Below are 114270 nucleotides of genomic sequence, written 5' to 3'. Positions count from 1 at the left end.
GGCCCGGGCGAGCTGAGCGCCCACCTGGGCGCGCACCGACCGGAGTTGCTCGATGAGCGTGTCCAGCTCGCCGAGCTTGGCGCGGTAGACGGCGATCGAGGCGGGACAGGAGTCCCCGGCCGGGTGCCCGGCGCGCAGGCATTCGACGAACGGCCGCGTCTCCTCCAGGTCGAACCCGAAGTCCTGCAGGGTCCGGATCTGCTGGAGCAGTCGCAGGTCGTCCTCGTCGTACGTGCGGTAGCCGTTCACCGCGCGCCGGGCGGGCAGGAGCCCGCGGGACTCGTAGTAGCGCAGGGTGCGGGTGGTGGTTCCCGCCCGTTCCGCGAGCTCGCCGATTCGCATGTCCCCGACGGTAATCCTTGACCTCGGCGTCAAGGCAAGGCGGTGATACGGATCTTGGACTGCTTGTGCGGGAGTTGCTCCCAGTCGTCCATGAAGCGGGCGGCGAAACCATGGCTCGCGGCCAGCTCGATCAGTGTTTCGGTGCGGTAGTAGAAGTCCTCGCGCAGGACATGGTGTTCCCTGCCTTCGGTGCGGTTGAAGGTGAAGTCGAAGAATGCGTCCGGTGCCATCACACGGCCCACATGCGCCAGACACTCGTCGATGACCTCGATCGGGGAGTGCGAGAACACGCTGTGCGCGTGCACCACCGTGAAGTGCCCCGAGGGCAGGGTGGCCATCCGCAGATCGCGGACGAGGCTCAGGTGGGGGAGCTTGTCCTGGAGACCGCGCTGCGCCAGCGTGTCTCCGGCGGCCAGCAGGATGTCCGGGGAGATGTCGATGCCGTGATAGTGGCCGGTGTCCAGGTGGTCGATGAAGCGCCAGCCGGCGCGCAGGTTGCCGCAGCCGATTTCCAGCATCCGGTCGCTGGGGGTGAGACCGTGCCGTACCAGGTAGTCGAACTGCATCTGGCCGAGCGCCAGCCATCTCTCGTACGACGCGCTGCCGACCGCGGCCGCCGGACTTCTGGCGGCGTCGGCTTTCATCACGGCTCTGTAGTAGGCCACATGGTCGCGACTGGTCAGCCGCAGCTTCCAGTCGCGGCCCAGTCGGCGCAGGTAGGGCCAGATACGGTCGGGACGGCGCGCGGCATAGCGGATCTTATGGGCAAGGCGGGCGCGATTTGTGCGAGTGCGCTCCGGGCCGCCGCTTGCCTGGGTCATGGTGATGCCTCCATCTCCGGCTGCGGGCCGACGAGGGTGGGCGGCAGGAAGACACGGTAGGTTTCCCGGCCGCGTACGTGAGGCAGGGCCGTGGCCCGCCAGGTGCGCGCGTACGGCGGTGGAGCGTTGCCGCCCGCCACGACGACGGCCACCGGCATGTGGTGTGCGGCGGCCTCGATGCCGCCGGGCGTGATGCTGGCGTCATGGCCGCCGGGCTGGCGGGAGGTGCATCCCGCGTAATAGGCGATGGGGACGGCATCCTGGCCGCTGACCATGCAGGGCGGGCGCACGCCCAGCCGGTGCAGCCCGGCGGCGATCGCCGAGTAGTGCGCACGCAGGGAGTGGTTGACCTCCAGCATGTGGCGGAGCACTCCGTACTGGACCGCGAGGTGGCCGGTCAGGGCCAGGGCGAGGACTCCGGCGCCGACCGGCCGCAGTGACGGCCGGACGGCGGTGACCAGGAAGACTGCCACGGCGACGAGGCACTCGGCCACCGGCAGCGATAGGAGCGCGTAGGCGGGGAGGAGAAAACGCGGCGCGGCGTAGTCGATGAGGAAGAGGTACGGCACCGCGACCGATGCGGCGGTGCAGGTCGCCAGCAGAGCGGCTGCGCCCCGGTGTGTGCGGGAGCCCGCCCACGCGCCCGAACTCCAGGGTGCGCGGGAACGCCCGTCCGCGCGGAAAGCCGCCGCGATGCCCGCGACTGTGAGCACCGGCAGCGCGAACCACCATGCCGCCGCCACCGGATGCTTCCAGGGCACGTCGCACGGGCGGCACAGGGAACGCCCGTCCAGCGCCCGCACCTGGTCGTCCACGGCCATGTGCCAGCCCAGGCCGCCCTGGATCTCACTCGCCCGGTGGAGCCGTGCACCCAGACCGCCGTAGTGCGCGTACGCCTCGACGACCCACGGCACGGCCCCGACCAGGAACCCGATCGTGACCGCGGCGAACACCGCCGCACGGCGCCACCCCGGAACCAGCAGGGCCGCGGCAGCCAGCGGGAGTGCCAGCCACAGCCCGTCGGAAGGGCGCATGAACACCACGACGGCGACGGCGGACCCGACACCGATCACCGCCCTGCGTTCCCCGGGACGGGCCACGGCTCGCAGGAACCAGCCGACGGCGGCCAGGGCCCCGAGCGCGCACCACAGATTGGGCATGGCCTGGGGGCCGTAGAACAGGGTGATCCACAGGGAGGAGAACACCGCGCCCGCGCAGCCGAGCACAGCAACGGGCACCAGCCTGCGCCAGATCCACAGGCAGGCGAACAGCCCGGCGCCGGACAGCAGGGCCAGATAGATCCGGATCGCGGTGGTGGAGGCGGTCAGGGAAGCCACCGGTGCGACGAGGTAGGAAATCCCCCGCGCGCGGGGCGCGCTGAAGTACGCGGGCGGGGCATTGCCTCCGACCTGGCTGACGTAGACGGTCTCGTCCCAGCCGAGCCCGGAGCCCGGTACCACCAGGATCAGCTGAGCGGCGGTGAAAGCCACCGCGACGGTCAGCAGCCACGGGAGCGGACGGCTCCCTGTCGTCCGTCGAGTCCGCCCCCGTACGGGGGCGGACACCGGGTGCAGCGCCAGGCGTTCTTGCATGATGAGTCCTCGCCGAGAGCCCCCGGGCGGGGAGGGGACCGGTACGCCCGTAACACTGCGGCGGGGGTGGGGAGCGGGCAACCGGGGAGGCCATTCGGCGTAGGGGCGCGTCTGCGAACTTGTCAGCCCGACGTGGTCCGTGCAGGCTCGGCCGAGGGCGCCCCCTGCCGCGATGAGTTCAGGCCGGGTCGCGGGTCTGTTCTGGTGAGCGTCGTAGGACGTCGTACGACGCTGCCCGGCACGAGACACCACGGAGGACACCATGACGACCACGCCCGGCAACGCGAGCAGCGACCTCCCCGGCAAGCCGCCGGTCGTCGACCTGGCCACCTGGCAGGCGGCGCGCGAGGAGCTGCTGGTCCGCGAGAAGGCGCACACCCATGAGGGCGACGCGATCGCCGCGGCCCGGCGGCGGCTGCCGATGGTCGAGTTCGACGGCACGGTCGAGGTCACCGGCGTTGACGGGCCGGTCCCGTTCCTCGACCTGTTCCAGGGTCGCGACGAGCTCGTGGTCTACAAGCACATGTGGTACGACGGTGCGCCGCACCAGGGGCAGTGCGAGGGCTGCACCACCACGGCCTGGCACGTGAAGGACGCCGTCTACCTCAACGCCCGGGGCGTCTCGTTCGCCGTCCTGACCACGGGCCCGTGGGACGAGGTGGCCTCGTTCGTCGAGTTCATGGGCTACACCCAGCCCTGGTACTCGGTGCGCGGTGTGGACGGGCCGGCCGGCGGCAGCATGGGTTACCTGACCTGCTTCCTGCGCGACGGCGACCGCGTGTTCCTCACCTACTCCACGACGGGCCGTGGCAACGAGCCGGTCAACGGGTCCTTCGGCCTGCTCGACATGACGCCCTACGGCCGCGGCGAGGCGTGGCAGGACAACCCCGAGGGCTGGCCCGAGGGCCGCCAGGCCTGCTGGTACTGGCGCTCGGACGCGGACGGGAACGCCACCTGGGGCCCGACCAGCCGGCCCGTGCCGCAGTGGACCCGCCCCGGCGCGACCCCCGTGGAGACCCTCGGCCGGCACGGCCCCCACCACTGACGCGCCTGCGTTGACGGGCGAGGATCGCGGCGGACGCGTCGTAGTCGACGACGCAGACGACGGTCAACTCGCTTGCGCGCACGGCCTCTTCGGCGCTCGGCGCCCGTACCGCGCCGCGGGCAGCCAGCTCTTCGCCCTTGCCCGGGGAGCGGTTCCAGACGGTGGTGGGGTGGCCCGCGTCGAGCAGGGCGCCGGCGAGGGCCTGGCCCATCGCGCCGAGGCCGAGGAAGGTGACGGAGGTCAGCGGGGTGTTGGTGGTGGACATGCCCGCCATGCTTGTTGGCCCGCGCACTCACCCACAAGTACCGACAAATAAGTCAGGTACTCACCAAAGGGTAAACATCCAGGTCACTGGGGTGGAAGCAGCGACCTCCGGTCGGGGACCGATCCCGGCCCCTCCCACCAGGCACGCGTTCCAACTGGCTTCTACATTCAGGAAGTTAAGGATGCGCAGCCATTGACGGCCGCAGTGTCTACATCTACAAAACTCTCTGAGAGCGCTCTCACCGACCCGTGGCACCACCCTCCCGGAGGTGTTCCTTGAGCACGAGCCGCATCAGACGCACCCCCCTGCTCACCGTCGTCGTCGCCCTGGCCGTCGCCCTCGCCGGTTTCATCGCCGTCACCGGCGCCGGGCAGGCGCGCGGCGACGTACCCCCCACGCCCGGCTGGAACCTCCAGTGGAGCGACGACTTCAACGGCGCCAACCGCACCCTGCCCTCGGCCGCCAACTGGCAGATCGACCTCGGCCACGCCTACCCCGGCGGGCCCGGCAACTGGGGCACCGGAGAGATCCAGAACTACACCGACAACCCCGACAACCTCTCGCTCGACGGCAGCGGCAATCTGCGCATCACGCCACTGCGCGACGGCGCGGGCAACTGGACCTCCGGCCGTATCGAGACCAAGCGCGCCGACTTCAAGGCACCCGCCGGCGGCACCCTGCGCATCGAGAGCCGCATCCAGATGCCCAATGTCACCGGGCAGGCCGCACTCGGCTACTGGCCCGCGTTCTGGGCGCTGGGCTCCCCCTACCGCGGCAACTACTGGAACTGGCCCTCCATCGGCGAGTTCGACATCATGGAGAACGTCAACGGCATCAACTCCGTCTGGGGCGTGCTCCACTGCGGCGTCAACCCCGGCGGCCCCTGCAACGAGACCAGCGGCATCGCCAACAACCGCGCCTGCCCCGGGGCCAGTTGCCAGTCCGCCTTCCACACCTACCGCTTCGAGTGGGACCGCGCCGTCTCCCCCAATGAGCTGCGCTGGTACGTGGACGACCAGCTCTTCCACAGCGTCGCCGAGAACCGCGTGGACGCCGGGACCTGGGCGAACATGACCAGCCACGCGGGCTACTTCATCCTGCTGAACCTCGCGATCGGCGGCGCGTTCCCGGACGCGCTCGCGGGCAAGACCCCCACCGCCGCGACCGTCCCCGGCCACCCGATGCTCGTCGACTACGTCGCCGTGTGGACCAAGGGCGCCTCGGACCCGAGCACTCCGCCCACCACTCCGCCACCCACCACCCCGCCGCCGTCCGGCTCCTCGCAGCTGTATCTGCGTACGGGAGGCGGCGCGGGCGATCCGGCGGCATCGGCCGCGACGGTGAGCCTGGCCTCGGCGAGCGGCGCCAACTACGACGGCACCCCGCACAATCCGCAGGTCTTCACCTCGACCGGGATCACCCGCAGATACAACGGCGGCGCGACCCAGTTCGACCTGTTCGTCGACGCGGGCTCCACGGTCGCCAACGGCCAGCAGATCAGGGTGAGTTACGACCGTACGAGCGACGGCACCTGGGACCGGACGGAGACGTACCACTACTTCGCCACCGATCCCCTCCCGGGCTACGAGCACTACACCCAGGCCAGAGTCCTCAAGTCGGCCACCGGAGCGCTCGGCGACCTGGCCGGCGGAACGGTACGGATCGAGGTCTGGAGCGCGATCGGCAACGGCGCGAGCACGCTCGGCGTCGGCAACCAGTCCGTCGTACGCATCCCCTTCGACTGACCGACAGGAGGAACCGACCACGCGCGGGACGGACGGCAATCCGATCCAGCAATGACCGCCCCCTGGCCGCGCCGCTCACGTCAGCCGGAAAAGCGGCGGACGTAGCGGCGCTGCCAGGGGGTTTCCACGGCGCGGGGATCGTAGTTCCGTCGTACGAAGTCCACCGCCGCCTCGGCCGGAACCCCGTCGAGAACGGCGATACAGGCGAGCGCGGTACCGGTGCGCCCGCGACCGCCACCGCAGGCGATCTCGACGCGTTCGTCCGCGGCCCGCTCCCACGCCTCGGCGAGGGCCGCACGGGCATCGGCCCGGCTGCTGGGCAGGCGGAAGTCCGGCCAGCGCAACCACCGGGCTTCCCAGGGGACTTGGGGAGGCGGCTTCCCGAGCAGATAGACGCCGTACGCGGGCAGCGGCCCGTCAGGCAGGGGATGGCGAAGGCCACGCCCCCGGACCAGCCGCCCGGAGGGAAGCCGCAGAACACCGGGGCCGGCAGGCCGCCAGGTCTCGGTCGCGGGATCGGGCACGTGCGCTGGATCGTGATCGGTCACCTGCTCACCGTATGCGCTGCTGCCCGTCGCCGACCGGGGCCGCGAAAGAGCCGGGACCGGGCGCACCATGCGCGCCCGGTCCCGGCTCCTGTCAGGCCCCCCTCAGGGACCTCAGACCTTTACCGGCACCCCGTCCTCCTCGCGCGGCTCCGGCACCTCAGCGCCGTCGGCCTCACCGTGGGTGTCGTCGTCGAGCAGGGTCTTCTCGTCGAACGGGATCCGTCCGGCCAGCACCTCGTCGACCCGCGACGTGTCGATCTCCTTCGTCCAGGTCCCGACCAGCACCGTCGCCACCGCATTGCCCGCGAAGTTGGTCAGGGCGCGCGCCTCGCTCATGAAGCGGTCGATGCCGACGATCAGGCCGACGCCGTCGACCAGTTCGGGACGGTGCGACTGCAGGCCGCCCGCCAGCGTCGCCAGGCCCGCGCCGGTGACACCCGCCGCGCCCTTGGAGGCGACGAAGAGGAAGAGCAGCAGCGCGATCTGCTCCCCGATCGACATGGGGTTGCCCATCGCGTCGGCGATGAAGAGCGAGGCCATGGTCATGTAGATCATGGTGCCGTCGAGGTTGAAGGAGTAGCCGGTCGGGACGGTGATGCCGACCACCGGCTTGCTGACGCCCAGGTGCTCCATCTTCGCGATGAGCCGCGGGAGGGCGGACTCGGACGAGGAGGTGGACAGGATCAGCAGGAACTCACGGCCCAGGTACCTGAAGAGCGTGAAGATGTTGAGGCCCGCGACGATACGCAGCAGCGTGCCGAGCACGATGAAGACGAACAGGAAGCAGGTCACATAGAAGCCGAGCATCAGCACGGCGAGGCTCTTGAGCGCGTCCAGACCGGCCGACCCGGTGACGGCGGCGATCGCACCGAACGCGCCGATCGGCGCGGCCCACATCACCATGGCGAGGATGCGGAAGACGAGGCGCTGGATGTGCTCGACACCGCGCAGCACCGGCTGACCGGCCGAGCCCATCGCCTGGAGGGCGAAACCGGCGAGCAGCGCGACGAGCAGGGTCTGCAGCACCTCGCCCTCGGTGAAGGCGGAGACGATCGTGGTCGGGATGATCCCGAGCAGGAATTCCGTCGTGTCCTTGGCCTCTTCCGAAACCTGGCCCTGGCCCGCGTCCTTGATCGCGTCGGTCACCGCGAGGCCCTCACCGGGCTGGAGGATGTTGCCGACGACCAGTCCGATGCCGAGCGCGACCATCGACATGGCCAGGAAGTAGCCGAGCGCTATGCCACCGACGGCGCCGACCTTGGCGGCCTTGCGTACCGAGCCGATACCCAGCACGATCGTGCAGAAGATGATCGGCGAGATCATCATCTTGATCAGGTTCACGAAGCCGGTGCCGAGCGGCTTGAGCTCGACTGCGAACTCAGGGGCTGCCAGGCCCACGGCGATGCCCAGCACCACCGCGATGATCACGGCGATATAGAGATAGTGCGTACGGTCCCGCCTGACGGCTCCTGTAGCCACGGGGTCCTCCTTGTTCGAAATTCATCCATGTCCCTATGGATGCCGTGACTATCGCCCACCCTGTGACCCCGGTCACCCTTACGTTCGTTTCGTTCACGCGATTTCGGCCAGGCAGACTTGGGCCATGCGCATACCCCGTCCTCGCAGCCTCGCCGGCCAGCTCTTCGCGATGCAGGTCGTGCTGGTCGCCGCGATCGTGGCGGGCTGCGCGCTCTTCACGTACGTCACCGACCGCTCCCAGGCGGAGGAGACCGCACGCCGCCAGTCCAGGGCCACCGCGACCGCCGTCGCGCGCTCGCCCTCGGTGGTCGCCGCGGCACGCTCCGCGCATCCGACGGAACAGCTCCAGCCGTACACGGAACGGCTGCGCCGGGACGCGGGCGTCACCTTCGTGGTGATCATGGCTCCGGACGGCACCCGCTGGACACATCCCGAGCCGGGCCAGATCGGGAAGACGTATCTGGGGAGCATCGACGAGGCCTTGAAGGGCAAGATCTACAGCGAGAAGCACCTGGGCACGCTCGGTCCTTCGGTACGGACGGTGGCGCCCGTCTACGACAACGGGAAGATCACCGGGCTCGTCAGCGCGGGCATCACCATCGAGAAGATCAGCGAGCAGGTCAGCAAGCAGGTCGCCGCGCTGCTCGGGGTCGCGGGCGCGGCGCTCGCGCTGGGCGGCCTCGGCACGTACGTGATCAACGCGCGGCTGCGGCGGCATACGCACGGCATGAACGCGGCCGAGCTGAGCCGGATGCACGACTACCACGAGGCCGCGCTGCACGCCGTGCGCGAGGGTCTGGTGATGCTCGACGGACGGCGGCGGATCGCCCTGGTGAACGACGGTGCCCGGGAACTCCTCGGGCTCGACGAGGACGTGGTCGGCCGGCCCGTGGACAGCCTCGGCCTGCCCGCCCCGCTCACCGGCGCGCTGCTGTCGGCCGAGCCGCGGGTCGACGAGGTCCATCTGACCGCGGACCGGATCATCGTCGTGAACACCAGCCCGGTCGTCGGGGGCGAGCAGCGCGGGACGGTGGTCACGCTGCGGGACCACACCGAACTCCAAGCGCTCTCGGGCGAGTTGGACTCCGAGCGGGGCTTCACACAAGCGCTGCGCTCGCAGGCGCACGAGGCGGCCAACCGCCTGCATACGGTCGTCTCGCTCATCGAACTCGGCCGCGCGGACGAGGCGGTCGAGTTCGCCACGGCGGAGCTGGAGCTCGCGCAGGCCCTGACCGACCGCGTCGTCGGCTCGGTCGGCGAACCGGTGCTGGCCGCACTGCTGCTGGGCAAGGCGGCGCAGGCGAACGAGCGGGGCGTGGAGCTGGTGCTCGCGGAGGACAGCCGTATCGACGACGGGCTGCTGCCGCCGTCGCTGCCGGCGCGCGACCTGGTGACGATCCTGGGCAATCTGATCGACAACGCGGTGGACGCGGCGTCGGAGGCGGCGGGTACGCGGTCGCTGCGTGCCCGGGTCACGGTCACGGCCCGCGCGGAGTGCGACGAACTGCTGCTGCGGGTCGCCGACACGGGCGCGGGGGTCGACCCGGCGGACGCGGACGAGGTCTTCCGCCGCGGCTGGTCCACGCATGGCGCGGGCCGCGGTCTGGGCCTCGCCCTGGTCAAACAGGCGGCACACCGCAGCCGCGGTGCGGTGCGGCTGGCGGAGGGACCGGACGGCGGGGCGGAGTTCACCGTGCGCCTGCCGCTGAGACCTGCGGAGGTACGCGCATGAGCGGCGGCGCGCCTGCGGCGGGGCTGTTCCCCTACCCGCCCATTCCCGAACTGGGGGCGAGCCCCCAGACCCCGTATGCGACCTTCGGCCGCATGTCCTCAAACGCCGGACGGGCTGAATACTCAGCCCCTCCGGCGTTTGAGGAGCGGGGTCCGGGGCGGAGCCCCAGCCGGGGGGTCGCCGCATGACCCCCACCCCCATCCGCGTCCTCGTCGTCGAAGACGACCCCGTCGCCGCCGACGCGCACGCCCTCTACGTCGGCCGTGTCACCGGTTTCGCCGTCGCCGGGGTCGCGCACTCCCGGTCCGAGGCCGTTCGCGTCCTGGAGCGGACCGCGGTCGATCTGCTGCTGCTCGACCTGTATCTGCCCGACGGGCACGGGCTCCATCTCGTACGGTCCCTGCGCGCCGCCGGCCACTCCGCCGACGTCATCGCCGTCACCTCCGCCCGTGACCTCGCGATCGTGCGCGAAGGAGTGTCCCTCGGGGTCGTCCAGTACGTCCTGAAGCCCTTCACCTTCGCCACCCTCCGCGACAGGCTCACCCGGTACGCCGAGTTCCGTGCCGCGGCCGGGGAGGCCAGTGGCCAGGACGAGGTGGACCGGGCGCTCGGGGCGCTGCGCGCGCCCCAGGGCGGCGGGCTCCCCAAGGGCCTCAGCGCGCCCACGCTCGCCGCCGTCACCCGTACGCTGCGCGATTCCGCCGCCGGACTCACCGCCACCGAGGCGGGCACGGCCGTCGGCATCTCACGGATCACCGCGCGCCGCTATCTGGAGCACCTGGTCACCGAGGGCCGGGCCGCGCGCAGCCCTCAGTACGGACAGATCGGGCGTCCCGAGCTGCAGTACCGATGGATCACTTCCGGCCGCTGAACCGGTGTGCCCTGCACGGGGATTGACCCTGCTGACGGGCCGGACCTACGGTCACCGGGCAGCCCCTGTGGCTTCGAGGAGGTCGTGCCCGTGCGCCCCACCGCCCCACTCGCCCTCGTCCCGTTAGCCGCTGTCGTCGCAGCCTCACTCTCGGCCTGCGGCGGCAGTTCCGGCAGCGACCCGGACACCATCAAGGTCGCCTACAACCGTTCCACCGACAACAAGGTCCGCTTCAAGGACACCTTCCTCGAGTCGGTGAAGAAGCAGTTCGAGAAGGACCACCCGGGCAAGAAGGTCAAGCTCGTCCCGATCCAGGCCCCGGACAACGACTACGCCACCAAGGCGCAGCAGATGATGCGCTCCCCCAAGACCGCGCCGGATCTGGTCTACGAGGACACCTTCCGCATCAACTCCGACATCAAGGCCGGGTACTTGAAGCCGCTGGACGACTATCTCCGGAAGTGGAACCAGTGGAGCCAGTTCGTCGAGACGGCGAAGTCCGCGGCCAAGGCGGAGGACGGCAGGACGTACGGCATCCCGGACGGCACCGACACCCGTGGCCTCTGGTTCAACAAGGAGATCTTCGCGAAGGCGGGTCTGCCCGCCGACTGGCAGCCGAAGAACTGGGCGGAGATCCTGACCGCCGCCCGCACGGTCAAGCAGAAGGTCCCAGGCGTCATCCCGCTCAATGTCTACACCGGCAAGGGCCCCGGCGAGGCCGCGGTGATGCAGGGCTTCGAGATGCTGCTGTACGGCACGGGCGCCGACCCCCTGTACGACCCGTCCGCCAAGAAGTGGGTCGCGGGCGGCAAGGGCTTCCGCGACGCCCTGGGCTTCGTACGCACGGTGTACGGGGAGAAGCTCGGCCCGGACGTCTCCGACGCCCTCGACCCCAACATCGCCACGCGGGTGGCGACGGAGCTGCTCCCGGAGGGCAGGCTGGCGATCGACCTCGACGGTTCCTGGATGGGCCAGCACTGGCTCGCGTCGGGCGCCAAGCCGTGGCCCCAGTGGGACAAGAAGCTGGGCCAGGCGCCGATGCCGACACAGAACGGGCAGGCGCCGGGCAAGGTGTCCATGTCGGGCGGCTGGACCTGGGCGATCCCGCAGAAGGCCAAGAACCCTGATCTGGCCTGGGAGTTCATCACCGCGATGCAGACCCCGGCGAACGCGGTCCAGTGGACGATCGTCGACGCGCAGATCGCCGTACGCAAGGATGTCGCCGCCGACGCCCGCTATCTGAAGTCCATGCCGGGCATCGACTTCTTCACCTCTCTCGTGCAGTACACCCACTACCGTCCGGCGCTGCCCGTCTATCCGCAGGTCTCGACGGCGATCGGCGAGGCGATGGAGAAGGTGACCACGGGTGACGCCTCGGGGGCGGACGCGGCGAAGGAGTACGACGAGCAACTGAAGACCATCGTCGACGGCGCAGTCACCACCAAGTGAGCAGCGCGAGAAGGGGGTTGTGGCGGTGGGTGCCGATCGCCCCCGCCACAATCCTGCTGCTGCTCTTTCTGGCGGGACCGATCGGCTACTGCGTCTGGATCGCGTTCACCGACACCCAGCTGACGGGCGCGTCGGGCTCCGACTTCGTCGGCCTGGACAACTTCCGCCGGGCCTTCGCCGACGCCGGTTTCCACAATGCCGTCTGGCTCACGCTCGTCTTCACCTTCGTCTCGGCGATCGTCGGCCAGAACACCCTGGGGCTGGCCCTCGCGGGTCTGATGCGTACGGCGTCCCGTCCCGTCCGTACCCTCACGGGCACCCTGGTGATCACCGCCTGGGTGCTGCCGGAGATCGTCGCGGCGTTCTTGCTGTACACCTTCTTCCGCCGCGAGGGGACCCTGAACGCCCTGCTCGACTGGCTCCATCTGCCGTCCCAGAACTGGCTGTTCACGCTGCCGATCCTGGCGGTGTCCTTCGCGAACGTCTGGCGCGGCACCGCGTTCTCGATGCTGATCTACTCCGCCGCGCTGGCCGAGATCCCCCGCGACATCACGGAGGCGGCGGAGGTCGACGGAGCGAGCGGCCCGCGCCGCGTCTGGCACATCACGCTGCCGATGATCCGCCGTTCGATCGGCACCAATCTGATGCTGAACACGCTCTCCACGCTGTCGGTGTTCGGGCTGATCTGGGCGATGACGCGCGGCGGCCCGGGCAATCGCAGCCAGACACTGCCGGTGTTCATGTACGACCAGGCGTTCCAGAAGAGCCTGATCGGCTACGGCACGGCGGTGGCACTGCTGCTTCTCCTGGTGGGCTCGCTCTTCTCGGTCGTCTATCTGCGGCTGATGCGGGTGGAGGTCTGATGCGCCGGGCCACCCGCTCCCGGCTCGCCGCGGACGGCGCGCTGCTGGGGACGGCCGCGGCCTTCGCGCTGCCGCTGGTGTGGCTAGTGCTCTCCTCGGTGGACGCGGAGGCGGACCTGCGGGTGCGGGCGCCCTCGACGTTCACCGCGGACAACTTCGACGCGGTGCTCACCGACGAGATCACCTTCACGCCGATGCTCAACAGCCTGCTGTTGTGCGGGGGTGCGACGCTGCTGACGGTGGTGTGCGCCGCGCTCGCCGCGTATCCGCTCTCGCGCCACCGCTCGCGCTTCAGCCGCCCGTATCTGCTGACGATCCTGTTCACGACGTGTCTGCCGATCACGGCGGTCATGGTTCCGGTCTACGGCCTGTTCGTACAGGTCAATCTGATCGACACGATGTACGGCACCGGTCTCTTCCTCGCCACCTCCCAACTGCCCTTCTCCATCTGGCTGATGAAGAATTTCATGGACGGCGTCCCGGTGGTCCTGGAGGAGGCGGCGTGGACGGACGGGGCGTCGTATCTGCAGACTCTGACCCGGGTCGTACTGCCCCTGATGGGCCCGGGCCTGACCGTGGTGACGATCTACACCTTCATCCAGCTCTGGGGAAACTTCTTCGTACCGTTCATGCTGATCCTGTCCCCCGAGCAGATGCCCGCGTCCGTCTCGATCTTCACCTTCTTCGGCAACTACGGTTCAGTGATCTACGGCCAGCTCGCGGCCTTCTCGATCCTGTACTCGGCGCCGGTGCTGGTGCTGTACGTACTGATCGCCCGCAGGCTGGGCGGCGGCTTCGCCCTGGGCGGGGCGGTCAAGGGGTGAGCGGCCGCCCTGCACCGTCACGTGACGTTACCAAGAGGTAACGATCAGCTCGGACCTTCCTACGACAAGTGGCTCTGGGTGAACGCACCGTAGTCGCCGCCCCCTCCGGCCCCCTAGCGTGTCGGCGTGCACCACAACCCGTCCCCGCCCTTCAACGCCCCCGCCGCGCGCCGGCTGCGCGAAGCCCTCGGCATGGCTCCCGGCCATGTCGCCTACGGCCTTCGCGCCCAGTACGGGATACATGTCTCGCCCGACGTCGTGGTCCAGTGGGAGCGGGGGCTGGCCAGCCCCGGCACGCGCGAACTGACCGCGCTCGCGGGGGTGTTGTGGTGCGCGCCGCACGATCTGCTCACCGAGGCGACCACTCTGCGCGAGCACCGGATGGCCCGCAGCCTCGCCCCCGAGGAACTCGCGCGCCTCGTCGGCATGGACGTGGGCTCGTATCTGCGGATGGAGGACTCGGGCCGCTGGCGCGGCAACGACCGCCAGACCGCGGCGCTCTCCGAGGTACTCGACCTCGGCCCCCGCGAACTCCTCACGGCGACCGGCCGGGACGCGGACCTCGCGGAACTGCTGCGGGACGCGGTGAAGGCGCGCTGGCAGGCGTACGTACGCCCGGTGGGCAAGATGCTGCCGATGCGGCGGGAGCAGCTTGAGGGCGTGCTCGAGGAGCTGCACTCGGCATACCAGTCCCGGATGGTGGCGACGCTCGCGTGGGGCTCGACGACGCAGGACACGGGGGAGCCGGGGCGGGACTTCCTGGACCGGATAGTGGACCACTTCTGGGACTTGGCGCGGGTGTAGCCGCCTGCGGCGGGGCTGTTCCCGTACCCGCCCCTTCCCGCTGCGACACTCTGCGGCTCCGCCGCGTGGGGGCTTCGCCCCAGACCCCGTATGCGACCTTCGGCCGCATGTCCTCAAACGCCGGACGGGCTGAATGTGCGGCCCTGCCGCACATCTCAGCCCCGTGGGGGTCCCCCCGGACGAAGTCTGGGGGCGTTTGAGGCGCGGGGAGGTTGGGGGTCCCCCCGGACGGAGTCTGGGGGAGGGCGGGGTGGGGGCAAAGCCCGCCGCAGGCGCACCCCCCGCCCGGCAGCGTCGGAAGGCTGACGGCCCGTCGAATCACGGAACGAGCCCAAGCGCCAGGGATGCGACATCCGTTCTTCGGACTCCAGCAGTGGAGGATTCCCTCATTACCCGCGAGTCCCGTCGTGATGACGATATCGGGGGCGCGCACCGCATGTTACGCGCGTCGACCCAGACCCCACGCCCTGGGAAACGCCCATGGCAGTCCGTCATCACAGGAGGCCTCATCGCTATGAGCACGCGAATAACTCACCGAGCCCTCGCGGGCCTGGCCTGTGCCGCCCTCGCCTTAGTCGCCCTGCCGGTCACCACCGCTCAGGCGTCGGCCGCGAGCAGCGCCGCAGCGCCGTCCTCCTCCACCTCCATCTCCACGGCCGAGAAGATCCAGGACACCCTGGCCCGGAAGACCGCGGCCTCGCTGGGCGACGCGCCCTGGAGTGCGCACCTGCGTACCGCCTCTCTTCGCTCCACGACAGTCGACCTGCTCGAACTGAGCCGACGGGCCGACGCACCCGCCGCCCGGCGCATGGAGAGCGCCGTCGCCGAAGCCAACAAGGATCTTGCCGCGGCCAAGGGCCTGGGCGCGGGCACCGGCTCGCTGCTCCGTATCAGGCTCGCCGACCCCTCGATGCGCGCCGGCCTCGCGAAGGGCGTGAAGCCGCTGGTGGCGGCCGCCGCACAGGACGACGACCGCGCGTCGGTCACCGCCTACGACGGCGCCGGCCACCCGCACAAGCTCGATGCGAACAGGACGCCGGACCGGCCGGTGTATCTCATCGACATAGATACGTCCAAGGCTCTCGCTGCCGGCCTGGACATCCTCGACCGGGAACTGGCGAAGGCGGGCCTGGCCCTCCCGGCCCTGCAGAAGCCCATCGCGCAGGCCACGTCCGGGGCAGCCGCGAGCGGTGTCTGGACGACGAAGATCACGTCCATCGGCGTGGCCGACGACCAGGAGCCGTGGTTCAAGGGCGGGGCCGAGACGTACGCCATCGTCACCGGCTGGGGACAGGACGGCGTCCCGCGCGTCGACACGGTGCAGATGCCGTATCTCGACGACGACGGGAAGACGTACTACCCGAACCAGGTCCTCGTGAAGTGGTTCAACTACAAGTACAACCTCGCCGACGTGGTCCTGATGGAGGACGACGGCGACACGAACTACAAGGCTCTGGCCCAGGCCATCGCGACCGCGCTGCTGACCGTCACCGACCTGGGCGTCTACGCGCCCCTGGTGGACGCGGTACTCGCGGCCATTCCGGACTCCTGGTACACGGACGACCCGGACTATGTGGACTCCTGGTACTCCCTGTCCAGGCAGGACCAGGGCCGCCGCAACGGCGCCTCCGGCAATGGCTGGATGACCGTCGAGCCGTATTTCGTCGAGCAGTTCTGACGGCGTATCCCCTTCCGTCACGCCGAAGCTACTAGCCGGTAGCTGGAACGCATCATTCCGTCCACTGACAGCCGCGATCATGCCGAGGCCCTGGCGCTTCCGCGCCCGGATCCGGACCCCTCAGGAGTGAACCCCCCATGCATGCACGCAGATGGACCACCCGGGCGGCGGTGACGGTCGCCGCGCTTGCCCTCACCTCGTCCGTGACCGCCACAGCGAACGCCGCGACCCCCACCCTCACCTCGCAGCAGACGAGCACCAGCCGTCCGTTCCTCGCCGACGTCGACTACGCGACCTGGCAGCGCGACGTCTCCGCTGTCGTCGCCACCGCCCGCCCCTACATCGAGCAGCGCACTGCCGGTGCCTCGGGACAGCGCCTCGCGATGGTCCTGGACATCGACAACTCCTCGCTGGAGACCGACTTCCACTACTTCTGGGAGTACCCGACCCCCGCGATCAAGCCGGTGCTCGACCTTGTCCGTTACGCCGACTCCCGCGGCGTGGACATCTTCTTCGTCACGGCCCGCCCCGGCATCATCTACTCGCTCACCTCCTACAACCTCAAGAAGGTCGGCTACCCGGTCGACGGCCTGTACGTACGCGATCTGCCCGACCTGTTCGGCGAGGTCAGCGCGTACAAGACCGAGAAGCGGGCGGAGATCGAGGCCAAGGGCTACACGATCATCGCCAATGTCGGCAACAAGCCCGGCGACCTGGTCGGCGGTCACGCCGAGCGGACCTTCAAGCTGCCGGACTACGACGGCAAACTGTCCTGACCCACAAGACCGTCAGACACGTCCGCCGACCGTGCTCCAACCGCGGTCGGCGGACGGCCCGTTCACCGGTTCAGAAGACCGACTCCGCCTCGTACATACGGTTCTGTGGCACGGTCTTCAGCCGGGTGACCGCCTCCGCCAGCGGCACCGTCACCACGTCCGTGCCGCGAAGCGCCGTCATCATGCCGAACTCACCGCCGTGCACGGCCTCCACCGCGTGCCAGCCGAAGCGCGTCGCGAGCACCCTGTCGTACGCGGTGGGCGTGCCGCCGCGCTGCACATGTCCGAGGATGACCGGCTTGGCCTCCTTGCCGAGCCGGCGCTCCAGCTCCGCCGCGAGACGGTTGCCGATGCCCTGGAAGCGCTCATGGCCGTACTGGTCGATCGCGCCCTTCTCGTACGCCATCGAGCCCTCGGCCGGGTGCGCGCCCTCCGCGACGCAGATCACCGCGAACTTCTTGCCGCGCGAGAAACGCTCCTCGACCATCTTCACAATGTCCTCGACCTGGAAGTGCCGCTCCGGCAGACAGATGCCGTGCGCGCCGCCCGCCATGCCGGACTCCAGCGCGATCCAGCCCGCATGCCGTCCCATCACCTCGACGACCATCACGCGCTGGTGCGACTCGGCGGTGGTCTTCAGCCGGTCGATGGCCTCGGTGGCGACCGTGACGGCGGTGTCGAAACCGAAGGTGCGGTCGGTGGAGGAGATGTCGTTGTCGATGGTCTTGGGCACTCCGACGACGGGCATGCCCGCCTCGGCGAGCATCCGGGATGCGGTGAGCGTGCCCTCGCCGCCGATCGCGATCAGCGCGTCGATGCCGTACTGCTTCGCCAACTCCGCGGCGTTCTCGGCGGCTTCACGCAGCCGGCCGCGCTCCAGGCGGGCGGAGCCGAGGATCGTGCCGCCGCGGGCGAGGATGCCGCTGACGGCGTTGAGGTCGAGCGGGCGGTAGTGACCGTCGAGGAGACCCTTGAACCCGTCCTCGAAACCGATGACTTCATCGCCGTGGCCGGTCAGGGCGCGGTGCACAACCGACCGGATCACTGCGTTCAGGCCCGGGCAGTCGCCGCCTGCGGTGAGCACTCCGATACGCATTGTGCTGTGTCTCCTGCTCGTCAGTGATGCATGTGAGCCCAGGTTCGATTGTTCCACGCGCGCCGGGAACCCCGCGCTCCCAGCCACTGAGCCTCATGGCACTCGGACCCCGCTCGCGGGCCTGTCGACCGACCCTTACCCGGCGGGCGCGTTACCTACCGCCGGAGGTATTGTCAAGAGGGCAAGGCCGCCCTGAGCGGCTTTTTTGTAGGTACCACCTTTCGTACGTCTCATACGCGACAGCATGGACGGGAGAGCACGCGTGACGCGCAGCGTGTACGTGACCGGGATCGACCGCTCGGACGGCCGGCAGGTCGTGGAGCTGGGAGTCATGGAGCTCCTGACCCGCCAGGTGGACCGGGTGGGCGTCTTCCGCCCCCTGCTGCACGACCGCCCGGACCGCCTCTTCGACCTCCTGCGCGCCCGTTACCGGCTCTCGCAGGACCCCGCGTCGGTCTACGGAATGGACTACCACGAGGCCACCGCGCTGCAGGCCGAGAAGGGCACCGACGAGCTGGTCTCCCGGCTCGTCGAGCGCTTCCACCAGGTGGCACGCGCGTACGAGGTCGTGCTCGTCCTCGGTACGGACTACGCGGGCACCCAGCTCCCCGACGAGCTGGCGCTCAATGCCCGGCTCGCAAACGAGTTCGGCGCCTTGGTGATCCCGGTGGTCGGCGGCAAGGGCCAGACCGCCGAGTTGGTACGGGCGGAGACCCGCAATGCCCACCGCGCGTACGAGGCCCTGGGCTGCAATATCGTCGCGATGGTCGTCAACCGGGTCCGGCCCGATGAGCGCGAGTCCATAGCCGAGCGGCTGGCGGCCCGCCTCCCTGTTCCCTGTTACGCCCTTCCCGACGAGCCGGCGCTCGCGGCCCCCACGGTCGCCCAGATCACCCACGCGCTCGGCGCCACCGTCCTCCTCGGCGACGACGCCGGTCTGGCCAGGGACGCGCTCGACTTCGTCTTCGGCGGTGCGATGCTGCCGAACTTCCTGCGGGCCCTGACCCCCGGCTGCATGGTGGTCACGCCCGGCGACCGCGCCGATCTGGTGGTGGGCGCGCTGGCCGCGCACTCCGCGGGCACCCCGCCCATCGCGGGCATACTGCTGACGCTGAACGAGCGGCCGAGCGAGGAGATCCTCACGCTGGCCAACCGGCTCGCGCCCGGCACCCCCGTCGTCCTGGTGCCCGGCATGAGCTTCCCGACCGCGGCCGAACTGTTCGGCCTCGAAGGCAAGTTGAACGCCTCCACGCCCCGCAAGACCGAAACCGCGATCGGCCTCTTCGAGCGACATGTCGATACCGGCGACCTCCTGGCCCGTATATCGGTGGCCCGCAGTGGCCGGGTCACCCCGATGATGTTCGAGCACGACCTCCTGGAGCAGGCCCGCGCCGACCGCCGCCGTGTCGTCCTGCCGGAGGGCACCGAGGAGCGGGTGCTGCGCGCCGCCGATGTCCTCGTGCGCAGGGACGTCTGCGACCTGACCCTGCTCGGGGACACCGAGGTCATCCGCAAGAAGGCCGCCGACCTGGGCATCGACCTGAGCACCACCCAGCTGATCGATCCGGCCACCTCCGAGCTGCGCCAGAGCTTCGCCGAGCGGTACGCGCAGCTGAGGGCCCACAAGGGCATGACGGTGGACCTGGCGTTCGACGCGGTGTCGGACGTGAACTACTTCGGCACGCTGATGGTCGAGGAGGGTCTGGCCGACGGCATGGTGTCGGGGTCCGTGCACTCCACCGCAGCGACGATCCGCCCGGCCTTCGAGATCATCAAGACAAAGCCGGACGCCTCGATCGTCTCCTCCGTCTTCTTCATGTGCCTGGCCGACAGGGTTCTGGTCTACGGCGACTGCGCGGTCAACCCGGACCCGGACGCCGAGCAGCTCGCGGACATCGCGATCCAGTCGGCGGTGACGGCGGCCCGCTTCGGCGTGGAGCCGCGGATCGCGATGCTCTCGTACTCCACGGGCACCTCCGGGTCGGGCGCGGACGTCGACAAGGTGCGCGAGGCGACCAAGCTGGTGCGCGAGTCGCATCCGGATCTGCGGATCGAGGGACCGATCCAGTACGACGCGGCCGTCGAGCCGTCCGTCGCGGCGACGAAGCTGCCGGAGTCCGAGGTGGCGGGCCGGGCGACGGTGCTGATCTTCCCTGACCTCAACACGGGCAACAACACCTACAAGGCCGTGCAGCGCTCGGCCGGCGCCGTGGCCGTCGGCCCTGTGCTGCAGGGTCTGCGCAAGCCGGTGAACGATCTGTCGCGCGGCGCGCTCGTCAGCGACATCGTGAACACGGTCGCCATCACCGCCATCCAGTCCCAGGGTCAGGAGCTCCCGGCATGACCGCCACCCGCGTTCTCGTCCTCAACTCCGGCTCCTCGTCGGTGAAGTACCAGCTGCTCGACATGCGGGACAGCTCGCGCCTGGCGGTCGGGCTCGTCGAGCGGATCGGCGAGGAGACCTCGCGACTGGTGCACACCCCGCTCGGCGGCGGCGCCGGGAGGCGCGAGCGCAGCGGCCCGATCGCCGACCACGACACGGCGCTGAAGGCGGTCGCCGACGAGCTGGCACAGGACGGGCTCGGCCTGGACTCCCCCGAGCTTGCGGCGATCGGTCACCGGGTGGTCCACGGCGGGCTGAGGTTCACCGCGCCGACGGTGATCACCGACGAGGTGATGGCGGAGATCGAGCGGCTGGTCCCGGTGGCACCGCTGCACAACCCGGCCAACATCACCGGAATCCGTACCGCCCAGGCGCTGCGACCGGACCTGCCGCAGGTCGCGGTCTTCGACACCGCCTTCCACACGACGATGCCGGAGTCGGCAGCGCGCTACGCGATCGACGTGGAGACTGCGGACGCCCACCGGATCCGCCGCTACGGCTTCCACGGCACCTCGCACGCGTACGTCTCGCGCAGGACGGCGGCCCTGCTGGGCAAGGACCCCTCCGAGGTGAACGTCATCGTGCTGCACCTGGGCAACGGCGCGTCCGCCTCGGCGGTGGCGGGCGGGCGGTGTGTGGACACCTCGATGGGGCTGACACCGCTGGAGGGCCTGGTGATGGGCACCCGCTCCGGTGACATTGACCCCGCGGTTACGTTCCACCTCAAGCGGGTCGCGGGAATGTCGGTGGACGACATCGACGAACTGCTCAACAAGAGAAGCGGCTTGGTGGGTCTGTGCGGCGACAACGACATGCGGGAGATCCGCCGCCGGATCGAGGAGGGCGACGAGCGCGCTCAGCTCGCCTTCGACATCTACATTCACCGACTGAAGAAGTACATAGGCGCCTATTACGCGGTACTCGGCCGGGTGGACGCGATCGCGTTCACGGCCGGGGTCGGCGAGAACGCGGCGCCCGTGCGCGAGGCTGCCGTCGCGGGTCTGGAGGAACTGGGACTCGTGCTGGACGCCGAGCTGAACGCCGCCCGCTCGGACGAGGCACGAATTATTTCGGCGCCTTATGCCCGAGTTGTGGTGGCTGTGGTCCCGACCGACGAGGAGCTGGAGATCGCCCAGCAGACATTTGCACTGGTCACAGGCGTTTCCGCCGAGGGCAACGCCTGAGCGGAACACCGCCCATTTGTACATTCCACCAGACGGAATATTCCGCATCGAAACAAACCGATAGGATCCGCCTTATGCGCCGTTCCAAAATCGTTTGCACACTGGGCCCCGCCGTCGACTCCTACGAGCAGCTGAAAGCGCTCATCGAGGCCGGCATGAACGTGGCCCGTTTCAACATGAGCCACGGGACCCACGCTGAGCACGAGGAGCGGTACCACCGCGTGCGCAAGGCGTCCGAGGACACCGGCCGGGCGGTGGGCGTGCTCGCCGACCTCCAGGGCCCCAAGATCCGTCTGGAAACCTTCGCCGAGGGGCCGGTCGAACTGGTCCGCGGCGACGAATTCACCATCACCACCGAGGATGTCGCCGGCGACAAGTCGATCTGCGGCACCACCTACAAGGGCCTGCCGGGCGATGTGTCCAAGGGCGACCAGATCCTGATCAACGACGGCAACGTCGAGCTGCGGGTCGTCGAGGTCGTGGCCCCCGAGGTCAAGACGATCGTCGTCGAGGGCGGCGTCATCTCCGACCACAAGGGCATCAACCTGCCCGGCGCGGCGGTCAACGTCCCCGCGCTCTCGGAGAAGGACGTCGAGGACCTGCGCTTCGCGCTCCGTATGGGCTGCGACCTGGTGGCGCTGTCCTTCGTACGGGACGCGAGCGACGTCAAGGACGTCCACAAGGTGATGGACGAGGAGGGCCGCCGGGTCCCGGTCATCGCCAAGGTGGAGAAGCCGCAGGCCGTCGAGAACATGGCGGACGTCGTGATGGCGTTCGACGGCGTGATGGTGGCGCGCGGCGACCTGGCCGTCGAGTACCCGCTCGAGAAGGTCCCGATGGTGCAGAAGCGCCTCATCGAACTGTGCCGCCGCAACGCCAAGCCGGTGATCGTGGCGACCCAGATGATGGAGTCGATGATCACCAACTCCCGCCCGACGCGCGCCGAGGCGTCCGACGTCGCGAACGCGATCCTGGACGGGGCGGACGCGGTCATGCTGTCGGCCGAGTCCTCGGTCGGCGCGTACCCGATCGAGACGGTCAAGACGATGTCGAAGATCGTCGTCGCGGCGGAGGAAGAGCTCCTGTCGAAGGGCCTCCAGCCCCTGGTCCCGGGCAAGAAGCCCCGCACCCAGGGCGGTTCGGTGGCCCGCGCGGCCTGCGAGATCGCGGACTTCCTGGGCGCCAAGTCCCTGGTGGCCTTCACCCAGTCCGGCGACACGGCCCGCCGGCTGTCCCGCTACCGCGCGGAGCAGCAGATCCTGGCCTTCACGACGGACGCCTCGACGCTCAACCAGCTGACGCTGAGCTGGGGCGTGGAGCCCTTCCTGGCCCCGTTCGTGGAGACGACGGACGCGATGGTCGACCTGGTGGACGCGGCACTGCTGAAGCTCCAGAGGTACAACGAGGGCGACATCATGATCATCACGGCGGGGTCCCCGCCGGGGGTGCCGGGGACGACGAACATGGTGCGGGTGCACCACTTGGGCGGGGTTGAGGCGAAGAAGGCCTGACCGCATGCACGGCTACCGAGGGCGGCACTCCGGAGTGATCTGGAGTGCCGCCCCCGTGCTTTGCCGGTGGGCGGGGCTGGCCGACCTCACCCGAGCACGGGGTACTCGACTCTCCGGCCCTCAGGCGACGACCACCCGGGTGCCGTCGAAGTTCGCGACGATCTCCAGCCGGCCCCCGAGTGCAGCGACGTAGGCGGCGATCGTTCCGACTTCCGCCGCCTTTGTGTTCCCTCGTTCGATCGCCGACACCCGCTCTTGTCGCACGTGCATCCGAGCCGCTACCTCGCTCTGCGTGAGGCCGAGTTGCTTCCGCATCTCGGCCAGCCGGTGCGCGCGAGCTTCAGCCACCATGCGCTGAGCTCCGGCAGCGATCGCATCGAGGTCCTCGGCGTCGAAGACCTCGCGCTTGACGTCGTCCCAGGAGTGGAAGGTGGTCATTCCTGTTCCTCCTTCTGCCGCCGGGCCAGGTGATCCAACCATGCGGCATATCGTGCCTCGGCTGCGGGGATCGAGCGGCGGTACCACTCGGACCACTGCCCTGCCTTGTCTCCGGCCACCAACAGAACGGCACTGCGTTGAGGGTCGAAGACGAACAGCACCCTGATCTCGCTCGCCCCGGACGAACCAGGGCGCAACTCCTTCAAATTATGCAGAGCGGAACCCTTGATGCGGTCGACCAGGGGACGACCCAAGTCGGGCCCCTCCTCAACCAGAGCCTGGATAGCCAGACCCACCAATCGCGCGGAGTCGCGGTCGTCCTTTCTCAGCTTGTGCAGCCAGTCCCGGACTTCTCCGGCCATCTCAAGGTGCCACGGCATGACAGCCCACGTTCCAGTACGTACACATACTAGTACCTTGACGTACTGTCGGCCAAGGAGAAGCGATGTCGCCGATGACTCCCTGAACGGGTGCAAATGGCTGCGTCTCGTTGACGAGCGGCATGTCGCTCAGGGCCTGGTCGGCATCCCCTCGCGACACAACGAGGGCGACATCATGATCATCACGCCGGGCCCGCCTCCGGGTATCTCGGGCGGCGCGACGAAGTTAGTGCGGGCGCACCACTCGGGCGGGGTGGACCCGAAGTAGTGCTTGCAGTAACGCCTGGTCAGTCCTGCTCAGGCCAGACGTTGAGGCAGCCTTCGTTGACGACGAACTCGCTGCATCCGAGATTGACGACGGTCATGGCGGTGCCCCGCCCTCAATGGGGGACGGGGCACCGCCACCATGTCACGGCAGTTGCTTGGCCACCTCCCGCCAAGCCTCGCACTCGCCGCGGCGCGGGTGGTTAGCGATCAGCGAGCCGACCAACTTCGCCGGGGCGAGTAGCCGCCGGATCATGCGCAGCGCGAGGATCTGCTCGCGCGCCAGCTCACGCCAGTCCGGGGCGAGCTCGGATGCCGCCTGCGTGGTCATGGGCATGGCTTCCAGCGCCCATTCGAGCACCGGCCCCGCATCGAGTAGGGGTACGTCCGGCCGCGGGCCCACCGCGTCGAGCAGCGATGCCCTCAGCCACAGGTCCCGCATCAGCCACTCGTTGCCCTGCGCGCCCGTCGAGCGCTCGGCAGCCGCGAGCAGAGACGACCACGCCCGCGCAGCCGCCTGCCACTGCTCGTCCGAGAGCAATGCGCAGTCCCTCTGAAGCCGGGCGGCGAACTGCTGCGCCGCGGCCATCCACTCGCTGACGTCGCCTTCAGCCTCCTGTACATCGGAAGCTGACCAGCGGCGCACCTGCGCGTCAAGATCCAGCCGGTCAAGGTCGTCGAAAAGACTGCTCACAGGAAGTTCACCCCCACCGAAGCGAACGCCTCCCTGCCGATCGTCTCGGCTCCGCCTCCGACGGCCCGGAACGGGTCGTCCGGGGCGAAGAAGTGGCCGCTGTGGCTGTTGATCTCAAGACCGAAGTACTGGCCACCACCGCCCGCGATCTGGGCCTCTCCGGCGGCTTGGACTTTGCCGCCGCCGCTCAGCACAGGATGAGAGAGGACGCGTGGCGGGTCGCTGCACAACGGCCGCCCCCCGACGCCCGCGCCCCGGGTCGAGCGACCGCAGCGTGATCACCCTAGAGCGCAGAGTCCTCGACGGGGAAGGCCTTTTGGAACTGATGTGCGGACGTGGTCACATCTCCTCCACAACCTGTCCGCACCTCCCGGCTGTTGCACATGGAGCTCGGCCCAGACCGTCTTTCCCGGGCCATCGGGGCGGGGCGTGACGGCCCAACAGGTTGCCAACTGAGAGACGAGGAAGAGCCCGCGACCGCCGTCAGCGTCGAGGTCCGCCGTGCGGGCAACTGTCGGCTGCTTCTCGCTTCTCGTGTCAGTGACTTCGAGTCGGATCACGGATGTCGTCACAGCCAGTCGCAGGTGAAAGTCCCGCCCCGGAACGTGCCCGTGCCGAACAGCGTTGCCTGTCAACTCAGCTGCGATGAGGCTGACCGACTCATTGACGTCCGAAGCGTATGGATGACCCCAAACGTTGAGCCGGTGGGACACCAAACGCCGCGCGAGGCGGGCACCACGCGGGCTGGAGGTGAATCGCATTGCTAACTCTCGTACTGGGGCTACGAGTTCAAGGTCAGTTCCGATACGGGGGGTTTCGCTCTTCACGGGGGCGCGCCTTTCACGCTCGAAGCCGTCCAGCCGGTGATCTCACATCAGTCAACGGCCACGGGGCATCGCAAGGACAGGAAGAGCCGTTGTCATCTCACGGCCGGCAACCGGAAAACTTTGCCGCTTCTTGACGAGCCACCTGGCACGAATCTGACCGCAGGGCTACTTTCGACCACATGGGAGTCAACGTCGCGCTCAAGAGGCGGATGATCGAACTCGGCCTGACTCAAGAAGAGTTGGCGCGCCGCATGAATGACACACTGGAAGAGATCACAGGCAGGCCGGGCAACGTTTCCGACCGTACGGTCCGCAACCTGCTGAGCGGAAAGACCCGGCGTCCCATCGCGCGTACCTGTGTTGCACTGGAGAGGGCCTTCGGCTGCCCGGCCAAGGACCTCGGGTTCAGCCCGCCTCGCACCGCAGCCCCTCCGGAGGACCCCGTGCGGCGACGTACCTTCATCACATCGGCCACCGGAACAGCAGCCGCAGCGCTGGCAGTTTCACCCCGCCGAGTGGGAGCTACGGACGTGCGGCGGCTCCAAGGGGGACTCGATCAACTCACCATCTTGGACAACCAGCGCGGCGGGCACTCCGCACTGGAAACAGCCGCCGTAGCCGGTGCCCACCAGGCTCTCGAGCTGCAAAAGTGCAGCGTGAGCGAGCGCGTTCGGCAGGGACTGTTCAGCATCGCCGCCGACTTCACCACCAAGGCTGCGTGGTCCTGCATCGACGACCGTCGGCTTGATCAGGCACAGCAGCACCTCGACCGCTCTTTGGTATTGGCAGGGATGGCGCACGACAGCGCGGCGCAATTCAGTGCATGGAATCAATTCGCTATGCTCTCCAGGCAGCGGGGGCGGCCACATGACGCGGTAGCTGCGGCTCAAGCCGCTCAGGCTCTGCCGATCACGCGCCGTGACCCTCTCTTCGCATCCTTGGCTCATGCACGGCTGGCGATCGGCCACTCCAACAGGAACGACAGACGGAACGCTCTCCGAAGCCTGGGATACGCCGAGGAAGCTCTCGCCAAGGCACATCCGGCCCCCAGACCGAGTTGGATCGACTTTTACGGTCCCGCTGAGCTGCTCGCCATCACAGCGATCGTTCAGCAGAGACTGGGGCTGTCGGCAACAGCCGAAGCGTCATCCCACAGGGCCCTGGCGATCACCCCGAAGCGCTATCGCCGTAACCGTGCGCTCTCCACCGTCCGACTGGCACTCGCCCAGCTCCACCAGGGCGATCTCGACCTCGCGTGCACAACCGCGACTGACGTATTCGACATCATGGAGGGCACGGAGATCCCAGGGCGCATTCGCACCGAACTCGGAGCCTTTCACCAGGCCGTTCTCGACCAGGCACCGAGGTCTCAGCGGGCAGCGACCTGGGCAGGCCAACTCCGCCAGAACTGGGGCTGATCGCGTGATCGCGCTACGTCACTTTCGACACGAAGATTTTCCAGCCATACGCCAGACGCTTCTGGACGTACACGCGCACATTCCCGAGTATTCCCCGGACGACCCTTTCAATCGGCGGTTTCCATGGTTCGTGGATCACTGGGGCTCCGATACCGATTTCTCGTGCGTCATTGGTTACGAGGACGAGCAGGCGATCGGCTTCGCCTACGGAGCTCCGCTCACCGCAGGGCGCGAGTGGTGGCGAGGCCACCTTGAACCAGCGCCGGAGAGGTCGCGCACGTACGCTGTGTCAGAGCTGATGGTGTGTGCTGAATGGCGCAAGAAAGGGTTGGCCGACCAGCTTCACGACGCATTGTTGGCGGACTTGAGCGAAGACATCGCCGTGCTGCTCGTCGACTCGACTCACCCCAAGGTGCAAGCACGCTACGAGAGTTGGGGATACCAGAAAGTCGGCGAGCGGCAGCCATTCGACGACTCGCCGATATTCTCGGTGATGGTCAAGCCGCTCAGCTCGACGGGTTCCCCGGACCCATAGTCGCCAGGGCCCGCGTGCAGCGGTAGTGAGTGCGGTGCCCACCGTGAAGCCCCTGCGGTAACAGCCGTCAATCATCGCTGATGGACAGTCAGTTACGTAATTCATGTCACCAGAGTGGAGTGGCACGCTTACTCTCGGCTACGATCGGAAAACGTGCGCCGCGAGGCGATTGCTTGAGAGCGACCGCCGTGTGGTCAACATCCGCGACTCTGACTACTGCAAGCGAGTCGGCCGGTGGAGCGGAGGTCCATGATTCTTCTCTCCGCTCCACCTGCCACATTCAGCTCGCGCCTACAATTGCCGGTCCCCTTGCCAGGTGATTGACGTCAGCGCGGCCAGACCTCCATTGGCCAGGCCCCTGTAGGTCACTTTCCGGGCAGGGCCGAGCTCGTGCGCGACGCGCCTCGCCAGCTCCATCCCTTCATGGAACAGCCGCTCCCACTCGAGGTCGTACTTGCCCTCCTCCCGGTCCCGCAGGTCCAGGTTCAGCGTGGTGTCGATGCTCTCCGCCCACGCGTACAGACCGGCGACGAGGCCGTCGGACAGGGCCAGGGCGGCGGCGGGATCATCTGGGAAGAAGTCCCCGAATCCGTCGGAGCGCAGCGGACCGAACTTGTACTCGCCTTCGACCGTGATGTCGACCGGGTGCGGAGGTGCGCCGTGGCTGTCGCGCTCCCAGTGGAGGCGATCGCAGCCCCAGCACACCCACTTCGCCGTCCTGAGGCACTCGTCCCAGTAGCGAACCGACCACGACGGCCCGAGCTGCCTGGCCAGTCGCTGGGCGACCGCCAGACCCTGCTTGACGTGCTTGCGCAGGTCCGGGCGGGAGGCGAAACCCGCCGGCGGGCGGGAAAGCGACCAGGAGCGCAGCGAGTCTGCCAGATCTGCCGGGAGGACCAGCCGGTGTTCATCCAGCGGGACGTTACGGGTGAAGGCACGGAGGTCCTCGTAGGCCCCGGGGTCCTCCGGCTCGTACAGCGCAGACGGCTCACCCCGGGCCTGCACGAGCACGTGCCGCGGTTCTTCGAGGGTCATACGGGGTTGGCTCCGATCACGTAACCGTTGTCGCCCACGCTAATGGCCAGGCGCTGGGTCTTGCCATTGAAAGCGACCTCGTAGATCGGCCTTCCCGCCCCCTGGGTCCCGACCCTCGTGCCCTGGGTCAGGGCCGTCTTCACGAGGGCCGGGATGTCCTCCACCCGGACTCCCGCGGTCGCGAACTCTCCCGCGTGCCGGAACACGATGTGGATCAGGCCCGCGTTGACGGTGCCCTTCTCGAGCCAGGCGAGGGGCACACCGGGCTTGGCGTACTCGATCACCCAGAGCGTGTCCGCCTTGTTGAAGTTCAGACCGGCGTCCTTGAGCTTGTCCAGGAGCTTGGGGTCGAGGGTGCCACGGGCGATCTTGGCTCGTTCCGCCACGGCGGCCGCGATACGCAACCCCATGTTCGCCGCACTGGCGGCCTCGCCGACCTGGAGGGCGCCTTTCTCCCCGTAGATCTTCTTCAGATCCGCGAGTACCTGCGCGGCGTACTCACCGGTCTTGATGGCCTGTTCGGCCCGTAGGGCGAGCTTTGCAGCTTCAGCGAGCTTCGTGAAGACTCGGGGCGGTACGACCAGAGCGGCGGCCCAGGCGCAGCTGGACTTGTCGCCGTGGTAGCAGCGGGCGACGTCGCCCAGCACGAGCTCGTACAGGATGGCGCCGGCCTTCTCCCCAAAGAGGTTCTGCCAGCCGATCCGGGTGATGTCACCGAAGCTGAAGTGGTGGGTCCAGTTCTGCTTCTGGTTCTCGAACGTCTCCGTGTCGAGGAACAGTGTGTCCGCATTCGGACAGCCAGCCTCAGTAGCGGGGACGTCGGGGTTGAGGCAGTAGTAGTAACTGACCGTGACATCGACATTCAGCTCGTATGTCACCGTGCAGCCCTGGGGAACGTAGTCGCACGGGTTGAGCTGCTTGGCCGGTCCCGCCTCGGTGATCTTGTCAATGATGTAGAAGACGCGTCCGACGCCGGTCCCGGCACCCTCGGAGACCTGCTTGTTCGCGGCGTTGCGCGCCGCTTCCTCGGCTGCCTTCTGTGCCTCCTGGGCGTACTTCAGCGCGTCCTTGGCGGCCTGTTCGGCTTCGGTGGCGGCTGCGTCGGCGCGTGTTGCGGCTGCCCGTGCGTCCTTGGCTGCCTGTTCGGCCGCTGCTGCGGCGTCGCGGGCGGCCTGGGCGTCGAGGGCGGCCTGGTCGGCGGAGTCGCGGGCTTGTTTGGCGTAGCCCTCGGCGCGGCCTGCGGCCTTGTCGGCGGCGGCGGCGTCTTCGGTGGCCTGGCGGTCGTATTCGATGGTGCGGGCCAGTGACGCCGAGGCCTTGGAGGCGGCTGCTGCTGCGTCGGCCGCGTAGCCCAGGGCCTCCTTCGAGTAGGTACGGGCGGTCGCCGCGTGGCCGGCGGCGTTGGCCGCGTACTGGTAGGCGATCTTCGCGTCGCCCGTTGCCTGGTCGGCGAGGTTCTTGGCCGCTGCGGCCTCGGCCTGCGCGTTCTTGGCGTGGGCGTCGGCGACGGCCTTCTGCTGGTCGGCGATGGACTTGGACGCCTGCCCGGTCAGCACGACCAGGCTCGCGGCCGAGTCGGTGGTGACATACGGGGAGCCGAGCTGGATCGCGTCGTTGGCGGGCTTGGCGACCTGGGCGGCGGAGTTGCCCGCGTCCACCGCGGCCTGCGCGGTGACGTAGGCGAAGCCCGCGGCCTTCGCGGAGGCGGCCAGGGCCTTGCCGGCCTCCTTGAATGCCTCGTCCGCCTGGGACTTGGCGGTCTTGGCCAGCTTCTCCGCTTCGTCAGCCAGCTTGACGGCCGCCTTGGCCTCTTCGGAGGCGTGCTCGGAGGCCTCGATGGCGTCGGCCGCTGCACTGGTCGCGGTCCGCACCGCGGCATCGGCCTTCAGCTTGGCGGCCTGAGCGGCGTCCGCGTTCGCACGGGACCGCTTGGCGGCCGCCTCGGCACGGGTGGCCGCGGCATCCGCCTCGGCCGCCGCCTCGCTCGCGGCATTCGCCTCGCCCCGGGCCCGACCCGCGGCAGCCTCGGCATCGTCCGCGTACTTGTCCGCCGCGTTCGCGGCCTCCCTGGACTCCTGGGCGTTGCTGTCGGACTCATGGGCCTCGGCGTACGCATCCTTGGCGTCTGCCTTGGCGCGGGCGGCGTCCGCCTTCTGCGCGGCGTCCCACGCGTCGGCGTTGAGATCACGGGCGTTGTCGCGTGCCTTGACCGCGCCGTTCTTCTTCTCGACCGCGGTGGCTTCGGCGGCTTCGGCCTTTTCCTTCGCGTCCTTGGCCTTCGTCGCCTCGGCTTGGGCGTTCTGCTTGTGCTGGGCCGCCTCGGCCTGCTTGGCGGCGGCGGTTTCCTTCTCCGCCTTCGCCGTGGCCTCCTCGGCCTCGGCCGCGAGCCGCTTGGCGTGCGCGTTGGCAGCGGCTGCCTTGGCGTCGCCTTCCGCCTTCAGGGCGACCGCGAGCTTGGCCTCCGCGGTCTCCTTGTCCTTCTTCGCGTTGTCCCGGTGAATCTTCGCCGCGTCCGCCGCGGCCTTCGCCTGCAACTCGGCGGTGTGCGCGGCTTCCTTGCGGAACTCGGCGTTGACCTGCGCCGCCTGAGCCAGGGCGCGCTGCGCGATCGTCTCGCTGTCGCCCGCAGATGCGCGGGTGGCGGCCTCGGCAGTCTCACCGGCCTTCACCATGGCTTCGAGAGCGGCCACCGCACCCTTGGTGACCTGTGCCTTCTGCTGGCCGACCAGAAGGCCACGACCTCGCGGGGCGCCGGCAGCGTCGGCGGCGGCGTACGCGGCCTTCTCCGCGCTGTCGGTGGTGGCGGCAGCGGTCTTCGAGGCCGCGGCCTGCGCCTTCAACGCGGCCAGCTGCTTCTTCGCCGCCGCCTGGGTGTCGGCGAGATTCTTCTTCGCCTTGTCGAACTGCGCCTTGTCCGGGTAGGAGAGACTGTCGGTGCCCTTGTGACCGGACGGCTTGATCAGGAACTTCTGCGCACTGGCGTCCTTGCAGTCCCACAGCCGCGCGTCGGTGCTCTTGGTGAACGCGCTCAGGTCCAGGCACTTGCCCGTGGTGAGGCTCTTCAGGGGCGAGGCGGCACGGACGTCGCCCTTCCACGACTGCCCCGGAGTGCTGTAGCAGTCCGTGATCTGGATCTTCGTGCCGTTAGCCGACTTGTTCCCTGCCACATCAAGGCACTTGAACGAGCCGACGTTACGCAGATGGAGGTCGTCCTCGCTGCCCTCGACCATCCACTGCTGAGCCGCGCCGCCGTTGCAGGTGTACACCTGGACCGGCGTGCCGTTGGTCTTTCCGCCGCCCGCGACGTCCAGGCACATGCCCTTCGCGCCCGGCACCTCGATCGTCGCGTAGCTGTCACCGATCCAGCCCACCCCGCCCGGGGACCAGTAGTCCTGCCAGCGGGCGAGATGGTCGGCGACCCACGAGTGCCCCAGCAGGTCTCCCAGCGACTTCGCGCCCGTGGCAAGGGACTTGGTGACGTCCTTGTTGGCGTTCAGGATCTGGTTGCGCTGCGTCGCTTGCGAGGCGATCTCCTGCTGCCATTCCTTCGCGGCCGGGGTGGAGATGTCGCCCAGGACCTTGTTCGGGTCCATCGGGTCGCGCCACGCACACGACGCGAACCGGGTCTTCAGGTCCTCGACCGCGATGCGGTGCTCCGCCGTGCCCGGCTGGGGAGCAGTACGGGGGAAGCCGCCGGAGGCGAGGAAGATACGAGCATTGTCCGCGCCAGTGGGCTCCAGGGACCAGTGCGACAGATACTCGAACGCGCCGTGCTCGGCGACCTGACGGTTCCACTCGGGCTGCTGCGGATCGGGATCCTTCCCGTACAGCGGCGTGCCGAGGTCCTTGACGGCTTTGACCGTCTGCTCGTCGGCCTTGGGGGTGGGGTCTTCGTAGAAGTCGCTGTCGCTCTTCCAGAACCGGTCGGCGGTCCACTGGGTCAGGCCGGTCTGGCTGTAGAAGTCCTTCTTGTCGTCACCGGGCGAGCCCGGTGGCCAGTGGAAATCGGTGTGACTGATGCCGCCAGGAGTCTCCAGCCCGACGAGCGGCTTCTTCCAGGTGTCCCGGAGCGCGTGGAGGGCGTCCAGCTCCTTGGACGCCGCGTCCCGGTCCTTCTTGTACGCCTGGGCGAGCGGAGTGTCCTCCCAGTGTTCCCGGTTGGCCAGTTCGTGCAGCTTGTCCTGCGGCTGATTGAGGCCGTCCTGCGCGGTCGTGGCCATGGACGGCCCACCCAGACGCAGCACATCGGCCATCAGGCACAGGTCCTGCCGCATCTCCTCGTCGGCGGTCTCTTCGAACCAGTCTTCGGAGTCGCCTGCCGGGGCCATGCGCTGTCCGGTGAGCTGGTTGAGTACGTCAGGCTGGACGGCCAGGCCACCGAGAACAGCTAGGGCGGCGACGGACGTGATGACGGGAGTGAGAATTGCGGATCTTCGTGATCTGCGTTTGAACAACCCTGGTCTGGGGCGCAAGAGAGCATTCCTTCACAGCGAATGAGGACAGGCGGGGGGGACCCGTCCGAAGAAGCGGACGCGATGCGCGCGGATCAGCCCGCTGTCCAGGCGCGGGGACAGGGGCAGCAGACGGCGCCGGCCGAGACGGCATTCGCAATGAGCCGGTATCGCGGCATGACGGTCCACCCTCCCCGTGGCGGCACTGTTCCCCCGGCCGCCGGCTGATGTGCGCGCGTCACGGCGGAGCGGTCAAGGTCCACCACGCGCGCGCGATCACCATAGTCACAGGTCAACACCCTGGAGCAAGAGGTGACTTCAGCGTCCCGAGCCCATATCGCGAGGCACTTACAGGAGTCCTCGCGATCCGGCATGCGCAAATCCCGTGGTCAAGACGGGGGTTACCTGTGTGACTGATGTGAAGGCGGAGTGGAGGTAACTATGCTTATCGGCCTAGAAGTTGGCCGATAAGCAACCCTTCCGCGCAGAGGGACGCGTGGCCCAGGCCGCACGCTGGGGTCACCGGTGCACTGCGTGCCGCGGGAATACCTCCGTATACGCGTGTCCGGCCCAAAGCCTCGACCTCGGACCGGAAGCGATGTCGGGCAGCGAAGATCCCTGACAATCGGGACTTCGAGACCACGAGCGAGTCGGGATGGCGATGGTGACCCGGTGCCTTGCGGCCGGCCTGCCGGGGATGGGCGGGCGCGGACGAGGCGTACGACCAGGAGTGAAAGTTCCGCCGACAACTCAAGGAACTCGGCGCCGACCGATAGAGCATCCTTCACCGATGCATGAATGGGCGACATGACTGCGAGCCGCACCCCAACCCAAGGAAGGTACGAGGCAAATGGCGGATGCTGAACCGACAGCACCGTTGCTGGAACTCCTCCGGCGGCTGGAAGCGGTCCTCGGAATAGCGACGGCGCCCGATTTCACGGACGGTCATGTCCGCTGGGACCTCTACCGTGCCGCGACGCGGGTCGAGGAAGCGTTGCCGATCCTGCTCCGCGCCGTCTCCCAGGAGCGGGACCCCTCTCTTGCCTCTGCGGTCGTCGTCGAAGTGCTCGAACGGCTCGACCCACAGGAGCGGGCCGCCTGGGTGCAGGCGCTCGACACGTCGGTACGCGATTTCTCGGCCCGCAGAGTGCAGGAACTGGAGTTGCTTGAGGCGGTCGACTCCGGCCACTTCACCACCGCCGAGATACGTCGCACGATCGACAGCTGGTCCAACTGGCTCCAGCTCCGCATCGTCGCAGCTTCTGATGACAGGGAGATTCTGCAGCTGTTCTCCGAACTGGGCAGAACCAAGCGCATCAGGAATACGGCGCTCAGCTCGCTGAAGTGACAACGGCTGTGGGCCGCACCCCTCGCAAGAGGTACGGCCCACAGCCTTTGTGCGGCTCCCGGACGGGTCTTAGTTGGTGCCACCGGTGAAGTAGCTGTGCAGGCCCGGCACCGTCAGCGTCCCGCCGAACTGGCCCGCCTGCGTCACCTTCACGTTGGTGAAAAAGGCGAACGGCACATTCAGCGGAGGAGGCGTCTGCGGGCTGAACGTGATCGGGATGAGGCCGAAGAGGTTGCCCTTCAGCTCCTCCGTGTACATCGTCACCGTGCCGTCGCTGATCGTCGACGTGGAGCCCTTGCCCGCCTCGACATGCCCGGTCGTGCTGTTCGGGCCGACCACCAACTGGTGGAGGTCCTTGATGTCGACGCCCGAAGCCGTGAACTTGAGCACCTTCTTGACCTTGCCGCTGCCCGTCTTGACCTCGACGATGCCCTTGTAGTCCAGGCCTTTCAGGGTGAGCAGCGAGCTCTCGAGAATCCAGGGGTCGTCCGGGAGCAGCGGGATGCCCTGCTCCAAATCCGCGGCGGCGAGCGCCTTCGGGTCGGCGGTCGGACACGGGAAGCGCGGCTTGGCGCCGTCCGGGATGTCCTCGTCCTTCTTGGGGTCGAGGCCCTTGACCGCGTCGTCCAGTTCCTCGGTCGTCGCTCCGGCCTTGTCCGCCGCGTCCTTGATGGCGTCCTTGGCCGTGTCCGCCGCGTCGTCCACCTTCTCAACGGGGTTGGTGGACGGCTTCTCGGACGGCTCGGCGGTCGGCTTCGTCGAAGCCGTCGGCTCGTCGGCGGGCGCGGTGGTCGCCGGGGCGCTCGGCGTCGCGGTGGCCGTGGGCTCCGGGTCGGGGCCGTCGAGCAGGTCCTTGATCGCGTCGCCGACACCCAGCGGGTCCAGCGGGTTCGTCGTCTTGGTCTCGCTCGGCGTCGGCGTGGGAGTCGGAGTCGGAGCGGTCGCACCCGTCTTCGCGTCCGGGGACTCAGAAGCGGAGGGGGTCGCCTCCGGCGTCGGCTCGTCGGCGGGCTTGTCGCCCGTCGGCTCACTGGCACTCGGGTCGGGCTTCTCCGACGGTGACGCGGAAGGCTCCGCAGACTCCGACGGCTTGGGCGACTCGGACTCCGCCGGCTCGTCCGAGCGGGTCACGCACGGACCCGGGGCGAAGGGGATGTCCTTGTCGTCGGCGAGTGCCAGCTTGGGGGTGAGGCCCATGCCGAGAAAGACGGCGGTGGGCATCGCTGCCAGGGCTATCGCCTTGCCGGCCGGCATCTGGAGCTTGGTCAGCAGGGGCTTACGGGGAGCCGCGTGCCGCGGCCCCTTTCTGGCCTGCGTCCCATCGCTCCCAGCCGTGCTCAGCGGTGTGACATCACCCGGCACTGTTCCTCCCGCCGTTGACTTCGATGTTGGTCTCGTGCGTGCCCACGCCGTAGTCGTCCCACTGCTGCTCCGCTACGGGTGCCTCAGCGGGGTCGGGTGCGGGCGTCGACGCCTTCTCGACCGGAGCCGACTCCGCGACGGGCTTCCCCGGTACCCAGGAGAGCGAGAGCGCACCGCCGATGAGGGAGAACAGGAAGCCGACGAGGAAGCCACCCATGTTGGCGATCGGGATGGAGACCAGCGCCAGCAGAATCGTTGCGACACCCGCGAAGACCCGGACGATGGAGTGAAACCACATCGTGAGGCCCAGCGTCATCAGCAGTACGCCGATGATCAGTGCGCCGGCGCCCGCGGTGGTCTGCATCGCGAGCGTCATGTGACCGAGCTTGAAGGTCGCGTACGGGAAGTAGGCGATGGGGATTCCGCCGAACAGGGTGAACAGACCCGCCCAGAAGGGCCGCTGGCCCCGCCAGGTTCGAAAACCCTGCCGGATGGCGCGGATGCGGTGCTCGTTCCGCCCCGGTGACACTGCAGACTCGGCGCTCATGGAAAACAGCTCCCTGGAACTGGCATTGCTGTGTGAAGAGTTGGGCGGGCGGGCGAAGCTGTGAAGGCTTTGCTCGCCCGCCCGGACGGGATGACCGTCAGTAGCACTCGACTCCGGCGCCGGAGCCCCGCTTCAGACCCATGTGCAGACCGCTCAGCTCGAACGTGCCGGCAGTGGTCGCCCAGGCCGTCTGCTCGACTTTGGTCAGCTCGGCCCGTTCGGCCTGCTGGGCGAAGCCGTTCGGCAGGACGGTCTTGTCCTTGACTGCAGGGCCCTTGCCACCACGGCCCCCGTCGGTGTCCTTGGCCGCAACGCCGATGTCGATGTTGGTGAACTTGGCCTTGCCCGCGCCCAGATCGGACACATCCAGGTAGAGCTTGTCGGCCTTGACCGGCGTGCCCTTGTCACCCGCCGTGAGCCTCATCGTGATCTTGCCGAGGAACGGCACATCGGTGACGACCGACTGGCACATGTCGGTGATCTCGGCGTTCTGGAAGGACGAGACCGCGACGGGGTGCGCGACCTTCTCGTCGCCCTTCAGGTCCTTGTACCCCATGTCAACGCCGCCGTACTGGGCGAATCCATGGCCGTCAAGGTATCCGGCGGTGACCTTGAACTCCTGGCCGGACACAGCGAACGACGCGGCGAGCGCGCCCTGTGCCAAGCTGACGCCTATCGCAGCCGTTGCGGCCACGCTGGGCACCATAACAAGGGCGAACCGCTTCCATCTGGTTCCGCCCCGAGTCACTGACTCCATGACTTTCCTCCTTCTCGGACGTACATCTCCGGTCCGGACCTCAGGGCCCGTTTGGGAGTGGGAGAAGTGCTACGTCCTCGGTAAGGAGAGCGCCTGTACTTTCAGGCGCGAGCTGCGTCCGAAACACCGGCGATCACCCCCGAGCGACAACCACTGGTCGCGCCTGACTGATCACGCACAACCTGCTGGACAGGCCCTGCCGTTCGGCAGGAACCCCCCTGTCCACGACAGGCGCCACTGCCGCCTGTCGACCCGGTGGGGACCCAAAGTTCCGCGGCGCGACTGGGAGCCGGGCTGGTGCGGTATTGGACCGAGCGTGGCCGATCGTGGTCCATTCCCGGCCGCGACACAAGAGGGTTCGTTACCCGCTAGTAACGGCCCGATAACCACGCAACGACCGGCTGATGTCGCCCGGCCACACAGGGTGCAGCCAGGGGGTGAGCCAGAGGGGGAGATAGCCGCCAATAAGCGGACAGAACAAGTGGGTTGATTTACTGGGAGTAACAGCTCGTCCAATTACCAAGTTTTGGTAAAGCGCAGCCGTGTTTTGTCACTGTGTCGCCAAAACGGCGACGGCGCCTCGTCAGCGCCGTCGCCGCAAAACCCGTCAGACCTGGCGGAACACCACGTTCCGTGCAGGCGTTTCAAACATGGCTCAGAACAGCACTCGCGCGAGCGCCGAACGCGCCGCCGTCACCCGCGGATCATCCGGCCCGACGACCTCGAAGAGCTCAAGAAGCCGGACCCGCACCGCGTCCCGGTCCTCGCCCGCCGTGCGGCGCACCGTCTCGACAAGCCTGCCGAACGCGTCCTCGACATGGCCGCCGACCAGATCCAGGTCGGCCGCAGCGATCTGCGCGGTCACGTCGGCCGGGTTCTCGGCCGCGTCCTGGCGGACCTTCTGCTGGTCCATGTCCTGCACGCGGCGGAGCAGTTCGGCCTGGGCGAGGCCCAGCTTGGCCTCGGTGTTGCCGGGGTCGTCGGACAGCACGTTCTTGTACGCCTGGACGGCGCCGCCGAAGTCGCCCGCGTCCAGCGCCTGGACGGCCGCTTCCAGCACGGCGTCGTACGGACCCTGCGGCACTGCGGCGGGCGCCGCCGCCTCGTCCGGGGAGGCCTCGGTGTCGACCGCGATGCCCGTCAGGCCGAAGCGCTCCTCGGCGACCTGAATGAGCTGGTCGAGCGTCTGGCGGATCTGCGTCTCGGGGGCCGCGCCCTGGAAGAGCGGCAGCGCCTGGCCGGCCACCACCGCGAAGACCGCGGGAATGCCCTGGATCCCGAACTGCTGCATCAGCATCTGGTTGGCGTCGACGTCGATCTTGGCGAGGACGAACCGGCCGCTGTACTCCTGGGCCAGCCGCTCCAGCAGCGGGCTGAGCTGCTTGCACGGCTCGCACCACTCGGCCCAGAAGTCGATGACGACCGGGACTTCGGTGGAGCGCTGGAGGACGTCGGCCTCGAAGCCCGCCTCATCGACGTCGATCACCAGGCTGGAGGGGGATACGGCACCGCCGCCGCCCTGACGGGCGGACTCGGCACGGGCCTGCTCCGCCTTCGCCTTGGCCTCACCGGCCGCCTTCACCGCGGCGAGGTCGACGACGCCGCTCATGGACATGTTCCTAGGCTGCATGAGTACATCCTCCCCCCTCCGCGCGCGCATGTGAAAAACGTTCCTGAAGATCGGCGCGGGTCCCCACTCGCGCCCGTGGTTGTCGCTCGAGCCGGTCAAGGCTTTCGCTACGAGCCGTAGCGTATCTGCACCAGCCCTCCGCCGTGTGAGAAACCTCCGGTGAACTGCCTCACAGCAGATTGCTTACTCGCCGGTATGGTCGCCGTCATGTGCAGCCACACCCGCCCCAAAACCGTACGTACAGGTCGTACGGGACGCCCCCGCAGTGCCGAGGCCGACGCCGCGATCCTCGACGCGACCCGCGCGGCGCTGGTCGAACTGGGCTGGTCGAAACTGACGATGGGCGATGTGGCCAGCCGCGCGGGGGTCGCGAAGACAACGCTCTACCGCCGCTGGACCAACAAGAACGAACTCGTCGTCGACGCTGTCGCAGAACTCTTCGACGAGCTCGAACTCCCGGATCTCGGCAGCCTGATGGCCGATGTGGAGGGCGTGGTGCTCCAGTTCGCCGCGCTGCTCGCGCGGCCCGAGGCCAAGACCGCGCTGATGGCGGTGGTCGCGGAGTCGACGCGGGACGACGCGCTGCGCGGCCGTATCCGCTCGGCGATCGTCGACCGCCAGAAGCGGCTGGTGCTGGAGGGCAGGGCGCGCGCCCAGGCCCGTGGCGAGCTGCCGTACGAGGAGGACGCAGGGGCGGCGTCCCGCAGCGCCGACCTGATCTTCGATGTGATCGCGGGCGCGGTGGTGCACCGGGCGCTGGTCAGCGCGGAGCCGGTGGACGAGGAGTGGGCACGCAGCTTCGCGCTGCTGCTGGTGTCGGGACTGGCCTCGCTCCAGAGCTGAGGCCGGGGGGCGGGACGTCCCACCCACGTAGACGGGGGGGGGCGGGACGTCCCGCCCCCCGTCTACGTGCGGTCAGAAGCCGGGCGGCTCGGTGTACGTCCCCCACTCGTCCCGCAGGGCGTCACAGATCTCGCCGAGCGTGGCCTCCGCGCGGACCGCGTCCAGCATCGGCACGATCATGTTCGAGCCGTCCCGGGCGGCGGTCAGCATCGCCTGAAGCGCGGACTGCACGCGTGCGTCGTCACGGCCGGCCTTGCGGCCCGCCAGGGCCCGTACCTGCTCGCGCTCGACCTCGTGACTGACCCGCAGGATCTCCAGGTCGCCGGTGACCGAGCCGTGGTGGACGTTGACGCCCACGACCCGCTTGTCGCCCTTCTCCAGGGCCTGCTGGTACTGGAAGGCCGACTCGGCGATCTCGCCGGTGAACCAGCCGTCCTCGATGCCGCGCAGGATGCCGGAGGTGATGGGACCGATGGGGTGCTGACCGTCCGGGTGTGCCCGGCGGCCGCGCTCCTTGATCTGGTCGAAGATCTTCTCGGCGTCCGCCTCGATGCGGTCGGTGAGCTGCTCGACGTACCAGGAACCGCCCAGCGGGTCCGCCACATTGGCGACGCCGGTCTCCTCCATCAGCACCTGCTGCGTGCGCAGGGCGATCTCCGCGGCCTGCTCGCTGGGCAGGGCGAGGGTCTCGTCCAGGGCGTTGGTGTGCAGGGAGTTGGTGCCGCCGAGGACCGCGGACAGGGCCTCGACCGCCGTCCGTACGACGTTGTTGTACGGCTGCTGGGCGGTCAGCGAGACGCCCGCGGTCTGGGTGTGGAAGCGCAGCCACTGCGCCTTGTCGGTCTTGGCGCCGTACACCTCCTTCATCCAGCGCGCCCAGATCCTGCGCGCCGCGCGGAACTTGGCGATCTCCTCGAAGAAGTCGAGGTGTGCGTCGAAGAAGAAGGAGAGCCCGGGCGCGAAGGTGTCGACGTCCAGGCCGCGGCTCAGGCCCAGTTCGACGTAGCCGAAGCCGTCGGCGAGCGTGTACGCGAGCTCCTGCGCGGCCGTCGCGCCCGCCTCGCGGATGTGGTAGCCGGAGACCGAGAGCGGCTTGTACGCGGGGATGCCCTGCGCGCAGTGCTCCATCAGGTCGCCGATGAGGCGCAGATGCGGCTCGGGCTGGAAGAGCCACTCCTTCTGCGCGATGTACTCCTTGAAGATGTCCGTCTGGAGTGTCCCGTTGAGGACGCCCGGGTCGATGCCCTGCCGCTCCGCCGCGACCAGGTACATGCAGAAGACGGGGACGGCGGGTCCCGAGATCGTCATCGAGGTGGTGACGTCGCCGAGCGGGATGTCCTTGAACAGGACCTCCATGTCGGCGGCGGAGTCGATGGCCACGCCGCAGTGGCCGACCTCGCCGAGCGAGCGCGGGTCGTCGGAGTCGCGGCCCATCAGGGTCGGCATGTCGAAGGCGACGGAGAGCCCGCCGCCGCCGTTGGCCAGGATCATCTTGTAGCGCTCGTTCGTCTGCTCGGCATTGCCGAAGCCGGCGAACTGGCGGATGGTCCAGGTGCGGCCGCGGTAGCCGGTCGGGTACAGGCCCCGGGTGAAGGGGTACTCCCCCGGCCAGCCGATCCGCTCGAAGCCTTCGTAGGTGTCTCCGGGCCGGGGCCCGTAGACCGGCTCGACCGGGTCGCCGGAGAGCGTGGTGAAATCGGCGTCCCGCGTGCGGGCCTTGTCGTAACGGGCCTGCCAGCGTCGGCGGCCTTCCTCGATGGCGTCAGCGTCCATGCTTTCAATTTACTAGGACGTCCTAGTAAATGTCGATGCAAGACCGCCGCGAGCCTCGCTCGGGGCGGTCCGGGGGTCTTACGCCTTCGCGATCGCGGGGTCGTCCGTCAGCAGCGGACGGACCTCGCGGGTGATCTTCGGCTCGACAAAGAACGAGGCCACAGGGATGCAGCCGGCGGCCAGCACCCACCCCAGCTTGCCGAGCGGCCACTTCGCCTTGGAGCCGAGATCGAAGGCGAAGATGACGTAGATGATGAACAGCACACCGTGGATCTGGGAGATCAACATGGTGTCGCCGACTTCGAACCCGTACTTCAGGATGATCGCCACGGTGAAGACCAGCAGCCAGACGGCGGTGACATACGCCATCACCCGGTAACGGGAGAGCACATTCGACTTCATGGCAACGAGCGTAACCGGACGCAACGGGCGATCTTCGCCGGGGGTTGGGACCCCTACTTCTCGTCGAAGTCGTGCGCCGAGACCCGCAGCGGGCGCAGCATCGCGAAGATCTCCCCGCACTCCTCGTCGTCGTACACACCGAGCCCGAAGTCCATCGCCATCAGATCGCGGGTGGCCGCCTCGACGACCTCGCGGCCCTTGTCGGTGATGGAAGCGAGGGTGCCGCGGCCGTCGTTCGGGTTCGGACGCTTGTCGACCAGACCCGATCTGACCAGCCGGTCCACGGTGTTCGTGACCGAGGTCGGGTGGACCATCAGGCGCTCGCCGATCTTGGACATCGGCAGCTCACCGGCCTTGGAGAAGGTGAGCAGCACGAGTGCCTCGTAGCGCGCGAAGGTCAGTTCGTACGGCTTGACGACGGCGTCGACCTCGGCGAGCAGGATCTGGTGCGCGCGCATGATCGAGGTGATCGCGCCCATCGAGGGTACGGGGCCCCATCGCTGCTGCCAGAGCTCGTCGGCTCGCGCGATGGGGTCGAAGGGAAGGCTGAGCGGCTTGGGCACGGCACCGACCCTACCGACTGGTCATATGGCGGTCAGCCCCGTCTCGCTCCTCGGTCCTGCGGGCCTCGGCGACCAGGAGGAGACAGCACAGCGTGCCGATCACCCCGGCGCCCGTGACGACGGAGCTCACGGAGAAGAACTCCGCGGCGAGACCGGCCAGGGCCATGCCGACGCCCTGGATCGTCATCAGCCCGGCGGTGAGCAGGGTCATGGCCCGGCCGCGCAGTTCCTCGGGGATCTCCTCGACGATCCACCGGTCGAGACCGAGGGTGTACGCGGATCCGGCGCCGCAGAGCGTCAGGGCGAGCAGGGCCCAGCCGAGGCCGGGGGTGAGGGCGTAGACGGTCAGCGGCAGGAGGGTGGTGGCGGCGAGCGGCAGGACGATACGGGAACGGGCGCGGGGGCCGAGGGCCGAACCGGCGTACAGCTCACCCGTGATCGTGCCCACGGGCAGCGCGCACATGAGAAGGCCGAGGCCGGCCGAGCCGATGCCGATCTCGTCGGCGTACGGGGCGGCGAGGGCTTCGGGGGCGACGCTGAACATCGGCGGTGCCCAGAAGAGCAGCATCAGCACCCGCAGCCGGCGGTCGGCGAAGACCTGCCGCGCGCCGGACAGCGACGAGCGAAGGAGGGCACCGCTGTCGCCGTCGCGTGCGGGGCGCCGCACGGTGCCGAAGCGGAGCAGCAGCGCGGAACCGAGAAAGGTCGCGACGGTGACGGCGAGGGCGCCACGGGGCGACACGACGGCGAGCAGCAGCCCGCCGAGGCCGAAGCCGGTGAGCACGGCGCTCTGCGACACGATGCGCAGCACGGAACGGCCGAGTACGAAGAGGTCGCCGTCACCGAGGATGTCGGCGAGGGTCGCCATACGGGTGCCGTTGAACACGGGTGAGACGGCGGCGATGAGGCAGCGCAGCGCGAGCAGTACGGCGACGGGCGTCACGGGCAGCACCATGGCGGCGGCGCAGGCGGCACAGAGGAGATCGCACACGACGAGCACGCGTCGTGCGGGGTACTTGTCGGCGACCCCCGCGAGCAGGGTCCCGCCGACGAGGTAGGGCAGAAACCCGAGCGCGAAGGTGAGCGCGCTGAGGAGGGGCGAGGCGGTGAGCCGGTAGACGAGGACGGTCAGCGCGATCTCGCAGACGACGACGCCGAGAAGCGACATGAGATGCGCGGCGAAGACGGCCCGGAACTCGCGCACCTGGAAGACGGCGCGGTAGTTGGGGGCGCCTGGGGAGCGGGTTGGCCCCGAACTCCCGCGGCGCACGGCCTGCTTGGCCCGCGCGCCAGAACCGCGGCCGCCCGAACTCCCGAGAGGCGGTGGGCTCCCGGCCTCCGGCCCGGCAGCGCGTCCCGGCGTGGCGGAGCCGACGCGGCTGGGGGACGGGGGCTCGGCCGCGGGTTCGGGAAGGGGCGGGGCAGGGGGAAAAGACCGGCTCGTGGCACCGGTGCCCAGTTCTTCTGGCATGGGGCACAGCCTGCCGACGCACTCCGCTCCCGCCCTAGACTTTCGGCTGCAGCCGAATCTTCCGGGGAGGGGAGAGAACCATGCCGTCCTGCATGCACTTCGGCGAAGCCGACCTGCTGCGGATCCGGTTCGCCATATCTCCCCTGTGGGAGACCCAGGACGCCGTCCGCACCCTCAAGCGGCCCGCGCGGCACGGGTATCACCTTCCCTGGCTGCGCCGGATCCGGCAGGCCGCCGAAGGGCTCGATCTCACCGCGCTGTGGTTGCTGATGCCCTGGCGCGGCCACAGTCCGGACTTTCTCGGGCCGCCCCCGATCGGGCCCGCCGCGTCCTTCGAGGAGGAGATCGCCGCCGTACGCGGCGCGGATCCCGAGGCCGCGAGAGAGGACCTGGCGCGGTCCCTCTCCTGCACGCCGGGCGCCGCGGAGAGTCCGCAGGGGCGGGCCCTGCTCGACGATCCCGGGCGGGCGATCCACACGCTCGCCGACACCCTGGAGCAGGCCTGGCACGCGCTCGTCGAGCCCGAGTGGCCGCGCCTGCGGGCGCTGCTGGAAGCCGATGTGGCCTTCCATACGCGGCGGTTGGCGCAGGGCGGCATCGAGGGGCTGTTCGCCGATCTCCACCCGCGGCTGCGGTGGGCCGACGGGACGCTGACCCTCGCCACGCCCTTCGACCATGTACGCGTCCTCGACGGCCAGGGCCTCATGCTGATGCCCAGCGTTTTCTGCTGGCCCGACGTCGTGACCGGCTTCGAGCCCCCCTGGCAGCCGACGCTCGCCTATCCGGCCCGTGGCATCGGCGCCCTGTGGGCCGGACCGGCGGGTCCGGCCCCTCAGGCGCTGGCCCATCTGCTCGGCGACAGGCGCGCGGCCGTACTCCTCGCGCTCGACGAGCCCGCCGGGACGAGCACGCTCGCGCAGCTCCTCGGCCTCGCGCCGTCTTCCGTATCGGCGCACCTGTCCGTACTGCGTGACGCGGGTCTGCTGACCTCACGCCGCGCCGGACATCAGGTGCTGTACGAGCGGACTCCCCTGGGCATCGCGCTGGCGGTGTCGCAGCCGGGCGCGCCCTGACGGCCCGGCCCGGCGGGAGCGAGGTCTCAGGCGGACAGGTGGCGCTCCACCGTTTCGACCTTGGAGGTGAGGCCGTCGGTGACGCCCTGTCTGATGTCCGCCTTGAGGACGACGGAGACGCGCGGAGCCCGGGCCTCGACCACGGCGACGGCGCGCTTGACGACGTCCATCACCTCGTCCCACTCGCCCTCGATCGAGGTGAACATCGCGTCCGTGCGGTTGGGCAGACCCGACTCCCGGACGATCCGGACGGCGTCGGCGACGTACTCGCCGACGTCCTCACCGACGCCGAGCGGAGTGACGGAGAAGGCGACGATCACGCGCTCACCTTGCCCTCGCGGCGGGCGCGGGCGGCGATGACCTCGTCGTCGGCCGCGCGCTTGAGCCTGCGCTCGGCGACGAAGCCGCCGAAGGGCAGGACGGAGAGGACGAAGTAGAGGGCCGCGGTCCCCAGGTTCCACTTGGTGCGGTTCCAGGCGTCCAGCCAGAAGAGCACGTACAGGATGAAGAGCACGCCGTGGATCGCGCCCATGACCGGGACCGCGTTGAACTCCGTGGTGCGCTTGAGCACCGAGCAGACGAGCAGGAGGAGGAAGGAGACGGCTTCCGGAGCGGAGACCAGACGGAGGCGGTGGAGGGAGGAGGCGGTCTTGATGTCCACGGGGGCACCTTCGGTGGGAGTGGGTCTGTGAGGGCAGGGCTCTTGTGAACGCGTGCACAAGCTTCGGTCCATTGTGGCAGCTCCGTTCTGCCGTCCTTTGTCAGGGTGCATATCCTCCTCAAGGACCCTGTTCGCGCCGGGTAGCGCCCGATAACGTCACCCCGTGGCAACGTTCCGACTCCAAGGCAGCAAGGTGCTCGCCGTCGACATGACAGGCGACGCCGTCAAAGCGAAGAACGGCTCGATGGTCGCCTACGACGGCCAGATGGCGTTCAAAAAGATGTCCGGCGGCGGTGAGGGCATCCGCGGGATGGTCACCCGCCGCCTCACCGGCGAGCAGATGGTGATGATGGAAGTGAAGGGGCAGGGCACCTGCTTCTTCGCCGACCGCGCCTCCGAGATCAACCTGGTGAACCTGCACGGCGACAAGCTGTATGTCGAGGCGAGCAATCTGCTCTGCACCGACGCCGGGCTGCGCACCGGGACCACCTTCACCGGGCTGCGCGGCGGCGCCTCGGGCAACGGCCTGTTCACCACGACCGTCGAGGGCAACGGCCAGGCGGCGATCATGTCGGACGGCCCGGCGGTGGTGCTGCGGGTGACGCCCCAGTACCCGCTCTCCGTCGACCCCGGCGCGTACATCGCGCACCAGGGCAATCTGCGGCAGGACTTCCAGTCCGGCGTGACCTTCCGGACCATCCTGGGCGAGGGCGGCGGCGAGGCCTTCCAGATCCGCTTCGAGGGCGACGGTCTGGTGTACGTGCAGCCGAGCGAGCGGAACACCATCGGAGGGGACGTCTGATGCCGTTCCGCGAAGTCAACTCGAAGATGGTCGAGGCGACGGTCGTCCCGGGCCAGAAGATGTTCAGCCAGCGCGGCGCGATGCTCGCCTACCGGGGCGAGGTCTCCTTCACGCCGAACATGCAGGGCGGCCAGGGCGGCCTGGCCTCGGTGATCGGGCGGCGGGTCGCGGGCGAGGCGACGCCGCTGATGACCGTCGAGGGCAACGGCACCGTGATGTTCGGTCACGGCGGCCATCACATCCAGGTGATCCAGCTGACCGGCGACACGCTGTACGTCGAGGCGGACCGGCTGCTGGCGTTCGACGGGACGCTGCAGCAGGGCACGATGTTCATGGGCTCGCAGGGCGGGGTCATGGGCATGGTGCGCGGGCAGGTCACCGGTCAGGGCCTGTTCACCACGACCCTCAAGGGGCACGGCGCGGTCGCCGTCATGGCGCACGGCGGGGTGATCGAGCTGCCGATCACGCCGGGCCGGGCGGTGCATGTGGACCCGCAGGCGTATGTCGCGCACCACGGCGACGTACGCAACAAACTCTCCACCGCGCTGGGCTGGCGCGACATGGTGGGGCGCGGCTCGGGCGAGGCCTTCCAGCTGGAGCTGAGCGGCAGTGGCGCGGTGTATGTACAGGCCTCGGAGGAGAAGCTGTGACCGGTCCCGTGGTCTTCGACCCCATGACGCTGCCGAGCGACGACAACGTCAACGCGTACACCTTCTGCGTGGAGCTCAAGGGCAGTCAGTGGTTCCTTCAGAAGGGGAAGATGATCGCCTATTACGGGCGCATCGACTTCAACGGCATCGGCCACGGCCGGCTCGACCGGCTGCTGCGGACCTCCTTCCACTCGCCGCTGCACGCCGCCGACTGGGTGGTGGCGGAGGGCAGCGGCAAGATGCTGCTCGCCGACCGGGCCTTCGACGTCAACTCCTTCGATCTGGACAACGGGAACCTGACGATCCGCTCCGGGAATCTGCTCGCCTATCAGCCGACGCTGGCGCTGAAGCAGTCGATCGTGCCGGGCTTCCTCACCCTGATCGGTACGGGGAAGTTCGTGGCCGCGTCGAACGGTCCCGTGGTCTTCATGGAGCCGCCTATCCGGGTGGATCCGCAGGCGCTGGTGGGCTGGGCGGACTGTCCGTCCCCCTGCCACCACTACGACCACGGCTATATGACCGGCCTGATGGGCGGTCTGCGGGCGATGACGGGGATCGGCGGGGCGTCCGGCGAGGAGCACCAGTTCGAGTTCGTCGGCGCCGGGACGGTGCTGCTGCAGTCGACCGAGGTGCTGATGGCCGAGACGGCGACCGGGGCGGTGCCCGCGCAGGCGGGAGTTCCCGGCGGCCACGCCGGGGCCGGAGCCCCAGGTCAACAAGGGGCCACCCCGCGTCTGCCCGGTCAGTTGGGGGACCTCCAGCGGCGCTTCGGCCTGTGAGCGGTAGTCTGCGGAGTGTGACGTCGAACGCCTGCACCCTTCTACGCGCGTGCCATGTGCCTGCCGGGTGCCGGGCGTCACACCCCCCGACTTCGTCCGCATTTCAACTTCTTAGGTAGAATCCATATATGGAGACCGAGACGGCCACCCGCTGGCTGACCGATGACGAGCAGTGCACCTGGCGCACTCACCTGGACGTCAGCAGGCTGCTGATGCACCAGCTCGAGAAGGACCTCCAGCCGTTCGGCCTGACCAACAACGACTACGAGATCCTGGTCAACCTCTCCGAGTCGGCCGACCGGCGCATGCGCATGAGCGACCTGGCCGCGGCCACGCTGCAGTCCAAGAGCCGGCTCTCGCACCAGATCACCCGCATGGAGAACGCCGGTCTGGTCCGCAGGGAGAACTGCGAGTCGGACCGGCGCGGGCTGTACGCGGTGCTGACCGAGCAGGGCACCCAGACCATGGAGAAGGTCGCGCCGCACCATGTCGCGTCCGTACGCAAGCACTTCATCGATCTGCTGAGCCCCGAGGCCCTCGCGGAGCTCCGGGATTCGCTGTCACCGGTGGCCGAGCACCTGCGCGGGCGCCGGGGCAAGCCGTAACCGTCTGACGGACGTCAGACAGTTGGGCGGGGGGCCGTATCCGAAGTACGGCTCCGCCCGCCCCGGCCCGTTCACTACTCCGTCAGGCTCGCCACCAGCTCGTCGGCCGCCCGGTACGGGTCCAGTTCACCCGCCACGATCCGCTGGGCCAGCGCCCCCAGCCGGCGGTCGCCGTGCAGGTCGGCGATGCGTGTCCGCAGCGCCGTCACCGCGATCGTCTCCACCTCGCCCGCAGCCCGCCGCGCCCGGCGCTCGGTGAGGACGCCGTGTTCCTCCATCCACGCGCGGTGCTTCTCCAGCGCCTCGACCACCTCGTCGATGCCCTCGCCCCGCGCCGCGACCGTCTTCACGATCGGCGGCCGCCAGTCGCCGGGACCCCGCGCCTCGCCGAGGCCGAGCATGTGGTTCAGCTCGCGGGCCGTCGCGTCCGCGCCGTCCCGGTCCGCCTTGTTGACGACGTACACATCGCCGATCTCGAGGATGCCCGCCTTCGCGGCCTGAATGCCGTCGCCCATACCGGGGGCGAGCAGGACGACCGAGGTGTCGGCCTGGGAGGCGATCTCCACCTCCGACTGGCCGACGCCGACCGTCTCGACCAGGATCACGTCACAGCCCGCCGCGTCCAGGACACGGATCGCCTGCGGGGCGGCCCAGGCGAGGCCGCCCAGATGCCCGCGCGTGGCCATCGAGCGGATGTAGACGCCCGGGTCGGACGCGTGCTCCGACATCCGGACCCGGTCGCCGAGCAGCGCCCCGCCCGAGAAGGGCGAGGACGGGTCGACGGCCAGGACTCCGACCCGCTTCCCGGCCCGCCGGTACGCCGACACCAGCGCCGAGGTCGAGGTGGATTTGCCGACGCCGGGCGAGCCCGTCAGGCCCACCACGTACGCACTCCCGGCAAGCGGGGCCAGCGCCGCCATCACCTCTCGCAGTTGCGGGGACGCCCCCTCGACGAGTGAGATCAGCCGGGCCACGGCCCGCGGCCGGCCCTCCCTCGCCTGGGCAACCAGTTGGGGGACGTCCACCATGTGATCGCTCCTTGCTTACGTGGCTTACTTGCCGTTGCCCGGGACACGGACGATCAGAGCGTCACCCTGTCCGCCGCCACCGCACAGCGCGGCCGCACCCACGCCGCCGCCCCGGCGCTTGAGCTCCAGCGCCAGGTGGAGGACCACCCGCGCGCCGGACATGCCGATGGGGTGGCCGAGCGCGATCGCACCGCCGTTGACATTCACCTTTTCCGGGGATACCCCGAGGTCCTTCATTGACTGCACGGCGACCGCGGCGAATGCCTCGTTGATCTCGATGAGGTCGAGGTCCTCGACGCCGATGCCCTCCTTGCGCAGCGCGTGCTGGATGGCGTTGGACGGCTGCGACTGGAGGGAGTTGTCGGGCCCGGCGACGTTTCCGTGGGCACCGATCTCCGCGATCCACTCCAGGCCCAGCTCCTCGGCCTTGGCCTTGCTCATCACCACGACCGCCGCGGCGCCGTCGGAGATCTGCGAGGATGTACCGGCGGTGATGGTGCCGTCCTTGGCGAACGCGGGACGCAGCTTGCCCAGCGACTCGGCCGTGGTGTCGGCGCGGATGCCCTCGTCCTTGCTGAAGACGACGGGCTCGCCCTTGCGCTGCGGGATCTCGACGGGCGTGATCTCCGCCTCGAAGATGCCGTTCTTCTGCGCGGCCGCCGCCCGCTGGTGGGAGAGCGCCGCGATCTCGTCCTGCTCGGGGCGGGCGATGCCGAGCCGGGTGTTGTGCTTCTCCGTGGACTCGCCCATGGCGACGTTCTCGAAGGAGTCGGTCAGGCCGTCGTACGCCATCGAGTCGAGCATCTCGATCGCGCCGTACTTGAAGCCCTCGCGGGACTTCGGCAGCAGATGCGGCGCGTTGGTCATCGACTCCTGGCCGCCGGCGACGACGATGTCGAACTCGCCCGCGCGGATCAGCTGGTCGGCCAGCGCGATGGCGTCGAGGCCGGACAGACAGACCTTGTTGACGGTGAGCGCGGGCACGTTCATCGGGATGCCCGCCTTGACGGCGGCCTGGCGGGCGGGGATCTGCCCGGCCCCGGCCTGCAGGACCTGGCCCATGATCACGTACTGCACCTGATCACCGCCGATGCCGGCCCGGTCCAGCGCCGCCTTGATGGCGAAGCCACCGAGATCGGCGCCGGAGAAGGACTTGAGCGAGCCGAGCAGGCGTCCCATGGGCGTACGGGCGCCCGCGACGATCACTGAGGTGGTACCGGTCGTTCCTGACATGAGGCACGATCCCCTTCCAGCGCGAAGCTGAGGAGTGAACGAGGGTTTACCTCAAATGTACTGAGCGGTACTGCCCCAGGTCACCGGGCGGCGAGTGTGATCGCGCGCACGTTGCGTAACCACGTCCGGGGCGCTGCACTGGGGGAATGCTGACGCGAATCGACCACATCGGGATCGCCTGTTTCGACCTCGACAAGACTGTCGAGTTCTACCGGGCCACTTACGGCTTCGAGGTGTTCCACACCGAGGTCAACGAAGAGCAGGGCGTGCGCGAGGCCATGCTCAAGATCAATGAGACGTCCGACGGCGGCGCCTCCTACCTCCAGCTCCTGGAGCCCACCCGCGAGGACTCCGCGGTCGGAAAGTGGCTGGCCAAGAACGGTGAGGGGGTCCATCACATCGCCTTCGGCACCGCCGACGTCGACGGAGACGCGCAGTCGATCCGCGACAAGGGCGTGCGAGTTCTCTACGACGAGCCGCGTATCGGTTCCATGGGCTCCCGTATCACTTTTCTCCACCCCAAGGACTGCCACGGCGTTCTCACCGAACTCGTCACCTCTGCAACGGAGCACTGACCTGAGGATTCCCGGCCCGGTAGAGTGGGCGATTCCGGGCCGGGGCCGGGTCGGGGCCGCGCCGCGTCCCCACCGTTGATCTGTCACCATTCCCCGGGGGGCCGTTCGCCGGCGAACGGTGCTCGTACGGAGACAGTTGCGACCAGGGGACGGATGGGACCGCGCAGTGCGGGGCTACGAACGCCAGGAGAGCCACCGAGCTGACGACGACCACCTTTCGCGGTTCGAAGCCGAGATGGACCGGCTGAAGACCGAGCGGGAGAAGGCCGTCCAGCACGCCGAGGACCTCGGCTACCAGGTCGAGGTGTTGCGCGCCAAGCTCCATGAGGCTCGGCGCGCTCTCGCGTCCCGTCCTGCCTACGACAGCGCCGACATCGGCTACCAGGCGGAGCAGCTGCTCCGTAACGCCCAGATCCAGGCCGACCAGCTGCGCACCGACGCCGAGCGCGAACTGCGCGAGGCCCGCGCCCAGACCCAGCGCATCCTCCAGGAGCACGCCGAGCACCAGGCCCGTCTCCAGGCCGAGCTGCACTCCGAGGCGAACCAGCGCCGCCAGCGCCTGGACCAGGAGCTGGCCGAGCGCCGCCAGACCGTCGAGGCGCACGTCAACGAGAACGTCGCCTGGGCCGAGCAGCTGCGCGCCCGTACCGAGTCCCAGGCCCGCCGGCTGCTCGAGGAGTCCCGCGCCGAGGCCGAGCAGGCGCTTGCCGCGGCCCGCGGCGAGGCCACCCGCGTCGCCGAGGAGGCCCGCCGGCGGCTCGGCTCCGAGGCCGAGGCGGCCAGGTCCGAAGCGGAAGCGATCCTTCTGCGCGCCCGCAAGGACGCCGAGCGGCTGCTGAACGCCGCGTCGAACCAGGCTCACGAAGCCACCAGCCATGCCGAACAGCTGCGCTCCTCCACCACCGCCGAGTCCGACCAGGCCCGCCAGCAGGCCGCCGAGCTGAGCCGCGCCGCCGAGCAGCGGATCCAGGAGGCCGAGGAGAAGCTGCGCGAGGCCCGCGCGGAGTCCGAGAAGCTGCTGACCGAGGCCAAGGAGTCGGCAGCCAAGCAACTGGCGTCTTCCGAGTCCGTCAACGAGCAGCGCACCCGTACCGCCAAGGCGGAGATCGCCCGGCTGGTCGGCGAGGCCACCACGGACGCGGAGGCGCTCAAGGCGGAGGCCGAGCAGGCACTCGCCGACGCCCGCGCCGAGGCCGAGAAGCTGGTCGCCGCCGCGGCGGAGAGTGCCAAGACGGTCGCGGCCGAGGACTCGGCCGCCCAGCTCGCCAAGGCGGCCCGTACCGCCGAGGAGGTCCTGACGAAGGCCTCCGAGGAGGCGAAGGCCACCACGCGCGCGGCGGGCGAGGAGGCGGAGCGGATCCGCCGCGAGGCCGAGGCCGAGGCGGACCGGCTGCGTGGCGAGGCCGCCGAGCAGGCCGATCAGCTCAAGGGCGCGGCCAAGGACGACACCAAGGAGTACCGGGCCAAGACCGTTGAGCTGCAGGAGGAGGCGCGCAGGCTGCGCGGCGAGGCCGAGCAGCTGCGCGCCGAGGCGATCGCCGAGGGCGAACGGATCCGCGGCGAGGCCCGCCGCAAGGCCGTCCAGCAGATCGAGGAGGCGGCCAGCACCGCCGAGGAGCTGCTGACCAAGGCACGGGCCGACGCCGACGAGATGCGTTCGGCCGCGACGAACGACAGCCAGCGGGTGCGTACCGAGGCGATCGAGCGCGCCACCACCCTGCGCAAGCAGGCCGAGGAGACGCTGGAGCGCACCCGGGCCGAGGCCGAGCGGATCCGCGGCGAGGCCGAGGAGCAGGCGGAGACCGTCAAGTCCGCGGCCGAGCAGGCCGGGGCGGAGCTGCGTGAGGAGGCGGAGCGCGCGGTCGCGGCCCGCCAGGCCGAGGCCGCGCAGGAGCTGACCCGGCTGCACACCGAGGCGGAGTCCCGCCTCGCCGCTGCCGAGGAGGGCCTGGCCGAGTCCCGCGGCGAGGGCGAGCGGATCCGGCGCGAGGCCGCCGAGGAGACCGAGCGGCTGCGTACGGAAGCGGCGGAGCGGATCCGTACGCTCCAGGCGCAGGCCGAGCAGGAGGCCGAACGACTGCGCACGGAGGCCGCTTCGGACGCTTCGGCCACCCGCGCCGAGGCCGAGAACATCGCGGTACGGCTGCGCAGCGAGGCCGCCAACGAGGCCGAGCGGCTCAAGAACGAGGCGCAGGAGAGCGCCGACCGGCTGCGTGCCGAGGCCGCGGCCGCCGCGGACCGGATCGGCGTCGAGGCCGCCGAGGCGCTGGCCGCGGCCCAGGAGGAGGCGAACCGCCGCCGCCGGGAGGCCGAGGAGACCCTCGACTCCGCGCGCGGAGAGGCGAATCAGGAGCGCGAGCTCGCCCGCGAGCAGAGCGAGGAGCTCCTCGCCTCGGCCCGTAAGCGGGTCGAGGAGGCCCAGAACGAGGCGCACCGCCTCGTCGAGGAGGCCGACCGCCGCGCCACCGAGATGGTCGGCGCGGCCGAGCAGACCGCCCAGCAGGTACGTGACTCCGTCAACGGCCTCCACGAGCAGGCCGAGCAGGAGATCGCCGGGCTGCGTTCGGCGGCCGAGCACGCGGCCGACCGCACCAGGACCGAGGCGCAGGAGGAGGCGGACCGGGTCCGCGCCGACGCGTACGCCGAGCGGGAGCGGGCCACCGAAGACGCGGGCAGGCTGCGGGCGAGGGCCCAGGAGGAGACTGAGGCTGCCAACGCGCTCGCCGAGCGGACCGTTTCGGACGCGATCACCGAGTCGGACCGGCTGCGTGCCGACACCGCCGAGTACGCGCAGCGGATGCGTACGGAGGCGTCGGACGCCGTGGCATCGGCCGAGCAGGACGCCTCGCGCTCCCGCGCCGAGGCCCGCGAGGACGCCAACCGCATCCGCTCCGACGCCGCCGCCCAGGCCGACCTGCTCATCGGCGAGGCGACGAGCGAGAGCGAGCGGCTGCGTACGGAAGCGGCCGAGGCGCTGTCCGGCGCACAGGCGGCCGCGGCCCGGCTGCGCAGTGAGGCCGAGCAGATCAAGACGCAGTCCGAGGCCGAGGCCGAGCGGCTGCACGCCGGCATCCGGGCCGACGGCGAGCAGATCCTGGACGAGGCTCGCGAGGCGGCCGACAAGCGCCGCTCCGACGCAGCGGCCCAGGCGGACGAGCTGATCGGCGAGGCGACCGGGGAGGCGGAGCGGCTGCGTGCCGAGGCCGCCGACACGGTGGGCTCCGCGCAGCAGGCCGCCGAGCGCATCAAGTCCGAGGCCCAGAAGGTCAAGGCGGAGGCCGAGGCGGCGGCGGAGCAGATGCGCGCCGAGGCCCGCGAGGAGGCCGACCGTACGCTCGACGAGGCTCGGGTGGCCGCGGCCAAGCGCCGCGCGGACGCCGCCGAGCAGGCCGACCAGCTCATCAACAAGGCCCAGGAGGAGGCGCTGCGAGCGGCCACCGAGGCCGAGGAGCAGGCCGACACGATGGTGGGCGCGGCCCGCAAGGAGGCCGAGCGGCTGGTCGCCGAGGCGACCGTCGAGGGCAACACCCTGGTGGAGCGGGCCCGTACGGACGCGGACGAGCTGCTCGTCGGCGCGCGCCGGGACGCCACCGCCATAAGGGAGCGCGGCGAGGAGCTGCGGACCCGGGTCGAGGCCGAGATCGAGGAGCTGCACGAGCGCGCCCGCCGGGAGACCTCCGAGCAGACGAAGACGGCCGCCGAGCGCGTCGACCAGCTGGTGAAGGCGGCGACCAAGCAGCAGGCGGAGGCCGAGGCGAAGGCCAAGGAGCTGGTGGCCGACGCCAATTCGGAGGCGAGCAAGGTCCGCATCGCCGCCGTCAAGAAGGCCGAGGCCCTGCTCAAGGAGGCGGGCCTGAAGAAGGCCGAGCTGATCCGCGAGGCGGAGCGGGTCAAGGCGGAGGCCGACGCCGAGGCCGACCGTCTGGTGGGCGACGGCAAGCGGGAGCTCGATGTGCTGGTCCGCCGGCGCGAGGACATCCAGGCCGAGATTTCCCGTGTTCAGGACGTTCTTGAGGCGCTGGAGTCTTTCGAGGCGCCGTCCGGGGGTAGCAAGGAGGGCGGCGGCGTGAAGGCGGGTGCGACAGCGGGGGTCACACGTTCGAGTGGCAAGCCTTCCGAGAGCTAGCCACTCAAAAGGCTGGACATTCTCCAGATCAAACGGGCATCCGCTCGATGACACGCCGCTTTGACCCCTAGGATTCCCCCTAACACCTCACCGGTCTCATTCGACAGGAACCCCATGAGCGACACTTCCTCCCCCTTCGGCTTCGAGCTCGTGCGGCGTGGTTACGACCGCGGTCAGGTGGATGACCGCATTACCAAGCTCGTCGCCGACCGTGATAGTGCTCTCGCCCGAATCACCTCTCTGGAAAAGCGCATCGAGGAACTCCACCTCGAGACGCAGAACGCCCAGGCCCAGGTCAGCGACGCGGAGCCGTCGTACGCCGGTCTCGGTGCGCGCGTCGAGAAGATCCTCCGCCTCGCCGAGGAGGAGGCGAAGGACCTGCGCGAGGAGGCCCGTCGCGCGGCCGAGCAGCACCGCGAGCTCGCCGAGTCCGCCGCCCAGCAGGTGCGCAACGACGCCGAGTCGTTCGCCGCCGAGCGCAAGGCCAAGGCGGAGGACGAGGGCGTCCGTATCGTCGAGAAGGCGAAGAGCGACGCCTCTACGCTGCGTGGTGAAGCGCAGAAGGACGCGCAGTCCAAGCGCGAAGAGGCGGACGCGCTGTTCGAGGAGACCCGCGCCAAGGCCGCCCAGGCCGCCGCGGACTTCGAGACGAACCTCGCCAAGCGCCGCGAGCAGTCCGAGCGCGACCTGGCGTCGCGTCAGGCCAAGGCCGAGAAGCGCCTGGCGGAGATCGAGCACCGCGCCGAGCAGCTGCGTCTCGAGGCCGAGAAGCTGCGTACGGACGCGGAGCGCCGGGCCCGTCAGACGGTGGAGACCGCGCAGCGCCAGGCCGAGGACATCGTGGCCGACGCGAACGCCAAGGCCGACCGGATCCGCAGCGAATCGGAGCGCGAGCTGGCGGCGCTCACCAACCGCCGCGACTCGATCAACGCGCAGCTGACCAACGTCCGCGAGATGCTGGCCACGCTGACCGGTGCGGCCGTCGCGGCGACCACCGCTCCCGCCGACGACGAGCCGATCTCCCGCGGCGTCCCGGCGCAGCAGTCCCGCTGAGTCCGGCACAACCTCTCCGCGGTACGTCTCCGAGTGCCCGGCGCCTATGCGGCGCCGGGCACTCGCGCGTACCGCAATTGGGGTGGCGCGGGCCACCCCGCACCCTTAGCGTGGCCGCATGATTGAGCTCGAGGGCCTCACCAAGCGCTTCGGCAGTCTGACCGCGGTCGACCATCTCTCCTTCACGGTCCGGCCGGGCATGGTGACCGGCTTCCTCGGCCCGAACGGCGCGGGCAAGTCGACGACGATGCGGATGATGCTCGACCTCGACAACCCGACCAGCGGCACGGTCAGGATCGACGGCAAGCACTACCGCGATCTCCAGGAGCCGCTCAAGTACATCGGCGCGCTGCTGGACGCCAAGGCGATGCACGGCGGCCGCAGCGCGTACAACAACCTGCTCTGTCTCGCCCAGTCGAACCGCATCCCCGCCTCCCGTGTCTCCGAGGTCCTGGACACGGTCGGACTGACGCCGGTGGCGAAGAAGAAGTCCAAGGGCTTCTCGCTCGGTATGGGCCAGCGGCTGGGAATCGCCTCCGCGCTGCTCGGCGATCCGGAGATCTTGATGTTCGACGAGCCGGTCAATGGCCTGGATCCCGAGGGAATTCACTGGATCCGCAATCTGATGAAGACTCTTGCATCAGAAGGACGCACAATCTTCGTCTCCTCGCATCTGATGAGCGAAATGGCGCTGACCGCGGACCACTTGATCGTGATCGGACAGGGGCGACTTCTGGCCGACACCTCGATGGCCGATTTCATCCACGAGAACTCCCGGAGTTATGTACGGCTGCGCTCCCCGCAGCAGGAGCGGCTGCGCGATCTGCTGCACACGTCGGGATTCGTCGCCGTCGAATCGGGCCGCGGCGTGCTGGAGGTCGACGGCGCCACCACCGAGCAGCTGGGCGAGCTGGCCGCCCGGCATCAGGTGGTTCTGCATGAGCTGAGCGCTCAACGTGCCTCGCTGGAGGAGGCGTTCATGCAGATGACGGCGGGTTCGGTGGAGTACCACGCGCATTCGACGCACGAGGCGTCGCCGCCACCGGCCGAGCCACCGGGTCCCCAGTGGGGCCAGAGCTACCAGAGCAGCAAGGGAGCCTGACCCATGGCCTCGGTACCCGCGGTCCTCCAGTCCGAGTGGACCAAGATCCGTACGGTCTCCTCGACCACCTGGACCCTGGTGAGCGCGCTCGTCGTCACGGTCGCGATGGGCGCGGCGCTCAGCGCGCTGCTCAGGTCGACCTTCGACGATCTCTCCCGCGAGGAACAGCTCACCTTCGACCCGACGTTCATCAGCTTCTCCGGGATGATCCTGGGGCAGCTGGCGATGGTGGTCTTCGGGGTGCTCGTGGTCGGCACGGAGTACAGCTCCGGAATGATCCGCACCTCGCTGGCCGCCGTACCGCAGCGCGCCACCTTCCTCTTCAGCAAGATCACGGTGGCGACGGCGCTGGCGCTGGTGGTCGGTCTGGCGACGAGCTTTCTCTCGTTCTTCCTGGGGCAGGCGCTGCTGGGCGATCACCGTACGACGATCGGCGCGGAGCATGTCCTGCGCGCGGTCGTCGGCGGCGGGCTGTACATGGGTCTGATCGCGCTGTTCTCGATGGGCGTGGCGACGATGCTGCGCAGCTCGATGCTCTCGCTGGGCATCCTGATGCCGTTCTTCTTCCTGGTCTCGCAGATCCTCGCGTCCGTACCGAAGGCGAAGACGGTGGCCCAGTACTTCCCCGACCAGGCCGGCTCCAAAATCATGCAGGTGGTCCCGGACGCACTGGACAGCGACAAGGCTCCGTACGGGCCGTGGGGCGGACTGGGGATCATGGTGCTGTGGGTGATCGCGGCGCTGCTCGGCGGCTATCTGGTGCTCAAGAAGCGGGATGCGTAGAGGGCGGCGGGGTGCCCTGGTCGGGCAGCAGCTCGTCGAACTCCCTCCAGCCCTTCCAGGACCAGACGTCCTTGGCGAGATTGGGCTCCAGCGGGACGAAGCGGCCGGTCTCGAAGTCGTCGCCGTCCAGGTCGAACCAGCGCTCGTCAACCACTTCGGTCCCCATGCCGACGGTCCGCGCGGTCAGCCTCACCAGCAGCTTCGCCCCGTGCGACTGGGACAGGTCCTTGCCCTGGATCCGGGTGACGGGCAGCTCCGGCACCGGAGCGTCGACCGGTATCCACACGGTGAAAGGCGCGCCGCGCTCCACCGCGAGCCAGGAGCGCTCGTCGGCCGGGTCACCCTTCTCGTCGAGCACCCTGAGCCACTTCTTGTAGATGACCAGGCTGCCGTCGTGCGGGGAGCGCTCCAGATAGCGCAGATGCACCCGCGCCTTCAGATCGACCACCGAGAGGTTGTCTAGGTGGTTGTAGAAGCGCACCGCGATGATCGCGTCGTCGCTCTGTGCGTGGAGCCGCGCATAGCCGGGAAAGTCCGCGGCCCAGGCGTGCGAGATGCTCGCCCGCCGCCGCCAGACGAACGGCCGCAGGGCGAACATCTTGATCAGTACGATGCCGAGCAGCACCGCGGGCGCGAGCGCCCCGGTCAACGAGGCAAGTGTGGCGAGCAGTTCATGGGCCAGACTGTCCCGCTCGGGGCTGAGGCTGTCGGTGCCGACGCAGGCGCGCAGCGCCTCCAGCGCAAGATTCAGCAGCCCTTCCCCGTCCCGCAGCCGCTCCCCCACGCTGCGCTTCGAGGCCTCGGTGAGCGTCCAGGCGACCGCGATGCCCGCAGCGAGAACGGCCAGCGCGCTGAGCGCCATCAGGATCAGCGCGTGGACGGAACGGCCTGCGATCCACCAGCGAACCGACGTCCGAAATCGGGGGTGCGGCCTGCGCCGCCCCGGCCACCCCGGAAACCATTTCAACTCCCGCCTCCCCACCGTGAGTTCATATCCAGGGGATCCTCCTCCCCGGTTCCCGTCCGCGCCAACCGCATTGCGCGGGAGGGTCCCGTACGCTCGGCAGGGGTAGACCTGAGATGGAAGGCTCTGCCCGCACAAGCGAACAACCCCGAAGGACGTCTCCCGTGAAGGACCGAAGCCTCGAAGCGCTGGGCCTGGACGACGTGCCGGCCAAACAGCCGCTGACCTATCCGGGCCGCCCCACCACCGAGCCGTCGCTTCTCACCGGTGACGAACTGCTGCAGCTGGACGTCCGCCCGGTGCGGCTCGGCGACTGGTACGTCGAGGAAAAGGCGCAGCAGCAGAGCCTGGACGAGGCGCTCTCCGGCCTCGGCCAGGTCGTGACGGGCCGCCGCCACCCGGTCATCGCGGTCGGCTCCAACGCCTCGCCGGGACAGGTCAGCCACAAGCTCACCCGGCTCGGCATCCCCGCGACCGTCCCGATGGTGCCGGTGCGGGTGCGCGGCATCGGCGTCGGCTGCTCGGGCCACATCAGCCCGGCCGGCTATGTCGCGGGAACGCCGTACGTCGAGCGGGACGCCGAGACCGTCCTCGTCGTCACTTGGCTGGATTCCACCCAGCTCAAGGCAGTCGACGACACCGAGTTCCCCGACTACCGGCGGGCGATACTGCCGGGCGACGTCTTCGAGATGACGATGCCCTCCGGCGAGCGGCTGGGCGGCGCGTACATCTACTTCAGCGCGCACGGCGTCCTCGCCGGCCCGGACGGCAGGCCCCGCCCGGGCGGTGGTGATCAGTCCGAGCTGCTCGCCGCGCTGCTCGCGGCCTCGCCCCGGCTGCGTGAGCTGCTGGGACCCGATCCTGCGGCCTGGGTGAGGAAGGCGGGCGCGGATCGGGCGCTGCGGGAAGAAGGTACGCGGATCTTCGGCGACGAGGGCTGGGTGCTGCCGCAGACGGACTTCCTGCCGTACCTCGACGACGGCGCCGAGCTCCGGCTCTACGACGATCTGCCGCCGCTCGGCGACTCCCTCCCGCCGAGACCGTAGCGTTACGGCTTGGCCGGAACCGTCAAGGGCCGGATATCCTCCTAACTCTTACGGGGGCGTACGGCCGGACGGCCTCTGCCCCGACGACCCGAAAGTCGATGGGGCTGCAGAATGATCGAGGCAGTCGGCCTGACCAAGCGCTACGGCGCCAAGACGGCCGTGTACAACCTTTCCTTCCAGGTGCGGCCCGGTGCCGTCACCGGGTTCCTCGGCCCCAACGGCGCGGGCAAGTCGACCACCATGCGGATGATCCTCGGGCTCGACCAGCCCACCGAGGGCAAGGTGACCATCGGCGGCCGCCCCTTCAGACAGCTGCCGAACGCGCCGCGCCAGGTCGGCGCCCTCCTCGACGCCAAGGCCGTCCACGGCGGCCGCAGCGCCCGCAACCATCTGCTCTCGCTGGCGCAGCTCTCCGGCATCCCGGCCCGCCGGGTCGACGAGGTGCTCGGGGTCGTCGGTCTCCAGGAAGTCGCCAAGAAGCGCTCCAAGGGCTTCTCCCTCGGCATGGGCCAGCGGCTCGGCATCGCGGCCGCGCTGCTCGGGGACCCGCAGGTCCTGCTCTTCGACGAGCCGGTCAACGGCCTGGACCCGGAGGGCATCCTCTGGGTCCGCAATCTCATGAAGCAGCTCGCCTCCGAAGGCCGTACGGTCTTCGTCTCCTCGCACCTGATGAGCGAAATGGCGCTCACCGCCGACCACTTGATCGTGATCGGGCGCGGACAGCTGCTTTCCGACATGAGCGTCAAGGACTTCATCTCGCACAACTCCGCCGACTTCGCCCGGGTACGTACGCCGCAGACCGAGCCGCAGCAGCGCGAGAAGCTCTCGGCCGCGCTCACCGAGGCGGGCGGACAGGTCATGCCGGAGCCGGACGGCGCGCTGCGCGTGACCGGACTGCCCCTGCCGCGGATCAGCGATCTCGCGCACTCCGCCGACGTGCGGCTGTGGGAGCTCTCGCCGCACCAGGCCTCGCTGGAGGAGGCGTACATGCGGATGACGCAGGGCGCGGTCGACTACCGCTCGACGGCCGACCAGAAGTCCGGCCTGATGCAGCAGCAGCCGGTGGGGTACGCCCCGCCGATGCCGCAGATCCCCGAGGTGCCTCAGCAGGGCTGGTACGCCCCGCCGCCGCCCCAGCCGGGACAGAACCCCTACGCCGCCGCGCCCATGACTCCCGGTGCGCCCGGCGGTGCGCCCGCGCCTGCCGCCCCGCCCGTGATGCCCCCGGCCGCCCCCGCCGACCTGACCAAGCCCGAGGACGCCCGATGAGCACCCCGTACCAGCAGCAGGCGACGTACCAGCAGCACGGCGCGCCCGCCGGGGCGTACTCCTCGCCGATCCCCGTGCGCAGTGCCCACCTCGGCGACGCCCTCGCCTCCGAGTGGACCAAGATCCGTTCCGTACGCTCCACGATGTGGACGCTCGGCGTCATGATCGTGCTGATGATCGGGCTCGGCGTGCTGGCCGCGGTGGCCGCCTCCGCTTCCGAGGCCGATCTCGGCGACCAGTCGCCCCTCTTCCTCGGCTTCTACGGTGTCCTGCTGGGCTCCATCTGCGTGGTCACGCTGGGCGTGCTGACCATCGCGTCCGAGTTCGGCACCGGCATGATCCGTACGACGCTGACGGCGTGCCCGGGCCGCGCGCGGGTGCTCGCCGCCAAGTCGCTCGTCTTCTTCCTGCTCGTTTTCACCCTGACCACGGTGCTCGCGGGGCTCGTCGGCGCGCTGCAGAACAGCATCGTGACCACCGGCCGTGAGTCGACTGGCGAAGAGTGGTTCCGCGCGACGGTGGGCGTGGGCCTGTTCGTCGCCGTCCTCGGGCTGCTGGCCCTCGCCATCGGCACGATCATCCGGCACTCGGCCGGCGCGATCACGATCATGATCGGCGTGATGCTGCTGCCTCTGGTGGCCGCCATGTTCATGTTCTCGGAACCGCTCCAGGACGTACAGCGGGCTCTGCTCGACTACGCGATCCCGAGCCTGCTCATCGCGTTCTACAGCGAGGCCGCGCTCACCGACACGGGCCCCACGGGCTGGACCCCGCTGGTGATCCTGATCGTGGTTACGGCGGTGGCGATGGCCGGCGCCTTCTTCTCGCTCCAGAAGCGCGACGTCTGATCGCTCGGGCCGCTCGGGCGTCCGGCTGCTCCGGCGTCCGACTGCTCTTCAGTACCTGGGCGCGTTACGGGACCGCTGCACCCGCGTGGTGCGGCGGTCCTTCGCGTTCCAGCACGCCTTGTGCCAGTGCCGCCGGTCGTCCACGCCGCCGCCGTGTTCCGGCCAGGCGACCACATGCGGCACCCCCGAGGGGATCTCCTGGTCGCAGCCCGGGCAGCGATACCTCTTGCCCGCGGCACTTGCGCCCGCGACATGGCGGACCGCCCAGTCCTCGCCCTGCCAGGACTCGCTCCGGCCGAAGCCGCCGTACCTCTCGCCCGGCTCGCTGGCATGCTCGGTCGGCTTCTCGCCGCCTCGGGGGCGGTTGCGGCGCGGGGACACGTGACACCTCACGGGGCAAGTCCGGACAGTTCCCCTCCAGCCTACGGGCCCCTGTCAGGGGTACACGTAACGCACGGCGTGAGACCGGGACACCCACAGGGGGCAGTTACCGGAAAATCGCAACAACTTCACGATTGGCCGTGCCTTTGGCACGTGTCAGACGTTGTTGCCGGTAGGGGGAGTGACGCGTCGGCCGCAAGGAGGCAATAGGCGATGCGCGTGGGAACTTTTGTACTGGCCGCCCAATTCCCGGGCCAGGGGCAGGGGGAGGCTCTGCACCGAGCGGTGCGGTCCGCCGAGGTCGCGGAGGAGTCCGGGCTCGATTCGGTCTGGCTCGCCGAGCACCATTTCGTGCCGTACGGCGTCTGTCCGTCGGCTGTGACCCTCGCCGCCCTGCTGCTCGGCCGTACCCGGCGCATCCGCGTCGGCACGGCCGTGAGCGTGCTGCCGAACGCCCATCCCGTGGCGCTGGGCGAGCAGGCGGCGCTGCTGCATCTCACCAGCGGAGGCAGGTTCTCGCTCGGCGTGGGCCGCGGCGGCCCCTGGGTCGATCTGGAAGTCTTCGGCACGGGTCTCGCCGCGTACGAGCGGGACTTTCCCGAATCCCTGGACCTGCTGCTGCGCTGGCTGCGCGAACCCCGCGTCGCCGCCCGCGGGGAACGATTCACCTTCCGTGAAGTCCCGGTCGTACCAAGGCCGGACGAGCTGATCGACGGCCCCGCCCAGGGCCCCGAGGTGATCGTCGCCTGCACGTCCCCGAAGAGCGTGAAGCTCGCTGCCGAGCACGGACTGCCGATGCTGCTCGGGATGCACTGCGACGACGAGGAGAAGGCGGACATGGTGGCACTCTGGCGTACGCACGCGCTCGCCGCAGGACATCCGCCGGAGGAGGTCCGCGGCGCCGGACATGTGTCGGCCGGAGTGGCCCAGATCGAGGACCGCAGGGCCGAGGCCACGGAGACTCTGGTCAAGACGATGCCCGGCTGGCTCAAGCAGGGCCTGGACGCCCATGTGACGGTCGACGCGCGCCCCCGCGCCATGCGGGACCCCGTGGCATACACGGAACTGCTGTGCGGGCTGCACCCGGTGGGCCCGCCCCGGCTCGCCGCGGACCGGATCGCGGCCACCGCGGAACGCACCGGGATCACCCGCTTCGCCCTGCTCGCCGAGGGCTCCGGCGACCTCGCCGCCACCGAGGAGAACGTGCGGCGGCTCGGCACGGAAGTGCTGCCTCTGCTCGGCTGACCGGCGCTTCGCCACCGCACGGGAGGTGCTGCCGCTCCGACATCTGTAGCACCTCCCGCGATGCGGAGCGGCAGCAAAAGACGTCAGCAGTCGCGCAGTTCGGGCGACTGGTTGAGCAACTGGCCCCGTATGGAAGTGAAGCGGGCAAGCCGCTCGTCGACCGAGGAGTCCAGCGGGAACACCGCGACGCGGTGGCAGTTCTGGAATGCGAGGCGCACCCCGAAGTGCCGTTGGAGCGCACCGCGAATGGCGTCACTCGCGAGCGCACGCAGCAGCTGACCACGTGCCTGCTCGTCCGGCGGCGGCGTCTGGTTGTCGGCGAAGTCGCCGCCGTCCACCTTCAGCTGAGCCACCAGAGAACTGATCATCTCCCATGCGAAGGGCAGGGAGGTCCGGACGCAGTCGACGAATGCAGCTTCGTCGACCTCGCCTCGCTCGGCCTGTTCCAACAGCGCCGGTGAGACGTCGAGCGACATGGGTTCTCCTCTCGCGACCCCGGTGAACGGGGTCTTACGGGCAGGGAAGGAGGACGACGGACAACGACGTCGTACGAACGACGCACGACGACGCAGAGTGCACAACCGACAACCTCCCGCTTACACGGTAAGTGCGCCGTCCGGAGCGCACCAGGAGATTGGGAGTACAACCGGCCAATACCGAACAGGGCGAAAAGGGGCAGGCGGCCCGAACGGCCTCGAACGAGGGTGGCGGTGGGCTACGGGTGGGAGAATCGCGCGCACCGGTCCGCGTCGAGTAGCGTTGCCGACCATGCGTCTTGTCATCGCCCGCTGCTCCGTGGATTACGCGGGCCGGCTCACCGCCCACCTGCCCTCCGCTCCCCGTCTGATCCTGGTCAAGGCCGACGGCAGCGTCTCGATCCACGCGGACGACAGGGCGTACAAACCCCTGAACTGGATGTCCCCTCCCTGCACGCTCAAGGAGGGTGACGACAGCGTCTGGACCGTGATCAACAAAGCGGGCGAGAAACTGATCATCACGATGGAGGAAATCCTCCATGACTCCTCGCACGAACTGGGCGTGGACCCCGGCCTGATCAAGGACGGCGTGGAAGCGCATCTGCAGGAACTGCTCGCGGACCGGATCGAAACACTGGGCGAGGGCTACAGCCTGATCCGGCGCGAATACCCCACGGCCATCGGCCCGGTGGACATCCTGTGCCGCGACTCGGACGGCGGCACGGTGGCCGTCGAGATCAAGCGGCGCGGCGAGATCGACGGGGTCGAACAGCTCACCCGCTATCTGGAGCTGCTGAACCGGGACCCGCATCTGGCGCCGGTGAAGGGCCTGTTCGCGGCGCAGGAGATCAAGCCGCAGGCGCGGGTGCTGGCGACGGACCGCGGAATCGGGTGCGTGGTGCTGGACTACAACGCGATGCGGGGCATCGAGGACGACAAGCTGCGGCTGTTCTGAGTCCGCCTGAGACTGTGGCACGAGTACGGCCCCGGACGGCGAGGCGGTCCGGGGCCGTGCTGTGTTGTGACGCGGTCAGATGACGGGTTCGCTGCTCGAGTCCGAGGGGGCGGCGCTGCTGCTGACCGGGGCGCTGGCCGAGCTGTCACTGCCCGAGGACGACGACGTGGACGGCGTCGGTGTGACCGGCGGTGTGGTCGACGGAGTCGGCGTCGGCGAGCCCGGCGGCGTGGGCGAAGTCGACTTGGTCGGCGTCGGCTTACTGGTCGGCTGCGTCGGCCTGCCGGACGACGGCCTCCCGCCCGGCGTCGACGCGTTCGACGACGGCCGCTCTTGCGGCGTCGCCGCGTCGCCCGTCGACGAACTCGTCCCCGGCGTCACCGGGTCCGGGTTCTTCGGGTCGTCCGCGGGCCCGCCGCCCGGGCTGGTGGTCGAGCCGTCCGGGGGCACGTCCGCGTCCAGGCCGTCACTGCCGTCGTCCTCGTTCGCGGACTGGCCGTTCCTGACCTTGTTGCTCGGCGGGTCCTGCTGGTCCGAGGTCGCCCCGAGCGTCACCACCGTGCCGAGCACCGCGGCGAGCAGTGCGCCCGCGCCCGCGGCGACCAGGTTGCGCCGTGCGCCGCCGAAGACGGCGCGGCGGCGGCTCGGCTTCGCGCCGCCCCCGGACGGGGTCTGCCGTGCCAGGAGCGTCGCGGGCTCCTCGTTCTCCTTCGGCGTTCCCACGGCTCCCGGGCCGGGTCCGATGCCGCGGCCCAGCGGCAGCACGGGCGCCGGTACGCCTCCGGGCGGCGACGCCGACTGCTCGGAACGCGCGGCCGGCACCTCCTCGCCCGCCGGGGTACGTGCCGCGACGACGGGCCCGCCCGAGCGGTCCTCGACGAGCGCGAGCGCCCTGCGTCCCGCGACGGTTCCGCGCTTGTCGGAGAGCGCGCCGCGCATGCCGATGGAGGTCTCCAGCTCGGCACGCGCCCGGTCCAGGTTTCCGGTGCAGAGCGCGAGCACGCCCAGCTCGTGGTGGAAGTACGCCTCTTCGGCCACCTCGCCCGCGATACGGGCAGCTTCGGAGCCGGCCCGCAGGGCCCGCTCCCAGGCGCTCCAGTGCAGGCCCGCCGCGAAGGCCGGCGCCGCGGTGCGGGCGAGCAGGACGGCCGCGCTGGGATGTCCGGCCTCAAGACCCGGCACCAGCACGCCGAGCGCGGCGAGAACGGCGTCCGCCTCGGCCACCGCCCGCTCGGGGGTGACGGAGGGGTGCCCGGCCCACCAGGCGTAGTGCTGGGCGGCGGTGTGGGCATGGGCGGCCGCCTCGTCGGCGTAGCCCTTCTCCGTCAGCTGCGCCATCACACCGGCCGCGAGCCGGTAGCGCGTACCGACCGGGGAGAGCAGGCCGCAGCTCATCAGCTCACCGAGCGCGGCGTCCGCGTGGGTGTCCCCGACGAGCGCCGGCAGATGCGCCTGGTGCGGGACCTCGCCGCCGAGCGCGACCGCGAAGCGCAGAGTCTCGCGGGCGGACTCGCCCAGCCGGGAGGCGAGCAGGGCAGCGGGCGCGGCCCCCTCCCCCAGCGTCGGCAGCGGTATCTCGACTTCCTGGACGCCGTCGAAGGGCGTGTAGTCGTCGAGGGTCTCCGGGTCGGTGCGCAGGCTGTCGCACTGCCGCAGCAGCGCGCCCGCCTGGACGAAGCGCAGCGGCAGGCCCTCGGACTCGAACCAGAGGTCGCCCGCCCAGTTCGACTCGTCCTCGGTGAGCGGCCGCTCCACGGTGCGCTGGAGCAGCTCCAGCGAGGCGCTGCGGCCCAGTCCGGCGAGGAAGACCTCTTCGAGGTGCGAGTCGGCCGCGGGTGCGGCGACATCGGGTGTGGCGGCGACCAGGAAGGCGCACTCGGGCGCGGCGTCGAGCAGCTCGCCGAGGGCGGCGCCGCCGAACTCCAGGTCGTCGAGGACGACGATCGCGCCGATGTCCTTGACGTGTTCGAGCAGCGCGGCGCGGTCGGGCCGGTACAGCGGAGCGCTGTGGACGGTGGCGAAGAGCTCGTGGAGCAGTTCGGTGGCGGTGCGGTGGTGGCCGCTGAGGCGTACGACTCCGTCGGGCGCGAGGTTCGCGCAATCCTCGGCGACGATGTCGAGCAGGGCGCTGCGCCCGGAGCCCGCGGGTCCGGTGAGCCGGACCGAGCGGCCGTGGCCGAGCAGCCGTACCAGCCGCTCGCGCTCCTCGCCGCGCTCGAGCAGCGGGAGCCGCGGCGCGGGAGGCCCGGCCGGTACGGGCGGCTGCGCCGCGCGCTGCCGCTCGGTGCGCTCGGCCTCGCTGTGCCGGCCCGGCCGGGTGGGCAGCTGCCCCGGCGGGCAGGGCTCTATCTCGCTGCCGTCGACGGGGTTGACGGTGAGCAGGAAGTCGCCCGCCACGAGCTGGACGGTGCGCGCGGGCGCCGACGCCGACTTCTTGAAGTCCGGGGCGCCGGTGTCGCGCGGGGGCCGGGCCTGGCCCGCGCCATCGCCGAAACTGTCGTTGTCCATGGTCCAAGCCCCCCAGATGCGATTCGCTGAGCTTCGTCCCCGCCGAGGTTGATCGGGTTCTGGTGGCGGAGTCGCGTGCGGATTGTCCCTCCGGCCTTTCTGCACGCCCCGCTGTCGCTTCGGTCCGGTGCCCGCCGCATGGGTCTTTCAATTCGTCGGGCGACCGAACCTTAGACCTTCGCTCAGTATCTACAAAGGGGCGGGGTGCTGCCCCGTCCGCGACGTCACATTCTCATGAGGATTGCGAGCGTCGCACGGTTCAGACCCTGGGGAGCGATTCGGCCGCGATGCCGCCTTCGATGGCAAGAATCCGGTGCAGCCGGGTGGCGACCAGGAGTCGCTGCATCTGTGGCGGTACGCCGCGCAGCACCAGCCGGCGACCGCACCGGCCGGCTCTGCGGTGCGCGCCCATGATGACTCCCAGGCCGGTGGCGTCCCAGGAGTCGAGGTCGGTCAGGTCGAGCACCAGGTCGCCGTCTCCGTCGTCGACGGCCGAGTGCAGGACCGTACGGGCGTCCGCCGCGCTGCGGACGTCGAGGCGGCCCCCGACGACCAGCTCGGCGTGGTCGCCCCTGATGTGCATATGCGCTCCCCGTGAGTGCGTCAGTGCCCTGTGATCTCTTCTGGTTTGCTCTGCTGATTCGCTCTTCAAGTTCTGCAACAACTGACTCCCGCATGGGTGCAGCAGTTGCGCTTTGTAAGCGAACCGATACCGAATTCACCCCTCGGGGTGATACCAAACCGGTCGATGAGGGTCAGTGCTTGTAGAAGCCCTGCCCGCTCTTGCGTCCGATGTCACCGGCGTCCACCATCCGGCGCATCAGCTCCGGCGGGGCGAACTTCTCGTCCTGGGACTCGGTGTAGATGTTGCTCGTGGCGTGCAGCAGGATGTCCACGCCCGTCAGGTCGGCGGTGGCGAGCGGCCCCATGGCGTGGCCGAAGCCCAGCTTGCAGGCGATGTCGATGTCCTCGGCGGACGCGACGCCCGATTCGTACAGCTTCGCGGCCTCGACGACCAGCGCCGAGATGAGGCGGGTGGTGACAAAACCGGCGACGTCGCGGTTGACGACGATGCAGGTCTTGCCGACGGACTCGGCGAACTCCCGCGTGGTGGCGAGGGTTTCGTCGCTCGTCTTGTAGCCGCGCACCAGCTCGCACAGCTGCATCATGGGGACGGGCGAGAAGAAGTGCGCGCCGACGACACGGTCCGGACGCTCCGTCACCGCGGCGATCTTCGTGATCGGGATGGCGGAGGTGTTGGAGGCGAGGACGGTGTCCTCCCGTACGAGCTTGTCGAGCGTACGGAAGATCTCGTGCTTGACCTCGAGCTTCTCGAAGACCGCCTCGACGACGATGTCCGCGTCGGCGGCGCCGTCCAGATCGGTGGTCGTGGTGATGCGCGCCAAGGCGGCTTCGGCGTCGGCCGCTTCGAGCTTGCCCTTGGAGACGAACTTGTCGTACGAGGCCTTGATGCCGTCCGTGCCACGGGTCAGAGCCGCGTCGGTGACATCACGCAGCACGACCTCCCAGCCCGCCTGGGCCGAGACCTGCGCGATGCCGGACCCCATGAGTCCGGCCCCGATGACGGCGAGCTTCCTGGCCACTGCGGCACCCCTTAACACCCGTTTACATTTCTGCTCTCCGGCGGAGGTTAGCGCTCGTGAGGTGCCCTGTGGCGGTGAAGAGATGCGCGTCACGTCTCGGATGACGGACATCACACCGGTACGGCCCATCAGGCGGCCCGTACCGCGTAATTGAGCGCTTCATGGGCCACTTCGCCCGGCTTGCGGCCGCGGCGTAGGCTCGGCCTCATGGTCAATCTCACGCGCATCTACACCCGCACCGGCGACCAGGGCACGACCGCCCTGGGCGATATGAGCCGCACCGCCAAGACCGATCTGCGGATCGCCGCGTACGCCGACGCCAATGAGGCCAATGCCGTCCTCGGCACGGCCGTCGCGCTGGGGCAGCTGCCGGAAGAGCTCGTGAAGGTCCTCGTCCGCGTGCAGAACGACCTGTTCGACGTGGGTGCGGATCTGTCGACGCCGGTGGTCGCGGAGCCGGAGTACCCGCCGCTGCGGGTCGAGCAGTTCTACATCGACCGTCTCGAGGCGGACTGCGACCGCTTCAACGAGCAGCTGGAGAAGCTGCGCAGCTTCATCCTGCCGGGCGGTACGCCGGGGGCGGCGCTGCTGCACCAGGCCTGCACGGTCGTACGGCGCGCGGAGCGCTCGACGTGGGCGGCGCTGGAGGTGCACGGCGACATCATGAACCCGCTGACGGCCACCTATCTCAACCGGCTCTCCGACCTCCTGTTCATCCTCGCGAGGACAGCGAACAAGGAGGTCGGGGACGTGCTCTGGGTGCCCGGCGGCGAGCGCTGAACAACGGCCCCGGACACGCCCCTGCCGGGGGTCCGGGGGTCGCCCCCCGGGAGATGCAGCATCCTCGCGAGGACAGCGAACAAGGAGGCCGGGGACGTGCTCTGGGTGCCCGGCGGCGAGCGCTGAACAACGGCCCCGGACACGCCCCTGCCGGGGGTCCGGGGGTCGCCCCCCGGGAGATGCAGCATCCTCGCGAGGACAGCGAACAAGGAGGCCGGGGACGTGCTCTGGGCGCCCGGCGGCGAACGCTGAACAACGGCCCCGGACACGCCCCTGCCGGGGGTCCGGGGGTCGCCCCCCGGGAGATGCAGCATCCTCGCGAGGACAGCGAACAAGAAGGTCGGGGACGTGCTCTGGGCGCCCGGCGGCGAACGCTGAACAACGGCCCCGGACACGCCCCTGCCGGGGGACCGGGGGTCGCCCCCCGGGAGATGCAGCATCCTCGCGAGGACAGCGAACAAGGAGGCCGGGGACGTGCTCTGGGCGCCCGGCGGCGAGCGCTAACGCTCGATGCGGACCGGCTCGCGCTCGGGCTTTGAGTCCGCCGCCGGGGCCTTCTTCGGCCAGATCGTGTACGTGAGAGCGATCAGGCCGTGGATCCCGGCCGCCCGCAGGGCCGCGAACTGCCAGGAGCTGAGCGAACCGGTCCGGCTCGCGTCGCCGACGTACCAGATCGCGATCTGCAGCAGAGCGACGGCGACCGCGGCGGCCAGCACGGTCCGCAGCCACAGCTTCCCCTCGTGCTTGGCCCGGGCCACTCCGTAGCGCGGCGGCTTCGGCGGCGGCGGGGCGCCCGCGAAGCGGTGGGCGACGTGCCCGTCGATCCACTTGATCGTGTAGTGGCCGTACGCGACGGTGTAGCCGATGTACAGCGCGGCGAGCCCGTGCTTGAAGTCCGGCTCGGCGCCGTTCTTCAGGTCGATCGCCGTCACGACGAGCAGGACGACCTCCAGCAGCGGCTCCAGGAGCAGCAGGCCCGCGCCCAGGCGCGGCATCTTCAGCACATAGCGCGTGGCGAGTCCCGCTGCCAGCAGGACCCAGAAGCCGACCTCGCAGATCACGATCAGCGTGACGATCACGGCACTCTCCTTTCGGTTCCCCTTCAGCCTCCCGTCCGCGGTGCCGCCGATCGTCGTCGCCAATGACGAGGTGGCACTGCATCCTTCGATGTACCGGGCCATCGCCCGGGACGTGGAGGCCCGCGGACCGTCCGCCGTGTTTGATGGGGACGTGACCGCTCCGACCCGCCCGCACCGCGACGACGTGCTCATCGCCGTGACCGGATTCCTCGGCGGCCTGGTGCTCTATGCGCTGGGACTGGACACCCGCAGTGGACACGGCGTCGATCCGCGGTGGCTCCTGCTGCTGCCGCTGGCGGTGATGAGCGGGGCGGAGCTGCTGCGCCGGACCATGCCGAACACCGCGCTGGCCATCGGCTGCGCTGCGATGCTCGCCGACCAGTTCACCGACGGGAATGTCGCCACCATCGCGATGTTCACGGATCTGGTCTACGCGGCCGTGCTGTACGGCAAGCCCGCAGCCGCACGCCGTATCCCCGCCGTGTCCATGGTCGCCACGGCCGCCGTGACGGTCACCGCGCTCGTCGTCTTCCAGGACGCGCAGGCCGTTCTGCTGGGCCTGGTCTTCGCGGTGGTCACCGTGGCCCCGGCCTGGACGGGCGTGAGCGTGCGCACCCATCGCGACGCCGCCGAAGCCGCGCAGCTGCGCGCCGAGCAGACGGCCCTGCTCGCCGAGATCGACCGCACCCAGGCGGTGACCGCCGAGCGCGCGCGGATGGCCCGCGAGCTGCACGACATGGTCGCCAACCATCTCTCGGCGATCGCGATCCACTCCACCGCCGCGCTCTCCCTCGACGATCCGAAGACCTCGCGCGAGGCACTGGGGGTGATCCGTGAGAACAGCGTCGACGGGCTCGCGGAGATGCGCCGGCTGATCGGACTGCTGCGGGACAGCGGGGGCGGTACCGCGACGGCGGCCGCCCCGACCCTGGCCGGTGTGGACGCGCTGCTCGGCCAGGCGGGCACCAACGGGGCCGCCAGCGGTCTGGAGTTCGGGCTCGACGACGCCCGCGAGGGGAGCCTCGCGCTTCCGGCGCCGGTCGAGCTCGCGGCGTACCGCATCATCCAGGAGTCGCTGACGAACGCCCTCAAGCACGCGTCGCCGGGCCGGGTCAGGGTTGCTCTGGCCCAGCACGAGGGGACGCTGACGGTGCAGGTGACCAGCCCGTTCGGCGACCGGCCCGGGCCGCGGGCGCCCGGCTCGGGGGCCGGTCTGGTCGGGATGAAGGAGCGAGTGGCGCTGCTGGGCGGGCAGTTCGAGTCGGGACCGGTGACCGACGGGGACGGCAACGGCAAGATCTGGCGGGTACGGGCCGAACTGCCCGTCGACGAAGGGGACGGCAGGGCATGACGATCCGGGTACTGGTCGCGGAGGACCAGAGCGCCGTACGCGCCGGTCTGGTCCTCATCCTGCGCAGCGCACCGGACATCGAGGTCGTGGGCGAGGCGGCGGACGGCGAGGAAGCGGTGCGGCTGGCTCGCGAACTGTGTCCGGATCTGGTGCTGATGGACATTCAGATGCCGCGTCTGGACGGGGTGTCGGCCACCCGGCAGGTTGTCTCGGAGCAGCTCGCCGACGTACTCGTACTGACCACCTTCGATCTGGACGAGTACGTCTTCGGGGCGCTGCGTGCGGGCGCCGCGGGCTTTCTGCTGAAGAACACCGACGCGGCGGATCTGCTGGAGGCGGTACGCACGGTGGCGCGCGGCGAGGGTCTGATCGCGCCCGCCGTCACACGCCGTCTGATCGCGGAGTTCGCCGCACCGACGCCCGTACGCAGACCGGACGCGCCCGACCCGGCGATGCTCGATGTGCTCACGCGACGCGAGCGCGAGGTGCTCTCGTGCGTCGGCGAGGGCTTGTCGAACGCCGAGATCGCCATACGTCTCGACATGGCGGAGGCGACGGTGAAGACCCATATGAGCAGGCTGCTGGGCAAGCTGGAGCTGCGCAGCAGGGTCCAAGCGGCAGTCCTGGCACAGGAGTTGGGTATCTGACTTTCCCTTCTCCCCCACCCCTTACACCTATGGTCTGGACCTATTGACGATTGGTCCAGACCTTCCTAGTCTCACCGCACACACACTGCGTTGAGCCACGCAGGGTGCGCAGTGCACGGACCATCCCCCGAACGTCCCGGACCTCCTCGAGGAGCACCCGTGAACACGCAACCCCCACTGCACAGAACCAGATTCAGAGTCAGATCCAGAGCCGTCGCGGCACTGACCGCGCTGCTCCTCCCCCTCGCCGCCATGGTCGGCCTCGCAGCGCCCGCCGAAGCCGCCACCTCCGCCACGGCCACCTACACCAAGGTCCAGGACTGGGGCACGGGCTTCGAGGGCAAGTGGACGGTGAAGAACACCGGCACCACCTCCCTCAGCTCCTGGACCGTCGAGTGGGACTACCCCTCGGGCACCGTCGTCACCTCCGCCTGGGACGCCGATGTCACCAGCTCCGGAACGCACTGGACCGGCAAGAACAAGAGCTGGAACGGCACTCTGGCCCCCGGCGCCTCGGTCTCCTTCGGCTTCAACGGCAGCGGCTCCGGCGCACCCTCGGGCTGCAAGCTCAACGGCGCGTCGTGCGACGGCGGCAGCGTCCCCGGCGACAACCCGCCCTCCGCCCCCGGCACCCCGTCCGCGAGCAACATCACCGACACCTCGGTGGCACTGAGCTGGACCGCCGCCACCGACGACAACGGCATCAAGAACTACGACGTACTGCGCGACGGCGCCAGGATCGCGACGGTGACCGGCACGACGTACACGAACACCGGCCTCAGCGCCGGCACCGACTACTCGTACACCGTCCAGGCGCGTGACACCGCCGACCAGACAGGACCGGTCAGCGGAGCCCGCGCGGTGCGCACCACCGGCGGTGGCGGCGACCCGGAGCCCGGCTCCACGGTCAAGCTGGGCTACTTCACCGAGTGGGGCGTCTACGGGCGCAACTACCACGTGAAGAACCTGGACACCTCCGGCTCCGCGTCGAAGATCACCCACATCAACTACGCCTTCGGCAATGTGACCGGCGGCCGCTGCGCCATCGGTGACTCCTACGCCGACTACGACAAGGCGTACACCGCCGACCAGTCCGTCGACGGCGTCGCCGACACCTGGGACCAGCCCCTGCGCGGCAACTTCAACCAACTGCGCAAGCTCAAGGCGAAGTACCCGCACATCAAGGTGCTCTGGTCGTTCGGCGGCTGGACCTGGTCCGGCGGCTTCGGCCAGGCCGCGGCAAACCCGGCGGCCTTCGCGCAGTCCTGCTACGACCTGGTGGAGGACCCGCGCTGGGCCGATGTCTTCGACGGCATCGACCTGGACTGGGAGTACCCGAACGCCTGCGGCCTGTCCTGCGACACCAGCGGCGCCGCCGCCTTCAAGAACCTGATGCAGGCGATGCGCGCCAAGTTCGGTACGAACAACCTGGTCACCGCTGCCGTCACCGCCGACGCCTCGTCCGGCGGCAAGATCGACGCGGCCGACTACGGCGGCGCGGCGCAGTACGTCGACTGGTACAACGTGATGACGTACGACTTCTTCGGCGCCTGGGCCGCTCAGGGCCCGACCGCCCCGCACTCCCCGCTCACCTCGTACCCCGGCATCCCGCAGGCGGGATTCAACTCCGCCGAGGCGATCGCCAAGTTCAAGGCGAAGGGCGTGCCGTCCGCCAAGCTGCTGCTGGGCATCGGCTTCTACGGACGCGGCTGGACCGGAGTCACCCAGGCGACGCCTGGCGGCACCGCGACAGGGCCCGCCCCCGGCACGTACGAGCAGGGCATCGAGGACTACAAGGTCCTCAAGAACACCTGCCCGTCCACCGGCACCATCGCGGGTACGGCATACGCCAAGTGCGGCAGCAACTGGTGGAGTTACGACACCCCCGCCACGGTCACCTCGAAGATGAGCTGGGCGAAGGGGCAGGGCCTGGGAGGCGCGTTCTTCTGGGAGTTCAGCGGTGACACGACGAACGGAGAGCTCGTCGGCGCGATCAACAGCGGTCTGAACTGACGCTGCGCACAGCGAAGCCCGGGAGACTCGATCTCCCGGGCTTCGTCACACTCTCAGGCGACATTCACCCTCTGGCCCGGGGGCGCCGCCTCCAGCCAGGCGAGGAAACCAGTCAGCGCGTCCTCGCTCATCGCCAGCTCCAGCCGCGTCCCGCGGTGGACACAGCCCAGCACGGTCGCATCCGAGAGCAGCGCCAGCTCCTCCTCGCCCTCGGGCGTACGCCGGGTCACGACCTCGATGGCGGAGCGCTCGAGGACACGGCGGGGGCGGGGAGCGTACGAGAAGACCCGGAACCACATGATCCGGTCACCGCTGTAGCGGGCGACGCCGTACACCCAGCCCTTGCCGGAGAGGTCGGTCTCCTCCGGGACGTTCCAGCGCAGACTGCAGTCGAAGGTGCCGCCGGAACGCTGGATCAGCCGTCGGCGCAGTCCGAAGACGAACAGCCCGATCCCCACCAGTGTGACGACGACCAGGGCGCTCACAAGCAGAGCGAGGAACATGTCCACCGACCTCCTCGCATCGTCCCGTAACGGATTCCCACGTGCACGTGCACCTGCATCGCCTCAGCCGCGGCCCGGTCTGGAGGAATCCAGCCCGGGCCGCGGCTGAGGGCTACGACTGTCGGCGGGGTGCTCAGCGCACCGCCACCGCACGCAGCCGGACATCGGCGCGCCGCTCGGCGGCGTCGTCCTCGTCCGACTTGGCGCGCTCCAGCGCACGCTCGGCGCGCCGGGCGTCGATCTCGTCCGCCAGCTCGGCGATCTCCGCCAGCAGCGACAGCTTGTTGTCGGCGAACGAGATGAAACCGCCGTGCACAGCGGCGATGACGGTTGTGCCCTCGCTCGTACGGATGGTCACCGGGCCCGACTCCAGCACACCGAGAAGCGGCTGGTGACCGGGCATGACGCCGATGTCGCCGGACGTGGTGCGCGCGACGACCAGGGTGGCCTCGCCGGACCAGACCTGCCGGTCAGCGGCGACCAGCTCGACGTGCAGCTCAGCAGCCAAGGTTGGCTCCTCGGGTCACCACCCGGCGGTTCTGCCGGGTGTTGGGTCATAAGTCTAATAGCGCTCCGGGCGCCGGAACGACGGCGCCCGCCCCGGGCCCTTCGGCCAGGGGTCCGGGGGTTGTCCCCCGGGAGATGCAGCATGGGCGAAAAGAGGGGGGCGGGACGCACCCGCCCCCCTCCACGAGTCAGCAGACTCAGGAGACGCCGAGCTCCTTGGCGTTGGCCTTGAGGTCCTCAATGCCACCGCACATGAAGAACGCCTGCTCGGGGAAGTGGTCGTACTCACCGTCGCAGATCGAGTTGAACGCGGCGATCGACTCCTCGAGCGGAACGTCCGAACCGTCCACGCCGGTGAACTGCTTCGCCACGTGGGTGTTCTGCGACAGGAAGCGCTCGACGCGACGGGCACGGTGGACAACGAGCTTGTCCTCCTCGCCCAGCTCGTCGATACCGAGGATCGCGATGATGTCCTGGAGGTCCTTGTACTTCTGCAGGATTCCCTTGACACGGGTCGCCGTGTCGTAGTGGTCCTGCGCGATGTAGCGCGGGTCCAGGATCCGGGACGTGGAGTCCAGCGGGTCCACGGCCGGGTAGATGCCCTTCTCCGAGATCGGACGGGAGAGAACCGTCGTCGCGTCGAGGTGGGCGAAGGTGGTGGCCGGGGCCGGGTCGGTCAGGTCGTCCGCGGGGACGTAGATCGCCTGCATCGAGGTGATCGAGTGACCACGCGTCGAGGTGATGCGCTCCTGCAGCAGACCCATCTCGTCGGCCAGGTTCGGCTGGTAACCCACCGCGGACGGCATACGGCCGAGCAGGGTGGACACCTCGGAGCCGGCCTGGGTGTACCGGAAGATGTTGTCGATGAAGAAGAGCACGTCCTGCTTCTGCACATCGCGGAAGTACTCCGCCATGGTCAGACCGGCAAGCGCGACACGAAGACGGGTGCCCGGGGGCTCGTCCATCTGACCGAAGACAAGCGCCGTCTTGTCGATGACGCCGGAGTCGGTCATTTCCTCGATGAGGTCGTTGCCCTCACGGGTACGCTCACCGACGCCCGCGAACACCGACACACCGTCGTGGTTGTTGGCGACGCGGTAGATCATTTCCTGGATCAGAACGGTCTTGCCGACACCGGCACCACCGAACAGACCGATCTTTCCACCCTTGACGTACGGGGTGAGAAGGTCGATGACCTTGACGCCCGTCTCGAACATCTCGGTCTTCGACTCGAGCTGGTCGAAGTTCGGGGCCTTGCGGTGGATCGGCCAGCGCTCGGTGATCTCGACCGTGGACGGGTCCACGTTCAGGACCTCACCGAGGGTGTTGAACACCTTGCCCTTGGTGATGTCACCGACCGGGACGCTGATGCCCGCACCCGTGTTGGTCACCGGGGCCTGGCGGACCAGACCGTCGGTGGGCTGCATCGAGATCGCGCGGACCAGGCCCTCGCCGAGGTGCTGGGCAACCTCGAGCGTCAGCGTCTTCAGGGCGCCGTCGAGGGCCGGGTCGGCCACCTCGACGGTGAGCGCGTTGTAGATCTCCGGCATCGCGTCGACGGGGAACTCCACGTCGACGACCGGGCCGATGACCCGGGCGACGCGGCCCGTGGCGGCGGCCGTCTCAACAGTGGTCGTCATTACTTGTCACTCCCCGCGGTCGCGTCGGCCAGGGCGTTGGCGCCACCGACGATCTCGCTGATTTCCTGGGTGATTTCGGCCTGGCGGGCCGCGTTGGCAAGCCGGGAGAGGCTCTTGATGAGCTCCCCGGCGTTGTCGGTCGCCGACTTCATCGCGCGGCGGGTGGCAGCGTGCTTGGAAGCAGCGGCCTGGAGCAGCGCGTTGTAGATCCGGCTCTCGACGTACCGCGGCAGCAGGGCGTCAAGGACGTCCTCCGCCGACGGCTCGAAGTCGAACAGGGGCAGGATCTCGCCCTTTGTACCCGACTCCTCGGCCGCCTTCTCGAGGCTGAGGGGCAGCAGCCGGCTCTGCACCGGCGTCTGCGTCAGCATCGAGATGAACTCGGTGAAGACGATGTGGAGCTCGTCCACGCCGCCCTCGGCCGTGTCCAGCTGGACGGCCTCGATCAGCGGCCCCGCGACGTTCTTGGCGTCCGCGTAGGTCGGGTTGTCCGTGAAGCCGGTCCACGACTCCGTGACCTTGCGCTCACGGAAGCCGTAGTACGAGACACCCTTGCGGCCGACGATGTACGTGTCGACCTCCTTGCCCTCGCCGCGGAGCCGCTCGGTGAGCTGCTCCGCCGCCTTGATGGCGTTGGCGGAGTAGCCGCCGGCCAGACCGCGGTCGCTCGTGATGAGCAGGATCGCGGCGCGGACCGGAGCGTCCACCTCGGTGGTGAGGGGGTGCTTCGTGTTCGACCCGGTCGCCACCGCGGTCACCGCGCGGGTGAGCTCGGTCGCGTACGGCGTGGAGGCCGCCACCTGGCGCTGCGCCTTGACGATGCGCGAGGCGGCGATCATCTCCATCGCCTTGGTGATCTTCTTGGTCGCGGTGACGGATTTGATGCGACGCTTGTAGACCCGGAGCTGGGCTCCCATGAGTCAGGTCCCTTCCGTCGTCACTTGGCCGTGCTGACCGGCGCGTCTTCGCCGAGAAGCTTGCCGTCCGAGGTCTCGAACTGACGCTTGAAGGCGGCGATCGCGTCACCGATGGACTGCAGGGTGTCGTCCGACATCTTGGCGCCCTCGGCGATGCTGGTCAGCAGCTCCTTGCGCTCACGGCGCAGGTGCTCGAGCAGCTCGCTCTCGAAGCGGCGGATGTCCTGGACCGGGACGTCGTCCATCTTGCCGGTGGTACCGGCCCAGACGGAGACAACCTGCTCCTCGATCGGCATGGGCTGGTACTGCGGCTGCTTGAGCAGCTCGACCATGCGCTTGCCGCGCTCCATCTGCGCCTTGGAGGCCGCGTCCAGGTCGGAACCGAAGGCGGCGAACGCCTCCAGCTCACGGTACTGGGCGAGGTCCACACGCAGACGGCCGGAGACCTGGCGCATCGCCTTGTGCTGGGCGGAGCCACCGACACGGGAGACCGAGATACCGACGTTCAGGGCCGGACGCTGGCCGGCGTTGAACAGGTCGGACTCCAGGAAGCACTGGCCGTCGGTGATGGAGATGACGTTGGTCGGGATGAACGCCGACACGTCGTTCGCCTTGGTCTCGACGATCGGCAGACCCGTCATCGAACCGGCGCCCATGTCGTCGGAGAGCTTGGCGCAGCGCTCCAGCAGACGCGAGTGCAGGTAGAAGACGTCGCCCGGGTAGGCCTCGCGGCCCGGCGGGCGGCGCAGCAGCAGCGACACGGCGCGGTAGGCGTCGGCCTGCTTCGACAGGTCGTCGAAGATGATCAGGACGTGCTTGCCCTGGTACATCCAGTGCTGGCCGATGGCCGAGCCGGTGTACGGCGCCAGGTACTTGAAGCCGGCCGGGTCGGACGCCGGAGCCGCGACGATCGTCGTGTACTCGAGGGCGCCTGCCTCCTCCAGCGCACCGCGCACGGACGCGATGGTGGAGCCCTTCTGGCCGATGGCGACGTAGATGCAGCGGACCTGCTTCTTCGGGTCGCCCGAGCGCCAGTTGTCGCGCTGGTTGATGATCGTGTCGACGGCCAGAGCGGTCTTGCCGGTCTGACGGTCACCAATGATCAGCTGACGCTGGCCGCGGCCGATCGGCACCATGGCGTCGACAGCCTTGTAGCCGGTCTGCATCGGCTCGTGCACCGACTTACGGACCATGACGCCAGGGGCCTGCAGCTCGAGGGCGCGGCGTCCGTCGGTCTCGATCTCGCCGAGGCCGTCGATCGGGGTGCCGAGCGGGTCGACGACGCGACCCAGGTAGCCCTCGCCTACAGCGACGGACAGGACCTCGCCGGTGCGGGTGACCGGCTGGCCTTCCTCGATACCGCTGAACTCGCCGAGAACGACGCAGCCGATCTCGCGCTCCTCGAGGTTGAGGGCGAGACCGAGGGTGCCGTCCTCGAACTTCAGCAGCTCGTTCGCCATGGCCGAGGGAAGACCCTCGACCTTCGCGATGCCGTCGCCGGCAACGCTGACCGTGCCGACCTCCTCGCGCGAGGCCGCGTCCGGCTTGTACGCCTGGACAAAGTTCTCCAGCGCGTCCCGGATCTCCTCCGGCCGGATCGTGAGCTCCGCCATCTGGGTTCCCTGCTCTCCTTGTTGGGCCCGAAGTTTCTTAGGGGGTCTGGGGGCGACCCCCAGGAATCTTCTGCAATCTCTGCACGGCCCAACCGGGCCGCTCGTACTGCTTGTTCAGTTACTGGCTTGGTCAGCCGGCCATACGGCGGGCTGCCTCGTCGAGACGCTCCGCGATGCTGCCGTTGATGATCTCGCCACCGACACGCACCGAGATCCCGCCGAGGACCTCGGGGTCCACGTCGAGGTTCAGGTGCATCTGGCGGCCGTAGATCCGCGCAAGACCGGCGCCGAGGCGCTGCTTCTGCTCGTCGGTCAGCGGCACCGCCGAGGTGACGACGGCGACCATCCGGTCCCGGCGCGCCGCGGCGAGCTTGGACAGGGACTCGAGTCCCGCCTCCAGGCTACGTCCCCGGGGCTGGGTGACAAGACGGACGACCAGACGCTCGGTGACCGGGTTGGCCTTGCCGCCGAGCAGGCTGCGCAGCAGCTCACCCTTGGCAGAAGCCGGCGCCGACTTGTCGGTCAGCGCGGACCGCAGGTCCTTGGCGGAGTCGATGATCCGGCCGAACCGGAACAGCTCGTCCTCTACATCGTCGAGCGCGTCGGCCCGCTGGGCCACGGTGAGCTCGGCGGAGGCCGCCAGCTCCTCGACCGAGTCGACCAGGTCACGCGACCGCGACCAGCGGGAACGCACCATGCCGGAGATCAGGTCGACGGTCTCGCCGCCCACCTGACCGCGCAGCAGGCGTCCCGCCAGCTCGGCCTTGGCCTCGCCGGCCTGCGCCGGGTCGGTCAGGACCCGACGCAGCGACACCTCACGGTTGAGCAGCGCGGTGACGGCGGCCAGCTCCTCGGCGAGCTTTGCCACGTCGACCGACGTGTTGTCGGTCAGCGCGTCAAGGGACTCGCGTGCGGCAGCCAGTGCCTCGCGGCTCGCTCCGTTCATCGCCCGGCCTCTGCCTTCGAAGCGCTGTCCTCGAGTGCGTCGAGGAAGCGGTCGATGGTGCGGCTCTGCCGGGCGTGGTCCTCGAGGGACTCACCGACGAGCTTGCCGGCCAGTTCGGTGGCGAGCTTGCCGACGTCCTGGCGCAGCGCCGCGGCAGCGGCCTTGCGGTCGGCCTCGATCTGGGTGTGACCGGCAGCGATGATCTCCTCACGCTGCCGCTGGCCTTCCGCCTTCATCTCCTGGATGATCGCGGCACCCTGCTCGGTGGCCTCCTGGCGCATCCGGGCTGCCTCGTGGCGCGCCTCGGCGAGCTGAGCCTTGTACTGCTCGAGCACGCTTTCGGCTTCGACCTTGGCCGCAGCGGCCTGCTCGATGCCACCTTCGATGGCTTCTCGGCGCTGCTCCAGAACCTTGTTGATGTTCGGGAGGAGCTTCTTGGCGAGGAAACCGAAGACGATGACGAAGGCGATCAGGCCGATGACGAGCTCGGGCCACGGCGGAATGAGGGGATTCTCCTTCTCACCCTCTTGCGCCAGGAAAACCAGAGCGGTGTTCACATCAGTGCCTTTCGTCGAAAGGGACGGTCGTCTTGTCGTTCGTCTTAGTAGACGAACGGCATGACGAGGCCGATGAGGGCCAGCGCCTCACAGAAGGCGAAGCCGAGGATCTGGTTGGCGCGGATCAGGCCGGCGGCCTCGGGCTGACGGGCCAGGGCCTGGGTGCCGTTACCGAAGATGATGCCGATACCGACGCCGGGGCCGATGGCCGCAAGACCGTAACCGACGGAGCCGAGGTCACCAGTAACAGCAGCGAGGGTCTGGGACATGCCAGTTCTTCCTTCTCTTTACGGACCGGTGGGGGTTGGCCACCGGACGAATATGGGATCGATGAGCGGTACTCAGTGGTGCTCTGCGAGCGCGCCCTGGATGTAGCTGCAGGTCAGGAGCACGAACACATAGGCCTGGACGGCCTGGATGAAGAGCTCGAAGGCCGTCATGATGATGACCATCACGAACGAGACACCTGAGTACGCGATGCCGATGCCGTTCAGCATGTACCAGCTGGCGATCGTGAAGAGCAGCAGCAGCGTGTGACCTGCGAACATGTTCGCGAAGAGTCGTACGGCGTGTGTGAACGGGCGGACCAGCAGGTTCGAAAAGAACTCGATGGTCATGGAAAGCGGCAGCACCGGGCCGAGCGTCTTGTCGTAGCCCGTCACGTTCTTGAAGAAGCCGACAAAGCCGTGCCGCTTGAACGTCAGCGAGACCCAGGTGACGTAGACGATCAGCGCCAGGACCATCGGGTACGCGATGATCGACGTCACCGGGAATGAGGCGATCGGGATGATCGACCAGAGGTTCATCATCCAGATGAAGAAGAACAGCGAGACGGCGAGCGGGACATACTTCTCGCCGTCCTTCTTGCCGATCGTCTCGTAGACGATGCCGCGCCGCACGAAGTCGTAACCGGCCTCGGCGACCATCTGCAGCTTGTCCGGGACCATCTTCGGCTTACGGAAAGCGACCCAGAAGAAGCCCACCACGATGATGGAACCGAGTAGGGCGAGCAGCATCGGCTTGTTGAAGTACAGGCCGTTGCCGTCGGCGTCGCCCAAGAGCGGCTCGAAGAGGAATGAATGCAGGCCCGGAGCATCGAAGCCACACCCGTCAAAAAGGTGGCAGTCGGTCTCGAAGGCGAGCACCGTCGTCGGGTCAGCACTCACCGCGGGCTCCTTCAGCGTGGCGCATAGGTACGGCAACCTCGTTGTGTCGGCGCGGCGCGCAGCCGCTGATCGGCACTGGACAGGTGTTACGGATGTGGGGGCGGCTGGCAGGCATGGAGCCTCGCGCTTGAGCAGGCGTCAGCTCAGATGCCCGCGCCCGCAGTGCCGCAGTTGGCACCGGACGATAGCAGGATCGCGAACGCGCACTTATACCGGCCCTACCCCTCACGACTTCGACCCCTTGTTCTCGGGCTTCTCGCTCGAGGAGGGGTCGGGTTCGACGTAAAGCAGCTTGGCCTTCATGTGCGCACGGGTCTGAGCGGCGATCCATACCAGGGTCGTCGCGACCAGCGTGATGGCGAAGGCCTTGGGGTTGAACAGCGTGGTGTTCTTGAATGCGGCGACAAAGATGAACAGCAGCAGAATCTGCGCCGCATAGAGCATGAGACCCATGCCCTGGAACAGGTGCGGAAGAGACTTGGCTGTCCGTTCGAGGACCACAAGTCCGATCCCCATGAAGAGGATCACAATCACCGTCGCGACAACGGCGCCCACAGCTCCCTTGCCGCCCGCCACCACACCGCTGATCACGGCGGCGAGAACGCCGGCGCCGGCGGTGGGCAGGGCAGCTTGAAGGAGTGTTCGGGCGTCATTGGACCGCATGGCGGCAGCTCCGCTGGTGGTGGGGGCATGAGTGTCGTCATGGACGAGCGTAGGCCCGGAGCGAGGGCGAACCTCACGCCAATGAGCCGTCGCACTACGGCCCTTCGACTCTGTCGCCGGGTTTCGTGAACGGTATCACAAACTATTTGATGAGGTCTTTACCTAGGAGTGTGCCGACCATCACACATGAGAGTGACCCCGCGCGTGTGTGCAGGACAAGACGCCGTTATGTCTGGTATTGGGCGCCCATGTCTCCACACGTCAGCCGCGCGTCCCGGCCTTCCTCCGGTCCGGGAGGCGCGAACGGGCGCCGATGGCAGTCGCTCCGTTGACGCCGTTGACCCCCGCCGCGACGGGCGCGCGTTCCTCGGACTCCTCCTGCGCGGCATCCGTCTCGTACGCGAGCGCGGGCTGGGCGGCCTGCTCGGGCCGCACCGCACGGCGCCGGTAGCGGGGCGGCACGAAGGCCTCCGCCCAGCGCGGGGCGCGCGGGGTGAAGCGCGGCAGCAGCAGAAGCACCAGCCCCACCGCGCTGAGCGCGACGATGAGCAGGACGATCCACATCGACGCCGAGTGCACGGAGTACGCGACAACGCCGAAGGCGATCAGCGCCGACCAGAAGTACATGATCAGGACAGCGCGGCTGTGCGAATGTCCGATCTCCAGGAGCCGGTGGTGTAGATGGCCACGGTCGGCGGCGAAGGGCGACTGCCCGTTCCACGTACGCCGCACGATCGCGAGCAGCAGGTCGGCGACCGGGATCGCGATGATGGTCAGCGGCAGCAGCAGCGGGATGAAGACCGGCAGCGCGGCGTGCGTGGCCTGGCGGGTGCTGCCCTCGAAGATCTTCAGGGCGTCGGGGTCCACCTGGCCGGTCACCGAGATCGCGGCCGCGGCGAGCACCAGTCCGATCAGCATCGAGCCCGAGTCGCCCATGAAGATCCGCGCCGGGTGCATGTTGTGCGGCAGGAAACCGAGACACATGCCCATCAGGATCGCGGTGAACAGGGTCGCGGGGGCAGCGGCCTCGATGCCGTAGCTGAACCAGATCCGGTACGCGTACAGGAAGAAGGCCGCGGCGGCGATGCAGACCATGCCGGCGGCGAGACCGTCGAGGCCGTCCACGAAGTTGACCGCGTTGATGGTGATCACGACGAGGGCGACGGTCAGCAGCGTGCCCTGCCAACTGGTCAGCGCGACGACGCCGACGCCGGGCACGGGGATCCACAGGATCGTCAGACCCTGGATCACCATCACACCCGCGGCGATCATCTGGCCGCCGAGCTTGATCAGGGCGTCGATCTCGAACTTGTCGTCCAGAACGCCGATGATCCAGATCAGGGCCGCGCCGGAGAGCAGCGCACGCGGTTCGTTGGACAGCTCGAAGACGCTGTTCAGGTTCTGCAGATGGTCGGCGACCAGCAGTCCCGCGCACAGACCGAAGAACATGGCGATACCGCCGAGTCGCGGTGTCGGCTCTCGGTGTACGTCTCGGGCACGGATCTGCGGCATCGCGCCGGACGCGATGGCGAACTTCCGCACCGGACCGGTCAGCAGATAGGTCACCGCAGCCGTGACACAGAGCGTCAGCAGGTAATCACGCACGGGCTGCCCCACAGGAATCGCTGGCCATCTCAGCAGTACACCCTATTCGCATCAGCAGGGCGTCCGCCCACTCACTGATACACAAGGGCGGACCTGAACGGTTCCACCCCGGGCCTACACGGAGTGGGCGACATCGCATCCCGGGCCGCCTCCCGACGACCCGGACTGCTGCGTCGTGAGCTTCTTCCCTGGTCAGCGAGTCAGTCTGCCGACCGGGAGTCCTGCGAGACAGTCGGCCGGGTATCGGCGCTGCCGGTCTCGCCCTGCGTCACCGAATTGCGGTGGCGATCGGCGAACAGCGCGGCCTCCAGTCTTGACCCGATGCCAAGCTTTCTCGTGAGGCTCGTGATGTGGGCACGAAGCGTCCGTTCCGCTATGCCCAGTCTCCGCGCCAGTGTCCGATTCGGCTGGCCATCGGCAAGGAGGAGGAGCACTTCGGCTTCCCTTGCTGTCAGCCTGGACAATTCCGCCGTTCGGTTCTCTGGGCCAGAACTCCCCTGTGCCCCGGAACAGATGGTAAGGCCAGCCAAGATTCCCCCTACTTGCTCATCCAAGTCGGCGAGATGCCCGGAGCATGAACCGCTGACTGTCGCAGCATGGGTACTACCTGGTGTGCACAGTGGTCGAGTTGTGCGCACCACACCCTTGAGCGGCCGACCTGGGCAATCGCGCGTCGATCTTCAAGCCAGAGTACCTGACGTGTCCGCGACGGCTCAGCCCGGATCCACCGGAAGGCGTCCGATTCGTTGTGCGGTGAAAAGGCAGTAGGCGCCTTGCGAGCTGCGATGACGGAAACTGTCCTAGCTGTACTGCCCAGGGACGTTGGTCAACCTGGTGATGGGTGGTTTGCCGCTGGTTGCGGTGTGGGGGCGGTGGTGATTGTAGTGATGGAGCCAGGCCGGCAGGGCTTTGCGGCGGGCTGATTCGCTGGAGTAGAAGCGGCCGAGGGCCCAGCCGTCGGCCAGGGTGCGATGGAAGCGTTCGACCTTGCCATTGGTCTGTGGCCGGTAGGGCCGGGTCTTCTTCGGCGTGATTCCCAGCTCGGTGCAGGCTTGTGTCCAGTGCCGGGAGCGGTAGGCCGAGCCGTTGTCGGTCAGGACCCGCTCGACCCTCACACCGCGGGCGGCGAACCAGTCGACCGCGCGCCGCAGGACACCGACTGCGGTGGCGGCCTTCTCGTCGTCGCAGATCTCGGCGTAGGCGACCCGGGAATGGTCGTCGACGACGGTGTGGACGAACGCGGTTCCCAGCAGCGGTCCGCGGTACTTGTTGCGGGGCCTGTCCGGTGTCGCGGCGCGGTTCCTGCGGCCCTGGACGCGTCCGACGTAGCGCCAGCCGCCGCCGTCGGGAACGTTCCCGAGCTTCTTCACGTCGATGTGGAGCATCGCGCCGGGATGGTCGTGTTCGTAGCGGCGGACCGGCTCGCCGGTGGCGCGGTCGACGTGGGACAGCCGGTTGATCCGGCACCGGGTCAGGACCGCGTGCACGGTGGAGGCAGGCATGCCCAGCCGTCCGGCGATCTGGACCGGGCCCAGACGCTGCTTCCAGCGCAGGTGCACGATCTTGCGGACCTGCGGCTGCGTGGTTCGGGCAGGACTGCGGTGCGGCCGTGAGGACCGGTCAGCCATCGCTGCCGGACCGGACTCGGCGTAACGGTCGGCCCACCGCTTCGCGGTCGGCCAGGACACGTCGTAACGCTCGGCCGCACGAGCGACCGGCCACCCGTCATCAACAATCAGACGCGCCAGGCGAAGACGGGCACGAGGAGTCAAAGCAGCGTTAGCGTGAGACACGAAGGCCTCCAGGTTGGCGGAGCGGTTCCTAGACAGCTCCACTCCACAACCGGAGGCCTTCGCCATCGGCCAGATTCAGACCGTGTCGTCGCACAAACTCAACCAACCTGCCCGGGCAGTACACCTAGCCCTCCGACACGCAGCCCAGCAAGACGCCTTGTACGTCACATCGTCCCGTACCTGCACAGCAGCGTTCGCGGCGCTCGACAAGCCGAATCGACTCGATGGCACCGCGATCGTCGCTTTCCGTACAAGGTCAGCAACCCTTGGTGATCTTCTTCAGGTGGTAGCGGGTAACGGTGAACCTCTTGTTGCCCTGCGTCCCACCATTGGTGGTCATGCACCTGGTGGTCTTCTGCCCGCCGCCGGCCTCGAAGTGAAGCAGGGCGTCCATCTTGTGCGAACAGTGATTGTTGAAGTAGACGGTGGTGGAGTCACTGCTGCCCGTGCCCCAGGAGTAATTCGTGGCCGCGCCACTGGGGCTCGAGCACTTGAGGCTCGCCCGCTCGACGTCCTGAGCGCTCGCGGGTGCTGCGGCGACCTTGACAGACGGTCCCGCAGGCTGACTCACGGCGTTGGCGCTGGGGGTCATGAGCGCAGTGAATACCGCCCCTGCGAGGACAGCGGCGGGGACGAACTTCTTGTTGTTCACAAAAGACCTTTCAAACGACAGGCCCGGGCGCGAGGCAATTCCGTCCTGGGCTCTTTGCGTCGTCATCCTTGTCCAAGGAGATAGCAGCCGCTATTGCCTGATCCGGTTATGCCGGATCAGGCAATAGCGGTTGGCTTCCGGGATCGGGAAACTATCCAGGATAGGGCGGGAAACGCCGTGTCATCTCCAGCACCTCGGCACGCGCCTTGACGTTCTCACGCAGCGCCGCGGCGAGGAGCACCGCGATACGGGCCATCTCGGCCTCGCCCATGCCCTGCGTCGTGACCGCCGCCGTGCCCAGACGGATGCCGCGTCCGTCGCCGTACGGCAGTGCGCAGGTGTCCAGGACCAGCCCGGCCGCCGCGAGACGGCCGCGGGCCGTCTTGCCGTCCACGCCCAGTGGGGCCGGATCCGCGCTGATCAGATGGGTGTCGGTGCCGCCGGTCAGTACCGCGAAGCCCTCCGCGGCGAGCCCGTCTGCGAGCACGCGTGCGTTGGCGACCACCTGGTGGGCGTACGTGCTGAACGCGGGCGTCGACGCCTCGCCGAAGGCGACGGCCTTGGCGGCGATCGTGTGCATCTGGGCGCCGCCCTGCGTGAAGGGGAACACCGCCCGGTCGATGCGTTCGGCCAGCTCGGCCCCGCACAGGATCATTCCGCCGCGCGGCCCGCGCAGCACCTTGTGGGTGGTGGCGCACACCACATCGGCGTACGGGACGGGGCTGGGGGCCGCGCCGCCCGCGATGAGGCCCATCGGATGGGCGGCGTCGGCGATCAGATACGCGCCCACGTCGTCGGCGATCTCGCGGAAGGCGGCGTAGTCGGGGTGCCGGGGATACGAGATCGAGCCGCAGACGACGGCCTTGGGCCTGTGGTGCCGCGCCAGGGTGCGGACCTGCTCGTAGTCGATGAGCCCGGTGTCGGCGTCGATGCCGTAGCCGACGAAGTCGAACCAGCGGCCGGAGAAGTTGGCGGGCGAGCCGTGGGTGAGATGGCCGCCGTACGAAAGGCCCATGGCCAGGACCGTGTCGCCGGGCTTGAGCAGCGCCGCGTATGCGGCGAGGACGGCTGAAGAGCCGGAGTGCGACTGGACGTTGGCGTGCTGTGCGCCGAACAGGGCCATGGCGCGCTCGACGGCGATCCGCTCGGCGGCGTCGACGAGTTCACAGCCGCCGTGGTGGCGGGCGCCGGGATAGCCCTCGGCGTACTTGTTGGCGAGCGGGGAGCCGAGGGCGGCGAGGACCGCGGGCGAGGTGAAGTTCTCCGCGGCGATGAGCTGAAGGCTGTCGCTCTGCCGGCCCAGTTCCCCCAGGATCACCTCGGCGATCTGGGGATCCTGGCGGCGCAGGGCCTCGAAGTCCGCGCCGTGGTAGGTGATGTGGGCGGCGTCTGGTGCAGCGGTGACCGACATCTTGGGCTCCGGGCCTCGCGTGGTGTGGCGGCCCCTCCAATGTAGGCCGGGCCCCGCCGCCGCGCCCGCCATGACTCAGGCCCGGGCTCAGCGGCGCGCCGGTACCCCCGTCAGCGCCGTCACCACCGGATCCAGCGCCTGCTGGATCTCGTCGCCGATCGACCGGAAGAAGGTGATCGGCGCACCGTACGGGTCGTACACCTCGTCCGCGTCCGGGCTCGGCGCCAGCAGCCAGCCGCGCAGCGCCGCCGCCGCCCTGACCAGGGCACGGGCGCGCTCCACGACGCCCTCGTGCGGGTCCGGCAGCGTTGTCGGGTCTATCGCGCGCACGAGTCGCGTGAACTCCTTGAGCGTGAAGGTGCGCAGGCCCGCCGAGTGGCCCATCGAGATCACCTGGGCCCGGTGGTCCCTGGTCGCCGTGAGGACCAGGTCCGCGCGGATCACATGCTCGTCGAGCAGCTCGCGGCCCACGAACCCGGTCGCGTCCGCGCCGAAGTCGGCGAGGACGACCTCGGCGTTGGCCTCCATCGGGGCGCCCTCGTGGCCCCAGGTGCCCGCGCTCTCCACGATCAGGCCGCCCGTGAGCCGGTCGCCGAGGCGGACGCTCAGGGCATGGCGGGTCAGCCGCTCGGTGATCGGCGAGCGGCAGACGTTGCCGGTGCTGACGTGGAGGATGCGGAAAGTGGAGTTGGTGCTGACGGATTCCGCTTTGCCACGCCCCTCAGGGGCGGTCAACTGGCCACCTCGAGGTCGGGTACGACTTTGCGCAGCTCGTCCGGCGAGAGCGCTCCCTCACGCAGCAGCAACGGGAACTTGCCCGTGACATCGACGATGGAGGACGGAACGATGCCCGGGGTCGGGCCGCCGTCCAGGTAGACCGAGACCGAGTCGCCGAGCATCTCCTGCGCGGCGTCACAGTCCTCAGGCGCCGGGTGCCCGGTCAGGTTGGCGCTGGAGACGGCCATCGGGCCGACCTCGGTGAGCAGTTCGATGGCGACGGGGTGCAGCGGCATACGGATCGCCACGGTGCCGCGGGTGTCGCCCAGGTCCCACTGGAGCGAGGGCTGGTGCTTGGCGACGAGGGTCAGCGCGCCCGGCCAGAACGCGTCGACGAGCTCCCAGGCCTGCTCGGAGAAGTCGGTGACGAGGCCGTGCAGGGTGTTCGGAGAGCCGATGAGGACAGGGGTGGGCATATTGCGGCCGCGCCCCTTGGCCTCCAGCAGGTCGGCGACGGCCTCGGAGCTGAAGGCGTCCGCACCGATCCCGTACACGGTGTCGGTGGGCAGCACGACCAGCTCGCCGCGGCGGACGGCCGATGCGGCTTCACGCAGACCGGTGATGCGATCCGTCGCGTCGTTGCAGTCGTATCGCCGAGCCATCAGCGGGCCTCCTCGTACACATGCGTGGTCACGTGCTTCGTCATGGCGTTGCCTTGCGCGCGGTCGCGAAGCGCGGCCGCTTGTTCAGATCAGGGTGGTCGGCGGCATCCGCCCAGCCGGCCTCTTCACTGAAGATCCACGGCACCTGGCCGCCCTGCGTGTCCGCGTGCTCGACGACGACGAGGCCGCCGGGACGCAGCAGCCGGTGCGCGGTGCGCTCGATGCCGCGAATGGTGTCGAGGCCGTCCTCGCCGGAGAACAGGGCCATGTCCGGGTCGTGGTCGCGGGCCTCGGGGGCGACATACTCCCACTCCGTGAGCGGGATGTACGGCGGATTGGAGATGACCAGGTCCACCTGCCCGTCCAGCTCCGGCAGGGCGCTCAGCGCGTCGCCCTGGTGGATGGTGACGCGCGTGCCCTCGGCGTTCTTGCGCGTCCACTGGAGCGCGTCCTCGGACAGCTCCACGCCGTGCACCCGCGAGCGCGGCACCTCCTGCGCCATGGCCAGCGCGATCGCGCCCGATCCCGTACACAGGTCGACGATGAGCGGCTCGACGACGTCCATGGCCCGTACGGCGTCTATGGCCCAGCCGACGACCGATTCGGTCTCCGGGCGCGGCACGAAGACGCCGGGTCCGACTTGCAGTTCCAGATAGCGGAAGAAGGCGCGGCCGGTGATGTGCTGGAGCGGCTCGCGGGCCTCGCGGCGGGCGACGGCCTCCCAGTAGCGGGCGTCGAAGTCACCGTCCGGGACGTTGTGCAGCTCTCCCCGCTTCACACCGTGGACGAACGCGGCGAGCTCTTCCGCGTCGAAGCGCGGTGAGGGCACGCCGGCGTCGGCCAGCCGCTGGGTGGCCTGGGCCACCTCGGCAAGCAGCAGACTTCGGGGGCTTGGGGGTCGCCCCCCAAAATGTTGCTGCACGCTGGTCCTCCGGGCTGGTGCTGTCTGCTGGGTGCTGGACTTACTGGGCGGCGGCGAGCTTGGCGGCGGAGTCGGCGTCGACGCAGGCCTGGATCACCGCGTCGAGATCCCCGTCGAGGACCTGGTCCAAGTTGTACGCCTTGAAGCCGACCCGGTGGTCCGAGATGCGGTTTTCCGGGAAGTTGTACGTACGGATCTTCTCGGAGCGGTCAACTGTGCGGACCTGGCTGCGGCGGACGTCCGACGCTTCCTGCTCGGCCGCCTCCTGGGCCGCGGCCAGCAGCCGCGAACGCAGGATACGCATGGCCTGCTCCTTGTTCTGGAGCTGGCTCTTCTCGTTCTGGCAGGAGGCGACGACGCCGGTCGGCAGGTGCGTGATGCGCACCGCGGAGTCGGTGGTGTTGACGGACTGGCCGCCCGGCCCGGAGGAGCGGTACACATCGATACGGAGATCATTGGCATGGATCTCGACGTCGATCTCCTCCGCCTCGGGCGTGACGAGCACACCGGCCGCGGAGGTGTGGATACGGCCCTGGGACTCGGTGGAGGGCACCCGCTGCACGCGGTGCACCCCGCCCTCGTACTTCAGCCGCGCCCAGACGCCCTGCCCGGGCTCGGTCGCGCCGTTGCCGCCCTTGGTCTTCACCGCGACCTGGACGTCCTTGTAGCCGCCCAGCTCGGACTCGGTCGCGTCGATGATCTCGGTCTTCCAGCCGACGCGCTCCGCGTAGCGCAGATACATCCGCAGCAGATCACCGGCGAACAGGGCGGACTCGTCGCCGCCCGCGCCCGCCTTGACCTCGAGGATGACGTCCTTGTCGTCGCTGGGGTCGCGCGGTACGAGCAGCAGCCGCAGCTTCTCGGTGAGTTCCTCGCGCTGCTTCTCCAGCACCTTGACCTCGGCGGCGAACTCCGGGTCGTCGGCGGCGAGTTCACGCGCGGTCCCGATGTCGTCCCCGGTCTGCTTCCAGGAGCGGTACGTGCCCACGATGGGGGTCAGCTCGGCGTAGCGCTTGTTGAGCTTGCGCGCGTTCGCCTGGTCCGCGTGGACCGAGGGATCGGCGAGCTTCTTCTCGAGATCGGCGTGTTCGCCGATCAGTTCCTCGACCGCCTCGAACATCGGGGGCTCCTGGTCTTTCGTACGCGAAGGGGGCTGCTCAGAACGGACAAAGCGCCGGCCTCGGCCACCCCGGTCAGGGGCGGCCGAGGGCCGGCGCAGTGGCTCGCTACTTCTTGGCGGAGCCGGCAGCCTTGCCGAAGCGGGCCTCGAAGCGGGCCACACGGCCACCGGTGTCGAGGATCTTCTGCTTGCCCGTGTAGAACGGGTGGCACTCGGAGCAGACCTCGGCACGAATGTTGCCGCTGCCGATGGTGCTGCGAGTGGTGAACGACGCGCCACAGGTACAGCTGACCTGGGTCTCGACGTACTCGGGGTGGATGTCGCGCTTCAAGGTGTCTCCTAGTTTCGGGAGGGCACCGGGTCGCACGGGCGGATTGCTCGTACGTGAACCGGGGCCGACGTACCAGTCTGCCAGGACCGGCCGTAACTCCCAAAACCGGGGTCCGGCCGGAACTATTCCCCCTGGGGGTAGCGGCTGGGCTACCGGTTCTTGACGACGGTGCCCGCGTCGCCCTTGTCGCCCGCCGAATCCTTGACCGCGGAGGCCGGAATCGGCTTGTCCTGCTTGATCGCCGTCCAGACCTGCTGGGCCGCGGCCTTGATCGGCACCACACGGTTGGGGTCGGCCGGGTCGTACTCCACCGGCATCGTGATCATGTGTACGTCCTTGGCGCCGAGGCCGCTGAGCCCACGGGCGAAGTCCATCAGCTCATTGACCGAGTCGAGCTCGGAGTCGGGCGTGATCGCCTTGGTGGCGGTGTCGGCGACATCGAAGAGCCGCTTGGGGTTGCTGAAGACGCCGACGTGCTTGACCTGATCGATGAACGCCTTCATGAAGGCCTGCTGCAGCTGTATTCGGCCAAGGTCGCTGCCGTCGCCGACGCTCTTGCGGGTGCGTACGAGACCGAGCGACTGCTCCCCGTTGAGCTTGTGCGTGCCGGGCTCGAGGTCGAGGTGGCTCTTGGAGTCGTCGATCGCCTTGGTGGTGGTGATCTCCACACCGCCCAGTTTGTCGATGAGCTTCTTGAAACCGGTGAAGTCGACCTCGATGTAGTGGTCCATGCGGATGCCGGACATCTTCTCGACGGTCTTGACCGCACACGCGGGGCCACCGACCTCGTACGCGGTGTTGAACATCGCCCGCTTCTCAGCGGGGGCGGGCTTGCCCTTCTCGTCCGTGCACTGGGGGCGGTCGACGAGGGTGTCACGCGGGACGGAGACGACGCTTGCCTTCTTGTGGCCCTGGTAGACGTGCACGATCATCGCGGTGTCCGAGCGCGCGGCGCCTTCGTCCACGCCGTACTCGGCATTGGCACCGGAGCGGGAGTCGGAGCCCAGGACCAGGATGTCCATGGAGCCGTTGTCGATGTTCTTGGGGCGGTCGGTGCCGAGTGCGGAGTTGATGTCGACGCCCTGGAGATTGCCGTTGAGCTTGAAGTAGACGTAACCGAGGCCGGACCCGCCGACCAGCACCAGTCCCGCGGCGGACCACCCCGCGACGGTCAGCGCCCGGTGGCGTGCGGTGGGCTGTTTACGGCGCTTGCCGCGGCTGCGTATTCGGCTGCCGCTGCTGCTCTGGTCGGCCATGTTCTCCTCGGCTCTCGATGGTCCCGCTACCCCCTGCCGTGGTGTTTCAGGCGCGGTGTCGGCACTGGTTCAGACGGTGAAGCACCAAGAAGGGTTGCACGGGGGTCTGAGAACCCCCTGAGAAACGCCTGGTGCCCACCGCGACTGCGCGGTGGGCACCAATCGGCGTGTGCGCTGGGCTTTAGCCGAAGAGGTTGTACGCCTGCCAGCCTGTGCCGAAGGCGACACGTGTGGCGAAGATCCCACCGGTGGACTTGCCGTTGCCCGGGTAGAGCCACAGCTTGCCCGTGGTGTCACGGACGAACAGGTCGGCGTTTCCGTCGCTGTTCACGTCGCCGGTGGTGACCAGCGCGTTGAAGGAGCTGCCGAAGGTGCCGACGAGACGGCGGGCCGCGAACGTGCCGGTGGCCTTGCCGGTACCCGTGTACAGGTAGGTGGCGCCACCGGCGCCGCGGGCCAGGATGTCGGCCCTGCCGTCGCCGGTGAAGTCACCGTGGCCGCGGACGATGCCGTACTGACCCCAGCCGGCGCCGATCAGGACCGGCGCGGCGAAGGCGCCGGTGCCCTTGCCCGGGTAGAGGTAGGCGTTGCCGGAGGAGTTGACCGCCATCATGTCCGGCAGGTCGTCGCCGGTCAGGTCGCCGGGGACCAGGATCTGCTTGTGCGCTCCCCAGCCCTTGGCGATGAGCTTCGGCGCCAGGTCCGGGTCGTAGGCCCAGTAGACGTCACCGTTCGACAGCCGGTAAAGCAGGTCCTGGTAGTCGTCGCGGTTGAGGTCGGCCTGGACCATCAGGGTCACGCCGCCGAAGTAGCCGTGGTTGTACTGGCGGGTGAGCGAGGTGACCTTCGAGGTCCAGCCGAACAGCGTGCTGTCGGAGGCGCGACGGGCCAGCAGGTCGGCCGTGTGGTCGCCGGTCCAGTTGGTGTCGTTGACGCGGGCCCGGATCGGGGCCGAGTACGTGCTGACCTTGGCGTAGACGCCGTACTTGCCGACGGCCGAGCAGTTCTGGTCGCCCCAGGAGACCAGGCCGACGAGCTTGCCGCCGGCCACCAGCGGGCCGCCGGAGTCACCGTTGCAGGTGGTCTCGCTGGTGCTGTCGTCACCGGTCGGCGCGGCTCCCGCGCAGATCATGTGGCCGACGACGTAGGACGAGCCGTAGGCCGTCTGGCAGGCGGCGTTGGAGTTGATGTCCGCGTCGGCGACCTTCAGCGTCTGCGAGGCGCTGTTGGTCACGGTGGAGCTGGTACGGCCCCAGCCGTACACCTTGGCGTCCGTGCCCGGCGTGTACAGCGCGGTGTCCGTGTTCTGCATGATCGGCAGCGGCTTCACGGAGACCGGCGAGGTCAGCGTGAGCACGGCAACGTCGTTGTCGATGGTGGCCGCGCTGTACGCCGGGTGGTTCCACTGGCGGTAGGCGCCCCGCAGGACACCGCCGTGGAAGTCCCAGCTGCCGTCGGACAGCTCGGTGGGCAGCTGGTCGGTACCGGTGATGACCGTGCCGGTCTCGTACCACTTGATGCCCTTGACGCAGTGCGCGGCGGTGGCGACCTTCGTCGGGGCGACGACGACGCCGCCGCAGAAGTAGCCGTTGCCCAGGCTGTCCGCGAAGTGGAGCTGGGCCATCCAGGGCGCCGCCGAGATGGTCGTCGTCGAACCACCGATGATGCGGGCGCTCGGCGCCGACGTCGTCTCGGACGACGACGAGGAGGAGGGCTGCTGCACGAGAGTGCGCTTGCTGGCCTTGTCGGCCTTCATCGCCTCGATCGTGCGGCTGCGCAGTTCCTGCTGCGACAGCGGGTCGATCTGCTGCCGGGAGCCCAGCTGGGGGCCCTCGGTCTCGGCGGCCTGGGAGCCGGACATGGCCAGGCCCGTACCGACGAGTGCCGCCACGACTGCGGCGACGGCCGGTACCGCGATTCTGATGCGGCGCTTGTGACGACCACCACGGGTGCGTATCTGCACTCGGTAACCCCTCGGGTTGAACCGGCAGAGCACACACGGCCCCACCGGTAGACAAACGGGCGCGGTGGGGCAAACGAACAACAGGGCAGCCCGGACCCGAGGCCCCCCGGCCTCTCTCGGTGCTGCGGCGGATTCCCCCCCACCGGTAACCAGCGCATGATACGCACGTCAACTGAGCGTTGACCAGCGGCTGATGGGGCTCGGGAGAAAACGAGACCGCCCCGTCACCTGGGTGACGGGGCGGTCTGGTGAACGAGGGACGACGTCAGTCGCTGCCGTTGCCGGCGGACGGGGTCGTCTTCTGGATCTGCAGCAGGAACTCGGCGTTCGACTTCGTCTGCTTCATCTTGTCGAGCAGCAGCTCGATCGCCTGCTGCTGGTCGAGCGCGTGCAGCACCCGGCGCAGCTTCCAGGTAACGGCGAGCTCGTCGCTGCCGAGCAGGATCTCTTCCTTACGGGTGCTGGACGCGTCCACGTCCACCGCCGGGAAGATGCGCTTGTCCGAGAGCTTCCGGTCGAGCTTGAGCTCCATGTTGCCGGTGCCCTTGAACTCCTCGAAGATCACCTCGTCCATGCGCGAGCCGGTCTCGACCAGCGCGGTGGCCAGGATGGTCAGCGAGCCGCCGTCCTCGATGTTCCGCGCGGCACCGAAGAAGCGCTTCGGCGGGTAGAGCGCGGTCGAGTCGACACCACCGGACAGGATGCGTCCGGAGGCGGGGGCCGCGAGGTTGTACGCACGGCCCAGGCGGGTGATCGAGTCCAGCAGGACGACCACGTCGTGGCCCAGCTCGACGAGACGCTTGGCGCGCTCGATGGCCAGCTCGGCGACGGTGGTGTGGTCCTCGGCCGGGCGGTCGAAGGTCGAGGAGATGACCTCGCCCTTCACCGACCGCTGCATGTCGGTGACCTCTTCCGGACGCTCGTCGACGAGGACGACCATCAGGTGGCACTCGGGGCTGTTGACCGTGATCGCGTTGGCGATCGCCTGAAGGATCATGGTCTTGCCGGTCTTCGGCGGGGCCACGATCAGGCCTCGCTGGCCCTTGCCGATCGGCGCGACGAGGTCGATGATCCGGGTCGTCAGCACACCCGGGTCGGTCTCGAGGCGCAGCCGGTCCTGCGGGTACAGCGGGGTCAGCTTCTGGAACTCCGGGCGCCCGCGGCCGGATTCGGCCGCCATGCCGTTCGCGGAGTCGAGGCGGACGAGCGCGTTGAACTTCTCGCGGCGCTCGCCGTCCTTCGGCTGCCGGACGGCGCCGGTGACGTGGTCACCCTTGCGCAGGCCGTTCTTGCGGACCTGGGCGAGAGAGACGTACACGTCGTTCGGACCCGGCAGGTAGCCGGAGGTCCGGATGAACGCGTAGTTGTCGAGGATGTCCAGGATGCCCGCGACTGGGATCAGGACGTCGTCGTCGGAGACCGGCACCTCGCTGGCGAAGTCGTCGCGGCCACGACGGCCACGACGGTCGCGGTAGCGGCCACGGCGTCCGCGCCGGCCGCCCTCGAAGTCGTCGTCCTCGTCGGCACGCGGGGCTGCGCCCTGGCCGCCCTGCTGGCCGCCCTGGCGCTGCTGGCGCTGGCCGCCCTGCTGCTCGTCGCCCTTGCCGCGCTGGCGGTCGCGCTGGCGGTCACGTCCGCGCTCGCCCCCGCGCTCACCACGCTCGCCGCGCTGGCGGTCCTGGCGGTCGCGGCGGCCCTCGGCGCCGTCCTGCGCGGACACGGCGGTGGCAGCCTCGGCCTTGGCCTCGGGCTCCGCCTCGGTCCGTACGTCCTTGACGTCGACAGCCGTCTCGGTCTTGGCCTCGGCCTTGGTCTCCGGGCTGCCCGCCTGCGCGGTGGCCCGACGACGGCGGCGCTCACCGGCCGGCTGGTCGTCGCTGGCCGGCTGGCCCGGAATGTCGATCTGCTGCTGGGCGACGGCCTTCTCGGCCTTCTCAGCTGCGGCGGCATCGCCGGTGCGGGCCTTGGAGGTGGCGCGGCGCTTCGGCTTGGTCTCGGCCTCGCCGGTGCCCGCCTCGGCACTCTTCGGCGCGGAGCTGCCGGCCTGCGCCTCCTTGATGACCTCGATCAGCTGGCTCTTGCGCATGCGCGCGGTGCCCCTGATGCCGAGGCCGGACGCGACCTGCTGCAGCTCGGCCAGGACCATGCCCTCGAGGCCGGTGCCGGAGCGGCGGCGCCGTGAGGTGGTGCCAGAGGCAGCACCTGCGGCGGGCGCGGTGGTGTCGACGTTGTTGTCGGCAGTCACGCCCATCAGATCGGTGGTGTCGCTCACGAAGGGTCCTTCCCTGGAGCGGACGTCGGCCTTCTGGCTCGGCGACCGGTTGTGCTGTCCGACAGCGGTTGCGTATCGCGAACCGATGCCGGGGCGGTGGTCCCGCCGGATAGAACGGCGGAAAGAGATTCAGTGCAAGGTCCGGCCCGAGGTCCCCCTGCTCGGCCCACTCCTGGAAAAGCGAGGGTTTCGTGCCGGTTCCGGAGCGTGCTCGAAACTGCTCAGGCAGGCTGCTCAGGCAGTTGGGGAGGCTCCCGGAAGAATGTTGGTCCCGAAGGGGGACACGAAGCTCCGCGCCACAAAGACGTCAGGTGCAGACTTGAGGTTAACACTACCGGCTCCAACAAACATTCCCCCTCTCCCTCACCGGCAATCTCGTGTCACTGCGGGGCGAGCGGCAGAACACTCGCGCCCGCGGCGTCGAAGGTGAGCCGGTTGGCCGCCCACCCCTCGCCCGCCAGCCGTGCGACCTTGTCGGCCACACCGTCTTCGGTCAGCGCAAGGACCGTGGGGCCCGCGCCGGAGATGACTGCAGGGACGCCGTCGGCCCGCAGTCGGTTGACAAGGTCGACGCTCTGCGGCATCGCCGGGGCCCGGTATTCCTGGTGGAGCCGGTCCTCCGTGGCGGGCAGCAGCAGCTCAGGACGCCTGGTCAGCGCCTCCACCAGCAAGGCGGCCCGGCCCGCGTTGGCGGCGGCGTCCACATGGGGGACGGTACGCGGCAGCAGCCCGCGTGCGGTCTCCGTCAGCACGGCCTTGCTGGGCACGAAAACCACCGGAACGACGGAATCGGACGGGTCCATCCTGATGGCGCGCGCCGCTCCCCCGTCGGTCCAGGCGAGCGTGAATCCGCCGAGCAGACACGCGGCGACATTGTCGGGGTGTCCCTCGATCTCGGTGGCGAGCTCGAGCAGTGCCGCGTCGTCGAGCTTGGCGTCGCCCCCTATGGTCACCGCGCGGGCCGCGACGATGCCGGCGCAGATGGCCGCCGACGACGAGCCCAGACCGCGCCCGTGCGGGATGCGGTTGGCACAGACGACCTCGAGGCCGCGCGGCTGCCCGCCGAGCAGGTCGAAGGCCGTACGCAGGGAGCGTACGAGCAGATGACTCTCATCGCGGGGCAGCGTCGATGCGCCTTCGCCCGCGATGTCGATGTGCAGACCGGAGTCCGCGACCCGGACGACGACGTCGTCGTACAGCCCCAGGGACAGGCCGAGGGCGTCGAAGCCCGGGCCGAGATTGGCGCTGGTGGCAGGGACGCGCACTCGGACGGCGGCGGCGCGGAACGCTGGACCGGCCATCGCTCGATGACACTCCTTGGTTCTGGCTACGAGATTTTTTCGAGATCTGCGAACAATGCGAACAAGACGTACGAACACCCGTGGGCCTCAATGGCAACAACACCGCGGCATATGCGGCGGGGCGGGTTCGGTACAGCGTATCGAAGGAAGGTTCAGTGGCGACATAGGGCGCACAGGAGGCGCACGATGCGTGTCGCAGGCCTCCTGTGCCCCTACGTACGCCGATGTCCGGCTTGCCTTGCTTTCCCCCGGGGCTTTCGCGCACCTCCGGGAGGGCGGGTTTACGCCATCCCGTCGGAGTGCGGGTTTACGCCAGTCCGAGCCGCTCGGCGGCGGCGGCCGCGTCGACCGGCACGGTGACCGGCTGGGGCGCTCCGGCGACGGCCCAGTCGGGGTCCTTGAGGCCATTGCCGGTGACGGTGCAGACGATTTTCTGGCCCGGGTCGACCTTGCCCTGCTCGGCCGCCTTGAGCAGACCGGCGACGGACGCGGCGGACGCGGGCTCGACGAAGACGCCCTCCTGCGAGGCCAACAGCCGGTAGGCGCGCAGGATCTCACGGTCCGTCACCTCGTCGATGAAACCGCCCGACTCCTCGCGCGCGGCGAGCGCCTGCTGCCACGAGGCGGGGTTGCCGATCCGGATCGCTGTAGCGATCGTCGAGGGGTCCTTGACCACTTCGCCGCGCACGATCGGGGCCGATCCTGAGGCCTGGAAGCCCCACATTCGAGGAGTGTGCGTGGACATCTTGTCCGCGGCGTACTCCTTGTACCCCTTCCAGTACGCCGTGATGTTGCCGGCGTTGCCGACGGGCAGCACATGAATGTCGGGGGCGTCACCGAGCGCGTCGACGATTTCGAACGAGGCGGTCTTCTGGCCCTCGATACGGAACGGATTGACCGAATTGACCAGCGCCACCGGGTAGTTGTCGGACAGCGCGCGAGCGAGCTTCAGGCAGTCGTCGAAGTTTCCGTCGACCTGGAGGATGCGCGAGCCGTACACCAGCGCCTGGCCCATCTTGCCCAGCGCGATCTTGCCCTGCGGCACGAGGACCGCACAGACCATTCCCGCCCGTACGGCATAGGCGGCGGCCGACGCGGACGTGTTGCCGGTGGAGGCGCAGATGACCGCCTGCGCGCCCTCCTCCTTGGCCTTGGTGATGGCCATGGTCATGCCGCGGTCCTTGAAGGACCCGGTGGGGTTGGCGCCCTCGACCTTGAGGTGCACCTCGCAGCCCGTGCGCTCGGAGAGGACATTCGCCGGGACGAGCGGCGTACCACCCTCGCCGAGCGTGACGACCGGCGTCGTGTCCGTCACCGGGAGTCGGTCCCGGTACTCCTCGATGATGCCGCGCCACTGGTGGGTGCCGTTGGTCGTCATGGGTCCCTTACTCCCCTTCAACACGCATGATGCTGGCGACACCGCGCACGGTGTCGAGCTTGCGCAGCGCCTCGACGGTCCCGGAAAGGGCGGCGTCGGGCGCGCGGTGGGTGACGACGACGAGGGAGGCCTCGCCGTTTCCGTCCTGTCGACCTTGCTGACGGACCGTGTCGATGGACACGCCGTGCTCGGCGAAGACCGTCGCCACCTGGGCGAGCACGCCCGGCTTGTCGGCCACGTCGAGACTGATGTGGTACCGCGTCACCACGTCGCCCATGGGGCTCACGGGCAGCTGGGTGTACGCGGACTCACCGGGTCCGGTGGACTCGGCGAGCCTGTTGCGGCATACGGCGACGAGGTCGCCGAGTACCGCGGACGCGGTCGGCGAGCCGCCCGCGCCGGGACCGTAGAACATCAGCTGCCCGGCGGCCTCGGCCTCGACGAAGACGGCGTTGTACGCCTCGCGGACGGAGGCGAGCGGGTGGCTGAGCGGGATCATCGCGGGGTGCACGCGGGCCGTGACGGACTGCCCGTCGGCCGCGCGCTCGCAGATGGCGAGGAGCTTGACGGTGCAGCCCATGCGCTTGGCGGAGGCGATGTCGGCGGCGCTGACGTCGGTCAGGCCCTCGCGGTAGACGTCGTCGAGGCGTACGCGGGTGTGGAAGGCGATCCCGGCGAGGATGGCGGCCTTGGCGGCGGCGTCGAAGCCCTCGACGTCGGCGGTCGGGTCGGCTTCGGCGTATCCGAGGGCGGTGGCCTCGTCCAGGGCCTCGGAGTACCCGGCCCCGGAGCTGTCCATCTTGTCGAGGATGAAGTTCGTCGTGCCGTTGACGATTCCGAGCACCCGGTTGACCTTGTCGCCGGCCAGGGACTCGCGCAGCGGCCTGATCAGCGGAATCGCACCGGCGACCGCAGCCTCGAAGTAGAGGTCCTTGCCGTGCTCCTCGGCGGCGGCGTAGAGCGTCGCGCCGTCCTCGGCGAGCAGCGCCTTGTTGGCGGAGACGACGGAAGCGCCGTGCTCGAAGGCGGTGGTGATGAGGGTGCGGGCGGGCTCGATACCGCCGATGACCTCGATGACGACGTCGATGTCGCCGCGTTTGACGAGGGCGGTCGCGTCCGTGGTGATGAGGCCCGGGTCGATGCCTTCGCGCACCTTGGAGGGGCGGCGGACGGCGACACCGGCGAGCTCGACGGGGGCGCCGATACGGGCCGCGAGGTCTTCGGCGTGCGTCGTCATGATGCGCGCCACCTCTGAGCCGACCACTCCACAGCCCAGCAGCGCCACCTTCAGCGGACGCGTACGCATCATCCGACCTCGCTTCTCATTACTTCTACGGTGTGGACCAGTCTCACTCACCGGACGGAAGTTTCTATCCTCCGTCCGGCATGCGAGACATCTATCTCAACTATCCGACGTCGAGACGCAGGAGATCTTCCTCCGTCTCACGCCGGACGATCACCCGCGCCTCGCCGTCCTTGACGGCGACGACCGGCGGGCGCAGCGCGTGGTTGTAGTTGCTGGCCATGGAGCGGCAGTACGCGCCGGTCGCGGGCACGGCAATCAGGTCGCCCGGGGCGAGGTCGGCGGGCAGGAACGCGTCCTTGACCACGATGTCGCCGCTCTCGCAGTGCTTGCCGACCACACGGGCGAGCATCGGCCCGGCGGTGGATGTCCGCGACACCAGGGCGACGCTGTACTCGGCGTCGTACAGCGCGGTGCGGATGTTGTCGGACATGCCGCCGTCGACGCTGACGTAGGTACGCAGGCCCTCGAGCGGCTTGATGGTGCCGACCTCGTACAGGGTGAAGGCGGTGGGACCGACGATCGCGCGGCCCGGCTCGACGGAGATCCGGGGCGTACGCAGCCTGGCGGCCTCACACTCACGAGTGACGATCTCGTTGAGCGCCTTGGCGATGTCGTGCGGCTCGCGCGGGTCGTCGTCGGAGGTGTACGCGATGCCGAGACCGCCGCCGAGGTCGATCTCGGGCAGCTCGATGCCGTGCTCGTCGCGGATCTCGGCGAGGAGGCGGACGACGCGGTGGGCGGCCACCTCGAAGCCGGAGGTGTCGAAGATCTGCGAGCCGATGTGGGAGTGGATGCCGATGAGCTCGATGCCGTCGAGCCTGAGGGCGCGGCGTACGGCCTCGGCGGCCTGACCGCCCGCGAGCGGGATGCCGAACTTCTGGTCCTCGTGCGCGGTGGCGATGAATTCGTGGGTGTGCGCTTCCACTCCCACGGTGACCCGGATCTGCACGCGCTGGCGGGTGCCGAGCCGCTGGGCGGTGTGGGCGACGCGGACGATCTCCTGGAAGGAGTCGACGACGATGCGCCCGACACCGGCCTCGACGGCCCGGTCGATCTCTTCCTGGGACTTGTTGTTGCCGTGGAAGGCGATGCGTTCGGCGGGCATGCCGGCATCGAGAGCGGTGGTGAGCTCACCCCCGGAACACACGTCCAGGTTGAGTCCCTCCTCCTTGAGCCACCGCACAACCGCCCGTGACAGGAAGGCCTTCCCCGCGTAGAAGACGTCGGCGTCCTTGCCGAAGGCGTCTGCCCAGGCGCGGCAGCGGGCGCGGAAGTCGGCCTCGTCGAGGAAGTAGGCGGGGGTGCCGAACTCCTCGGCGAGCCGCGTCACTTCGAGACCGCCGACGGTGACGACGCCTTCGTCGTTGCGGCCGACCGTGCGGGCCCAGACCTTCTCGTCGAGGACATTGAGGTCGGTGGGCGGGGCGGTGTAGTGACCTTCGGGCAGGACGTCTGCGTGGCGGGGCCCGGCGGGGTGTGCGGAACGGCTCATTCTTCTCTCACAGGTAGTCAGGGGCGCTGATGCCGAGCAGGGACAGGCCACCGGCGAGCACCGTCCCGGCGGCTTCGGCGAGCGCGAGCCGGGAACGGTGGGCGGCCATGGGTTTCTCGTCGCCGAACGGCAGGACGTTGTACTGGAAGGCGAGAAAGGCGTCGGCGGTGCTCTCCAGATGCCGGGCGAGCCGATCGGGCGCGCGGAGGCGTGCGGCGGAGGCGAGAACGGCCGGGTGGTCGCCGATGGCGGTGGTGAGGGCGGGGGCGTCGACGTGCTGCTGCGGGTCACTGGCGAACCCGAGCTCTTCGGCATTGCCGGTGAGGGCCCTCGTACGGGAGTGGGCGTACCGGACCCGGAAGAGCGGATTGCGCTCGTGCTGTACGAGGAGGTCCGGACCCGCCTGCGGCCGGTCGTGCGCGGCGCCCGAGAGCAGAGCCCAACGGGCGGCATCGGGACCGAGCCGCTCGACGAGGTCCTGGGCGGGGGCGGGCACGACATGCAGGACTTCCGGATCGCCGTGCGTGACATCGGCGCCCTGGGCGCGCAGGAGCTCCAGGACGGTCTCGGCCCAGACGCGGGCGCGGAGCTCGTCGGCGGGCCGGAAGCGTACGGAGAGGTCGGCGGCCCAGTCCCCGTGCCCGTAGCTGAGGCCCCGCTCCAGCACCTGCCGTACGAGGGCTTGCTGGACGCCCGCGTCGAGGGTGAAGTTCAGGAACCCCGGTCCGGTGATCTCAACGCGGGCGATCCCGGGGCTGTGGGCGATCCGCCGCCGCAGCTCCTCGGCAATGGCACGCGGTTGCTGGCGAGCCGGCCCGGCGAGCCGCAGGGCGACATTGGTGGCGTAGTCCCCGCATCCCCCGGGCCGCGGCCGCTCGACACTGACGCTCTCGGGCACGGGCGCATGCAGCACACCGTCCTCCACCGCGCGGCACACGGCGTGCAGCACGGTACGAGAGAGCTCGGCGGGGGTCACGGGACAAGCGTATGGGAGGGAGGGGGGCCCTTCGCGAACCGGTTTCGCGATGCGGTCAGCCCCGTGCGCTTTCCGCCCGCCCGGCACCATGCCTGCCGTCGACGGACGGCGGGCCCTCCCGATGCATCAACTGCCGTACGAGCCGGACCAGCTCGGCGGGCTCGAAGGGCTTGGCGAGAAAGGCGTCGACACCGGCGGCGAGGCCGCTCTCCACCTCGTACTGGGTGCACGCACTGATGATCGCGACGGGCAGATGACGGGTCCGCGGATCATCCCGCAGCCGCGCGGCGGTGCGGAGCCCGTCGAGGCGGGGCATGACCACATCGAGGGTGACGACATCGGGACGGACGCGATGCACGACCTCCAGGCACTCGACACCATCGGCCGCGGTCACGACCTCGAAGCCCTCCAGCTCGAGATTGACCCTGATCAACTGCCGGATGACCCGGTTGTCGTCGACAACGAGCACACGGCCGGACGCGCCTGACACAACTCGAGAGTAGGTCTGTGGGCGGGGCCGCGTCCGGGTTTTGCCGACTTCTACCCCGCGCGGGCGCGGCGAGGGGGGCCGCGGGACGGCTCCCGACGCGGCTCGGGGAAGGTGGAAATACCTGTTCACGGGGACCGTGTGGGAGCTGGTAGGGTTCTACCCGTCGCCGCCGAAACGCGGCGGAACGCCCCCGTAGCTCAGGGGATAGAGCAACGGCCTCCGGAGCCGTGTGCGCAGGTTCGAATCCTGCCGGGGGCACTTCATCCGGACCAGCGTGAATCAGCCGCTGACCTGCGGAAGTGCCAGACTTCAAGAGCCGGACCCAGTCCCACTGGGTCCGGCTCTTTGTCGTTTTCTATCGCTGATCGCGAGTGAGGTCGGGGCGAGCATGCCACTTCTGACCTCTCTAGATCACCACCCTGGCCGGGCGCACCTCCACTGGATCAGATCAGCGGCACGGGAGCACTTCGCTGGTCCCGCTTGGCAGCACCCGGTCAGACGAAAACCAACCCGTCACCTTCGTGGCGGCGTGCACTCGCACGTCACTCACCAGATGTTCTTCAAGCCTGATGAGCGGCCGGCAGCGCGGAAGCGGTCTCCACCACACGGTCCAGGCCGTGGCCCACATGCAGAACCTCGCCCTCGCCGCACGAACGGAACCGCCCCAGAGTGAGCCTGACCTGCCCAAGTACAGCCTTCTGCAACGCGCTTCAGAAGTCCTGGCGGCGCTGGCGTGATGCGGGTTGCCGGAGTTCGCCCTCGTCGGGCAGGAGGCCGGTGATCCGCGTCCAGATCGTCTTGGCGTCCACGCGGACGAGCCTGAAGGTGCTCGTCGGGGTGATCCGCTCCGCGGGCGCGGGCTCGGTGGGCAGCTCCCGCAGCCAGTAGCCGATGGGGCCGCAGTCCCAGACGGCGAAGCCGCGCGTCTCTACACCGTCCTGGCCCTCGTGGTGGGCCTGCCATGCCGCGGTCAGGCGCCAGCTCGACCGGAGCTCGGAGATCAGGTCGGCGACGAGTGTCAGCACCGGCTCGCCAAGGCTGCCGCCCGTCGCGAGGGCCCGGCGGATCGCATCGCGCTCGTCGTCGGCGGACCGGAAGAGGCGCTCGCCTTCCAGGACCGCGAGACCCGCCTCGACGGTGCCGATGGTCGTCTCGACGACGGAGAGAGCCGTGTCCCGGGCGGCCGAGGACTGCTGAAGGTTCACCATGTCGGCGAGCTTCCAGACCAGCATCTTCGGCTCGACGCAGGAGTACTCGGCCTCGGTCACGCCCGGCCACGCCTCGTGCGCGACGACGTGCTCCTCACCGATGAGCATGCCGTGGTGCAGCTTGCCCTGCCGGCTTGCGGCCTCCAGCGAAATGATCACCCCCGGGGTGAGGACCGTCTTCATCAGCGGCAGCAACAGATGGGACAACTTCCCGTCCTCATCGATCAGACCGCAGTCCAGCAGCTCCTTCCCGGCCGCCACGAACTCTTCGGGCACCTCGTCCCCTGCCGCCAGCTCGGAGAGCACGATCACATGCTCGTCGGCCAGGTGGAAGCGGGACCGGGATATGTCGAACGAAGGCATATACGCTCACTTGGTAGTCGCTCAGGACTGGGACTCGGCCCAGAAGTTGAAGATCCTTGAGAAGCCCGCCCGTACGGCGCCGCGCCGCGTGAGCACGGACCGGTCGACTCCGGAAAAGAGAGCCGCGAGGGAGACGTCGGCGGGCAGGACCCGGCCCGCCGCCTGCACGGTTACTTTCTTGCCGCTTCCGAGGCCGGACTGCCGCACCGTGATGACGACACCGGGGTCCTCGGCGTCGGGCCGCCGCGACAGCTTGTACGCCCGGCGGTTGATCGCCGTGAGCCGGTACGCGTCCCTCAGATACGTCATGTGCAGGGAGCGCCCCCGATGCGTCGGCGCCCACCGGTTCCGGCTCATCCGCACGAGACCGTCGCCCACCCGGAGCGTCGCGCGATTCAAGGTCGGCATCGACACGACGTCCGTGTGCACGCCACGCGTCTCGAACGTGGCCGTGGGGATGAGACCACCGCGCACCTCCGTGACAATCGCGTTCGGCACGTCCCGACCCGCCGGGTACACGACTCGGATGTCGCCGAGCTCCGGAGAAGTGCCCTGCCAGCCGAACTTCGTGCGCCCGGCAGGCTGTTTCTCCTTCCAGTACCCGAGCGTAAACGGGCTGATGGTCGTGTGCATGTCTTTCCCTCGCTAGTCGAACGGGTTGAGGGCGCTGCCCAGCTTCTTCGCCCCGTCGGCGATACCGTCCCCGACGTCCGAGGCCTTGTCGCCGATCCAATCCCCGGCCTTCTCTATTCCGTCCCCTATAGCCTCGTGGTTGTCCCAGATCAGACAGCCGGCGTACACCACGCCTGTGCCGATCGCCAGTCCCGCCGTGACCGGGTTGGGTGCAACGGTCAGCGCGGTCATCGACGCGCTGAACGCCGTTCCGCTGAGGTCGGAGGCGAACTTCGAGGGATTGGCCTTGATCATGTCGGCGTCGTACGTGGCCAGGTTCGCCACTCCGTAGGCGGTCGCCGCGACACCACCGACGACACCCGCGCCCCGGATCCATCCGGCGGCCTTCGCGGCGTTCGCGAGGCCGCCGTTCTGCGCGACCTTGACGAGGTTGGCCTCCGCCGCCGACGGCATGAAGAAGGAGCCGTTCCGCATGAACCCGCCGAACATAGCCGCTTCGTCGGAGCCGGTGATGGCGTTGACCATACCGGGAGGAAGCCTGCTCAACAGGCTTCCGGGCGCTGCCCCACCCATGCGGTTGTTGATGAAGGTGGAGAGGAAGGTGCCGGGCGCAGTGATGTCCTTGCCCTGCTTCAGGTACTTGAACAGCTTCCAGGAGCTGCCCAGGGTCCCGCCGACCGCGGCGGCGAACGCGGAGGCGGTGATCGTGCCTTTCTGGACGGCGGCGAAGAGTTCCGCGAGCCTCTTGCTGCCGGTTATCTTCTCCACGCCCTCCTTCTGGAGGCGCTGCAGATAGTCGTCCAGAGTCTCGCCGTCCCGCATAGCCAGCGAGGCGAGCTCCATGCGCTCCTGCTTCTGCTGGTCGTCCGCCGTCGCGACCTTGTCGGCATTGCCGTTGAAGCCGCCCGCCGTCTCGTCGTTCTTGTCCCCGCCGCTGTCCTTGACCACGGCTTCGAGGTCCTTCTGGAAGTCCTTGTCGGCGTCATCGACGGCCTTCACGCAGGACTTGATGTAGTCGGCCCAGGACTGCTCGCTCTCCCGGACGCTCTTGGCGTAGTCCGGGTCGTGGCGGAGGGCGTTGCGCTCGCCCTCGGTGGCCCTCTCGAGGTCGAAGGCGACATTGCCCTGCTCGGAGACCTTCATGCCTGCCTTGATGGCGTTGGCGCGTGCTGTCTCCAGCTGCTTCTTCAATTCGACGAACTGGGCGTGCGCGTTGCTCAGCAGCGTCGCCGTCGCTTTTGCCTGAGTCTGGGCGGCCTGGTACTCGTACTGGGTCGCGGCAAAGTTCATGGAGGCCGCGTTCGCGCTCTCGCCCTGCCAGGCGTCGCCGAGCGTGACTTTCTGGACACTGTCCCGGTAGCGCTTCTCGACCTTCGCGAATTCCTCCGCCATCGACTTCCACGTGTCGGCAGCGGCGGAGAGCTTCCCGAAGTCGGTCGTCATGACTTCGCGGTATGTCAGCATGCTCATTTCCCCTGGGGCGCTTCGGAGTCGTGCGATGGCCTGCGGTGGCTCACTCGTAGCTGTTGAACGCTGACGGCGTCTTGATGCCGTTGAGGCGGTCGCGGCGGCCGGTGTCGACTCCGGTCAGGGTGGTGACGGTGCTCCTGAGGCCGTCGCGCTCCTTGCTCAGGCGGCCCAAGAGCGTCTTCACCTGCCCATCCCAGGTGGTTTGCACCTTTTTCAGTGCGGTTGCGGTCGCCCATCCGCTGAACGCGCTGACGGCGCTGCCGTTTGCCTCGTCCGCGTGGTCGCCCGCCTTCTTGGTACTGGTCAGCAGCTCGTTGTCGATGGTGTTGGCTGCGGCGCTCTTCTCGGCCGGCGTCGACGCGAGCTTCGACGTGCCGGGGCCCGGGCCGGGGGCCGGGCCGTCCTCGGGGAGCCGGTTCAATTGCATGGCCGTGGAGCCCCGTTCGGCCGCCTCGGCCCGCAGCGCGGCCCATTCCTCGTCGAAACCCACGGTGCGCCAACCCCCGATGCTGGTGATCACGATTTAGCGTCGCATTGTACGTCCGGCACCGTCAGGCACCAGAATCGATCACGCAGGGAGCTCGGCTTCGGTTCCCGCCGGGATAACTCGACCGTAGGCTGGGCGAATTGCGGCCCTGCACGTGCGAAGTGGCCACCGCGGATCGTGAGCATGAACTCGCGCGAGCGGCTCGGGGAGAGCGAGTTGAGACTCCCGAGGATGACCATGCGTTCGTCGATGACATCGAGCCTCTGATGCATGGCGTTGCGGGGACGCCGGTCGGCACCACAGCCCGTAGCTTCTTGCCCTGTTCGGTCTGACGGCGACGTGCGGGCCCGGCGAGGCGATCAGCGAGGGCCTTGTAGAGGGAGATCTCGTCGTCGATGTCGGAGACCTCGACGTGACGCGAGAGGTCGTCCGCGAGGCGGGCACCGAACCGGCGAGTCTGTCGCCCGCGACGCTGCGGTCTCCTCGCCGACGCCGGCCTGAACGGCCACAAGTACGCCATCGACGCCATGCTCAGCGACGCGCGCATGCCGCCGGGCGCCGCTGCCGTCGCCGTATCCACGCCCAAAGGTGGAGGATGGGAGTGAGCGAGTGAAGGAGGCCCGTCATGAAAACCGGAGCCTCGGATTCGGATTACGACACCTGGCTGTATTCGCACACCCCGTCGCAGGCCGAGGGCGAGCGTGACGAACCAGGCGAGCGCAGTGCCATGGAAGTGCACCCGGACGTGCCCAGGACCGAGCCGTCGCAGGCCGAGGGTGAGCGGGTGGAGGACGTTCCGGCCGGGTGAGCGGCGCGCCGGGAGTGGCCACTGGGGCACTCCCGGCTGCCCGGGGGTCAGGCGTTGGGGCGCTTGCCGTGGTTGGCCTTCTTCTTCTTGCGGGCGCGTCGCTTATTGCCTCGTTTTGCCATGGCGCATATCTCCCTCATCCAGGACATTTCCTACCCTCGCCAGCATATTTCGGGGTGCTGCGACCGGCCACGCGACGCACGCTGGACTCATGGCCCCGCACGTGTGGAGGTGAGTCCATGAAGCTCCGCAAGGTGTCACCCGGGTGGGGGGAGCCCCTCCAGCCGCCGCCCGGCTACTTCGGGTCCGAAGGCGGCGTGCCCGATGAGGCGCGGCGGCGTCTGATCCTCGACTGGGCGGTGAATCAGCGGATCGCGAGCGGATGGCGGGTGGAGTCCCGCTCCGAGACCCAGGCGGTTCTGGTCCGCGGTGAGCCGGTGAACCATGTGCTGCACGCCATCCTCACCCTCGTCACCTGTTTTCTGTGGGGCATTGTGTGGGTCGTTCTCGTCGCGACGAACAGGGTCGAGCGGGTCGCGCTCACGGTGGATGCGCAAGGAAACGTCGTCGCCGTGCATGCTCCCCTGTCCTAGGTCGGATGGCCACGCGAGCGGGGCCGACCCCCGGACGTGATACTGGAGGCAACCCTCGCCGTGCTGCCCATGAGCCCGACGGAAGGTGCTGCCAATGACCGCATCGGCGATTCCCCGCGGGCCGGGTGCCACGGCCTGGGCACCCGAGACGGTGACGGCCGATCCGTACAACGCGCAGACGCCCTCGGCCGCGCTGGCCGAGCCGGTCACACCCGTCGGTGCCTTCTTCGTACGCGATCACTTCGGCGTGCCGCCCACGACACCCGGGCGCTGGCGGTTGCGGCTCGGCGGCACCGTGGCCGCGCCCTTCGACGTCGGCTATGACGAGCTGCTGGCGATGCCGCGCCGGGAGCTCGACGTCGTACTGGAATGCGCCGGCAATGGCCGCAGCCTGATGACGCCGCGCCCGCCCGGTCTGCCGTGGGGCCAACGGGCGGTCGGCTGCGCGCGTTTCGCGGGCGTGCCGTTCCGTCTCCTCGCCGCCCGGGCGCGGATCGGGCCGACGGCCCTGGAAATCGTCTTCGCCGGGGCCGACTCCGGCACCGTGCACGGCCGCCGGACCGCCTTCGAGCGCAGCCTCCCGCTCGCCGTGGCCCTCCACCCGGACACGCTCCTCGCCACGCACATGAACGGCGAGCCGCTGGCGCCCGAGCACGGGGCGCCGGTGCGTCTGGTGGTCCCCGGCCGGTACGCGGTCGCCGATGTGAAGTGGCTGGTCGGGGCGCGGGCCGTCACGGAGCCCTTCACCGGCGTCTTCCAGGCCGAGGAGTACGTCTACGTGGCGTCGCGAGGCACCCCCGACGGGCCCGTGACCACCCTGAGGGTCAAGTCGCTGATCACCTCGCCCGAGCCCGACTCGGCCGTACGCCGCGGTCATGAGACAGCCGTACGGGGCCGCGCCTGGTCCGGCGGCGGGGTGCCGGTGCGGCGGGTCCAGGTGCGAGCCGCGTACGAGGACGAAGAGGGATACACCGACGGGGGCTGGCGGGACGCCGTGCTCGGAGCGCCGGCCGGGGCGTACGCCTGGAGGGAATGGTCCTGCCCGTGGACGCCCGCGCGGCCCGGCCGGTACCGGCTGCTCGCCCGCGCGACGGACGAGCACGGCCACGTCCAGCCGTCCCGGGCGCCGTGGAACGCCCACGGCTACGGCTGCAACCCCGTCGCATCCGTCGAGCTGGTCGTCCTATGAGCGCCCCCGGCAGTGAGCAGAGGTGACGGTATGAGCGCTATCGAGATCATGACCACCGCGTCGCTCGGTGACAGCAGCTACCTCCTCGTCAGCGGCGACGAGGCCGCGCTGGTCGACCCCCAGCGGGACAGCTGGGAACTGATGGAGTCCTGTACGTCCAGGGGGGTGCGCATCCGGTACGTCCTGGAGACGCACGTGCACAACGACTACGTCTCCGGTGCCCTGGAGGTCCGCGCGGCGACCGGAGCCACGGTGGCGGGGCCGGCCCGTGCGCCGTACGCGTTTGATCATCTGCCGCTGGCCGAGGACGACGAGATCGTCGTCGGTGGCGCGACCGTGCGGGCGATGGAGACGCCCGGGCACACGGCGGAGCACACCTCGTACCTCGTGTTCGACGACCCTCGCATGGCGCCGACGGCCGTCTTCACCGGAGGCAGCCTGCTCGTCGGCAGCGCGGGCCGTACCGACCTCTCCGGTGACGACCGTACGGAGGAGCTGGCCCGGGCGCAGTTCCGTTCGCTGAGGCGGCTTTCGCTGCTGCCGGACGCCACCCGCGTGCTGCCGACGCACGGAGCGGGCAGCTCCTGCGCGGCCGGACCGGTGTCCGGGAGCCGGACGACCACCGTGGGCGCCGAGCGGCGCAGCAACCCGACGCTGGCCATCCAGAACGAGGAGAGGTTCATCGTCGAGCGGCTGTCGGGGCTGCCGCCGTATCCCGCGTACTACCGCTATATGGCGCCGATCAACCGGGCAGGTCCCGAAGTGCTCGGTGGGCGGCCCGAGCTGCGGCCGCTCACGCCGGGCATGGTGGAGGGGCTGGTCGGGGGCGGTGCGCAGCTCGTCGACGGCCGCGACCGCAGAAGCTTCGCCGCGGCCCATCTGCCCGGGTCCCTCTGCGACGAGCTGGACGACCGCTTCGCGAGCCTGGTCGGCGAGGTGGTTCCGTTCGGCGCGCGCCTTGCGCTGGTGCTGCCGGAGCCGGAGGAGGAGGCGGCCGACGAGGCGATGATGCAGCTGCTGCGGATCGGATACGAGAACGTCGCGGGATATCTGGCGGGTGGCGTGGACGCCTGGCAGGCCGCCGGCCGCCCGGTGCGTTCCTTCCGTACCGCGGACGTGGCCGAACTGGCGGGACACATCGCCGAACGGCGGGTGCTCGACGTACGGCCGGACCGCCCCGAGGGCGGAATTCCGGGCACGCTCGCCGTGCCTCTCGCCGAACTGCCGCGGCGGCTCGGTGAGATGCCGAGGGATGGCGAGATCTGGACGGTCTGCGGGAGCGGCCGCCGGGCGACCATCGCTGCGAGTCTGCTCGACCGGGTCGGCATCCCCGTGACCGCGGTGATCAGCGGCGGGGTGGGGGACCTGATGCCACAGGCCTGAGAACACGGAGAGCACGGAGAGAAGGGAGAAGACCATGGGCAGCAGCGGCTACGCCCACCCCGAGACACTGGTGGACACCGAGTGGCTTGCCGCCCACCTCGACGACGGGACGGTACGCGTCATCGACGTGGACGAGGACACTTCCGCATACGAGCAGGGCCATATTCCCGGCGCCGTCGGCTGGAACTGGGCCAGGGACCTGCACGCCGCCGTCGGCCGCGACTATGTGGACCGCGAAGCGCTCGGGCAGCTCCTTGGCAGGGCCGGGGTGGAGGACGACACCACCGTGGTGCTGTACGGGGGCAACAACAACTGGTTCGCGGCGTACGCCTACTGGATCCTGCGGCTGCGCGGCTTCAACAGGGTGAAGCTGCTCGACGGCGGCCGCAAGAAGTGGGAGCTGGAAGCCCGCGAGCTGACCCAGGAGGTCATGGACCGTCCGCGCACCGGCTTCGCGGTGACGGGACAGGAGAACCCGCAGTTCCGCGCCCTTCGCGCCGAAGTGCTGGACAGCCTGGGGAGTTCCGCCCGGATGGTCGACGTACGCTCCCCGGAGGAGTACCGGGGCGAGAGGCTGGCGCCTGTGCATCTGCCG

107 protein-coding genes, 1 tRNA gene and 1 pseudogene (2 of these 109 cut by a window edge) are annotated in these 114270 nt (G+C 69.2%); 42 read left to right on the top strand and 67 right to left on the bottom strand.

All coding sequences use genetic code 11. The annotated features are described in order from the left end of the window. The 3 genes in view from OG741_RS27560 to OG741_RS27550 are tightly spaced (at most 29 nt apart) and all read right to left on the bottom strand, a layout consistent with a single transcriptional unit that may run on beyond the window. Positions 1 to 342: the 5' portion of a MerR family transcriptional regulator gene (locus OG741_RS27560; protein WP_266487592.1), read on the bottom strand. Its footprint begins 75 nt before the window's first position; only the first 342 of its 417 coding nucleotides appear in the window; the start codon lies at positions 340 to 342; its stop codon lies off the left edge, out of view. 29 nt (positions 343 to 371) lie between these two features. Beyond that, positions 372 to 1163, bottom strand: a complete 792-nt coding sequence (locus OG741_RS27555) for a class I SAM-dependent DNA methyltransferase (protein ID WP_405602272.1) — start codon at positions 1161 to 1163, stop codon at positions 372 to 374. Next, positions 1160 to 2755 (bottom strand): hypothetical protein, encoded by a 1596-nt coding sequence (locus OG741_RS27550; protein ID WP_405602270.1) that lies wholly within the window; start codon positions 2753 to 2755, stop codon positions 1160 to 1162. Before OG741_RS27550 ends, OG741_RS27555 begins: the two co-directional genes overlap by 4 nt. 262 nt (positions 2756 to 3017) lie before the next feature. Here OG741_RS27550 and OG741_RS27545 point away from each other — a divergent pair, with 262 nt between their 5' ends. Next, positions 3018 to 3800: a DUF899 domain-containing protein gene (locus OG741_RS27545; protein ID WP_405602268.1), complete on the top strand. Its 783-nt coding sequence runs from the start codon at positions 3018 to 3020 to the stop codon at positions 3798 to 3800. Between the two features lie 19 nt (positions 3801 to 3819). Here the strand turns inward: OG741_RS27545 and OG741_RS27540 are convergent. Then, positions 3820 to 4074: pseudogene (locus OG741_RS27540) on the bottom strand (NAD(P)-binding domain-containing protein); the annotation flags it as partial. A 266-nt stretch (positions 4075 to 4340) separates the two neighbouring features. On the opposite strand from OG741_RS27540, the gene OG741_RS27535 reads away from it, so the two are divergent. Then, complete coding sequence (locus OG741_RS27535) at positions 4341 to 5810, top strand: glycoside hydrolase family 16 protein (RefSeq protein WP_405602266.1); 1470 nt, start codon at positions 4341 to 4343, stop codon at positions 5808 to 5810. Between the two features lie 80 nt (positions 5811 to 5890). Here OG741_RS27535 and OG741_RS27530 read toward each other — a convergent pair whose 3' ends face one another. Together OG741_RS27530 and OG741_RS27525 are read right to left on the bottom strand one after the other, a co-directional pair. Further along, entirely contained in the window at positions 5891 to 6358 is a 468-nt protein-coding gene (locus tag OG741_RS27530) for a protein phosphatase (protein WP_405602264.1), read from the bottom strand. 111 nt (positions 6359 to 6469) lie between these two features. Beyond that, positions 6470 to 7837, bottom strand: a complete 1368-nt coding sequence (locus OG741_RS27525; protein ID WP_405602262.1) for a cation:dicarboxylate symporter family transporter — start codon at positions 7835 to 7837, stop codon at positions 6470 to 6472. Between the two features lie 124 nt (positions 7838 to 7961). On the opposite strand from OG741_RS27525, the gene OG741_RS27520 reads away from it, so the two are divergent. The 8 genes from OG741_RS27520 (at position 7962) to OG741_RS27485 (ending at position 16834) form a co-directional block, all read left to right on the top strand. Then, positions 7962 to 9569 (top strand): ATP-binding protein, encoded by a 1608-nt coding sequence (locus OG741_RS27520; RefSeq protein WP_405602260.1) that lies wholly within the window; start codon positions 7962 to 7964, stop codon positions 9567 to 9569. Positions 9570 to 9753: 184 nt separating this feature from the next. Then, entirely contained in the window at positions 9754 to 10440 is a 687-nt protein-coding gene (locus OG741_RS27515) for a response regulator (protein ID WP_405602257.1), read from the top strand. Positions 10441 to 10530: 90 nt separating this feature from the next. Further along, the gene (locus OG741_RS27510) at positions 10531 to 11889 is read left to right on the top strand and encodes an ABC transporter substrate-binding protein (protein WP_405602255.1); all 1359 of its coding nucleotides are present in this window, start codon (positions 10531 to 10533) and stop codon (positions 11887 to 11889) included. Further along, positions 11886 to 12752 carry a carbohydrate ABC transporter permease gene (locus OG741_RS27505; RefSeq protein ID WP_405602253.1) on the top strand — a complete coding sequence of 289 codons (867 nt, stop codon included), beginning with the start codon at positions 11886 to 11888 and terminating at the stop codon, positions 12750 to 12752. The genes OG741_RS27510 and OG741_RS27505 overlap by 4 nt, the downstream gene beginning before the upstream one ends. Continuing rightward, on the top strand, positions 12752 to 13576 hold the full coding sequence (locus OG741_RS27500; protein ID WP_405602251.1) for a carbohydrate ABC transporter permease: 825 nt from the start codon (positions 12752 to 12754) through the stop codon (positions 13574 to 13576). The genes OG741_RS27505 and OG741_RS27500 overlap by 1 nt, the downstream gene beginning before the upstream one ends. Before the next feature lie 192 nt (positions 13577 to 13768). Continuing rightward, the gene (locus OG741_RS27495; RefSeq protein ID WP_405605805.1) at positions 13769 to 14380 is read left to right on the top strand and encodes a helix-turn-helix domain-containing protein; all 612 of its coding nucleotides are present in this window, start codon (positions 13769 to 13771) and stop codon (positions 14378 to 14380) included. Between the two features lie 514 nt (positions 14381 to 14894). Then, positions 14895 to 16058 (top strand): DUF3103 family protein, encoded by a 1164-nt coding sequence (locus tag OG741_RS27490; protein ID WP_405602248.1) that lies wholly within the window; start codon positions 14895 to 14897, stop codon positions 16056 to 16058. Between the two features lie 137 nt (positions 16059 to 16195). After that, on the top strand, positions 16196 to 16834 hold the full coding sequence (locus tag OG741_RS27485; RefSeq protein WP_266487552.1) for an HAD family acid phosphatase: 639 nt from the start codon (positions 16196 to 16198) through the stop codon (positions 16832 to 16834). Positions 16835 to 16904: 70 nt separating this feature from the next. Here the strand turns inward: OG741_RS27485 and OG741_RS27480 are convergent, their stop codons facing one another. Beyond that, positions 16905 to 17930, bottom strand: a complete 1026-nt coding sequence (locus OG741_RS27480) for an ATP-dependent 6-phosphofructokinase (protein WP_405602245.1) — start codon at positions 17928 to 17930, stop codon at positions 16905 to 16907. A gap of 262 nt (positions 17931 to 18192) precedes the next feature. Here OG741_RS27480 and pta point away from each other — a divergent pair, with 262 nt between their 5' ends. The 3 genes from pta to pyk all read left to right on the top strand — a co-directional run bounded on the left by pta (position 18193) and on the right by pyk (position 23008). After that, complete coding sequence (gene pta, locus OG741_RS27475; RefSeq protein WP_405602243.1) at positions 18193 to 20274, top strand: phosphate acetyltransferase; 2082 nt, start codon at positions 18193 to 18195, stop codon at positions 20272 to 20274. Then, the gene (locus OG741_RS27470; RefSeq protein WP_405602240.1) at positions 20271 to 21497 is read left to right on the top strand and encodes an acetate kinase; all 1227 of its coding nucleotides are present in this window, start codon (positions 20271 to 20273) and stop codon (positions 21495 to 21497) included. The genes pta and OG741_RS27470 overlap by 4 nt, the downstream gene beginning before the upstream one ends. Positions 21498 to 21571: 74 nt before the next feature. Beyond that, positions 21572 to 23008 carry a pyruvate kinase gene (gene pyk / locus OG741_RS27465; protein WP_405602237.1) on the top strand — a complete coding sequence of 479 codons (1437 nt, stop codon included), beginning with the start codon at positions 21572 to 21574 and terminating at the stop codon, positions 23006 to 23008. Positions 23009 to 23128: 120 nt separating this feature from the next. Here pyk and OG741_RS27460 read toward each other — a convergent pair whose 3' ends face one another. The 5 genes from OG741_RS27460 to OG741_RS27440 all read right to left on the bottom strand — a co-directional run bounded on the left by OG741_RS27460 (position 23129) and on the right by OG741_RS27440 (position 25545). Next, positions 23129 to 23446 carry a helix-turn-helix transcriptional regulator gene (locus OG741_RS27460; RefSeq protein WP_266487546.1) on the bottom strand — a complete coding sequence of 106 codons (318 nt, stop codon included), beginning with the start codon at positions 23444 to 23446 and terminating at the stop codon, positions 23129 to 23131. Beyond that, positions 23443 to 23826, bottom strand: coding sequence for a type II toxin-antitoxin system RelE/ParE family toxin (locus OG741_RS27455; RefSeq protein WP_405602235.1), 384 nt, complete (start codon positions 23824 to 23826; stop codon positions 23443 to 23445). Before OG741_RS27455 ends, OG741_RS27460 begins: the two co-directional genes overlap by 4 nt. 409 nt (positions 23827 to 24235) lie before the next feature. Then, positions 24236 to 24784 carry a hypothetical protein gene (locus OG741_RS27450; protein WP_405602232.1) on the bottom strand — a complete coding sequence of 183 codons (549 nt, stop codon included), beginning with the start codon at positions 24782 to 24784 and terminating at the stop codon, positions 24236 to 24238. Further along, positions 24781 to 24978, bottom strand: a complete 198-nt coding sequence (locus tag OG741_RS27445) for a hypothetical protein (RefSeq protein ID WP_405602230.1) — start codon at positions 24976 to 24978, stop codon at positions 24781 to 24783. Before OG741_RS27445 ends, OG741_RS27450 begins: the two co-directional genes overlap by 4 nt. Before the next feature lie 84 nt (positions 24979 to 25062). Continuing rightward, a complete protein-coding gene (locus tag OG741_RS27440) occupies positions 25063 to 25545 on the bottom strand; it encodes an ATP-binding protein (protein ID WP_405605803.1) in 483 nt (160 codons plus the stop codon). Between the two features lie 245 nt (positions 25546 to 25790). Here OG741_RS27440 and OG741_RS27435 point away from each other — a divergent pair, with 245 nt between their 5' ends. Both OG741_RS27435 and OG741_RS27430 read left to right on the top strand, forming a co-directional pair. Next, a complete protein-coding gene (locus OG741_RS27435) occupies positions 25791 to 27029 on the top strand; it encodes a helix-turn-helix transcriptional regulator (protein WP_405602227.1) in 1239 nt (412 codons plus the stop codon). Between the two features lie 4 nt (positions 27030 to 27033). Beyond that, complete coding sequence (locus OG741_RS27430; RefSeq protein WP_405602225.1) at positions 27034 to 27564, top strand: GNAT family N-acetyltransferase; 531 nt, start codon at positions 27034 to 27036, stop codon at positions 27562 to 27564. A gap of 291 nt (positions 27565 to 27855) precedes the next feature. On the opposite strand, the gene OG741_RS27425 is transcribed toward OG741_RS27430, so the two are convergent. Then, positions 27856 to 28599 (bottom strand): hypothetical protein, encoded by a 744-nt coding sequence (locus tag OG741_RS27425; RefSeq protein ID WP_405602223.1) that lies wholly within the window; start codon positions 28597 to 28599, stop codon positions 27856 to 27858. Next, a complete protein-coding gene (locus OG741_RS27420; RefSeq protein WP_405602222.1) occupies positions 28596 to 33071 on the bottom strand; it encodes an RICIN domain-containing protein in 4476 nt (1491 codons plus the stop codon). Before OG741_RS27420 ends, OG741_RS27425 begins: the two co-directional genes overlap by 4 nt. A gap of 829 nt (positions 33072 to 33900) precedes the next feature. Between OG741_RS27420 and OG741_RS27415 the strand changes: the two genes are divergently transcribed. Next, on the top strand, positions 33901 to 34398 hold the full coding sequence (locus tag OG741_RS27415; RefSeq protein WP_405602220.1) for a hypothetical protein: 498 nt from the start codon (positions 33901 to 33903) through the stop codon (positions 34396 to 34398). A gap of 69 nt (positions 34399 to 34467) precedes the next feature. Here the strand turns inward: OG741_RS27415 and OG741_RS27410 are convergent, their stop codons facing one another. The 4 genes from OG741_RS27410 to OG741_RS27395 all read right to left on the bottom strand — a co-directional run bounded on the left by OG741_RS27410 (position 34468) and on the right by OG741_RS27395 (position 38694). Continuing rightward, positions 34468 to 35760, bottom strand: coding sequence for a hypothetical protein (locus OG741_RS27410; RefSeq protein ID WP_405602218.1), 1293 nt, complete (start codon positions 35758 to 35760; stop codon positions 34468 to 34470). Continuing rightward, positions 35750 to 36307 (bottom strand): DUF6114 domain-containing protein, encoded by a 558-nt coding sequence (locus OG741_RS27405; RefSeq protein WP_405602215.1) that lies wholly within the window; start codon positions 36305 to 36307, stop codon positions 35750 to 35752. Before OG741_RS27405 ends, OG741_RS27410 begins: the two co-directional genes overlap by 11 nt. Before the next feature lie 97 nt (positions 36308 to 36404). Continuing rightward, positions 36405 to 37064 carry a DUF6230 family protein gene (locus OG741_RS27400; RefSeq protein ID WP_405602212.1) on the bottom strand — a complete coding sequence of 220 codons (660 nt, stop codon included), beginning with the start codon at positions 37062 to 37064 and terminating at the stop codon, positions 36405 to 36407. Between the two features lie 655 nt (positions 37065 to 37719). After that, a complete protein-coding gene (locus OG741_RS27395; protein WP_405602211.1) occupies positions 37720 to 38694 on the bottom strand; it encodes a tetratricopeptide repeat protein in 975 nt (324 codons plus the stop codon). A gap of 195 nt (positions 38695 to 38889) precedes the next feature. Here OG741_RS27395 and OG741_RS27390 point away from each other — a divergent pair, with 195 nt between their 5' ends. Beyond that, positions 38890 to 39537: a TetR/AcrR family transcriptional regulator gene (locus OG741_RS27390; protein ID WP_405602208.1), complete on the top strand. Its 648-nt coding sequence runs from the start codon at positions 38890 to 38892 to the stop codon at positions 39535 to 39537. A gap of 72 nt (positions 39538 to 39609) precedes the next feature. Here the strand turns inward: OG741_RS27390 and OG741_RS27385 are convergent, their stop codons facing one another. The 4 genes from OG741_RS27385 to OG741_RS27370 form a co-directional block, all read right to left on the bottom strand. Next, positions 39610 to 41310 (bottom strand): methylmalonyl-CoA mutase, encoded by a 1701-nt coding sequence (locus OG741_RS27385; protein ID WP_405602205.1) that lies wholly within the window; start codon positions 41308 to 41310, stop codon positions 39610 to 39612. A gap of 78 nt (positions 41311 to 41388) precedes the next feature. Further along, positions 41389 to 41712: a DUF3817 domain-containing protein gene (locus tag OG741_RS27380; protein ID WP_405602203.1), complete on the bottom strand. Its 324-nt coding sequence runs from the start codon at positions 41710 to 41712 to the stop codon at positions 41389 to 41391. A 53-nt stretch (positions 41713 to 41765) separates the two neighbouring features. Beyond that, positions 41766 to 42275 (bottom strand): MarR family winged helix-turn-helix transcriptional regulator, encoded by a 510-nt coding sequence (locus OG741_RS27375; protein WP_266487515.1) that lies wholly within the window; start codon positions 42273 to 42275, stop codon positions 41766 to 41768. A gap of 10 nt (positions 42276 to 42285) precedes the next feature. Next, positions 42286 to 43746 carry an MFS transporter gene (locus tag OG741_RS27370; protein WP_405602200.1) on the bottom strand — a complete coding sequence of 487 codons (1461 nt, stop codon included), beginning with the start codon at positions 43744 to 43746 and terminating at the stop codon, positions 42286 to 42288. An 80-nt stretch (positions 43747 to 43826) separates the two neighbouring features. On the opposite strand from OG741_RS27370, the gene OG741_RS27365 reads away from it, so the two are divergent. Further along, positions 43827 to 44819, top strand: a complete 993-nt coding sequence (locus OG741_RS27365; RefSeq protein ID WP_405602198.1) for a DUF5937 family protein — start codon at positions 43827 to 43829, stop codon at positions 44817 to 44819. Positions 44820 to 44845: 26 nt separating this feature from the next. On the opposite strand, the gene OG741_RS27360 is transcribed toward OG741_RS27365, so the two are convergent. Both OG741_RS27360 and OG741_RS27355 read right to left on the bottom strand, forming a co-directional pair. After that, on the bottom strand, positions 44846 to 45139 hold the full coding sequence (locus OG741_RS27360; RefSeq protein ID WP_405602196.1) for an MTH1187 family thiamine-binding protein: 294 nt from the start codon (positions 45137 to 45139) through the stop codon (positions 44846 to 44848). Further along, positions 45136 to 45480, bottom strand: a complete 345-nt coding sequence (locus tag OG741_RS27355) for a DUF3817 domain-containing protein (RefSeq protein WP_405602194.1) — start codon at positions 45478 to 45480, stop codon at positions 45136 to 45138. Before OG741_RS27355 ends, OG741_RS27360 begins: the two co-directional genes overlap by 4 nt. A 163-nt stretch (positions 45481 to 45643) precedes the next feature. On the opposite strand from OG741_RS27355, the gene OG741_RS27350 reads away from it, so the two are divergent. From OG741_RS27350 to OG741_RS27335, 4 genes are all read left to right on the top strand, one after another. Continuing rightward, positions 45644 to 46282, top strand: coding sequence for an AIM24 family protein (locus OG741_RS27350; protein WP_405602191.1), 639 nt, complete (start codon positions 45644 to 45646; stop codon positions 46280 to 46282). Further along, positions 46282 to 46932 (top strand): AIM24 family protein, encoded by a 651-nt coding sequence (locus OG741_RS27345; protein WP_405602188.1) that lies wholly within the window; start codon positions 46282 to 46284, stop codon positions 46930 to 46932. Before OG741_RS27350 ends, OG741_RS27345 begins: the two co-directional genes overlap by 1 nt. Further along, entirely contained in the window at positions 46929 to 47711 is a 783-nt protein-coding gene (locus OG741_RS27340; RefSeq protein ID WP_266487508.1) for an AIM24 family protein, read from the top strand. The genes OG741_RS27345 and OG741_RS27340 overlap by 4 nt, the downstream gene beginning before the upstream one ends. Positions 47712 to 47839: 128 nt before the next feature. Beyond that, positions 47840 to 48316, top strand: coding sequence for a MarR family transcriptional regulator (locus tag OG741_RS27335; RefSeq protein WP_324981996.1), 477 nt, complete (start codon positions 47840 to 47842; stop codon positions 48314 to 48316). A gap of 74 nt (positions 48317 to 48390) precedes the next feature. Here OG741_RS27335 and meaB read toward each other — a convergent pair whose 3' ends face one another. Continuing rightward, positions 48391 to 49344: a methylmalonyl Co-A mutase-associated GTPase MeaB gene (gene meaB / locus OG741_RS27330; protein ID WP_405602185.1), complete on the bottom strand. Its 954-nt coding sequence runs from the start codon at positions 49342 to 49344 to the stop codon at positions 48391 to 48393. Between the two features lie 24 nt (positions 49345 to 49368). Beyond that, the gene (locus OG741_RS27325) at positions 49369 to 50577 is read right to left on the bottom strand and encodes an acetyl-CoA C-acetyltransferase (RefSeq protein ID WP_405602183.1); all 1209 of its coding nucleotides are present in this window, start codon (positions 50575 to 50577) and stop codon (positions 49369 to 49371) included. A 146-nt stretch (positions 50578 to 50723) separates the two neighbouring features. On the opposite strand from OG741_RS27325, the gene mce reads away from it, so the two are divergent. The 5 genes from mce to OG741_RS27300 all read left to right on the top strand — a co-directional run bounded on the left by mce (position 50724) and on the right by OG741_RS27300 (position 58216). Beyond that, the gene (gene mce / locus OG741_RS27320; RefSeq protein WP_266535898.1) at positions 50724 to 51152 is read left to right on the top strand and encodes a methylmalonyl-CoA epimerase; all 429 of its coding nucleotides are present in this window, start codon (positions 50724 to 50726) and stop codon (positions 51150 to 51152) included. A 166-nt stretch (positions 51153 to 51318) separates the two neighbouring features. After that, complete coding sequence (gene scy / locus OG741_RS27315) at positions 51319 to 55278, top strand: polarized growth protein Scy (RefSeq protein WP_405602181.1); 3960 nt, start codon at positions 51319 to 51321, stop codon at positions 55276 to 55278. Positions 55279 to 55392: 114 nt separating this feature from the next. Next, positions 55393 to 56331, top strand: coding sequence for a cellulose-binding protein (locus tag OG741_RS27310; RefSeq protein WP_266487502.1), 939 nt, complete (start codon positions 55393 to 55395; stop codon positions 56329 to 56331). Positions 56332 to 56449: 118 nt separating this feature from the next. Beyond that, positions 56450 to 57433, top strand: a complete 984-nt coding sequence (locus tag OG741_RS27305; protein ID WP_405602179.1) for an ABC transporter ATP-binding protein — start codon at positions 56450 to 56452, stop codon at positions 57431 to 57433. A gap of 3 nt (positions 57434 to 57436) precedes the next feature. Beyond that, positions 57437 to 58216, top strand: coding sequence for an ABC transporter permease (locus OG741_RS27300; protein ID WP_405602177.1), 780 nt, complete (start codon positions 57437 to 57439; stop codon positions 58214 to 58216). On the opposite strand, the gene OG741_RS27295 is transcribed toward OG741_RS27300, so the two are convergent. Then, complete coding sequence (locus tag OG741_RS27295) at positions 58197 to 59078, bottom strand: hypothetical protein (protein WP_405602174.1); 882 nt, start codon at positions 59076 to 59078, stop codon at positions 58197 to 58199. The two genes, OG741_RS27300 and OG741_RS27295, sit on opposite strands and share 20 nt — an antisense overlap. Before the next feature lie 266 nt (positions 59079 to 59344). Here OG741_RS27295 and OG741_RS27290 point away from each other — a divergent pair, with 266 nt between their 5' ends. The 3 genes from OG741_RS27290 to OG741_RS27280 all read left to right on the top strand — a co-directional run bounded on the left by OG741_RS27290 (position 59345) and on the right by OG741_RS27280 (position 62343). Then, on the top strand, positions 59345 to 60226 hold the full coding sequence (locus tag OG741_RS27290; protein ID WP_405602172.1) for a hypothetical protein: 882 nt from the start codon (positions 59345 to 59347) through the stop codon (positions 60224 to 60226). A 111-nt stretch (positions 60227 to 60337) separates the two neighbouring features. After that, on the top strand, positions 60338 to 61495 hold the full coding sequence (locus OG741_RS27285; RefSeq protein WP_405602170.1) for an ABC transporter ATP-binding protein: 1158 nt from the start codon (positions 60338 to 60340) through the stop codon (positions 61493 to 61495). Further along, positions 61492 to 62343, top strand: coding sequence for an ABC transporter permease subunit (locus tag OG741_RS27280; RefSeq protein ID WP_405602167.1), 852 nt, complete (start codon positions 61492 to 61494; stop codon positions 62341 to 62343). The genes OG741_RS27285 and OG741_RS27280 overlap by 4 nt, the downstream gene beginning before the upstream one ends. Before the next feature lie 48 nt (positions 62344 to 62391). Here the strand turns inward: OG741_RS27280 and OG741_RS27275 are convergent, their stop codons facing one another. Continuing rightward, on the bottom strand, positions 62392 to 62724 hold the full coding sequence (locus OG741_RS27275; RefSeq protein WP_405602165.1) for an ATP/GTP-binding protein: 333 nt from the start codon (positions 62722 to 62724) through the stop codon (positions 62392 to 62394). Positions 62725 to 62937: 213 nt separating this feature from the next. On the opposite strand from OG741_RS27275, the gene OG741_RS27270 reads away from it, so the two are divergent. Further along, on the top strand, positions 62938 to 63969 hold the full coding sequence (locus tag OG741_RS27270; protein ID WP_405602162.1) for an LLM class flavin-dependent oxidoreductase: 1032 nt from the start codon (positions 62938 to 62940) through the stop codon (positions 63967 to 63969). An 83-nt stretch (positions 63970 to 64052) separates the two neighbouring features. On the opposite strand, the gene OG741_RS27265 is transcribed toward OG741_RS27270, so the two are convergent. Continuing rightward, complete coding sequence (locus OG741_RS27265; RefSeq protein WP_266487491.1) at positions 64053 to 64445, bottom strand: SCO5389 family protein; 393 nt, start codon at positions 64443 to 64445, stop codon at positions 64053 to 64055. A 292-nt stretch (positions 64446 to 64737) separates the two neighbouring features. Here OG741_RS27265 and nucS point away from each other — a divergent pair, with 292 nt between their 5' ends. Then, entirely contained in the window at positions 64738 to 65400 is a 663-nt protein-coding gene (gene nucS / locus OG741_RS27260; RefSeq protein WP_405602160.1) for an endonuclease NucS, read from the top strand. 75 nt (positions 65401 to 65475) lie between these two features. On the opposite strand, the gene OG741_RS27255 is transcribed toward nucS, so the two are convergent. The 3 genes from OG741_RS27255 to OG741_RS27245 all read right to left on the bottom strand — a co-directional run bounded on the left by OG741_RS27255 (position 65476) and on the right by OG741_RS27245 (position 69512). Next, a complete protein-coding gene (locus OG741_RS27255; RefSeq protein WP_405602158.1) occupies positions 65476 to 67908 on the bottom strand; it encodes an ATP-binding protein in 2433 nt (810 codons plus the stop codon). A gap of 259 nt (positions 67909 to 68167) precedes the next feature. Next, a complete protein-coding gene (locus OG741_RS27250) occupies positions 68168 to 68491 on the bottom strand; it encodes an STAS domain-containing protein (RefSeq protein WP_266487487.1) in 324 nt (107 codons plus the stop codon). 172 nt (positions 68492 to 68663) lie between these two features. Beyond that, positions 68664 to 69512: a 3-hydroxyacyl-CoA dehydrogenase family protein gene (locus tag OG741_RS27245; RefSeq protein ID WP_405602154.1), complete on the bottom strand. Its 849-nt coding sequence runs from the start codon at positions 69510 to 69512 to the stop codon at positions 68664 to 68666. A gap of 207 nt (positions 69513 to 69719) precedes the next feature. Here OG741_RS27245 and OG741_RS27240 point away from each other — a divergent pair, with 207 nt between their 5' ends. Further along, complete coding sequence (locus tag OG741_RS27240; protein WP_405602151.1) at positions 69720 to 70292, top strand: cob(I)yrinic acid a,c-diamide adenosyltransferase; 573 nt, start codon at positions 69720 to 69722, stop codon at positions 70290 to 70292. Between the two features lie 500 nt (positions 70293 to 70792). Here OG741_RS27240 and OG741_RS27235 read toward each other — a convergent pair whose 3' ends face one another. Next, on the bottom strand, positions 70793 to 71371 hold the full coding sequence (locus OG741_RS27235; protein ID WP_405602150.1) for a hypothetical protein: 579 nt from the start codon (positions 71369 to 71371) through the stop codon (positions 70793 to 70795). 151 nt (positions 71372 to 71522) lie between these two features. Here OG741_RS27235 and OG741_RS27230 point away from each other — a divergent pair, with 151 nt between their 5' ends. The 3 genes from OG741_RS27230 (at position 71523) to OG741_RS27220 (ending at position 75382) form a co-directional block, all read left to right on the top strand. Further along, positions 71523 to 72722 (top strand): sensor histidine kinase, encoded by a 1200-nt coding sequence (locus OG741_RS27230; RefSeq protein WP_405605801.1) that lies wholly within the window; start codon positions 71523 to 71525, stop codon positions 72720 to 72722. Next, positions 72719 to 73369, top strand: coding sequence for a response regulator (locus tag OG741_RS27225; RefSeq protein WP_405602149.1), 651 nt, complete (start codon positions 72719 to 72721; stop codon positions 73367 to 73369). Before OG741_RS27230 ends, OG741_RS27225 begins: the two co-directional genes overlap by 4 nt. 159 nt (positions 73370 to 73528) lie before the next feature. After that, positions 73529 to 75382, top strand: a complete 1854-nt coding sequence (locus OG741_RS27220) for a glycosyl hydrolase family 18 protein (RefSeq protein WP_405602146.1) — start codon at positions 73529 to 73531, stop codon at positions 75380 to 75382. A gap of 53 nt (positions 75383 to 75435) precedes the next feature. Here the strand turns inward: OG741_RS27220 and OG741_RS27215 are convergent, their stop codons facing one another. The 29 genes from OG741_RS27215 to OG741_RS27075 all read right to left on the bottom strand — a co-directional run bounded on the left by OG741_RS27215 (position 75436) and on the right by OG741_RS27075 (position 105541). Further along, positions 75436 to 75885, bottom strand: a complete 450-nt coding sequence (locus OG741_RS27215; RefSeq protein WP_266487480.1) for a DUF2550 domain-containing protein — start codon at positions 75883 to 75885, stop codon at positions 75436 to 75438. Positions 75886 to 76018: 133 nt separating this feature from the next. After that, the gene (locus OG741_RS27210; RefSeq protein WP_328668224.1) at positions 76019 to 76393 is read right to left on the bottom strand and encodes a F0F1 ATP synthase subunit epsilon; all 375 of its coding nucleotides are present in this window, start codon (positions 76391 to 76393) and stop codon (positions 76019 to 76021) included. Positions 76394 to 76589: 196 nt separating this feature from the next. Beyond that, positions 76590 to 78032: a F0F1 ATP synthase subunit beta gene (gene atpD, locus OG741_RS27205; RefSeq protein ID WP_405602143.1), complete on the bottom strand. Its 1443-nt coding sequence runs from the start codon at positions 78030 to 78032 to the stop codon at positions 76590 to 76592. Next, a complete protein-coding gene (locus tag OG741_RS27200) occupies positions 78032 to 78949 on the bottom strand; it encodes a F0F1 ATP synthase subunit gamma (RefSeq protein ID WP_405602141.1) in 918 nt (305 codons plus the stop codon). Before OG741_RS27200 ends, atpD begins: the two co-directional genes overlap by 1 nt. 20 nt (positions 78950 to 78969) lie before the next feature. After that, the gene (gene atpA / locus OG741_RS27195) at positions 78970 to 80562 is read right to left on the bottom strand and encodes a F0F1 ATP synthase subunit alpha (RefSeq protein ID WP_405602138.1); all 1593 of its coding nucleotides are present in this window, start codon (positions 80560 to 80562) and stop codon (positions 78970 to 78972) included. 130 nt (positions 80563 to 80692) lie between these two features. Further along, positions 80693 to 81508, bottom strand: a complete 816-nt coding sequence (locus OG741_RS27190; protein ID WP_405602137.1) for a F0F1 ATP synthase subunit delta — start codon at positions 81506 to 81508, stop codon at positions 80693 to 80695. Further along, positions 81505 to 82065 (bottom strand): F0F1 ATP synthase subunit B, encoded by a 561-nt coding sequence (locus OG741_RS27185; RefSeq protein WP_266487474.1) that lies wholly within the window; start codon positions 82063 to 82065, stop codon positions 81505 to 81507. The genes OG741_RS27190 and OG741_RS27185 overlap by 4 nt, the downstream gene beginning before the upstream one ends. A gap of 44 nt (positions 82066 to 82109) precedes the next feature. After that, on the bottom strand, positions 82110 to 82334 hold the full coding sequence (gene atpE, locus OG741_RS27180; protein WP_142213658.1) for an ATP synthase F0 subunit C: 225 nt from the start codon (positions 82332 to 82334) through the stop codon (positions 82110 to 82112). A 72-nt stretch (positions 82335 to 82406) separates the two neighbouring features. Beyond that, positions 82407 to 83231 (bottom strand): F0F1 ATP synthase subunit A, encoded by an 825-nt coding sequence (gene atpB, locus OG741_RS27175; protein ID WP_405602134.1) that lies wholly within the window; start codon positions 83229 to 83231, stop codon positions 82407 to 82409. Positions 83232 to 83456: 225 nt separating this feature from the next. Then, positions 83457 to 83894: a hypothetical protein gene (locus tag OG741_RS27170; protein WP_405602131.1), complete on the bottom strand. Its 438-nt coding sequence runs from the start codon at positions 83892 to 83894 to the stop codon at positions 83457 to 83459. 261 nt (positions 83895 to 84155) lie between these two features. Continuing rightward, positions 84156 to 85511: an MraY family glycosyltransferase gene (locus tag OG741_RS27165; protein ID WP_405602130.1), complete on the bottom strand. Its 1356-nt coding sequence runs from the start codon at positions 85509 to 85511 to the stop codon at positions 84156 to 84158. A 188-nt stretch (positions 85512 to 85699) separates the two neighbouring features. Next, positions 85700 to 86137, bottom strand: coding sequence for a response regulator transcription factor (locus OG741_RS27160; protein ID WP_405605799.1), 438 nt, complete (start codon positions 86135 to 86137; stop codon positions 85700 to 85702). A gap of 162 nt (positions 86138 to 86299) precedes the next feature. After that, positions 86300 to 87292 (bottom strand): IS481 family transposase, encoded by a 993-nt coding sequence (locus tag OG741_RS27155; protein ID WP_405602129.1) that lies wholly within the window; start codon positions 87290 to 87292, stop codon positions 86300 to 86302. A 256-nt stretch (positions 87293 to 87548) separates the two neighbouring features. Continuing rightward, entirely contained in the window at positions 87549 to 87884 is a 336-nt protein-coding gene (locus tag OG741_RS27150; RefSeq protein WP_405602126.1) for a hypothetical protein, read from the bottom strand. Between the two features lie 211 nt (positions 87885 to 88095). After that, entirely contained in the window at positions 88096 to 89355 is a 1260-nt protein-coding gene (gene glyA, locus OG741_RS27145; protein WP_405602125.1) for a serine hydroxymethyltransferase, read from the bottom strand. Between the two features lie 87 nt (positions 89356 to 89442). After that, a complete protein-coding gene (locus tag OG741_RS27140; RefSeq protein ID WP_405602123.1) occupies positions 89443 to 90090 on the bottom strand; it encodes a protein-tyrosine-phosphatase in 648 nt (215 codons plus the stop codon). Then, positions 90087 to 90734, bottom strand: coding sequence for an L-threonylcarbamoyladenylate synthase (locus tag OG741_RS27135; protein ID WP_266487462.1), 648 nt, complete (start codon positions 90732 to 90734; stop codon positions 90087 to 90089). Before OG741_RS27135 ends, OG741_RS27140 begins: the two co-directional genes overlap by 4 nt. 40 nt (positions 90735 to 90774) lie before the next feature. Beyond that, the gene (gene prmC, locus OG741_RS27130) at positions 90775 to 91656 is read right to left on the bottom strand and encodes a peptide chain release factor N(5)-glutamine methyltransferase (RefSeq protein ID WP_405602121.1); all 882 of its coding nucleotides are present in this window, start codon (positions 91654 to 91656) and stop codon (positions 90775 to 90777) included. Positions 91657 to 91696: 40 nt separating this feature from the next. Then, positions 91697 to 92776 carry a peptide chain release factor 1 gene (gene prfA / locus OG741_RS27125; protein ID WP_405602120.1) on the bottom strand — a complete coding sequence of 360 codons (1080 nt, stop codon included), beginning with the start codon at positions 92774 to 92776 and terminating at the stop codon, positions 91697 to 91699. A gap of 106 nt (positions 92777 to 92882) precedes the next feature. Continuing rightward, positions 92883 to 93107, bottom strand: coding sequence for a 50S ribosomal protein L31 (gene rpmE, locus OG741_RS27120; RefSeq protein ID WP_142213667.1), 225 nt, complete (start codon positions 93105 to 93107; stop codon positions 92883 to 92885). Positions 93108 to 93256: 149 nt separating this feature from the next. Further along, positions 93257 to 94363: an LCP family protein gene (locus OG741_RS27115; RefSeq protein ID WP_405602117.1), complete on the bottom strand. Its 1107-nt coding sequence runs from the start codon at positions 94361 to 94363 to the stop codon at positions 93257 to 93259. A gap of 181 nt (positions 94364 to 94544) precedes the next feature. Continuing rightward, positions 94545 to 96326, bottom strand: a complete 1782-nt coding sequence (locus tag OG741_RS27110; RefSeq protein ID WP_405602115.1) for a trypsin-like serine protease — start codon at positions 96324 to 96326, stop codon at positions 94545 to 94547. 265 nt (positions 96327 to 96591) lie between these two features. Continuing rightward, positions 96592 to 98598 (bottom strand): transcription termination factor Rho, encoded by a 2007-nt coding sequence (gene rho / locus OG741_RS27105; protein WP_405602114.1) that lies wholly within the window; start codon positions 98596 to 98598, stop codon positions 96592 to 96594. 380 nt (positions 98599 to 98978) lie between these two features. Beyond that, positions 98979 to 99899, bottom strand: a complete 921-nt coding sequence (gene thrB / locus OG741_RS27100; protein ID WP_405602111.1) for a homoserine kinase — start codon at positions 99897 to 99899, stop codon at positions 98979 to 98981. Between the two features lie 307 nt (positions 99900 to 100206). Continuing rightward, positions 100207 to 101277 carry a threonine synthase gene (gene thrC, locus OG741_RS27095; RefSeq protein WP_405602109.1) on the bottom strand — a complete coding sequence of 357 codons (1071 nt, stop codon included), beginning with the start codon at positions 101275 to 101277 and terminating at the stop codon, positions 100207 to 100209. Positions 101278 to 101284: 7 nt separating this feature from the next. Next, a complete protein-coding gene (locus OG741_RS27090; RefSeq protein ID WP_328668241.1) occupies positions 101285 to 102586 on the bottom strand; it encodes a homoserine dehydrogenase in 1302 nt (433 codons plus the stop codon). 97 nt (positions 102587 to 102683) lie between these two features. Then, the gene (gene lysA / locus OG741_RS27085; protein WP_405602107.1) at positions 102684 to 104075 is read right to left on the bottom strand and encodes a diaminopimelate decarboxylase; all 1392 of its coding nucleotides are present in this window, start codon (positions 104073 to 104075) and stop codon (positions 102684 to 102686) included. Between the two features lie 7 nt (positions 104076 to 104082). Continuing rightward, positions 104083 to 105051, bottom strand: coding sequence for an ArgS-related anticodon-binding protein NrtL (nrtL, locus tag OG741_RS27080; protein ID WP_405602105.1), 969 nt, complete (start codon positions 105049 to 105051; stop codon positions 104083 to 104085). Positions 105052 to 105106: 55 nt separating this feature from the next. Continuing rightward, on the bottom strand, positions 105107 to 105541 hold the full coding sequence (locus OG741_RS27075; RefSeq protein WP_405602103.1) for a response regulator: 435 nt from the start codon (positions 105539 to 105541) through the stop codon (positions 105107 to 105109). A gap of 186 nt (positions 105542 to 105727) precedes the next feature. Between OG741_RS27075 and OG741_RS27070 the strand changes: the two genes are divergently transcribed. Then, positions 105728 to 105799: transfer RNA gene (locus OG741_RS27070), tRNA-Arg, on the top strand. Between the two features lie 452 nt (positions 105800 to 106251). Here the strand turns inward: OG741_RS27070 and OG741_RS27065 are convergent. Genes OG741_RS27065 through OG741_RS27050 form a run of 4 tightly spaced genes read right to left on the bottom strand, consistent with a single transcriptional unit; the run spans position 106252 to position 109735 of the window. Continuing rightward, complete coding sequence (locus OG741_RS27065) at positions 106252 to 107112, bottom strand: histidine kinase (protein ID WP_405602101.1); 861 nt, start codon at positions 107110 to 107112, stop codon at positions 106252 to 106254. A 21-nt stretch (positions 107113 to 107133) separates the two neighbouring features. Then, positions 107134 to 107745 (bottom strand): hypothetical protein, encoded by a 612-nt coding sequence (locus OG741_RS27060; RefSeq protein WP_405602099.1) that lies wholly within the window; start codon positions 107743 to 107745, stop codon positions 107134 to 107136. A gap of 12 nt (positions 107746 to 107757) precedes the next feature. Further along, positions 107758 to 109209, bottom strand: coding sequence for a hypothetical protein (locus OG741_RS27055; protein WP_405602098.1), 1452 nt, complete (start codon positions 109207 to 109209; stop codon positions 107758 to 107760). A gap of 49 nt (positions 109210 to 109258) precedes the next feature. After that, positions 109259 to 109735, bottom strand: coding sequence for a hypothetical protein (locus tag OG741_RS27050; RefSeq protein WP_405602096.1), 477 nt, complete (start codon positions 109733 to 109735; stop codon positions 109259 to 109261). A gap of 592 nt (positions 109736 to 110327) precedes the next feature. On the opposite strand from OG741_RS27050, the gene OG741_RS27045 reads away from it, so the two are divergent. Continuing rightward, positions 110328 to 110510: a hypothetical protein gene (locus tag OG741_RS27045; protein ID WP_405602094.1), complete on the top strand. Its 183-nt coding sequence runs from the start codon at positions 110328 to 110330 to the stop codon at positions 110508 to 110510. A 47-nt stretch (positions 110511 to 110557) separates the two neighbouring features. Here the strand turns inward: OG741_RS27045 and OG741_RS27040 are convergent, their stop codons facing one another. Beyond that, a complete protein-coding gene (locus OG741_RS27040; protein ID WP_100661309.1) occupies positions 110558 to 110632 on the bottom strand; it encodes a 50S ribosomal protein bL37 in 75 nt (24 codons plus the stop codon). A 117-nt stretch (positions 110633 to 110749) separates the two neighbouring features. Here OG741_RS27040 and OG741_RS27035 point away from each other — a divergent pair, with 117 nt between their 5' ends. The 4 genes from OG741_RS27035 to OG741_RS27020 all read left to right on the top strand — a co-directional run. Further along, positions 110750 to 111103 (top strand): hypothetical protein, encoded by a 354-nt coding sequence (locus OG741_RS27035; protein WP_266487394.1) that lies wholly within the window; start codon positions 110750 to 110752, stop codon positions 111101 to 111103. Between the two features lie 94 nt (positions 111104 to 111197). Further along, positions 111198 to 112292, top strand: coding sequence for a sulfite oxidase (locus OG741_RS27030; protein ID WP_405602092.1), 1095 nt, complete (start codon positions 111198 to 111200; stop codon positions 112290 to 112292). Positions 112293 to 112322: 30 nt separating this feature from the next. Next, on the top strand, positions 112323 to 113675 hold the full coding sequence (locus OG741_RS27025) for a rhodanese-like domain-containing protein (protein WP_405602091.1): 1353 nt from the start codon (positions 112323 to 112325) through the stop codon (positions 113673 to 113675). 34 nt (positions 113676 to 113709) lie between these two features. Continuing rightward, positions 113710 to 114270: the 5' portion of a sulfurtransferase gene (locus OG741_RS27020; protein WP_405602088.1), read on the top strand. It continues 291 nt past the right edge of the window; 561 of the gene's 852 nt are visible here — the first part of the coding sequence; it begins with the start codon at positions 113710 to 113712; the stop codon falls past the right edge of the window.

It is taken from the genome of Streptomyces sp. NBC_01410 (assembly GCF_045040195.1).
GTDB lineage: Bacteria > Actinomycetota > Actinomycetes > Streptomycetales > Streptomycetaceae > Streptomyces.
Note: the sequence above shows the minus strand (reverse complement) of the source record. Positions and strands in the feature narration are given on the sequence as shown.

What these genes read in the sequence shown, in the direction of transcription:
- OG741_RS27280 (WP_405602167.1), top strand. Translation starts at nt 61,492, where the DNA reads ATGAGCACCCCGTACCAGCAGCAGGCGACGTACCAGCAGCACGGCGCG.
- OG741_RS27325 (WP_405602183.1), bottom strand. Translation starts at nt 50,577, where the DNA reads ATGTCAGGAACGACCGGTACCACCTCAGTGATCGTCGCGGGCGCCCGT.
- OG741_RS27515 (WP_405602257.1), top strand. Translation starts at nt 9,754, where the DNA reads ATGACCCCCACCCCCATCCGCGTCCTCGTCGTCGAAGACGACCCCGTC.
- OG741_RS27035 (WP_266487394.1), top strand. Translation starts at nt 110,750, where the DNA reads ATGAAGCTCCGCAAGGTGTCACCCGGGTGGGGGGAGCCCCTCCAGCCG.
- OG741_RS27090 (WP_328668241.1), bottom strand. Translation starts at nt 102,586, where the DNA reads ATGATGCGTACGCGTCCGCTGAAGGTGGCGCTGCTGGGCTGTGGAGTG.
- OG741_RS27200 (WP_405602141.1), bottom strand. Translation starts at nt 78,949, where the DNA reads ATGGGAGCCCAGCTCCGGGTCTACAAGCGTCGCATCAAATCCGTCACC.
- OG741_RS27190 (WP_405602137.1), bottom strand. Translation starts at nt 81,508, where the DNA reads ATGAACGGAGCGAGCCGCGAGGCACTGGCTGCCGCACGCGAGTCCCTT.
- lysA (WP_405602107.1), bottom strand. Translation starts at nt 104,075, where the DNA reads ATGAGCCGTTCCGCACACCCCGCCGGGCCCCGCCACGCAGACGTCCTG.
- meaB (WP_405602185.1), bottom strand. Translation starts at nt 49,344, where the DNA reads ATGGTGGACGTCCCCCAACTGGTTGCCCAGGCGAGGGAGGGCCGGCCG.
- OG741_RS27370 (WP_405602200.1), bottom strand. Translation starts at nt 43,746, where the DNA reads ATGCCAGAAGAACTGGGCACCGGTGCCACGAGCCGGTCTTTTCCCCCT.
- OG741_RS27255 (WP_405602158.1), bottom strand. Translation starts at nt 67,908, where the DNA reads ATGGACAACGACAGTTTCGGCGATGGCGCGGGCCAGGCCCGGCCCCCG.
- glyA (WP_405602125.1), bottom strand. Translation starts at nt 89,355, where the DNA reads ATGTCGGTCACCGCTGCACCAGACGCCGCCCACATCACCTACCACGGC.
- OG741_RS27295 (WP_405602174.1), bottom strand. Translation starts at nt 59,078, where the DNA reads ATGGCGCTCAGCGCGCTGGCCGTTCTCGCTGCGGGCATCGCGGTCGCC.
- OG741_RS27550 (WP_405602270.1), bottom strand. Translation starts at nt 2,755, where the DNA reads ATGCAAGAACGCCTGGCGCTGCACCCGGTGTCCGCCCCCGTACGGGGG.
- OG741_RS27055 (WP_405602098.1), bottom strand. Translation starts at nt 109,209, where the DNA reads ATGCTGACATACCGCGAAGTCATGACGACCGACTTCGGGAAGCTCTCC.
- OG741_RS27215 (WP_266487480.1), bottom strand. Translation starts at nt 75,885, where the DNA reads ATGTTCCTCGCTCTGCTTGTGAGCGCCCTGGTCGTCGTCACACTGGTG.
- OG741_RS27460 (WP_266487546.1), bottom strand. Translation starts at nt 23,446, where the DNA reads ATGACCACCTTCCACTCCTGGGACGACGTCAAGCGCGAGGTCTTCGAC.
- OG741_RS27555 (WP_405602272.1), bottom strand. Translation starts at nt 1,163, where the DNA reads ATGACCCAGGCAAGCGGCGGCCCGGAGCGCACTCGCACAAATCGCGCC.
- OG741_RS27250 (WP_266487487.1), bottom strand. Translation starts at nt 68,491, where the DNA reads ATGCACATCAGGGGCGACCACGCCGAGCTGGTCGTCGGGGGCCGCCTC.
- atpD (WP_405602143.1), bottom strand. Translation starts at nt 78,032, where the DNA reads ATGACGACCACTGTTGAGACGGCCGCCGCCACGGGCCGCGTCGCCCGG.
- OG741_RS27265 (WP_266487491.1), bottom strand. Translation starts at nt 64,445, where the DNA reads ATGTCGCTCGACGTCTCACCGGCGCTGTTGGAACAGGCCGAGCGAGGC.
- OG741_RS27285 (WP_405602170.1), top strand. Translation starts at nt 60,338, where the DNA reads ATGATCGAGGCAGTCGGCCTGACCAAGCGCTACGGCGCCAAGACGGCC.
- OG741_RS27170 (WP_405602131.1), bottom strand. Translation starts at nt 83,894, where the DNA reads ATGCGGTCCAATGACGCCCGAACACTCCTTCAAGCTGCCCTGCCCACC.
- OG741_RS27455 (WP_405602235.1), bottom strand. Translation starts at nt 23,826, where the DNA reads ATGCCGTGGCACCTTGAGATGGCCGGAGAAGTCCGGGACTGGCTGCAC.
- thrC (WP_405602109.1), bottom strand. Translation starts at nt 101,277, where the DNA reads ATGACGACCAACGGCACCCACCAGTGGCGCGGCATCATCGAGGAGTAC.
- OG741_RS27135 (WP_266487462.1), bottom strand. Translation starts at nt 90,734, where the DNA reads ATGGCTCGGCGATACGACTGCAACGACGCGACGGATCGCATCACCGGT.
- OG741_RS27490 (WP_405602248.1), top strand. Translation starts at nt 14,895, where the DNA reads ATGAGCACGCGAATAACTCACCGAGCCCTCGCGGGCCTGGCCTGTGCC.
- prfA (WP_405602120.1), bottom strand. Translation starts at nt 92,776, where the DNA reads ATGTTCGAGGCGGTCGAGGAACTGATCGGCGAACACGCCGATCTCGAG.
- thrB (WP_405602111.1), bottom strand. Translation starts at nt 99,899, where the DNA reads ATGGCCGGTCCAGCGTTCCGCGCCGCCGCCGTCCGAGTGCGCGTCCCT.
- OG741_RS27480 (WP_405602245.1), bottom strand. Translation starts at nt 17,930, where the DNA reads ATGCGTATCGGAGTGCTCACCGCAGGCGGCGACTGCCCGGGCCTGAAC.
- OG741_RS27065 (WP_405602101.1), bottom strand. Translation starts at nt 107,112, where the DNA reads ATGCCTTCGTTCGACATATCCCGGTCCCGCTTCCACCTGGCCGACGAG.
- OG741_RS27045 (WP_405602094.1), top strand. Translation starts at nt 110,328, where the DNA reads ATGAAAACCGGAGCCTCGGATTCGGATTACGACACCTGGCTGTATTCG.
- OG741_RS27485 (WP_266487552.1), top strand. Translation starts at nt 16,196, where the DNA reads ATGCATGCACGCAGATGGACCACCCGGGCGGCGGTGACGGTCGCCGCG.
- OG741_RS27400 (WP_405602212.1), bottom strand. Translation starts at nt 37,064, where the DNA reads ATGGAGTCAGTGACTCGGGGCGGAACCAGATGGAAGCGGTTCGCCCTT.
- OG741_RS27380 (WP_405602203.1), bottom strand. Translation starts at nt 41,712, where the DNA reads ATGAAGTCGAATGTGCTCTCCCGTTACCGGGTGATGGCGTATGTCACC.
- OG741_RS27425 (WP_405602223.1), bottom strand. Translation starts at nt 28,599, where the DNA reads ATGACCCTCGAAGAACCGCGGCACGTGCTCGTGCAGGCCCGGGGTGAG.
- nucS (WP_405602160.1), top strand. Translation starts at nt 64,738, where the DNA reads ATGCGTCTTGTCATCGCCCGCTGCTCCGTGGATTACGCGGGCCGGCTC.
- OG741_RS27025 (WP_405602091.1), top strand. Translation starts at nt 112,323, where the DNA reads ATGAGCGCTATCGAGATCATGACCACCGCGTCGCTCGGTGACAGCAGC.
- mce (WP_266535898.1), top strand. Translation starts at nt 50,724, where the DNA reads ATGCTGACGCGAATCGACCACATCGGGATCGCCTGTTTCGACCTCGAC.
- atpE (WP_142213658.1), bottom strand. Translation starts at nt 82,334, where the DNA reads ATGTCCCAGACCCTCGCTGCTGTTACTGGTGACCTCGGCTCCGTCGGT.
- OG741_RS27270 (WP_405602162.1), top strand. Translation starts at nt 62,938, where the DNA reads ATGCGCGTGGGAACTTTTGTACTGGCCGCCCAATTCCCGGGCCAGGGG.
- OG741_RS27115 (WP_405602117.1), bottom strand. Translation starts at nt 94,363, where the DNA reads ATGGCCGACCAGAGCAGCAGCGGCAGCCGAATACGCAGCCGCGGCAAG.
- OG741_RS27435 (WP_405602227.1), top strand. Translation starts at nt 25,791, where the DNA reads ATGGGAGTCAACGTCGCGCTCAAGAGGCGGATGATCGAACTCGGCCTG.
- OG741_RS27225 (WP_405602149.1), top strand. Translation starts at nt 72,719, where the DNA reads ATGACGATCCGGGTACTGGTCGCGGAGGACCAGAGCGCCGTACGCGCC.
- OG741_RS27060 (WP_405602099.1), bottom strand. Translation starts at nt 107,745, where the DNA reads ATGCACACGACCATCAGCCCGTTTACGCTCGGGTACTGGAAGGAGAAA.
- OG741_RS27030 (WP_405602092.1), top strand. Translation starts at nt 111,198, where the DNA reads ATGACCGCATCGGCGATTCCCCGCGGGCCGGGTGCCACGGCCTGGGCA.
- OG741_RS27345 (WP_405602188.1), top strand. Translation starts at nt 46,282, where the DNA reads ATGCCGTTCCGCGAAGTCAACTCGAAGATGGTCGAGGCGACGGTCGTC.
- OG741_RS27335 (WP_324981996.1), top strand. Translation starts at nt 47,840, where the DNA reads ATGGAGACCGAGACGGCCACCCGCTGGCTGACCGATGACGAGCAGTGC.
- OG741_RS27545 (WP_405602268.1), top strand. Translation starts at nt 3,018, where the DNA reads ATGACGACCACGCCCGGCAACGCGAGCAGCGACCTCCCCGGCAAGCCG.
- OG741_RS27310 (WP_266487502.1), top strand. Translation starts at nt 55,393, where the DNA reads ATGAGCGACACTTCCTCCCCCTTCGGCTTCGAGCTCGTGCGGCGTGGT.
- OG741_RS27440 (WP_405605803.1), bottom strand. Translation starts at nt 25,545, where the DNA reads ATGCGATTCACCTCCAGCCCGCGTGGTGCCCGCCTCGCGCGGCGTTTG.
- OG741_RS27415 (WP_405602220.1), top strand. Translation starts at nt 33,901, where the DNA reads ATGGCGGATGCTGAACCGACAGCACCGTTGCTGGAACTCCTCCGGCGG.
- OG741_RS27365 (WP_405602198.1), top strand. Translation starts at nt 43,827, where the DNA reads ATGCCGTCCTGCATGCACTTCGGCGAAGCCGACCTGCTGCGGATCCGG.
- pyk (WP_405602237.1), top strand. Translation starts at nt 21,572, where the DNA reads ATGCGCCGTTCCAAAATCGTTTGCACACTGGGCCCCGCCGTCGACTCC.
- OG741_RS27385 (WP_405602205.1), bottom strand. Translation starts at nt 41,310, where the DNA reads ATGGACGCTGACGCCATCGAGGAAGGCCGCCGACGCTGGCAGGCCCGT.
- OG741_RS27395 (WP_405602211.1), bottom strand. Translation starts at nt 38,694, where the DNA reads ATGCAGCCTAGGAACATGTCCATGAGCGGCGTCGTCGACCTCGCCGCG.
- atpA (WP_405602138.1), bottom strand. Translation starts at nt 80,562, where the DNA reads ATGGCGGAGCTCACGATCCGGCCGGAGGAGATCCGGGACGCGCTGGAG.
- OG741_RS27150 (WP_405602126.1), bottom strand. Translation starts at nt 87,884, where the DNA reads ATGACCCCCAGCGCCAACGCCGTGAGTCAGCCTGCGGGACCGTCTGTC.
- OG741_RS27305 (WP_405602179.1), top strand. Translation starts at nt 56,450, where the DNA reads ATGATTGAGCTCGAGGGCCTCACCAAGCGCTTCGGCAGTCTGACCGCG.
- OG741_RS27520 (WP_405602260.1), top strand. Translation starts at nt 7,962, where the DNA reads ATGCGCATACCCCGTCCTCGCAGCCTCGCCGGCCAGCTCTTCGCGATG.
- OG741_RS27300 (WP_405602177.1), top strand. Translation starts at nt 57,437, where the DNA reads ATGGCCTCGGTACCCGCGGTCCTCCAGTCCGAGTGGACCAAGATCCGT.
- OG741_RS27470 (WP_405602240.1), top strand. Translation starts at nt 20,271, where the DNA reads ATGACCGCCACCCGCGTTCTCGTCCTCAACTCCGGCTCCTCGTCGGTG.
- OG741_RS27390 (WP_405602208.1), top strand. Translation starts at nt 38,890, where the DNA reads ATGGTCGCCGTCATGTGCAGCCACACCCGCCCCAAAACCGTACGTACA.
- OG741_RS27500 (WP_405602251.1), top strand. Translation starts at nt 12,752, where the DNA reads ATGCGCCGGGCCACCCGCTCCCGGCTCGCCGCGGACGGCGCGCTGCTG.
- OG741_RS27405 (WP_405602215.1), bottom strand. Translation starts at nt 36,307, where the DNA reads ATGAGCGCCGAGTCTGCAGTGTCACCGGGGCGGAACGAGCACCGCATC.
- OG741_RS27495 (WP_405605805.1), top strand. Translation starts at nt 13,769, where the DNA reads ATGGCTCCCGGCCATGTCGCCTACGGCCTTCGCGCCCAGTACGGGATA.
- OG741_RS27240 (WP_405602151.1), top strand. Translation starts at nt 69,720, where the DNA reads ATGGTCAATCTCACGCGCATCTACACCCGCACCGGCGACCAGGGCACG.